This is a genomic window from Pseudomonas sp. 910_23 (genome assembly GCF_052850795.1).
In genome coordinates this window covers 1-115,343 of sequence record NZ_VXCZ01000014.1, presented here as the reverse complement: position 1 = coordinate 115,343, position 115,343 = coordinate 1, and the positions used below count along the sequence as shown (strand labels likewise).

At 59.8% G+C, this 115,343-nt stretch carries 84 protein-coding genes (1 of these 84 running past the window's edge); 45 read left to right on the top strand and 39 right to left on the bottom strand.

Features of this window, described 5'->3' with window-relative positions; genetic code table 11:
* The 4 genes in view from hmgA to FW800_RS17770 are tightly spaced (at most 22 nt apart) and all read left to right on the top strand, a layout consistent with a single transcriptional unit that may run on beyond the window.
* Window positions 1–34, top strand: the 3' portion of a protein-coding gene (hmgA, locus tag FW800_RS17785) for a homogentisate 1,2-dioxygenase (protein ID WP_446438139.1). The gene continues 1,250 nt to the left of window position 1, outside the view; the window shows 34 of its 1,284 coding nt (coding positions 1,251–1,284); its start codon lies off the left edge, out of view; it ends in the stop codon at window positions 32–34.
* A 3-nt stretch (window positions 35–37) separates the two neighbouring features.
* Complete coding sequence (gene fahA, locus FW800_RS17780; RefSeq protein WP_446438138.1) at window positions 38–1,324, top strand: fumarylacetoacetase; 1,287 nt, start codon at window positions 38–40, stop codon at window positions 1,322–1,324.
* 12 nt (window positions 1,325–1,336) lie between these two features.
* On the top strand, window positions 1,337–1,999 hold the full coding sequence (gene maiA, locus FW800_RS17775) for a maleylacetoacetate isomerase (RefSeq protein WP_446438137.1): 663 nt from the start codon (window positions 1,337–1,339) through the stop codon (window positions 1,997–1,999).
* A gap of 22 nt (window positions 2,000–2,021) precedes the next feature.
* Window positions 2,022–3,383, top strand: a complete 1,362-nt coding sequence (locus FW800_RS17770) for an MFS transporter (RefSeq protein ID WP_446438136.1) — start codon at window positions 2,022–2,024, stop codon at window positions 3,381–3,383.
* A 269-nt stretch (window positions 3,384–3,652) separates the two neighbouring features.
* Here FW800_RS17770 and FW800_RS17765 read toward each other — a convergent pair whose 3' ends face one another.
* Window positions 3,653–4,456 (bottom strand): SirB1 family protein, encoded by an 804-nt coding sequence (locus FW800_RS17765; RefSeq protein WP_248161134.1) that lies wholly within the window; start codon window positions 4,454–4,456, stop codon window positions 3,653–3,655.
* Between the two features lie 186 nt (window positions 4,457–4,642).
* Here FW800_RS17765 and FW800_RS17760 point away from each other — a divergent pair, with 186 nt between their 5' ends.
* Window positions 4,643–5,662 (top strand): Glu/Leu/Phe/Val dehydrogenase family protein, encoded by a 1,020-nt coding sequence (locus tag FW800_RS17760; protein ID WP_248091167.1) that lies wholly within the window; start codon window positions 4,643–4,645, stop codon window positions 5,660–5,662.
* A gap of 55 nt (window positions 5,663–5,717) precedes the next feature.
* Here FW800_RS17760 and FW800_RS17755 read toward each other — a convergent pair whose 3' ends face one another.
* Entirely contained in the window at window positions 5,718–5,978 is a 261-nt protein-coding gene (locus FW800_RS17755) for a YebG family protein (RefSeq protein ID WP_003188807.1), read from the bottom strand.
* Window positions 5,979–6,272: 294 nt separating this feature from the next.
* Here FW800_RS17755 and FW800_RS17750 point away from each other — a divergent pair, with 294 nt between their 5' ends.
* Window positions 6,273–6,761 carry a phosphate-starvation-inducible protein PsiE gene (locus tag FW800_RS17750; RefSeq protein ID WP_003188808.1) on the top strand — a complete coding sequence of 163 codons (489 nt, stop codon included), beginning with the start codon at window positions 6,273–6,275 and terminating at the stop codon, window positions 6,759–6,761.
* Here FW800_RS17750 and FW800_RS17745 read toward each other — a convergent pair.
* The 3 genes from FW800_RS17745 to FW800_RS17735 all read right to left on the bottom strand — a co-directional run bounded on the left by FW800_RS17745 (window position 6,758) and on the right by FW800_RS17735 (window position 10,068).
* Entirely contained in the window at window positions 6,758–7,075 is a 318-nt protein-coding gene (locus tag FW800_RS17745) for a DUF3509 domain-containing protein (RefSeq protein ID WP_032877639.1), read from the bottom strand. The two genes, FW800_RS17750 and FW800_RS17745, sit on opposite strands and share 4 nt — an antisense overlap.
* A 268-nt stretch (window positions 7,076–7,343) precedes the next feature.
* Window positions 7,344–8,630, bottom strand: coding sequence for a serine/threonine transporter (locus FW800_RS17740; RefSeq protein ID WP_446438135.1), 1,287 nt, complete (start codon window positions 8,628–8,630; stop codon window positions 7,344–7,346).
* Between the two features lie 61 nt (window positions 8,631–8,691).
* Window positions 8,692–10,068 carry an L-serine ammonia-lyase gene (locus tag FW800_RS17735; protein ID WP_446438134.1) on the bottom strand — a complete coding sequence of 459 codons (1,377 nt, stop codon included), beginning with the start codon at window positions 10,066–10,068 and terminating at the stop codon, window positions 8,692–8,694.
* A gap of 137 nt (window positions 10,069–10,205) precedes the next feature.
* Here FW800_RS17735 and FW800_RS17730 point away from each other — a divergent pair, with 137 nt between their 5' ends.
* Together FW800_RS17730 and FW800_RS17725 are read left to right on the top strand one after the other, a co-directional pair.
* The gene (locus FW800_RS17730; protein WP_005785109.1) at window positions 10,206–11,153 is read left to right on the top strand and encodes a LysR substrate-binding domain-containing protein; all 948 of its coding nucleotides are present in this window, start codon (window positions 10,206–10,208) and stop codon (window positions 11,151–11,153) included.
* 213 nt (window positions 11,154–11,366) lie between these two features.
* Window positions 11,367–11,777: an HPF/RaiA family ribosome-associated protein gene (locus tag FW800_RS17725; protein WP_446438133.1), complete on the top strand. Its 411-nt coding sequence runs from the start codon at window positions 11,367–11,369 to the stop codon at window positions 11,775–11,777.
* A gap of 54 nt (window positions 11,778–11,831) precedes the next feature.
* On the opposite strand, the gene FW800_RS17720 is transcribed toward FW800_RS17725, so the two are convergent.
* Complete coding sequence (locus FW800_RS17720; RefSeq protein WP_446438132.1) at window positions 11,832–13,343, bottom strand: MFS transporter; 1,512 nt, start codon at window positions 13,341–13,343, stop codon at window positions 11,832–11,834.
* 106 nt (window positions 13,344–13,449) lie between these two features.
* Here FW800_RS17720 and FW800_RS17715 point away from each other — a divergent pair, with 106 nt between their 5' ends.
* Window positions 13,450–14,322, top strand: a complete 873-nt coding sequence (locus FW800_RS17715; protein WP_446438131.1) for a LysR family transcriptional regulator — start codon at window positions 13,450–13,452, stop codon at window positions 14,320–14,322.
* A gap of 54 nt (window positions 14,323–14,376) precedes the next feature.
* Here FW800_RS17715 and fecA read toward each other — a convergent pair whose 3' ends face one another.
* From fecA to FW800_RS17700, 3 genes are all read right to left on the bottom strand, one after another.
* Window positions 14,377–16,713, bottom strand: a complete 2,337-nt coding sequence (gene fecA, locus FW800_RS17710) for a TonB-dependent Fe(3+) dicitrate receptor FecA (RefSeq protein WP_446438130.1) — start codon at window positions 16,711–16,713, stop codon at window positions 14,377–14,379.
* Between the two features lie 90 nt (window positions 16,714–16,803).
* Window positions 16,804–17,745, bottom strand: a complete 942-nt coding sequence (locus tag FW800_RS17705) for a FecR domain-containing protein (protein WP_248161138.1) — start codon at window positions 17,743–17,745, stop codon at window positions 16,804–16,806.
* Complete coding sequence (locus FW800_RS17700) at window positions 17,742–18,230, bottom strand: sigma-70 family RNA polymerase sigma factor (RefSeq protein ID WP_446438156.1); 489 nt, start codon at window positions 18,228–18,230, stop codon at window positions 17,742–17,744. The genes FW800_RS17705 and FW800_RS17700 overlap by 4 nt, the downstream gene beginning before the upstream one ends.
* 170 nt (window positions 18,231–18,400) lie before the next feature.
* On the opposite strand from FW800_RS17700, the gene FW800_RS17695 reads away from it, so the two are divergent.
* The 6 genes from FW800_RS17695 (at window position 18,401) to FW800_RS17670 (ending at window position 24,557) form a co-directional block, all read left to right on the top strand.
* The gene (locus FW800_RS17695) at window positions 18,401–18,703 is read left to right on the top strand and encodes a DUF3649 domain-containing protein (RefSeq protein ID WP_032877631.1); all 303 of its coding nucleotides are present in this window, start codon (window positions 18,401–18,403) and stop codon (window positions 18,701–18,703) included.
* Window positions 18,700–20,274 (top strand): PepSY-associated TM helix domain-containing protein, encoded by a 1,575-nt coding sequence (locus FW800_RS17690; RefSeq protein ID WP_446438129.1) that lies wholly within the window; start codon window positions 18,700–18,702, stop codon window positions 20,272–20,274. The genes FW800_RS17695 and FW800_RS17690 overlap by 4 nt, the downstream gene beginning before the upstream one ends.
* Window positions 20,274–20,600, top strand: coding sequence for a DUF3325 domain-containing protein (locus FW800_RS17685; protein ID WP_446438128.1), 327 nt, complete (start codon window positions 20,274–20,276; stop codon window positions 20,598–20,600). The genes FW800_RS17690 and FW800_RS17685 overlap by 1 nt, the downstream gene beginning before the upstream one ends.
* Before the next feature lie 7 nt (window positions 20,601–20,607).
* Window positions 20,608–21,186: an RNA polymerase sigma factor gene (locus FW800_RS17680; RefSeq protein ID WP_122736146.1), complete on the top strand. Its 579-nt coding sequence runs from the start codon at window positions 20,608–20,610 to the stop codon at window positions 21,184–21,186.
* Window positions 21,183–22,160, top strand: a complete 978-nt coding sequence (locus FW800_RS17675) for a FecR family protein (RefSeq protein ID WP_446438127.1) — start codon at window positions 21,183–21,185, stop codon at window positions 22,158–22,160. The genes FW800_RS17680 and FW800_RS17675 overlap by 4 nt, the downstream gene beginning before the upstream one ends.
* A gap of 156 nt (window positions 22,161–22,316) precedes the next feature.
* Window positions 22,317–24,557 carry a TonB-dependent receptor domain-containing protein gene (locus FW800_RS17670; protein ID WP_446438126.1) on the top strand — a complete coding sequence of 747 codons (2,241 nt, stop codon included), beginning with the start codon at window positions 22,317–22,319 and terminating at the stop codon, window positions 24,555–24,557.
* 136 nt (window positions 24,558–24,693) lie between these two features.
* Here the strand turns inward: FW800_RS17670 and FW800_RS17665 are convergent, their stop codons facing one another.
* Together FW800_RS17665 and yejK are read right to left on the bottom strand one after the other, a co-directional pair.
* Entirely contained in the window at window positions 24,694–25,044 is a 351-nt protein-coding gene (locus FW800_RS17665) for a glutaredoxin family protein (RefSeq protein WP_446438125.1), read from the bottom strand.
* Window positions 25,044–26,048, bottom strand: a complete 1,005-nt coding sequence (gene yejK, locus FW800_RS17660) for a nucleoid-associated protein YejK (protein ID WP_003171997.1) — start codon at window positions 26,046–26,048, stop codon at window positions 25,044–25,046. The genes FW800_RS17665 and yejK overlap by 1 nt, the downstream gene beginning before the upstream one ends.
* Before the next feature lie 397 nt (window positions 26,049–26,445).
* Between yejK and FW800_RS17655 the strand changes: the two genes are divergently transcribed.
* On the top strand, window positions 26,446–26,727 hold the full coding sequence (locus tag FW800_RS17655; RefSeq protein WP_005785131.1) for an HU family DNA-binding protein: 282 nt from the start codon (window positions 26,446–26,448) through the stop codon (window positions 26,725–26,727).
* Window positions 26,728–26,805: 78 nt separating this feature from the next.
* Here the strand turns inward: FW800_RS17655 and rlmF are convergent, their stop codons facing one another.
* The 5 genes from rlmF to FW800_RS17630 all read right to left on the bottom strand — a co-directional run bounded on the left by rlmF (window position 26,806) and on the right by FW800_RS17630 (window position 33,442).
* Entirely contained in the window at window positions 26,806–27,825 is a 1,020-nt protein-coding gene (gene rlmF / locus FW800_RS17650) for a 23S rRNA (adenine(1618)-N(6))-methyltransferase RlmF (RefSeq protein ID WP_446438124.1), read from the bottom strand.
* A 204-nt stretch (window positions 27,826–28,029) separates the two neighbouring features.
* Window positions 28,030–30,876 (bottom strand): valine--tRNA ligase, encoded by a 2,847-nt coding sequence (locus tag FW800_RS17645; protein ID WP_032877623.1) that lies wholly within the window; start codon window positions 30,874–30,876, stop codon window positions 28,030–28,032.
* Between the two features lie 212 nt (window positions 30,877–31,088).
* Entirely contained in the window at window positions 31,089–31,463 is a 375-nt protein-coding gene (locus tag FW800_RS17640) for a hypothetical protein (RefSeq protein ID WP_005785135.1), read from the bottom strand.
* A gap of 8 nt (window positions 31,464–31,471) precedes the next feature.
* Window positions 31,472–31,900, bottom strand: a complete 429-nt coding sequence (locus FW800_RS17635; RefSeq protein WP_005785137.1) for a DNA polymerase III subunit chi — start codon at window positions 31,898–31,900, stop codon at window positions 31,472–31,474.
* Between the two features lie 51 nt (window positions 31,901–31,951).
* Window positions 31,952–33,442 (bottom strand): leucyl aminopeptidase, encoded by a 1,491-nt coding sequence (locus tag FW800_RS17630; RefSeq protein WP_446438123.1) that lies wholly within the window; start codon window positions 33,440–33,442, stop codon window positions 31,952–31,954.
* Between the two features lie 284 nt (window positions 33,443–33,726).
* Between FW800_RS17630 and lptF the strand changes: the two genes are divergently transcribed.
* The 10 genes from lptF (at window position 33,727) to tadA (ending at window position 44,236) form a co-directional block, all read left to right on the top strand.
* Window positions 33,727–34,845 (top strand): LPS export ABC transporter permease LptF, encoded by a 1,119-nt coding sequence (gene lptF, locus FW800_RS17625; protein WP_446438122.1) that lies wholly within the window; start codon window positions 33,727–33,729, stop codon window positions 34,843–34,845.
* Complete coding sequence (gene lptG, locus FW800_RS17620; RefSeq protein ID WP_032877620.1) at window positions 34,838–35,917, top strand: LPS export ABC transporter permease LptG; 1,080 nt, start codon at window positions 34,838–34,840, stop codon at window positions 35,915–35,917. Before lptF ends, lptG begins: the two co-directional genes overlap by 8 nt.
* 151 nt (window positions 35,918–36,068) lie before the next feature.
* Complete coding sequence (gene lepA, locus FW800_RS17615) at window positions 36,069–37,868, top strand: translation elongation factor 4 (RefSeq protein ID WP_032877619.1); 1,800 nt, start codon at window positions 36,069–36,071, stop codon at window positions 37,866–37,868.
* 5 nt (window positions 37,869–37,873) lie between these two features.
* Complete coding sequence (gene lepB, locus FW800_RS17610; protein ID WP_032877618.1) at window positions 37,874–38,728, top strand: signal peptidase I; 855 nt, start codon at window positions 37,874–37,876, stop codon at window positions 38,726–38,728.
* Window positions 38,729–38,880: 152 nt separating this feature from the next.
* Entirely contained in the window at window positions 38,881–39,570 is a 690-nt protein-coding gene (gene rnc, locus FW800_RS17605; RefSeq protein WP_005785145.1) for a ribonuclease III, read from the top strand.
* On the top strand, window positions 39,563–40,465 hold the full coding sequence (era, locus tag FW800_RS17600; protein WP_005785147.1) for a GTPase Era: 903 nt from the start codon (window positions 39,563–39,565) through the stop codon (window positions 40,463–40,465). Before rnc ends, era begins: the two co-directional genes overlap by 8 nt.
* Before the next feature lie 157 nt (window positions 40,466–40,622).
* Window positions 40,623–41,312, top strand: a complete 690-nt coding sequence (gene recO / locus FW800_RS17595; RefSeq protein WP_005785148.1) for a DNA repair protein RecO — start codon at window positions 40,623–40,625, stop codon at window positions 41,310–41,312.
* Between the two features lie 51 nt (window positions 41,313–41,363).
* Window positions 41,364–42,107, top strand: a complete 744-nt coding sequence (gene pdxJ / locus FW800_RS17590; RefSeq protein ID WP_032877617.1) for a pyridoxine 5'-phosphate synthase — start codon at window positions 41,364–41,366, stop codon at window positions 42,105–42,107.
* Between the two features lie 249 nt (window positions 42,108–42,356).
* The gene (locus FW800_RS17585; RefSeq protein WP_032877616.1) at window positions 42,357–43,739 is read left to right on the top strand and encodes a multicopper oxidase family protein; all 1,383 of its coding nucleotides are present in this window, start codon (window positions 42,357–42,359) and stop codon (window positions 43,737–43,739) included.
* Complete coding sequence (gene tadA / locus FW800_RS17580; protein WP_078820361.1) at window positions 43,739–44,236, top strand: tRNA adenosine(34) deaminase TadA; 498 nt, start codon at window positions 43,739–43,741, stop codon at window positions 44,234–44,236. Before FW800_RS17585 ends, tadA begins: the two co-directional genes overlap by 1 nt.
* 128 nt (window positions 44,237–44,364) lie before the next feature.
* On the opposite strand, the gene cmoB is transcribed toward tadA, so the two are convergent.
* The 5 genes from cmoB to lon all read right to left on the bottom strand — a co-directional run bounded on the left by cmoB (window position 44,365) and on the right by lon (window position 49,763).
* Window positions 44,365–45,321: a tRNA 5-methoxyuridine(34)/uridine 5-oxyacetic acid(34) synthase CmoB gene (gene cmoB / locus FW800_RS17575; RefSeq protein WP_103733384.1), complete on the bottom strand. Its 957-nt coding sequence runs from the start codon at window positions 45,319–45,321 to the stop codon at window positions 44,365–44,367.
* Complete coding sequence (cmoA, locus tag FW800_RS17570) at window positions 45,318–46,061, bottom strand: carboxy-S-adenosyl-L-methionine synthase CmoA (protein ID WP_248091128.1); 744 nt, start codon at window positions 46,059–46,061, stop codon at window positions 45,318–45,320. Before cmoA ends, cmoB begins: the two co-directional genes overlap by 4 nt.
* A gap of 35 nt (window positions 46,062–46,096) precedes the next feature.
* A complete protein-coding gene (locus FW800_RS17565) occupies window positions 46,097–46,753 on the bottom strand; it encodes a lysoplasmalogenase (RefSeq protein WP_103733385.1) in 657 nt (218 codons plus the stop codon).
* Between the two features lies 1 nt (window position 46,754).
* Window positions 46,755–47,144 (bottom strand): protease inhibitor I42 family protein, encoded by a 390-nt coding sequence (locus tag FW800_RS17560; protein WP_078820365.1) that lies wholly within the window; start codon window positions 47,142–47,144, stop codon window positions 46,755–46,757.
* A gap of 198 nt (window positions 47,145–47,342) precedes the next feature.
* The gene (gene lon, locus FW800_RS17555; RefSeq protein ID WP_032877610.1) at window positions 47,343–49,763 is read right to left on the bottom strand and encodes an endopeptidase La; all 2,421 of its coding nucleotides are present in this window, start codon (window positions 49,761–49,763) and stop codon (window positions 47,343–47,345) included.
* 312 nt (window positions 49,764–50,075) lie between these two features.
* Here lon and FW800_RS17550 point away from each other — a divergent pair, with 312 nt between their 5' ends.
* Window positions 50,076–52,412, top strand: coding sequence for a putative bifunctional diguanylate cyclase/phosphodiesterase (locus FW800_RS17550; protein ID WP_446438155.1), 2,337 nt, complete (start codon window positions 50,076–50,078; stop codon window positions 52,410–52,412).
* A 35-nt stretch (window positions 52,413–52,447) separates the two neighbouring features.
* On the opposite strand, the gene FW800_RS17545 is transcribed toward FW800_RS17550, so the two are convergent.
* The 4 genes from FW800_RS17545 to FW800_RS17530 all read right to left on the bottom strand — a co-directional run bounded on the left by FW800_RS17545 (window position 52,448) and on the right by FW800_RS17530 (window position 59,804).
* A complete protein-coding gene (locus tag FW800_RS17545; protein WP_248134427.1) occupies window positions 52,448–53,872 on the bottom strand; it encodes a pyridoxal phosphate-dependent decarboxylase family protein in 1,425 nt (474 codons plus the stop codon).
* A gap of 34 nt (window positions 53,873–53,906) precedes the next feature.
* Entirely contained in the window at window positions 53,907–54,752 is an 846-nt protein-coding gene (locus FW800_RS17540) for a 2OG-Fe(II) oxygenase (protein ID WP_032877604.1), read from the bottom strand.
* 243 nt (window positions 54,753–54,995) lie between these two features.
* Window positions 54,996–57,413 (bottom strand): glucose/quinate/shikimate family membrane-bound PQQ-dependent dehydrogenase, encoded by a 2,418-nt coding sequence (locus FW800_RS17535; protein WP_005785177.1) that lies wholly within the window; start codon window positions 57,411–57,413, stop codon window positions 54,996–54,998.
* Window positions 57,414–57,785: 372 nt separating this feature from the next.
* Entirely contained in the window at window positions 57,786–59,804 is a 2,019-nt protein-coding gene (locus tag FW800_RS17530) for a TonB-dependent receptor (RefSeq protein WP_032877600.1), read from the bottom strand.
* Window positions 59,805–59,975: 171 nt separating this feature from the next.
* On the opposite strand from FW800_RS17530, the gene FW800_RS17525 reads away from it, so the two are divergent.
* Together FW800_RS17525 and FW800_RS17520 are read left to right on the top strand one after the other, a co-directional pair.
* The gene (locus tag FW800_RS17525; RefSeq protein ID WP_003188882.1) at window positions 59,976–60,209 is read left to right on the top strand and encodes a VF530 family protein; all 234 of its coding nucleotides are present in this window, start codon (window positions 59,976–59,978) and stop codon (window positions 60,207–60,209) included.
* A 4-nt stretch (window positions 60,210–60,213) separates the two neighbouring features.
* Complete coding sequence (locus tag FW800_RS17520) at window positions 60,214–60,837, top strand: Pr6Pr family membrane protein (protein ID WP_032877598.1); 624 nt, start codon at window positions 60,214–60,216, stop codon at window positions 60,835–60,837.
* Between the two features lies 1 nt (window position 60,838).
* Here the strand turns inward: FW800_RS17520 and FW800_RS17515 are convergent, their stop codons facing one another.
* Window positions 60,839–61,606 (bottom strand): siderophore-interacting protein, encoded by a 768-nt coding sequence (locus tag FW800_RS17515; RefSeq protein WP_446438121.1) that lies wholly within the window; start codon window positions 61,604–61,606, stop codon window positions 60,839–60,841.
* Window positions 61,603–62,112 carry a PadR family transcriptional regulator gene (locus FW800_RS17510; protein WP_005785185.1) on the bottom strand — a complete coding sequence of 170 codons (510 nt, stop codon included), beginning with the start codon at window positions 62,110–62,112 and terminating at the stop codon, window positions 61,603–61,605. The genes FW800_RS17515 and FW800_RS17510 overlap by 4 nt, the downstream gene beginning before the upstream one ends.
* A 493-nt stretch (window positions 62,113–62,605) precedes the next feature.
* Between FW800_RS17510 and FW800_RS17505 the strand changes: the two genes are divergently transcribed.
* From FW800_RS17505 to FW800_RS17485, 5 genes are all read left to right on the top strand, one after another.
* Entirely contained in the window at window positions 62,606–63,103 is a 498-nt protein-coding gene (locus FW800_RS17505) for a CS1 type fimbrial major subunit (protein ID WP_032877593.1), read from the top strand.
* A 108-nt stretch (window positions 63,104–63,211) separates the two neighbouring features.
* Window positions 63,212–65,734 carry a CS1-pili formation C-terminal domain-containing protein gene (locus FW800_RS17500; protein WP_446438120.1) on the top strand — a complete coding sequence of 841 codons (2,523 nt, stop codon included), beginning with the start codon at window positions 63,212–63,214 and terminating at the stop codon, window positions 65,732–65,734.
* Between the two features lie 19 nt (window positions 65,735–65,753).
* A complete protein-coding gene (locus tag FW800_RS17495; protein WP_446438119.1) occupies window positions 65,754–66,998 on the top strand; it encodes a hypothetical protein in 1,245 nt (414 codons plus the stop codon).
* Between the two features lie 59 nt (window positions 66,999–67,057).
* The gene (locus FW800_RS17490) at window positions 67,058–67,816 is read left to right on the top strand and encodes a molecular chaperone (RefSeq protein WP_446438118.1); all 759 of its coding nucleotides are present in this window, start codon (window positions 67,058–67,060) and stop codon (window positions 67,814–67,816) included.
* Between the two features lie 5 nt (window positions 67,817–67,821).
* Window positions 67,822–68,304 carry a CS1 type fimbrial major subunit gene (locus FW800_RS17485; protein ID WP_078820401.1) on the top strand — a complete coding sequence of 161 codons (483 nt, stop codon included), beginning with the start codon at window positions 67,822–67,824 and terminating at the stop codon, window positions 68,302–68,304.
* Here the strand turns inward: FW800_RS17485 and FW800_RS17480 are convergent, their stop codons facing one another.
* From FW800_RS17480 to FW800_RS17465, 4 genes are all read right to left on the bottom strand, one after another.
* Window positions 68,305–73,485: a dermonecrotic toxin domain-containing protein gene (locus FW800_RS17480; protein ID WP_446438117.1), complete on the bottom strand. Its 5,181-nt coding sequence runs from the start codon at window positions 73,483–73,485 to the stop codon at window positions 68,305–68,307.
* Window positions 73,486–73,692: 207 nt separating this feature from the next.
* Complete coding sequence (locus FW800_RS17475) at window positions 73,693–78,771, bottom strand: dermonecrotic toxin domain-containing protein (protein ID WP_446438116.1); 5,079 nt, start codon at window positions 78,769–78,771, stop codon at window positions 73,693–73,695.
* Window positions 78,772–78,854: 83 nt separating this feature from the next.
* Complete coding sequence (locus tag FW800_RS17470) at window positions 78,855–81,947, bottom strand: transglycosylase domain-containing protein (RefSeq protein ID WP_446438115.1); 3,093 nt, start codon at window positions 81,945–81,947, stop codon at window positions 78,855–78,857.
* Window positions 81,948–82,027: 80 nt separating this feature from the next.
* Window positions 82,028–87,064: a hypothetical protein gene (locus FW800_RS17465; protein ID WP_446438114.1), complete on the bottom strand. Its 5,037-nt coding sequence runs from the start codon at window positions 87,062–87,064 to the stop codon at window positions 82,028–82,030.
* A 451-nt stretch (window positions 87,065–87,515) separates the two neighbouring features.
* Between FW800_RS17465 and FW800_RS17460 the strand changes: the two genes are divergently transcribed.
* From FW800_RS17460 to FW800_RS17450, 3 genes are all read left to right on the top strand, one after another.
* Window positions 87,516–88,937 (top strand): amino acid permease, encoded by a 1,422-nt coding sequence (locus tag FW800_RS17460; protein WP_032877579.1) that lies wholly within the window; start codon window positions 87,516–87,518, stop codon window positions 88,935–88,937.
* A 258-nt stretch (window positions 88,938–89,195) separates the two neighbouring features.
* Window positions 89,196–91,220, top strand: a complete 2,025-nt coding sequence (locus FW800_RS17455) for a M3 family metallopeptidase (protein WP_446438113.1) — start codon at window positions 89,196–89,198, stop codon at window positions 91,218–91,220.
* Window positions 91,221–91,305: 85 nt separating this feature from the next.
* The gene (locus FW800_RS17450) at window positions 91,306–96,495 is read left to right on the top strand and encodes a dermonecrotic toxin domain-containing protein (protein ID WP_446438112.1); all 5,190 of its coding nucleotides are present in this window, start codon (window positions 91,306–91,308) and stop codon (window positions 96,493–96,495) included.
* A gap of 53 nt (window positions 96,496–96,548) precedes the next feature.
* Here the strand turns inward: FW800_RS17450 and FW800_RS17445 are convergent, their stop codons facing one another.
* Window positions 96,549–97,673 (bottom strand): OpgC family protein, encoded by a 1,125-nt coding sequence (locus tag FW800_RS17445; protein WP_446438111.1) that lies wholly within the window; start codon window positions 97,671–97,673, stop codon window positions 96,549–96,551.
* A gap of 222 nt (window positions 97,674–97,895) precedes the next feature.
* Between FW800_RS17445 and FW800_RS17440 the strand changes: the two genes are divergently transcribed.
* Genes FW800_RS17440 through FW800_RS17430 form a run of 3 tightly spaced genes read left to right on the top strand, consistent with a single transcriptional unit; the run spans window position 97,896 to window position 100,799 of the window.
* On the top strand, window positions 97,896–98,270 hold the full coding sequence (locus tag FW800_RS17440) for a GtrA family protein (RefSeq protein ID WP_103733397.1): 375 nt from the start codon (window positions 97,896–97,898) through the stop codon (window positions 98,268–98,270).
* Entirely contained in the window at window positions 98,267–99,241 is a 975-nt protein-coding gene (locus FW800_RS17435) for a glycosyltransferase family 2 protein (protein WP_032877569.1), read from the top strand. The genes FW800_RS17440 and FW800_RS17435 overlap by 4 nt, the downstream gene beginning before the upstream one ends.
* Window positions 99,228–100,799: a glycosyltransferase family 39 protein gene (locus tag FW800_RS17430; protein WP_446438110.1), complete on the top strand. Its 1,572-nt coding sequence runs from the start codon at window positions 99,228–99,230 to the stop codon at window positions 100,797–100,799. The genes FW800_RS17435 and FW800_RS17430 overlap by 14 nt, the downstream gene beginning before the upstream one ends.
* A 36-nt stretch (window positions 100,800–100,835) precedes the next feature.
* On the opposite strand, the gene FW800_RS17425 is transcribed toward FW800_RS17430, so the two are convergent.
* From FW800_RS17425 to FW800_RS17415, 3 genes are all read right to left on the bottom strand, one after another.
* A complete protein-coding gene (locus FW800_RS17425; RefSeq protein WP_446438109.1) occupies window positions 100,836–103,085 on the bottom strand; it encodes a glycoside hydrolase family 3 N-terminal domain-containing protein in 2,250 nt (749 codons plus the stop codon).
* 93 nt (window positions 103,086–103,178) lie between these two features.
* Window positions 103,179–103,463, bottom strand: coding sequence for a putative quinol monooxygenase (locus tag FW800_RS17420; protein WP_446438108.1), 285 nt, complete (start codon window positions 103,461–103,463; stop codon window positions 103,179–103,181).
* A 12-nt stretch (window positions 103,464–103,475) separates the two neighbouring features.
* Window positions 103,476–105,095 (bottom strand): FMN-binding glutamate synthase family protein, encoded by a 1,620-nt coding sequence (locus FW800_RS17415; protein ID WP_005785200.1) that lies wholly within the window; start codon window positions 105,093–105,095, stop codon window positions 103,476–103,478.
* Between the two features lie 238 nt (window positions 105,096–105,333).
* On the opposite strand from FW800_RS17415, the gene FW800_RS17410 reads away from it, so the two are divergent.
* Together FW800_RS17410 and FW800_RS17405 are read left to right on the top strand one after the other, a co-directional pair.
* Complete coding sequence (locus FW800_RS17410; protein ID WP_446438107.1) at window positions 105,334–106,212, top strand: hypothetical protein; 879 nt, start codon at window positions 105,334–105,336, stop codon at window positions 106,210–106,212.
* Window positions 106,213–106,390: 178 nt separating this feature from the next.
* Entirely contained in the window at window positions 106,391–106,663 is a 273-nt protein-coding gene (locus FW800_RS17405; RefSeq protein ID WP_032877562.1) for a type B 50S ribosomal protein L31, read from the top strand.
* Window positions 106,664–106,683: 20 nt separating this feature from the next.
* Here the strand turns inward: FW800_RS17405 and FW800_RS17400 are convergent, their stop codons facing one another.
* The 4 genes from FW800_RS17400 to FW800_RS17385 are packed head-to-tail and all read right to left on the bottom strand — an operon-like array spanning window position 106,684 to window position 112,742.
* Window positions 106,684–108,063: an ATP-binding protein gene (locus FW800_RS17400; RefSeq protein WP_248161185.1), complete on the bottom strand. Its 1,380-nt coding sequence runs from the start codon at window positions 108,061–108,063 to the stop codon at window positions 106,684–106,686.
* Window positions 108,060–109,877, bottom strand: coding sequence for a DAHL domain-containing protein (locus FW800_RS17395; RefSeq protein ID WP_446438106.1), 1,818 nt, complete (start codon window positions 109,875–109,877; stop codon window positions 108,060–108,062). The genes FW800_RS17400 and FW800_RS17395 overlap by 4 nt, the downstream gene beginning before the upstream one ends.
* Window positions 109,874–110,842 (bottom strand): cytochrome-c peroxidase, encoded by a 969-nt coding sequence (locus tag FW800_RS17390; RefSeq protein ID WP_446438105.1) that lies wholly within the window; start codon window positions 110,840–110,842, stop codon window positions 109,874–109,876. The genes FW800_RS17395 and FW800_RS17390 overlap by 4 nt, the downstream gene beginning before the upstream one ends.
* Window positions 110,843–110,867: 25 nt before the next feature.
* Window positions 110,868–112,742 (bottom strand): putative bifunctional diguanylate cyclase/phosphodiesterase, encoded by a 1,875-nt coding sequence (locus tag FW800_RS17385; protein WP_103733402.1) that lies wholly within the window; start codon window positions 112,740–112,742, stop codon window positions 110,868–110,870.
* A 217-nt stretch (window positions 112,743–112,959) separates the two neighbouring features.
* Between FW800_RS17385 and FW800_RS17380 the strand changes: the two genes are divergently transcribed.
* From FW800_RS17380 to FW800_RS17370, 3 genes are read left to right on the top strand one after another with little or no spacing between them, the layout of a single operon-like run.
* Entirely contained in the window at window positions 112,960–114,273 is a 1,314-nt protein-coding gene (locus FW800_RS17380) for an HD domain-containing phosphohydrolase (protein ID WP_103733403.1), read from the top strand.
* Window positions 114,270–114,683, top strand: a complete 414-nt coding sequence (locus tag FW800_RS17375) for an NUDIX hydrolase (RefSeq protein ID WP_005785212.1) — start codon at window positions 114,270–114,272, stop codon at window positions 114,681–114,683. Before FW800_RS17380 ends, FW800_RS17375 begins: the two co-directional genes overlap by 4 nt.
* Entirely contained in the window at window positions 114,680–115,186 is a 507-nt protein-coding gene (locus tag FW800_RS17370; protein ID WP_032877554.1) for a GNAT family N-acetyltransferase, read from the top strand. Before FW800_RS17375 ends, FW800_RS17370 begins: the two co-directional genes overlap by 4 nt.
* Window positions 115,187–115,343: the final 157 nt, after the last annotated feature.

The window sequence follows — 115,343 nt, the reverse complement described above, 5'->3', positions numbered from 1 at the left end:
ACTGCCCGCCACCTTCAACCCGAATCGGAGATAACCCATGACGCAACCAACGCAGACCCGCAGCTGGGTGGCCTCGGCCAACGGTCACGTGGATTTCCCCCTGCAGAACCTGCCCCTGGGCGTGTTCAGTATCAACGGCTCGGCCCCGCGCTGTGGCGTGGCGATCGGCGATATGGTCCTCGACCTGCACGCCGCGCTGGATGAATTTGACGGTGATGCCCGGCGTGCCGTTGAGGCAACAGCGGGTGGCCAATTGAACGCCTTTTTTGAACTTGGCCGTGGGCCACGCGTGGCGTTACGCGAGCGCCTGCTGGAGCTGCTGGCCGAAGGCAGCCAGCTGCAACAGCGCGAAGCGCAGGTGCTGCACCACGCCGCCGATTGCCAGATGCACTTGCCGGCGAAGATCAATGACTACACCGACTTCTACGTCGGCATCGAGCACGCGCAGAACGTCGGCAAACTGTTTCGCCCGGATAACCCCCTGTTGCCCAACTACAAGTACGTGCCGATTGGTTACCACGGCCGGGCGTCGACCATTCGCCCGTCGGGCACGCAGGTCCGGCGCCCCAAAGGCCAGACACTGCCGGCCGGCCAGTCCGAACCGACGTTCGGCCCCTGCGCGCGCCTGGACTACGAACTGGAGCTTGGCATCTGGATCGGCCATGGTAATGCCATGGGCGAAGCGATTGCCATCGGCGATGCGGCCGAGCATATCGCCGGTTTCTGCCTGCTCAATGACTGGTCGGCGCGAGATATCCAGGCCTGGGAATACCAGCCGCTGGGCCCGTTCCTGTCGAAAAGCTTTATCACCAGTATTTCGCCATGGGTGGTGACCGCCGAAGCGCTGGAGCCCTTTCGCAAAGCGCAACCGGCGCGGCCCGAGGGCGACCCGCAACCGCTGCCGTATCTGCTGGATAAACGTGATCAGAACGCGGGCGCCTTTGATATCGAGCTGGAAGTGCTGCTCACCACCACCTCAATGCGCGAGCAGAACCTGCCCGCCCATCGCCTGACCTTGAGCAATACCGAGCATATGTACTGGACAGTGGCGCAAATGGTTGCGCACCACAGCGTCAACGGTTGCCAGTTGCAGGCCGGCGACCTGTTTGGTTCAGGCACCTTGTCCGGGCCGCAGCCGGGGCAGTTCGGCAGCCTGTTGGAAATTACCGAAGGCGGCAAGAAACCGATTGAATTGGCCTCGGGCGAGGTACGTAAATTCCTTGAAGACGGCGACGAAATCATCCTGCGTGGCCGTTGCCGCCGCGAAGGTTTTGCCAGCATCGGCTTCGGTGAATGCCGCGGTACTGTGGTTGCGGCACGTTAAGAGGGCAGGGTCATGGAACTCTATACTTACTACCGTTCCACCGCGTCGTATCGGGTACGTATTGCCCTGGCGCTCAAGGGCCTGGATTTCACCGCGCTGCCAGTCAACCTGCTGGTCCCGGCAGGCGGCGCCAATCACCAGCCCGAGTACCTGGCGATCAACCCTCAAGGACGTGTACCGGCGTTGCGTACTGATCAAGGGGAGACGTTGATCCAGTCACAGGCGATCATCGAGTACCTGGAGGAGCGTTATCCACAGGTGCCACTGCTCTCCAGCGATCCGGCAGCCCGTGCCCATGAACGGGCGGTAGCGTCGATCATCGCCTGCGATATCCACCCGCTGCACAACTCCAGCACGCAGAACCTGTTGCGTCAGTGGGGGCACGATGAAGCGCAGTTGCTTGAATGGATCGCCCATTGGGTCAGCCAGGGGCTGGGTGCGGTGGAGCAGTTGATTGGAGATAAGGGCTTCTGCTTTGGCGAGCAGCCAGGCATGGCGGATGCATTTCTGATTCCACAGCTGTATGCGGCCGAACGTTTCAAGGTGCCGCTGGTGGCTTACCCGCGCATTGGGCGAGTGGCAGCGTTGGCGGCGCAGCATCCGGCTTTCGTACAGGCCCACCCCGCCAATCAACCTGACGCACCGCCCCTCCCACCTTTGATCGTGCCAACCTAATAAAAAATAAAGGTATCTTGCGATGCACAATCAGATTGCCAGCTTTCGCGCGGCACTCGACGCCCGTCCGGTGTCGCGCTACCAGTGGTTGATTCTCGTGTTGCTGGCGTTGCTGCTGGTCACCGATGGCTACGACGCCCAGGTGCTGGGCTATGTAGTGCCGGCGCTGGCTCAGGATTGGGGCCTGGAAAAAGCTGCGTTCGGGCCGGTGTTCAGCGCCAACCTGCTTGGGTTGACCCTCGGCTCGCTGCTGGTGACACCGCTGGCGGATCGTTTCGGCGTGCGGCGCATCCTGTTGGCCTGTGTGCTGATCTACGCCAGCCTCACCGTACTGATGGTGTTTGCCAATTCCCTCACCACACTGATGGCGGCGCGGTTTATCTGCGGCATCGGCATGGGGGGCGCAATGCCCAGTGCCATGGCATTGATGTCTGAATATTCGCCGCCGCGCATGCGCACCTTGATGGTGACCCTGGCGGCCTGCGGCTTTTCGTTCGGCGGCGCGGCGGGCGGCTTTGTGGCGGCCGGGTTTATCGACAGCTTTGGTTGGCAGGCGGTGTTCCTGGCCGGTGGGGTAACGCCGTTGCTGCTGTTCCCGTTCCTGGTGTGGCTGTTGCCCGAATCCTTGCCACGCCTGTTGCGCGATGCGCCGCCGTATCAGCGTCTGCGCAAAGTCACGGCGCGGATGCTGCCCGACTGGCAACCGCCGCCCGCGACCGAGGCTGAAAACCTGCAGGAACAAGGCAGCAAACTGACGGTGGTGGAGCTGTTTCGCAACGGCTACGCGCGCCCGACGCTGCTGATCTGGGCGACTTTTTTTGTCAGCCTGATTTTGCTGTATTTCATGATCAGCTGGTTGCCATCGCTGTTGCTCGAAAGCGGCCTGGCGCTGAACGAAGCCAACCTGGTCACGTCCATGTTCCTGTTTGCCGGCACCTTGGGCGCCATCCTCATGGCCTGGTTTGCCGACCGCCTGAAAAGCAAAGTGCGGTTGCTGTCCGGGGTGCTGGCGGCGGCTGCGCTGTGCACCATCCTGCTGGGCTTGAATCACGACAATCCACGTTACCTGGTGGCCTGCGTGTTCGCCGCCGGGTTCTGCATCATCGGCGGGCAACTGACCCTCAATGCCTTTGCGAGCAATTTCTACCCGGCGCAGGTGCGCGCCACCGGCACGGGCTGGGCGTTGGGGGTAGGGCGTTTTGGATCAATCCTGGGGCCGCTGTTCGGCAGTATGTTGCTGGCGATGCATATACCGGTGGGGCAGATTTTCTTCTTCTGTGCGATTCCGGCGGTGATTGCGGCGCTGTTGATTATTCAGGTGCGGGCGCCGGGCTCCACTACGCTAAAAACGCCAGTGCCTGGCGATATTCTCAATCGCACCTAGGGGGCGTTCTCAATTAGTTTCCCCGTCGCGCCGGGTCTGCTGTTGTGCAGGGCAAGGCGCGAGAAGCGTGGTTTGGTCATTCCAAATAAGCTTCGAGCAACGCAGCCCTGCACAACAGCAGGCCCGGCCCTTCGGGTTGTGCCTTAAAGCGGGCCAGCCTGCGTTGCAGGCCTTGGAAAGGGAACAACCATTCCCTGCGGCCTGCGCCTTGCCTGGCCCGCTTTAAGGCGACAACGCGGCGGGGAAACTAATTGAGAACGCCCCCTAGGTCAATGCACCACTGAATTGGGCGGCAGATGCCCCAGCCGCTCGGTCAGGCGCAGGCGCTGGATCGGGTCATCACTGAGCATCAATGCGTGTTCCAGGTCAAAGCGCTCGGCGCTCGGGCAATCCAGGCGCTGGTACAGGCTGGCGCGGGCAAGGTAGTCGGCGGCGCTGGCATTGCCCAGTTCCAGTACGCGCTCGGCGTCCACCAGGGCAGCCAGGGGATCGTCGTTGGCGAGGTGCAGTTGGCGCAGGTTACGTGACAGCCGCTGCAGGATCGCCCTAGGCTCGGCGGTGTGCAGGTGGTCGGCGTGCAAGTTGAGTTTTGGCCCGTATTGCCGGTGCAGCAGTTCGCGACAGTCGTTGGGGTACAGGCGTCGACCGCCGCACGGGTCCAGCAGGTGGTCGGCACCGGGTACGCGTAGCAGGAAGTGGCCGGGGAAATTTACCCCGACCATGGGGATACCCAGGCGCCGTGCCATTTCCAGTGCGATCAGGCCCATGGCCAAGGGTTGCCCGCGTTTTCGCAGCAGCACTTTGTCCAGCAGCGCGGCGGCGGGGCGCAACGGGGTGTGATCATCCTGGGCAAACCCCAGGTCATTCAGACGCCGCAACAGCGGCTGGCCGAGTTCATCGGCCGGCAACAGGGGCATGCCCAGGCTGACCTGCTGTTGCAGCACACGCAGCTCTTGCAGGATCAGCAACGGCTGTACGCTGGCATCGTGTTCGGCAGCCATCCACAGCGCGGCTTCAAACAGCGCAGGGGGTGAACGGTCCAGGCAGGCGAAAAAGGCTGTGCGGGGATTCATCGCGTTCTCCGGCGGATGCCCCGTTTTAGCCTTGCCAGGAAATTTCGTCCAGTATCTTGAAAAATATCCTGCGTGCTTATGTCCTGGATCTTACGAAACAGCGCGGCTTATTCCAGTGCAATCCAGCAGTTTTCTGCCGCGAGCCTATACTTTGTCCACAACCAAAAGTGATTCGGGAGCTCATTGATGTTTGCGCTCATGCACAGCACCCGCCTTGAATCGCTGCACCTGAGCGTCGACCCGGTGACCGGGCTGAAAGCGATCATCGCCATCCACAACAGTCGCCTGGGGCCTGCCTTGGGCGGCTGTCGCTACCTGGCTTACCCCAACGATGACAGTGCCGTGGCCGATGCCGCGCGCCTGGCCCAAGGCATGAGCTACAAGGCTGCCTTGGCCGGGCTGGCGGTGGGCGGCGGTACGGCGGTGATCATCCGCCCTGTGCACGTGGAGAGCCGCGCCGCGCTATTTGAGGCGTTTGGCCGCTGTATCGAAAAACTCGACGGCCGTTTTATTACCTCGATCGACAGCGGCACCTCGGTCGCCGACATGGATTGCATCGCCCAACACACCCGCTTCGTCACCAGCACCACCGCCGCCGGCGACCCTGCGCCCCATGCCGCCATGGGTGTATTTACCGGCATCCGCACCACCGCCATGGCGCGCCTGGGCAGCGACAACCTTGAGGGCCTGCGCGTAGCGGTGCAGGGCCTGGGCAACGTCGGTTATGCCCTGGCCGAGCAACTGCACGCCGCGGGTGCAGAACTGCTGGTCAGCGACATCGACCACGGCAAGGTGCAACTGGCCATGGAGCAACTGGGCGCCCACCCGATTGCCAACGATGCTTTGCTCAGCACCCCCTGCGACATCCTCGCGCCCTGCGGCGTCGGCGCCGTATTCAACCGCAACAGCGTCGGCCAACTGCGCTGCGCCGCCGTGGCAGGTGCCGCCAGCGCACAACTGACCAACCTGGACATCGCTGACCAGTTGGAAGGCCGCGGCATCCTCTACGCCCCAGACTACGTGATCAACTCCGGCGGCCTGATCTACGTCGCCCTCAAACACGCCGGCACCGACCTGCCCGGCATCACCGCGCACCTGTCGAACATTGGCACGCGCCTGACCGAAATCTTCGCCCACGCCCAGGCCGAAAAGCGCTCCCCAGCACGGGTCGCCGATGAGCTGGCCGAACGCCTGCTGTACAAATAGGCCGGGCATTAAAAAGGCCCTGAATCCATGATTCAGGGCCTGTTCAATTCGGGCTTTACTCTGCCGCCGGGTTCAACAACTCGGACAGCGCGTCCGGTTGGCTCTTGAACGCCTTGGCAAATACATCGCGGTTCTTCGCCATGTAGATCCCGGCTTCCTCCACCTGCTGCTCGCTCAACGACGGCACGGCTTTTTGCAACACCTCTGCCAGCAACTCAGCGAGTTCAAGCATCTTGTCATGACGGTCAGCTTCGGCTTTATCCATGAACAAACGCTCCAGATCTCGGCTGCTGCGGTATACCACTTCGACGGCCATTCACCACCTCACATGCCTTCACGATAGTTGTCTTTTGCGACTACTGTATTTATATACAGCGAAAAGGATAAGCCAAACGCCGGGGTTTGGATAGTAGGTTTTTAATGTAGTTGGGAAATGGGGGCGCTGCGCACCCCAGCAGGAGCAAGCTCCCTCGCCACAAGGATTGATTAAGTGCCTAATGTCAGCCCGCCACCATCTCACTATCCTGCCTATGGCCTTGTTTCTGCATACAGAACAACCGTCACGTCCAACCCGCATTATCCGGTCGAACCGACCTAAGGAAGCATCATCGTGAAAATCAACTGGGCCGAAAGGCTGCGCCAGCAAGTCCACGGGCTGGCCGAGTCCCTGGGCAATCTGTTTGTCGAGTCGTTTCACTACCTGGCGTTGTTTGCCATTGGTGCGGTGACCGCCTGGGCAGCGGTGATGGAGTTTTTGGGGATGCTGGAAAATGGGCACATCAAGATCGATGACATCTTGCTGCTGTTCATCTACCTGGAACTGGGCGCAATGGTCGGGATTTACTTCAAGACCAACCACATGCCGGTACGCTTCCTGATCTATGTGGCAATCACCGCGCTCACGCGTTTGCTGATCTCCAACGTGTCGCACCACAACCCGCCGGATGTAGGCATCATCTACCTGTGCGGCGGAATTCTGTTGTTGGCGTTCGCGATCCTGGTGGTGCGCTATGCGTCGTCGGCGTTCCCTTCGGTGAAGGTCGAGAGCCCGCGCCGCAAGGGCGAAGCGAGCCTTGAGACCGAGAAGGGCGAACTTTAAAGCCCCACGCTGAAGGGCAGGGTACGGGCGGGCGGTCGCTGCAGGAGTTTGTGGCTGTCGCCGTCCGTCATCAGCTCCAGGATTTCCACGGCGCTATGACCCTGTTCGATGGCGATGCCGAACTGGATGCTTTGCACCAGGCGCTTGAGGCGCTGCGGGTCGTTGCGCTGTTCGGCGCTGATCATGCGCTTGGCCACCACGCCGGTCTCGTCCGAGAGGGTGAGCATGATGCTGCCGTCCAACCGTTGGATGCTCAGATTGACGCGGTATTGGGGGGTGAAGGTGTCGGTGATGATCTGAAAAGGATTGTCCATGGTGCGTTACCGCCTGATAAGAACATGCAGTCATTGACGGCCGGTGTCAGGATTAGTTCGCATTGCCTGACCATCGGCCAAATTCCGTTTTCCTCAATAGCTCTACAGCAAGGGCCGTGCCGTACAGGCGCTGGAAGCTCAATGTGGGAGGGGGCTTGCCCCCGATAGCAGTCTTTGAGCCGAGTATTTATTGGCTGATACACCGCTATCGGGGGCAAGCCCCCTCCCACATTTGATCTGTGTTGTTACTTGGTAGAGGTGACCTGTTTCAGGGCATCACGGAAAAAACGATCGCAGACAGCGCAATCAACCCGATCACCACTACAAACACGTTCGACAGCTGGCCCGAATACTGGCGCAGCGATGGCACGCGGCGAATCGCGTACATCGGCATCAGGAACAGCAGGCACGCGATAATCGGTCCGCCCATGGTTTCGATCATGCCCAGGATGCTTGGGTTGAAGGTGGCCACGGCCCAGCAGGTCAGCACCATGAACAGCGCGGTGGAGCGTTCCAGCCATTTCGCCGACATCGAACGGTTGCGCCCGCGCAGGGATTTGACGATCAAGCCCTGGAAGCCTTCGCTGGCGCCGATGTAGTGGCCCAGGAACGATTTGGTAATCGCCACCAGCGCGATCAGCGGCGCGGCGTAGGCGATTACTGGGGTCTGGAAGTGGTTGGCCAGGTACGACAGGATCGAGATGTTCTGCGCCTTGGCGGCGGCCAGGTCAGCAGGTGACAGCGCCAGTACGCAACTGAAGCAGAAGAACATCACCGTCAATACCATCATGGCGTGGGCGGTGGCGAGGATGCCGCTGCTTTTGCGCTCTGCCTGGGCGCCGTAGACGCGCTTCTGGTCCACGGCGAAAGCGGAGATGATCGGTGAGTGGTTGAACGAGAACACCATCACCGGGATCGCCAGCCACAGCGTCTTGAAGAACAGCGGCAGCGGCATGCCTTCGCTGGCGGAGGCGAAGAACGCGCCATTCCAGTTGGGGATCAGGCTGACAGCCAGCAGCAACAGCGCAGCAACGAAAGGGTACACCAGCACACTCATGGCCTTGACGATCACACCCTGGCCACAACGCACGATGGCCATCAGGCCGAGGATCAGCACCAGGGACAAGATCGCACGGGGCGGTGGGGTCATGTGCAGTTGGTGCTCCATGAAACTGCCCAATGTGTTGGTCAGTGCCACGCTGTACACCAGCAGGATCGGGAAGATCGCAAAGAAGTAGAGCAGGGTGATCAGCTTGCCGGCGCCGACACCAAAGTGTTCCTCGACCACTTCGGTGATGTCGCCGGATTTGCCCGACAACACAAACCGCGTCAGCCCACGGTGGGCGAAGAAAGTCATCGGAAAAGCCAGCAGGGCCAGAACGATCAGCGGCCAGAACCCGCCGACGCCGGCGTTGATCGGCAGGAACAGGGTACCGGCGCCGATGGCGGTGCCGTAGAGGCCGAGCATCCAGGTGGTGTCGTGTTTGGTCCAGCCGGTGGTAACGGTGTTGTCCAGAGCGGGATTTTCGGCAGCAGGTGTACGTACATCAGTCATCGGTATTGCCTCGTTATTATTTTTGCGCGGGCTCACGTTGGGGCGGGTAGCAGTGCTCCGATCAGCACTCCACCCAGCTGACCGCCAGGCCGCCCCGTGAAGTTTCTTTGTATTTGTCATGCATATCGGCGCCGGTATCGCGCATGGTGCGGATTACCCGGTCGAGGGAAATGAAGTGCTTGCCGTCACCGCGCAGGGCCATTTGCGTGGCGTTGATCGCCTTGACCGCGGCAATGGCATTACGCTCGATGCACGGCACCTGCACCAGGCCGCCGACCGGGTCGCAGGTCAGGCCGAGGTTATGTTCCAGACCGATTTCGGCGGCGTTTTCCAGTTGCTCGGGGGTGGCGCCGAGAATATCAGCCAGGCCGGCGGCGGCCATGGCGCAGGCCGAGCCCACTTCGCCTTGGCAGCCGACTTCGGCGCCGGAGATCGAGGCGTTTTTCTTGCAGAGGATGCCGACGGCGGCGGCGGCCAGGAAGAAATTGACCACATCATCGTCAGACGCGTCGGCGTTGAATTTCATGTAGTAATGCAGCACCGCCGGGATGATGCCGGCCGCGCCATTGGTCGGGGCAGTGACCATGCGCCCGCCGGCGGCGTTTTCTTCGTTGACGGCGAGGGCGAACAGGTTGACCCATTCCATCGCCGACAAGGTTGAAGTGATCACATTGGGTTTGCCGATTTCCAGCAGGCTGCGGTGCAGTTTCGCCGCCCTGCGCGGCACGTCCAGGCCGCCGGGCAGGATGCCTTCATCGCGCAGGCCCTGTTCCACGCATTCGCGCATCACCGACCAGATGTGCAGCAGGCCACTACGGATCTCTTCGTCGCTGCGCCACGCACGTTCGTTGGCCATCATCAGTTCGGAAACCCGCAATCCATGCTTGTTGCACAACGCCAGCAGTTCCACGGCACTGGAAAAGTCGTAGGGCAATTGCACGTCGCTGGTCGGCGCAATGCCCGAGGCGGCCTCCGCGGCTTCGATGATGAAACCACCGCCCACCGAGTAATAGGTCTGCTCGCTCAGCAGGCCGTTGTCGCCATAGGCGTGCAGGGACATGGCGTTGGGGTGGTAAGGCAGGCTTTCATCCAGCAACAACAGGTCGGTGTGCCAGTTGAAAGCGATTGCCTGGGAGCCGGCCAACAGCAATTGACCCGACTCGCGCAGTTGCTGGATACGTGCATTGATCGAGGTGGGGTCGACGCGGTCCGGCCATTCGCCCATCAAGCCCATCACACAGGCGCGATCAGTGGCATGGCCTACGCCGGTGGCGGACAGCGAGCCGTACAGGCGCACTTCAACGCGGCGGGTTTGGCTGAGCAAATGCTGATCGGTCAGGGCCTGGGCGAACGTCGCGGCAGCGCGCATCGGGCCGACGGTATGGGAGCTGGAGGGGCCAATGCCCACCTTGAATAGATCGAAAACACTGATAGCCATGCTAAAGCCTTACAAGCAATGGAGTAGAAATCGCTGCCATGTTTTGTAGAGCAGGCGGAATTGGCGCGATACTGAGCCTCTGGATCGGCACTGACCAACGAATTATCCTAAGACACCCTTTAGCAGGACTAAACGCTATGACCCGCCCCCTTCACGGCCAGACCTATGTGTGGCTGCATGTGTTTTCTTGCGCTGCACGGCATCTGTCGTTCACCCGCTGCGCCGAAGAACTGCACATCACACCGGGGGCGGTGAGCCAGCAGATTCGCCAGTTGGAGGAGCGCCTGGGCTTTCGGCTGTTTCATCGGCGCGCCCGTGGCGTTGAACTCAGCGCCGAGGGGCAGCGCCTGGCGGCGGTGGTCGGCGAGGCTTATGGCAGCATTGATGCGGAATTGCAGCGCTTGGATGCCGGGATGATCAGCGGCACCCTGCGCCTGCGCTCGATCCCCTCGTTTCTCGGCAAATGGCTGACCCCGCGCCTGCCACGTTTGCAGCAGCGCTTTCCCGACATCCAACTGCGCATGGTCGCCGAAGACAGCAGCATCGCCCTGCATGAAGGCGACTTCGACCTGGCCATCGACCTCAACGATGGCAGCTACCCCGGCTTGTTATCCACAGCCCTGCTGGACGAGCAGATATTCCCGGTGTGCGCCCCCAGCCTTCTACGTGGACGGCCGCCGTTGCATGGCCCGGCCGATCTGGCGCATTTTCCGCTGCTGCACGACATCACTGCCTGGCGTGGGAGTTATGAATATGCCGAGTGGGAGTTCTACCTGAATGCCATCGGCCACCACGGTGCCGACGTGCGGCGCGGGCATACCTTCAACCGCAACCACCTGACCATCGAAGCCGCCATTGCCGGCATGGGGGTAGCGATTGCGCGGCGCACGTTGCTCAATGATGAACTGGAGCGCGGCACCTTGATTGTGCCGTTTGGCCTGGCCGTGCCCAACCATAAGCGCTATGTGCTGCTGTATGCGCCAGGTGCATTGAGCCACCCCGGCGTGCGCGCGGTGCACGACTGGCTGGTGGAGGAAGCAGGGATTTTTCGCGGTTTGCACCCGTTGGGAGAGGGGCAATTGTGAGGAAAACAGAACGTAAGAAGTTGTAACTAACTCCCCACCCTACCAGCGTTTTTGCCCGTCGTCAGGGTTAATTTGTAATGTAGGATTTATCTTTGCAAAGGGGTTGAATTGTTTTAGCAGGTGCTCAATTGTGTAATCAGGAGGTCATGGTTTCACCACCCTGGTGTTGCAGTTTGTGACCTCTGGCGAGCTAGCTGAAATAAGGGAAGAACTATGCAAATCCAAGTCAATAGCGATAACCATATTGAAAGCAGCATCCGACTGGAGGAGTGGGTACGTACTACCATTGAGAGCACGCTCGAACGTTACGAAGAAGACCTGACCCGCGTTGAGGTCTACCTGCGGGATGAGAACGGCGACAAGCCCGGTCCCCACGATTTAAGTTGCCGCCTGGAAGCACGGCCAAAGGGCCACCAGCCAGTTTCCGTTTGCCATAAAGCCGATACGCTGGAGCAAGCGATCGATGGCGCCGCCACCAAGCTGGATCATGCGCTGGAACACTTGTTCGGCAAACTGCAAGGCAAGCCTCGCGCTGCCGGGAGAAACCAGCCGATCAACAAAGTGAATGAAGACGCGCTGGAAGAGGAATTCCTGGAAAACGAAAACGCTGTCATTAACAGCTAACTGTTTTTTCATTCCCCACTGAAAACGGGCCTGCACATGCAGGCCCGTTTTCGTTCAATGCCGTCGCTGGAAGAAATACCGGCTCAGAGCGGCCAGTCCGCAAGCGCCCAAGCCCGCAAACAGCATGGCCCAACCAGCGCCGCTACGCAGGGCCGTCTGTGCCTCCAGGCTTGTGAGTCCAGGCGCGTTCAGCTTGCCCGCCGCAATATGCTGGCTGAGGGTTGCCCAATCCGCCGCCGTGCTGGCCGGCAATACATTGGCCAGGTGATGGCTGATTCCGAGCAACAGCACCAGCCCCATCAATGCGATGTTGAGCGCCAGGGTGATCAGCCGTGCGCTGAAGTCGATGCCCGAGGCCATGCCTGCGCGGTCAGTCGAGACGGCGCCGGTAGTGGTATTGGTGGTCGGCGAATTGGTCAGCGCCAGCCCAATGCCGGCGATCGCGCAACTGAGCAGCACCAGTGCTGTGCTGGGCTGTTCGGCGTAATTAACCGCGGCCATGCCCAAAAAACCTGCGCCCATCGTCCCCAGGCCCAGGGGGATGATGCGTTCGGCGCCAAAGCGCAGGGCCAGGCGTTCGGCCAATGGCGGTACCAACAAAGTGGGCAAGGTATACGCGAGCAGTGCGGCGCCGGTGGTCAGCGTGTCGTAACCCAGGCCCGCCTGGAAATACAGTGGCAAGTAGATCATGAACGGCCAGAAGCTGAAGTTCATGCCGATTGAGCCCATCAAGGCGCCGTTGAAACGTTGGATGCGGAACACCGAGAAGTCGAACATCGGATGGGCGCTGCGCCGCTCGATCAAGATAAACAGCAGCAGTCCGAAGACCGACAGGCCGGCCCAGCCGAGCATCGCCGGGGTGCCGAAGCCGTTCTCGCTGCCCTGGGTGATGAAGTAGACCAGCGCAAACACCGCCAGCGTCATGGTCAACATGCCGGCAATGTCGAGGCGATGGCTGGCCGGGTCACGGGATTCCTGCACGCTGATGTGCAGCAGCGCCAAGGTAAACAGGGTCAGTGGTACATGCACCAGGAACACCCAGCGCCAGTCCGCGACGGCCAGTATCACTGCCCCGATCATCGGCCCGAAACCCAGGCCCACGCCAGCAATTACGCCCCATATCGCGAACGCTCGCGCCCGCGCCGCCGGTTCGCGGAACTGGTGGGACAAGATGGCAAACTGGCAAATCATCATCGCGCCGGCGCCAATGCCCTGGATGAACCGCGCCACGATCAGTGTCGGCGCATCGTTGGCCAGGCCACACGCCAGCGAGGCCAGGGCGAACACCCACAGACACAGCACCAGCACGCGCCGCCTACCGAAACGATCCGCCAGCGTGCCTGCCGCCATCAGCACGCTGGTGCAGGCCAGGGTGTAGGCATTCATGATCCATTGGGCGTCTTGAAAGCCGGTACCCAATTCCTGTTCCAGCGTCGGCAGGATCACCGGCACGCTGGAGATTTCCAGGCCGAACATGAGGGCCACCAGGCAAACGGCGGTGAGGGCCAGGGCATTTCTGGCGGTGCTCGGCGGGTTGAGGGCCGATGCAGCTGCGGCGGACGGCATGACGAGTTCCTTTCAAATAGGGGAGGGCTCTATTCTCTCGGGAACCGGATTCGTTATTCGTGATAAGTTTTCCATTGATATGGGAATCAAAGGCGACAATTGACGCATGGCTACCCCGCGTTTTGATGGCGTTGAGCTGTTTTTGCAAATCGTCGAGAGCGGCAACCTGACCGACGCCGCCGAGCGCCTGAACCTTACACGCTCGGCCGTCGGTAAAGGCTTGGCGCGTCTGGAGGCGCGGCTGGGCACGTGCCTGTTGCAGCGCTCCACGCGCCGCCAGCGGTTGACCGAGGACGGGCAGGCGTACTACGAACATTGCCTGCGCGCATTGGCCGAACTGGAAGCGGCCGAATCGGTGCTCGAAAGTGGTCGGCAACAACCACGGGGACGGCTGAGGGTCAGTGTGCCGCTGGCGTTCGGGCACCACTATGCGGCGCCGGCCTTGTGGGGCTTGATGGAGAGTTACCCTGAACTTGAAATCGAGATTTGCTTCTCCGACCGCATGATCGATTTGGCGCAAGAAGGCTTCGACATGGCCGTACGCATCGGTCCGTTGCCGGACACCGACCGCCTGAGTGCCCGTCGCCTGGGCCAGCAGGCCATGGGGCTGGCAGCGTCACCGGCGTATCTGCAGCGCAAGGGCGCTATAGAGAGTATCGAAGACCTGGCCGCTCATCGCGGCATTGCGTATCGCAGCAACACCACGCATCGCTCGCGCCTGGCTTCGCCCCTGATAGTGGACGACCTCCAGGCGCTGGCCGATGCCGCCATCGCGGGCGTGGGCCTGGCCTGGTTGCCGAGTTGGTTGATTGCCCACTATGCGCTGCGTGGGCAATTGGAAGCGGTGCTGCCCAGCTATCGCGAACAGCCGGCGCCGATCCATGTGGTCTGGCCGACGGCGGTGCATATGCCGGCCAAGACGCGGTGTGCCATTGATGCGTTGGTAGCGGCCACGCCCAGTTGCCTGGCGGGCAGCTGAAGCCACTGGGAGCCCCCTCCCACAGTAGGTTCTGTGTTGTTCTGCAGATTTGGGTCAGAACGCGATAGAGGTTTGCACATACACCGTACGCGGCTCACCCACATACTTGCCCTTGTTGTTGTCGTCAAACGAGCGGGTGTAGTACTGCTTGTTGAAGATGTTCTTCACCCCCACCGCCACATTCAAATCCGACAATTGCGGGCCGAAGTCATAGGCCGCGCGGCTGCTGAACAGCATGTAGCCGGGGATGCGCCCATTGGCACCGTCGGCGCTTTCAGCCTGGGTGTTGGCATTGTCGGCGAATTGGCTGCTCTGGTAGCTGCTGTCCATATTCAGCTTCCACGGGCCTTCGGTGTAACCCACGCCGAGGGTGCCTTTGTGCTTGGACGAGAAGGGCACGCGGTTGCCTTTGTTCGGGCCGTCTTCGCGAATGGTCGCGTCGACATAGGCATAAGTGGCATACACATCGAAACCCGCCAGCGCCGGGCTCAGGCCGTCGAGCGCATAGTTGATGCTCGACTCGATGCCCTGGTGACGGGTTTCACCGCGGGCGATCACCGTGTCGTTGGTCTGGTTGCTGTCGTACTGGTTGTCGAAGTTGATCAGGAACGCGCCGATTTCTGCGCGCAGGCTGCCATTGTCGTAGCGCGTGCCGAGTTCCCAGGTGCGGGCTTTTTCCGGTTTTACTTCGCCGCTGTTCACGCGGTTGGGCATCTGGCTGTACTGCACGCTGCCGAACGAGCCTTCGGTGTTGGCGTAGAGGTTCCAGTCGTCGGTGAGGTGATAGAGCACGTTCAGTGCCGGCAGTGCGGTGTTGTAGTCGCCTTTGTATTTGACGTTGCTGAGGTTGTTGGTCTGCTGGGACTCGATCATCTCATAGCGCACGCCCGGTGTGATGGTCCACTTGCCGATATCAATGCGGTCGTCGATAAAGAACGCGTTGGCTTCAGTGCCGCCACGGGTGTCGCGGTCGTTGCGACTGTTGGTGCTGGGGATTTGCTGGTTCGCGGCAATCGGCGTGCGGTAGCGCAACTCGTGACCCGCTTCATTGATATAGCGATAGCCGACACCCACTTCATGGCTAGTCAGGCCAAGGTCGAAGCCCTGGGCGAAGCGGGTTTCCAGGCCGCGTACCCAGTATTCGCGTGGCGACAGCGACAGGAAGCTGCCCTGGTCCAGGTAACCGCTGCGCAGGGTCTTGGTGAAGAAACTGTCGACCGTGAATTCGCGGCGATCCTGCTCGTAGCGATAGCCGACGTTGAACATCGTACGGCGGCCCCAGAATTTGTCGTAGGGGCGGGTGGACTGATACGGGTCGGCCTTGTAGTCGTTGACGTTCAAGCCTCCGGGCATATCGGCCTGGCCTTCGTAGTACTGCGCCATGGCGTTGAAGCTGTTGGCGTCGTCCAGTTGGTATTTGCCCTTGAGGATCAGGTCGTCGATGCGCGTGTTGCTGTTTTCGCGCCAGTCGCCACCCCGGGTGCCGGAGTACAGGATCGCGCCGCCCAAGCCGTTGTCAGCAGTGCCGCCGGCCAGCAGGTTGCCGGTGGTCTTGAAGCCGTCGTGGCTGGAAGACGGGCTGGTCTCGGTCTGCAAGCCGCCCTTGACCGTGGGCGCATTCGGGATGGCGCGGGTCACGAAGTTGACGATGCCGCCGACGTTTTGCGGGCCATAACGCACCGCACCGCCGCCACGTACCACGTCTACCGCGTCCATGTTGCCCATGCTGATCGGCGCAAAGGACAACTGCGGCTGGCCATAGGGCGCGAAGGGCACCGGGATGCCATCCATCAGCACCGTGGAGCGCGATGCCAGGCGCGGGTTGAGCCCGCGAATGCCGAAGTTCAGCGCCATGTCATGGCTGCCGGTGCCGTTGTTTTCCGGGGCGTTGACGCCGGGAATGCGGTTGAGCACGTCGCGGGCTTGGGTTGCACCTTGGCGTTCGAACTCTTCGCGGCGGATCACATCACGGGCGCCGGGGTGTTCGAACACGTTGGTTTGCGCCGCGTCACCGAGCCAGTCGCCGACCACGTTTGAGGTTTGCAGTTCGAGGGTGGCGGGGGCGCCAGCCGGTTGCAGGCTGAAGGCGTTGTCGCCCTCGGCCCGGGCTTGCAGGCCGGTGCCCTCCAGCAGTTTGCTCAGGCCCTCGGCCGCGCTGTAATTGCCCGACAGGCCGTGGCTTTGCATACCAGCCGTCACATCAGAACCGAACGACACCAGCACACCGGCTTGGCGACCAAATTGGTTCAGGGCCGCCTCCAGGGTGGTCGGCGCGATGTGGTACGCCTTGGCGTCGGCGGCCATCACCGCAGGCAGCACGGTCAGGCTGAGGCTGGCGCCCAGTAGGAGTTGGCGCAAGGTGCGGGCAAGAAGCGTCGGTTGCTGGGGCATGAAGGTGGTCCTGAGAAGGAAGGATCAAGGTGGCTTTCCTTCTCTGTCACGCCAGGTGCGGAAAACAGCTCACACAAATGCAAAATAAATTCAGGCCCGGGCCTGCACGGTCACCCAATAGCGGGTAAAGCGCCGAACTTTCACCGGCAGGCTGATTTCCAGCAGGTCCAGGATGCGTTCGCTGTTATCCAGCGGGTAGCTGCCGGACAGCAAAAGGTTTGCCACTTGCGGGTCACAATTGAGCTGGCCGCGACGATAACGCCCCAGTTCATTCAAGAAGTCTTCAAGGCGCATGTGTGCAGCCACCAACATACCGTCGGCCCAGGCGCCGCAGTTGGCGTCGGTGGCGCGTGGGGTATCCCAGCCCTTGCGGGTGAAATTGACCTGGCGTGCGGCATCGACGCTCAGTGGCAAGCCGCTGTAGTTGTTGGGCATCACCTCGACCTGGCCGGCCAGCACCGCCAATTGGGTGTGGTCGTTGAACTGGCGCACATTCAGGCGCGCCGCCTGGCTGCTGAGCAGGCCCTGGCCGGTCAGCACGCGCAACGGCGTATCACCGGCACGGGAGGTGAGCAGGATTTCCCCTTCGAGCAGGCGTACCAGGCGCTGCCGACCGTCGAAATGTACATCCACCGCGCTGCCGGTGTTGAGCTGCAACTGGCTGCCGTCGGCCAATTGCACCGTACGGCGCTGGCCAATCGGGCTGCGATAGTCGGCGCTCAGCGGCGGCAGAATATGTTGCTGACGCAGGCTCCAGGCCGCTGCCGAGCCAGCGCCCAGGATCAACAGCAACTTCAGCGCCTGGCGTCGGCTGCTGGAGCGCGGTGCATTCAACGCAGCGTGCGCCAGGGGCGAGGGCATCCCGCGCAAGCGTTGATTGACCTGTTGAATCTGCTCCCACGCACGCTGGTGCTCGCTGTGGGCGTTCAGCCATTGTTGCCAGGCCGCTTGCTGGCGAGGGGTGAGCGCGCCTTGCTGCATTTCCAGCAGCCAGTGCACGGCTTGTTCGGCGACTTGGCTGGACACGTTCATAGGGCGAAGTAGCAGCGCATGGCGGCTTTGGTCAAATGGCGTTTGACCGTGGCGATGGAAATACCCAGTTCTGCGCTGATTTGCGCGTAGGTCAGGCCGTCGAGCTGGGCCAGCAGGAACGCGCGTTTAACCAGCCTGGGCAGGCCGTCGAGCAGTTGGTCCAGCTCCAGCAGGGTTTGCAGAATGATTGCGCGGTCTTCTTCCGATGGCGCCACGTGCTCGGGCATTTGCGCCAAGGCATCGAGGTAGGCGCGCTCCAGGTCCTGGCGGCGATAGAAGTTGCACAGCACGCGCTTGGCCACGGTGGTGAGGAAGGCGCGGGGCTCGATCAGTGTCGGGGTATCCCGTGCGCTGAGCACGCGAATAAAGGTGTCCTGGGCCAGGTCGGCCGCGTTTTCCGGGCAGCCGAGCTTGCGTCGCAACCAGCTGGTGAGCCAGTGGTGATGGTCGTTATACAAAACTTCGACGGTGTTGGACGGCTGCAACGCGATCACTCCACAAGCATTGATATGCCTTAGAGAACAAGAATTGTTCGCATTGTAGGGCGCGTAACGAGCTTCGGCAATCGGCCAAGGCAGGTGATTCATCCGTTCTCTTTTGCTTATGAGAATATTTATCATTAATATTGCGCGTTGATGAACTTGGCGCCTGCCGCATGAAAAGCAAAACCGCATTGCCCATTTCCTATCGCCTCGCCGTCACCTCGCGCGTGCTGGCGGCTGTGATCGGTGGTTACTTGATGGCCTCCCTGGCCGCCATCTGCCTGGCGCTCTGGTTGCCCACTTCCCGCGCCGATGCGGTGGTCACCGGCATGATGAGTTCGTTTGTGTTCTACCTGTTGGCGGTGCTCTGGTGTTTTGCTTGCCGCACGGCCTGGCGCGCCTGGGCCGGGGTGATGGTGCCAAGTGCGCTGTTCGCCACGTTGGCCGGCGTTGGTTTCTGGGTGGCGCGCACATGAAAGAGGGCTTTCGCCAGGCCATGGCCTGGCTGCATACCTGGGCCGGATTGATCTTCGGCTGGCTGCTGTTTGCGATTTTCCTGACCGGCACCCTGGCCTATTTCAAAGACGAAATTACCCACTGGATGCAGCCCGAAGTGCAGGCCCATCCCCTGGACGACGGGCGTAGCCTTGCCGTAGCCCAGAATTACCTGCAACAACAGGCGCCCACGGCCGCACGCTGGTTCATTACCTTGCCTACCCATCGTGATCCCGGCCTGTCCGTGATGTGGCAAGACAAGGTCGAGCCCGGCAAGCGCGGCACCTTCATTCAGAAAACCCTCGACCCGGTCAGCGGCCAACCCGTCCAGGCCCGCGACAGCAAGGGCGGCGAGTTCTTCTATCGGTTCCACTTCCAGTTGCAGATGCCTTACCCGTGGGGCCGCTGGCTGTCGACCATCGCCGCCATGGTGATGTTGGTCGCGCTGATCACCGGCATCATCACCCACAAGAAAATCTTCAAGGACTTCTTCACTTTCCGCCCGCGCAAAGGTCAGCGCTCCTGGCTCGATGGGCACAACGCGGTGGGCGTGCTGGTGCTGCCGTTTCACCTGATGATCACCTACAGCAGCCTGGTGATTTTCATGAACATGGTCATGCCCGCGCCCATCATGGCGTCCTATGGCGACGACAGCCGGGCGTTCTTCGATGAGTTGTTCCCCGCTACCAACAATGCGCCCGCCCTCGGCCAGCCCGGTCAGTTGCTGCCGTTACTGCCGATGTACCAGCAGGCGCGCGAGCAGTGGGCTGGCGGCCATGTGGGGCGGCTGGCGGTCAATAACCCTGGCGATGTCAACGCCTCGGTGAATGTGTTTCGCGCCGGCTCCGACAGCGTGGTGCACGCCTTTGGCAATACCCTGTCGTTCAACGGCACCACTGGCGAGCTGTTGCGGGCCAGTGGCGAGCCGTCTTTGCCTGCGGTGATTGGTGGCAGTTTCTATGGTTTGCACATGGGGCATTTTGCCGGTCCCGTGCTGCGTTGGTTGTACTTTATCTGCGGCCTGGCGGGCACGGCGATGATTGGCACGGGGCTGGTGATCTGGCTCGGCAAGCGCCAGCTCAAGCATGCCAAAACTTCGGTGATGCCGTTTGAACTGCGGTTGGTGGAAGTGTTGAACATTGCCAGCATGTCCGGGCTGATGATCGCCATCGCTGCGTTTTTCTGGGCCAACCGACTGTTGCCGGTGAGTTTCGCCGAGCGTTCCGACTGGGAAGTACAAGCGTTCTTTATCGCCTGGGGCCTGAGCCTGTTGCACGCCATGTTGCGTCGCGGTCGCCAGGGTTGGGTCGAGCAACTGAGCTTCGGCGCGTTGCTGTTTGCGGCGGTCCCACTGCTTAACGCCAGCACCACCTCGCAGCATTTGGGCGTTTCTCTGGTCAATGGCGACTGGGCCATGGCCGGCTTCGACCTGACCTGCCTGGCCAGTGGCGCGTTTCTCGCCTGGGCGGCCTGGAAGATGCACCATCGCACCGCGCCGCAACTCAAGGCCGAACGTGCACGTGGCCTGACGCTCAAGCAGGAGGCCAGCTGATGCTGCTCGCGCTACTGATGTGCTACGCCGGGTTTACTGCGCTATGCCTGTCCACAGACCGTCACCACGGCGAGCTGCTGCACAGCAAACCCACGCCCACTCGGCGCCTGGGGCTGCGCGTGGGCGGTTGGTTGCTGCTGATTGTCGCGATCTGGCCCGCGGTGCTTGCCGCCGGTTGGAGCCAGGGCCTGGTGCAGTGGTGCGCGGTGTTGATGCTCAGCGCCTTGCTGCTGGTGTTGCTGCTGCCTTATCGCCCAAGGCTGACCTTGATCCTGGCGGGCCTGAGCCTGCTGGCCAGCCCTGTTGCGGCATTCGCCCTGTCCTGAGCCTGCCATGATGATCAGTCCACCGCCGGAACCCCAGGACAGCCCGCACACCGATGCGGCCGGTGGGCGTGCGCATTTCCTGCAGGTATTTTTGTCCCAGCGCTCGCAGATGGAGGCACTGGTCAGTCGCCGTGTCGGTTGCCGCGCCACCGCGGCCGACCTGGTGCAGGATTTGTTCCTGCGTTTCTGGCGCCGCCCCCTGGTGCAGGTCGAAGAGCTCAGTACCTACTTGCTGCGCTGCGCGGGCAATATCGCCATTGACCATTTGCGCACTGAAGGCGCCCGAGTGCGCAGCAATGAAGGCTGGTTGCCGGAGCAACAAGACAATCAGAGGTGCGAGCTCCAGGCGGCGCTGGAGGCCGGCAATGATCTGCGCCATGTCGAAGCCGCCTTGCGCAGCTTGCCCGAGCGCACCCGGCAGATTTTCCTGCTCAACCGCATCCACGGTCGCAAATATGCAGAGATCGCCAAGGCCATGGGGCTGTCCCAAAGTGCCGTGGAAAAACATATGATGCGCGCCCTCGAAGCCTGCAAGGCCAGCCTTCGCGAACCACCGCCTCCACGCACGCCAGGGAAAGCACCGTGAACGTTACGCCCACACCCGCTCAGGAACAGGCCGCGCTTGCCTGGCTGAGCCTGTTGCATGATCAGCCCAGCAGCGGCGACCAGGCTACTTTCAGCCGCTGGCTGCGCGCTGATCCCGCGCATGTCGAGGCCTACGCCCAGGCCCAGGTGCTGTGGGAGTTGAGCGAAGTGCCGGCACGCCAACTGGCCGATGAGGATGCGCTGGCCTTGCAGGGTTACCTCAACAAGATCAACACCTCCAAGCGTTCACGTGGGGTGCGTTGGTCCGGCGCCCTGGCGATGGCCGCAAGCCTGCTGCTGATGGTGGCGATGGGCGCCGGTTGGCAGCCGTCGCGCTGGGTCGATGAGTTAGGTGCCGATTACGTGACGGCGGCGGGGGAGGTGAAGACCTTTACCCTGGCAGATCAATCCCAGGTCACCCTCGACGCCGACAGCGCCATTGCCGTGGATTTCAGCCATGGCGAGCGGCATATCCAACTGCGTCGCGGTGCGGGATTTTTCAGTGTGACCCACACGGGCCAGCCTTTCGTGGTGGAGGCGGGTGGTGGTCAAGCGCGGGTGCTGGGCACCCAGTTTGAAGTGCGCCTGCAACCTGCCGGGGCAGAGGTCACCGTGTTATCCGGACGGGTTGGCGTGACGCCATCCAGACAGGGCCTGCAACGGGTACTGGCTGCAGGTCAGCAAGTGGCCTATGCCGACGGCGTAGCCGACACTCTGCACGCTGTCGACAGCCAGTCACGCCTGGCCTGGCGTGACGGCTGGCTCAATTACTACAAGGCGCCGCTGGCGGATGTGGTCAAGGACCTGAGCCGTTATTACCCGGGCCGCATCGTGTTGCTTAACGATGAGATGGGCGCCAGGCGCGTCAGCGGCAGCTTTCCAAGCAAGGATCCGCAGGCGGTGTTGAATGCGCTGCAAGCGGTGCTCGGCTTTGAACAACACTCGCTGCTGGGGCGCATGATCGTGTTGCGCTAGGCCCACGGCGCGCTTCACCAAACCTTCATCGCAATCGCCAAAACCTGTCACCAAACGGTTACACGTGCCGTGGATCATCCCTGGGTTCCTGAACAAGTGGTCAGGAAGAGCACCTCTGCCCCATACAACACAACAATGTCAGTAAGGGATCTACACGTGAACTACAACACTCTTTATGCCCTGCTTATGGCATCGGGCCTGGGCGGCTTTGCGCCGCTGGTTCTGGCCGATGACACACAGGATGTGGGGTCGGTGAACGTTACCGGCAAGCAGACCCTGGGCAACGGCCATATGATCCGCGAAGAAAGTGCCAAGGCGCGTTCCACGGTCACCAAAGAAGCCATGGATGAAATGTCGGGCACCGCCAACGCCATCGACAAGCTCAAGTACACCCCGGGCATCAACGTTTCCAGTGATGACGCCAGCGGCACCAGCGGCACCACCTTCACCATGCGCGGCATGAGTTCGGACCAGGTCGGGGTTTCGGTCGACGGCGTGCCAATCAACGACTCGGGCAACTACAGCGTGTATTCCAACCAGCTGGGTGACCCGGAAAACCTCGCCGAAGTGTTCGCCACCCAAGGCTCTTCCGAGGCAGACGGCCCGCACATTGGCTCCAGCGGCGGCAACATCGGCATGATCACTGTCCGGCCGACCAAGGATGCCGGGGTATTCGCCAAGCAGATCGTAGGTGCCAACGCCCTGCGCAAGACGTTTGTGCGGGCTAATACCGGCGATTTTGGCGGCCTGAAAACCTGGGTCTCGGCGTCGCATCTGGAAGGCGACAAGTGGCGCGGCAAGGGCACTCTGCGCAGCGACAAGATCGAGTGGAGCAGCTTGTTCGAAGATGACAACGGCAATTCCACACTGGCCACGGTCAAGTACAACAAACAGGAAAACTACAACTACAACAGCCTGAGCAAATCACAGTTTGACACGGAGGGGCGGCGCAAGGACTACGCCGAAAGCCCGGTGTACAAGGCAGGTCTGTTGTCTGCGTCCTACAAGCTCAACCGCAACCCCTTCGAAAGCGTAAACGCCACGCTGACCCAGCGCTGGCAATTGCAAGACAACCTGTCGCTGACAGTCACGCCGTACTACTACTGGTCCAACGGCGGCAGCTTCAGCGGCCAGACCGCCTCCAACCTGGGGCCAAAGTCTGACAAGGCCGGCAACTACGACCTGAGTAACCTGCAATCGGCCAACTATTACCGCCCTTCATGGACCGAGACCTGGCGCCCGGGCGTCACGGCCAAAATGAAGTGGGACATCAACGAAGCGCACAGTCTGGACTACGGCTACTGGTATGAACGCGCACGCCAGCGCCAGACCCAGCCATTTATCGGGATCAACGGCGAGGGCGCACCCGATGATGTGTGGGGCGATTACAACAGCGGCGGGCAGGTGGTCGACAAGAATGGCGCCACTGTACAAGGCCGCCACTATTACACCGTCACCCCGGCGCAGAAACTCTGGGTACAGGACAACTGGCAAGCCACGCCGGACCTGAGTTTTGTCGCGGGCCTGGCCTACCAATACGTCGAGCGCGACGGCAACAATCTCGGCAGCCTCTACGACAAAGCGGAAAAACGTAACACCCGTTACCATCAGTTCCTGCCCAACTTCAGCGCCAAGTACCAGGTCGATGAAAGCAACCAGGCGTTCTACAACGTCACTCGCAATATGCGCACGCCTCCCAACTACGTGCTGTACAACAAGGGCGACTCCGTCAGCCTCAAGTCCGAATTGAGCTGGAACCAGGAACTGGGCTGGCGCTACACCGAAGACGACATGGCGCTGAGTGCGACCTTGTTCTATATCAGTTTCAAGGATCGCCAGGTGTCGACCACCGACGCCAGCGGTGACTACATGGTGCTTAACGTCGGCAGCGTCGATAACAAGGGCCTGGAGCTGGAGTGGAGTGGCTTGTTGCCGCACAACTTCAACTACTACGCCTCGTACACCTACACCCAGTCCGAGCAGAAGGACGACCTGCTCAGTAAGAATGTGCTGCTGCCAACCTCGGGCAAGCAACTGGCCAACGTGCCGGAAAACATGTTCAACCTGGTGCTCGGGTACGACGACTCGCGGTTTTACGGCAACGTCGCGGGCAAGTATGTCGGCAGCTTCTATGGTGATTTGACCAACAAGGAGAAGATCGAAGGCCGTACGGTGTTTGACCTCAATGCCGGTATTTACTTGCCGGTGGACAAGAGGGTCATCAAGTCGGCGACCCTGCGCCTGTCGATGCTCAATGTCTTCGACAAGGAATACTTGAGTTCGGCGCGTACCGTGGCGTTCAACTCGGCGCCGGTCAACGGGTTGGGGGCGAGTACGGCGTATTACAACGTGGGCGAGGAGCGTACAGCGATGGTGTCGCTGGAAGCCAACTTCTAAGACCACCACAAAACCAAATGTGGGAGGGGGCTTGCTCCCGATAGCGGTGAATCAGTCATCATTTTCATTGATTGGCACACTGCTATCGGGAGCAAGCCCCCTCCCACATTTGATCCACGGTGTTTCAGGAATCAGGTTATTTCAGCGCCGCCATGATCGCATCCGGGTTGTAGTCGCGAATCAAAGTCCCGTTCACATCCACAAACGGAATCCCACCCCCACCCAGCGCCTCATACGCCTTGCGCGCCTGGGCATCCTTCTCGATATCGACGGCCTGGTACGGGATACCCCTCTGGTCCAGAAAACGCCGGATCTGCTTGCAGTACCCACACCACTCGGTGGCATAGAGCACCACACGCGCAGAGGTGCGTACCTGCTCCGAAACCACCTGGGACGGGTTGAACACCCGCTCGATCTTGCCCCAGTTCTGGATCGCGACTACCACCAGCAACACCAGCAGGACTTTCTTTAAAACCCCGCCCAGCATCAATTACGGCGCTTGAGCTGATCGGTCAGTTGGGTCGGCAGGCCCTTTATGATCAAGGTGCCGGCGGCTTCGTCGTATTCGATCTTGTCGCCCAGCAGGTGCGCTTCAAAGCTGATGGACAAGCCCTCGGCGCGCCCGGTGAAGCGGCGGAACTGGTTGAGAGTGCGTTTGTCGGCCGGAATCTCCGGCGACAGGCCGTAATCCTTGTTGCGGATATGGTCGTAGAACGCTTTTGGCCGATCTTCATCGATCAGGCCGGAGAGTTCTTCCAGGCCCATGGGTTCGCCGAGCTTGGCCTGGCTGCTGGCGTAGTCCACCAGAGTCTTGGTCTTTTCGCGGGCGGATTCGTCAGGCAGGTCTTCGCTTTCAACGAAGTCACTGAACGCCTTGAGCAGGGTGCGGGTTTCGCCCGGGCCGTCGACGCCTTCCTGGCAACCGATAAAGTCGCGGAAGTACTCCGAGACCTTCTTGCCGTTCTTGCCCTTGATAAAGGAGATGTATTGCTTGGACTGCTTGTTGTTCTGCCACTCGGAGACGTTGATGCGCGCCGCCAGGTGCAACTGGCCCAGGTCCAGGTGGCGCGAGGGCGTCACGTCCAGCTCGTCGGTGACTGCCACGCCTTCGCTGTGGTGCAGCAGGGCGATGGCCAGGTAGTCGGTCATGCCTTGTTGGTAATGGGCAAACAGCACATGGCCGCCGGTGGAGAGGTTGGACTCCTCCATCAGCTTCTGCAGGTGTTCCACCGCAGTGCGGCTGAAGGTGGTGAAGTCCTGGCCACCGTCAAAGTACTCCTTCAACCAGCCGCTGAACGGATGCGCGCCGGACTCGGCGTGGAAGAAACCCCAGGCCTTGCCTTGTTTGGCGTTGTAGCTCTCGTTGAGGTCGGCAAGCATGTTCTCGATGGCGGCCGACTCGGACAGTTCGGAGTCGCGGGCATGGAGCACTGCGGGGGTGCCGTCGGGTTTTTTGTCGATCAGGTGGACGATGCAATGACGGATCGGCATAGGCTTCTCGGCTGGTTGAAGGGGGAGGGGGCGGCCTCCCCGAAAAGTCGCCCAGTGTACCGCACCCATTGGCCGTGACGTGCCCCGAAGGGCATTTTGGATGCCCTCCGACTGCCCATATGCCTTTTTTTCACGGTTTAGAGCGATAAAGCTGACCAAATGGGTATGTTGAGGCGGATATTTCCCCGTCTCTGTGCTAGTTTTGCCCCGTCTTACGCCAAGTCTCGGCGTTAAGCGTGCATTCAGCATTTGTCAGGTCGAACCAATCCCCGTTTCAAGCATCTATAACCCCGATCTCCGTGGTTATAGCCGGGGATGCCAGGCCATGACGGTCAGGCTCGACGGCTGACACTGCACTCTGCAATCCATATGAATTTGATAGGGAAGGAACACCACAATGGCTTTGACTAAAGACCAACTGATCGCTGATATCGCTGAAGCTATCGACGCGCCAAAAACCACCGCGCGCGCTGCTCTGGACCAACTGGGCCAGATCGTTGCTGATCAGCTGGAAAATGGCGGCGAAATCACTCTGCCAGGCATTGGCAAGCTGAAAGTAACCGAGCGTCCTGCCCGTACTGGCCGTAACCCTTCGACTGGCGCTGCCATCGAAATCGCTGCCAAGAAAGTTATCAAGCTGGTTGTGGCTAAAGGCCTGACCGACGCTGTTAACAAGTAAGACGCAGTAAAAAAAACCGTGCTCCGGAGTGATCCGGGCACGGTTTTTTGTTGCCTGCGGTTTTATTGTGATGAAAGGTTAGTCGCGCACCCAGCGCTGGCGCCAGATCTGCTGCTCATTCTTGGTCTGGAACGTCCAGGCCACAAACCGGCTTTGCTTCTGCCCCTGAGACATCTCTACCACCTGGCTTTCCAGCACGCCGGCTTTTTTCAGCGCCGTTTCGATCGCAGGCAAGTTGGACGCTTTTGACACCAGGGTGCTGAACCACAACACCTTGTGGGCAAAATGCGAGCTCTCGGCGATCAACTGCGTTACAAAGCGTGCTTCGCCGCCTTCACACCACAGTTCAGCCGATTGGCCGCCAAAGTTGAGTACCGGCAACTTGCGTTTCGGATCCGCCTTGCCCAGGGCACGCCACTTGCGCTCGCTGCCCTTGGTGGCTTCATCCATGGATGCATGGAACGGCGGGTTGCACATGGTCAGGTCAAAGCGTTCGCCCGGCTCCAGCAAGCCCAGCAGGATCTGCTTGGGGTTGGGCTGCTGGCGCAGCTGGATAACCTTGCTCAGGTCGTTGGACTGCACGATGGCCCTGGCGGCGCTCACGGCGATAGGGTCGACCTCCGAGCCCAGGAAGTTCCAGCGATACTCCATGTAGCCAATCAGCGGGTAGACGCAGTTGGCGCCCATGCCGATATCCAGCACCTTGACGATCGAGCCACGCGGGATCTTGCCGTCGTTGACGCTGGCCAGCAGGTCGGCGAGGAAGTGCACATAGTCGGCACGCCCCGGTACCGGCGGGCACAGGTAATCGGCCGGGATGTCCCAATGCTGGATGCCATAGAACGACTTGAGCAACGCCCGGTTGAACACCCGCACCGCGTCCGGGCTGGCGAAGTCGATGCTTTCCTTGCCATAGGGGTTGATGATCACGAATTTCGCCAGTTCCGGCGTGGTCTTGATCAGCGCCGGGAAGTCGTAACGGCCCGTGTGGCGGTTGCGCGGGTGCAGGGTGGCCTCTTTGCGCGGTACCACGGGCTTGGCCGGGGTAGCGGATTTAGGCTTCTTGCGCGAAGGTTTAGGCGTAGTGGGGGCGGTCATGATGATTCTGGTGTTGGCTCAAAGTGGCGGCCATTGTCACACATCCTGAGCTCAACCCGGTCAAATGTGGGAGGGGGCTTGCTCCCGATAGCGGTGTGACAGTCAAAAATATTGAGACTGATACACCGCTATCGGGAGCAAGCCCCCTCCCACAGAGGCAAAAAAAAGAGACCCGAAGGTCTCTTTCTTTACGCGACTCAAGCCTTACAGGCTGGAAATCCGCGCATGTTGCTCGGCCAGTTTGCCCAAAGCCTGTTCAGCTTCGGCCAACTTGGCGCGTTCTTTCTCGATCACCTCCGCCGGCGCCTTGTCGACGAATGCCGCGTTGGACAGCTTACCGCCCACGCGTTGCACTTCGCCTTGCAGGCGTGCGATTTCCTTGTCGAGACGGGCCAGTTCGGCGCCCTTGTCGATCAGGCCGGCCATTGGCACCAGCACTTCCATGTCGCCCACCAATGCAGTGGCGGACAGCGGCGCTTCGGCATCGGCAGCCAATACGGTGATCGACTCCAGCTTGGCCAGCTTCTTGAGCAGCGCGTCGTTCTCGCCGAGACGGCGCTGATCTTCGGCACTGGCGTTCTTCACGAACACGGCCAGTGGCTTGCCCGGCCCGATGTTCATTTCGGCGCGGATGTTGCGCGTGCCGAGCATCAGGGTCTTGAGCCATTCGATATCGCTTTCGGCGGCCTCATCGATGCGCGCTTCATTGGCCACCGGCCAAGGTTGCAGCATGATGGTCTTGCCTTCGATACCGGCCAGCGGCGCCAGGCGCTGCCAGATTTCTTCGGTGATGAACGGCATGAACGGATGCGCCAGGCGCAATGCCACTTCCAGTACGCGCACCAGGGTGCGGCGAGTGCCGCGCTGGCGTTCGACCGGGGCGTTTTCGTCCCACAGCACCGGCTTGGACAGTTCCAGGTACCAGTCGCAATACTGGTTCCAGATGAACTCGTACAAGGCCTGTGCGGCCAGGTCGAAACGGAACTGGTCGAGCTGGCGGGTCACTTCGGCTTCGGTGCGTTGCAACTGCGAGATGATCCAGCGATCAGCCAGGCTCAACTCATAGGCTTCGCCGTTCTGGCCGCAGTCTTCGCCTTTATCCAGTACGTAGCGCGCAGCGTTCCAGATCTTGTTGCAGAAGTTGCGATAGCCTTCGACGCGGCCCATGTCGAACTTGATGTCGCGACCGGTAGAGGCCAGCGAGCAGAAGGTGAAGCGCAGGGCGTCGGTGCCGTAGCTGGCGATGCCGTCGGCGAATTCGTCGCGGGTCTGCTTCTCGATCTTTTTCGCCAGTTTTGGCTGCATCAGGCCCGAGGTGCGTTTCTGCACCAGGGTTTCCAGGTCGATGCCGTCGATGATGTCCAGCGGGTCCAGGACGTTGCCCTTGGACTTGGACATCTTCTGGCCCTGGCCGTCGCGTACCAGGCCGTGTACGTACACGGTCTTGAACGGTACCTGCGGGGTGCCGTCTTCGTTTTTCACCAAATGCATGGTGAGCATGATCATCCGGGCAACCCAGAAGAAAATGATATCGAAGCCGGTGACCAGCACGTCGGTGGAGTGGAATTTCTTCAGGAATTCGGTCTGCTGCGGCCAACCCAGGGTGGAGAACGTCCACAGGCCCGAGCTGAACCAGGTGTCGAGTACGTCGTTGTCCTGTTGCAGCGCGATGTCGGCGCCGAGGTTGTGCTTGGCACGCACTTCGGCTTCGTCGCGGCCTACATAGACTTTGCCCGACTCGTCATACCAGGCCGGAATACGATGGCCCCACCACAGCTGACGGCTGATGCACCAATCCTGGATGTCGCGCATCCACGAGAAGTACATGTTTTCGTACTGTTTAGGCACGAACTGGATGCGGCCATCTTCCACGGCGGCGATGGCAGGCTCTGCCAGCGGCTTGGTGGACACGTACCATTGGTCGGTCAGCCACGGTTCGATCACGGTGCCGGAGCGATCGCCCTTCGGCACTTTCAGGCCGTGGTCGTCGACGCTGACCAGCAAGCCGGCGGCGTCGAAGGCGGCAACGATCTGCTTGCGCGCTTCAAAACGGTCCAGGCCGGCATATTCGGCCGGAATCTTGCCGTCGATGCTGTCGTTCAACGAGCCGTCCAGGTTGAATACCTGGCAGGCCGGCAATACGGCGGCATTCTTGTCGAAGATGTTCAGCAGCGGCAGGTTGTGACGCTTGCCGACTTCATAGTCGTTGAAATCGTGGGCCGGGGTGATTTTCACACAGCCGGTGCCGAATTCAGGATCGCAATAGTCGTCCGCAATGATCGGGATGCGACGGCCAACCAACGGCAGTTCGACGAACTTGCCGATCAGCGCCTGGTAGCGCTCGTCGTTCGGGTTAACGGCCACGGCGGCATCGCCGAGCATGGTTTCCGGACGAGTGGTGGCGACGATCAGGTAGTCGTTGCCTTCAGCTGTCTTGGCGCCATCGGCCAGCGGGTACTTGAGGTTCCACAGGAAACCTTTCTCGTCGTGGTTTTCCACTTCAAGGTCGGAAATGGCCGTGTGCAACTTGGTGTCCCAGTTGACCAGGCGCTTGCCGCGGTAGATCAGGCCGTCTTCGTGCAGGCGCACGAAGGCTTCCTTCACGGCTTCCGACAGGCCGTCGTCCATGGTGAAGCGCTCGCGGCTCCAATCCACGGAGGAGCCCAGGCGACGGATCTGACGGCTGATATTGCCGCCGGACTGATCTTTCCATTCCCAGACTTTCTCCAGGAATTTCTCGCGGCCCAGGTCGTGACGGTTCTGGCCGGTGGCTTCCAGTTGGCGTTCCACCAGCATCTGCGTGGCGATACCAGCGTGGTCGGTGCCCGGCTGCCACAGGGTGTCGCGACCCTGCATACGGCGGAAACGGATCAACGCATCCATGATCGCATTGTTGAAGCCATGGCCCATGTGCAGGCTGCCAGTGACGTTCGGTGGCGGGATCATGATGGTGTACGAGTCGCCCGCACCTTGTGGGGCGAAATAGTTCTCGGACTCCCAGGTGTTGTACCAGGAAGTTTCGATAGCGTGGGGCTGGTAGGTCTTATCCATGCGCGGCGGGACCCTAGTTGGCATTTATTCAGGAAAGCCGGCAAGTATAACGGGGGAGGACGAGGAGGGCGAGTTGAAGACGGACTTAAGGCTGATGCAAAACTAATGTGGGAGGGGGCTTGCTCCCGATTGCTGAGTGTCAGCCACCGAATCATCGGCTGATACAACGCTATCGGGAGCAAGCCCCCTCCCACAGGAAATATCAGTGTCGTTTAGGACTGGTACTGGCTGAGCAACCGCTCCATCCGCGCATCCATCCGACGCTTGATCTCGGCTTCAATATGCGGCGCAAAGTCGTCAATCACATCCTGCATGATCAATTGCGCGGCGGCGCGCAGTTCATTGTCCAGGTGCAGGAGCAGGGCATCGGGGGCTTTTTCTGCGGCGGGAGCGGGTTCTGCAACCACAGGTTCCGGCGCGGCAGGCTTGCCGCTGACCATGTCGAACAGCAGCGGGATCTGTACCTCGCCGTCGGCCGTTTCGGTCAGCAGCGGCGGTTGCAGGTTGTCATCACCCAGCAACTGACGGATCGACTCCAGGTCGTCCAGCAGGTGGTCGTCTTTTTTCAGCGGGTTGGGAGTGTCCATCGTGTGCTCTAAAGTCGTTGTAGCCGGTGATCCTGCAGAGAATAGCCCTGTTCGCGATAGAAACGGAAACTCTCCCGCGCGGCCTGACGAATAGCCGGGTCTTCCACCACCACTTCCGCCACGCGGGCGAAAGCCTTGGCAAAGGCCGGTACTTTCAGGTCCAGGTTGACCAGCAGGTCATGGTGATCGCCGCAACTGTCGCCCACACCCAGGACTACCAGGCTTTCAGGTTCGGATTCGGCGGGGCCGTGGGGCACGAAGCTTTCGCCCTTGAAGCGCCACAGGCGGGCATCCAGCTCATCGCGTTGGGCGGCATCGCTGCAATGCAGGTAGATGCGGTGGCCCATGCGCCAGGCTTTTTCGGTGAGCTTGCAGGCAAAGTCCAGGCGCGCGAGGGGATCGGCGCTGGGCAATATATAGAAGTCGACTTGGGTCATTGCGGTTCCTGAGACCGGGGCGGCGGGATGGTCGCCCCGGCATCTTCAGTTTCAGGCCTTGGCGCGATCCAGCAGGTATTGGGTCAACAGTGGCACCGGACGGCCGGTTGCGCCCTTGTCCTTGCCGCCGCTGGTCCAGGCGGTGCCGGCGATGTCCAGGTGGGCCCAGTTGAAGTTCTTGGCAAAGCGCGACAGGAAGCAGGCCGCCGTAATGGTGCCGGCTTTCGGGCCACCGATGTTGGCGATGTCGGCGAACGGACTGTCCAGTTGTTCCTGGTACTCATCGAACAGCGGCAGTTGCCAGGCGCGGTCGTCGGCAGCCTTGCCGGCGCTGAGCAGTTGCTCGATCAGTTCGTCGTTGTTGCCCAGCAGTCCCGAAGTGTGGGAGCCCAAGGCAACGATGCACGCGCCGGTCAGGGTGGCGATGTCGATCACGGCCTGGGGCTTGAAGCGCTCGGCGTAGGTCAGGGCGTCGCACAGCACCAGGCGGCCTTCGGCGTCGGTGTTGAGGATTTCCACGGTCTGGCCGCTCATGGTCGTGACGATATCGCCCGGGCGGGCCGCGCCGCCGCTCGGCATGTTCTCGGCACAGGCCAGGATGCACACCAGGTTGATCGGCAGCTTGAGTTCCAGCACGGCACGCAGGGTACCGAACACGCTGGCCGCGCCGCCCATGTCGTATTTCATCTCATCCATGCCTGCGCCCGGCTTGAGGCTGATGCCGCCGGTGTCGAAGGTGATGCCTTTACCCACCAGGGCGTAGGGCTTCTCGGATTTCTTGCCGCCGTTGTATTGCATCACGATCAGGCGTGGCGGCTGGTCGCTGCCCTGGCCTACGGCATAGAACGAGCCCATGCCCAGGTCCTTGATCTTCTTTTCATCCAGCACTTCAACCTTCAAGCCCTTGAACTCTTTGCCCAATGCCTTGGCCTGTTCGCCCAGGAATGTCGGGTGGCAGATGTTCGGCGGCAGGTTGCCCAGGTCGCGGGTGAACGACATGCCGTTGGCGATGGCCTGGGCGTGGGTCACGGCGCGCTGAACTTCAGCCTGGGCAGCCTTGATGGTCAGCAGGGTGATTTTCTTCAGGGCGCGGGGTTCGGCCTTCTGGCTCTTGAACTGGTCGAAAATATAGCCGCCGTCCAGCAGCGACTCGGCCAGCAGGCGGGTCTTGCCGTAGCTGTCACGGCCCTTGATCACGATTTCGTCGAGGGCCAGTGCCGCATCGCTGCCGCCCAGGCCCTTGAGGGTGGTGAGGATGCCGCTGATGATCTTGCGCAGTGGACGGTCGCCCAGTTCGGCGTCCTTGCCCACGCCCACCAGCAATACGCGCTCGGCCTTGAGGTTGGGCAGGCTCTGCAGCAGCAGGCTCTGGCCGACTTTGCCGGCCAGGTCGCCGCGCTTGAGGATCGCGCTGATCGCGCCGCCGCTCAGTTCGTCCAGTTGCTTGGCGGCGACGCCGAGTGTGCGGTCTTCGCCGACAGCGACCACGAGGGTGGCGGTTTTCAACGTTTCGGGGCTAACGCTTTTTACAACCAATTCCATGTTCGGGTCCCTTATCAAGGTCTGTGAGCCTGGAGTTTGTACTCAGGCTTGAAGCTCGGCAGCTTGGTAAACCGCCAGCGGACAAAGGCCGCAGTTTGAACCTCGCCGGCGGAGCCTGACAACCCTTGGCGCACGCTTTGTGCGTGCGCATGAGTAAGCTCCGTGACAGGCGCGGTCAATCACAGGATAATGCGCCATCTTTTTAGCCGATCCGTGATAAACGGGTCGTCTCGGTATGCTTGCTTGTTTGGCCGCCTTAGCCTGACAACCCTGGAGTGTCTGGTTTGATCGTCTTCCGTTATCTGTCCCGCGAAGTCCTGTTGACCCTGAGTGCCGTGAGTGCGGTATTGCTGGTCATCATCATGAGTGGTCGTTTCGTCAAGTTCCTGGCTCAAGCCGCCGCAGGCGCCCTGGATCCGGGGTCGTTGTTCTTGATCATGGGCTACCGGATGCCCGGGATGCTGCAGCTGATCCTGCCCCTTGGCCTGTTTCTCGGCATATTGCTGGCCTATGGCCGCTTGTACCTTGAGAGTGAAATGACCGTGCTGTCGGCCACCGGCATGAGCCAGCAACGTTTGCTGGCCATGACCATGGTGCCGGCCGCCGGCGTTGCCCTGGTGGTGGCCTGGTTGAGCATGAGCCTGGCGCCCCAGGGCGCCATGCAGTTCCAGCTGCTGTTGAACAAGCAGGATGCGATGACCGAGTTCGATACCCTCGAGCCCGGGCGCTTCCAGGCCCTCAGTGACGGCACGCGGGTGACTTATACCGAAACCATGACCGATGACCGCTCCAACCTCGGTGGCGTGTTCATTTCCCAGAAAAACCTCGGCCAGAACCAGAAAGACCGTGGCATTACTATTCTGGTGGCCGATAGCGGGCGCCAGGAAATACGCCCCGACGGCAACCGCTACCTGATCCTGGAAAATGGCTACCGCTACGACGGCAGCCCTGGTCTGGCGGACTACCGGGCGATCAAGTACGACACTTATGGCGTCATGCTGCCCAAGCCTGAGATCAGCGGCGAGGTCACCGACCGCGACGCACTGCCGACTGCATCGCTGTTCGGCAGCCAGGAACTGCGCTCCATTGCCGAGCTGCAATGGCGTTTGTCCTTGCCGCTGCTGGTGTTTATCGTAACCTTGATGGCCGTGCCGCTGTCGCGCGTCAACCCGCGCCAGGGGCGTTTCCTCAAGCTGCTGCCGGCGATCCTGCTGTACATGGCCTACCTGACCATCCTGATTTCCGCCCGTGGCTCCCTCGAGAAAGGCAAGTTGCCGCCAGCCCTTGGCCTGTGGTGGGTGCACGGGGTTTTCCTGTTGATCGGCCTGGGGCTGCTCTATTGGGAACCTATCCGTTTGAAAATGAAGAGCCGTCGTGGCCTGAAGGAGTTGGCCCGTGGCTAAGCTTGATCGCTACATAGGCAGCAGCGTACTGATCGCCATCCTGGCGGTACTGGGCATCATTCTTGGCCTGGCCTTGCTGTTCGCCTTCATTGATGAAGTGGGCAACGTCACCGACACCTACACGGTCACGGATGTACTGAGCTACGTGGCACTGACTGCGCCGCGCCGCCTCTACGACATGATGCCGATGGCGGCGCTGATCGGTTGCCTGATCGGCCTGGGCACCCTGGCCAGCAACAGCGAGCTGACCATCATGCGCGCCGCCGGCGTTTCCATTGGTCGTATCGTCTGGGCGGTGATGAAGCCGATGCTGCTGCTGATGGCGTGCAGCGTGCTGATCGGTGAATACGTCGCGCCCCCGGCCGAAGCCACTGCCCAGGCCAATCGCGCCCTGGCCCAAGGCTCGGGCGATGCGCAAAGCGCCAAGCACGGCCTGTGGCACCGCCAGGGTGATGAGTTCATCCACATCAACGCCGTGCAGCCAGGCGGCCTGTTGATCGGTGTCACGCGCTATACCTTCGATAAAGAGCGGCACATGCTGTCCTCCAGCTTCGCCAAGCGCGCGCAATACAATGCCGAGCAATGGCAACTGAGCGACGTCACCACCACCTACTTCCGCAATGTGGGCCAGGGCACCAAGGCCAGCACTGAAGTGGTCAATGCACCGACCGAGCAGTGGGATATCGCCCTGAAGCCGGAACTGCTCAACACCGTGGTGATGGTCCCCGAAGCGCTGCCGATCTCGGGGTTGTGGAGCTACATCCATTACCTCAAGGACCAGGGCCTGAACAACGGCCGCTACTGGCTGGCGTTCTGGGTGAAAGTCCTGCAGCCGGTGGTAACCGCCGCGTTGGTGTTGATGGCGATCTCCTTCATCTTCGGGCCGTTGCGCTCCGTAACCCTGGGCCAGCGGGTATTTACCGGCGTGCTGGTGGGCTTTACCTTCCGCATCGCCCAGGATCTGCTCGGGCCGTCGAGCCTGGTGTTCGGTTTCTCGCCGCTGTTTGCGGTGCTGGTGCCGACGGCCATCTGCGCCGTGGCCGGGTTCTGGCTGCTGCGTCGGGCCGGTTGAAGCTGCGCTTATGCACAAAAAATGCCCCGCTCTCGTGAGTGGGGCATTTTTGTTCTGGTCAGCAAAGATGACGTCTGGCCTGAGCATCAGGTACAATTCCCGGCTATTTTTCAGCGGGCAATCTGCCTGCAGCCTTTTTGAGTGTTGATCCGTGAGTGATTTGAGTCATATCCGCAATTTCTCCATCATCGCCCACATTGACCATGGCAAGTCGACGCTGGCCGATCGATTCATCCAGATGTGCGGCGGCCTTGCCGAGCGTGAAATGGAAGCCCAGGTACTGGACTCCATGGACCTCGAACGCGAACGCGGGATCACCATCAAGGCCCACAGCGTTACTCTGTATTACAAGGCCAAAGACGGCATCACCTACCAGCTGAACTTCATTGACACCCCGGGCCACGTCGACTTCACCTATGAAGTCAGCCGTTCGCTTGCGGCCTGTGAAGGTGCCTTGCTGGTAGTCGACGCCGGCCAGGGCGTCGAGGCGCAGTCGGTTGCCAACTGCTACACCGCGATCGAGCAGGGCCTGGAAGTCATGCCCGTGCTCAACAAGATCGACCTGCCCCAGGCCGAGCCTGAGCGCGTCAAGGAAGAGATCGAGAAGATCATCGGCATCGACGCCACCGACGCCGTCACCTGCAGCGCCAAGACCGGCCTGGGTGTCGACGAAGTACTCGAGCGTCTGGTGCACACCATTCCCGCGCCGACCGGCAACTACGAAGATCCGCTGCAAGCGTTGATCATCGACTCCTGGTTCGACAACTACCTGGGCGTTGTCTCCCTGGTCCGCGTGCGCCATGGCCGTGTGAAGAAGGGCGACAAGATCCTGGTCAAGTCCACCGGCAAGATCCACCTGGTGGACAGCGTCGGTGTATTCAACCCCAAGCACACCGCCACCACTGATCTGAAAGCCGGTGAAGTAGGCTTCATCATCGCCGGTATCAAGGACATCCACGGTGCACCGGTGGGTGACACCCTGACCCTGAGCTCCACGCCCGACGTCGACGTACTGCCCGGCTTCAAGCGTATCCAGCCACAGGTCTACGCCGGCCTGTTCCCGGTCAGCTCCGACGACTTCGAGGATTTTCGCGAAGCGCTGCAAAAGCTGACCCTCAACGACTCGTCGTTGCAGTACACCCCGGAAAGCTCCGACGCCCTGGGCTTCGGCTTCCGCTGCGGGTTTCTGGGCATGCTGCACATGGAAATCATCCAGGAGCGTCTTGAGCGCGAGTACGACCTGGACCTGATCACCACGGCGCCGACCGTTATTTTCGAGCTGTTGCTCAAAACCGGTGAAACGATTTACGTCGACAACCCGTCCAAGCTTCCGGATCTGTCGGCCATCGAAGACATGCGTGAGCCAATCGTGCGGGCCAATATCCTGGTCCCGCAGGAGCACCTGGGCAACGTCATCACCCTGTGTATCGAAAAGCGTGGCGTACAGCGCGACATGCTGTTCCTCGGTACCCAGGTGCAAGTGACCTACGACATGCCGATGAACGAAGTGGTCCTGGACTTCTTCGACCGTCTCAAATCCACCAGTCGCGGCTATGCTTCGCTGGATTACCATTTCGATCGTTACCAATCGGCTAATCTGGTGAAACTGGATGTGCTGATCAACGGCGACAAGGTAGATGCCCTGGCACTGATCGTGCACAAGGACAACGCGCACTACAAAGGTCGCCAACTGACCGAGAAGATGAAAGAACTGATTCCGCGCCAGATGTTCGACGTTGCGATCCAGGCCGCCATTGGCGGGCAGATCATTGCACGGACTTCCGTCAAGGCTCTCAGAAAGAACGTACTGGCCAAATGCTACGGCGGTGACGTAAGCCGTAAGCGCAAGCTGCTTGAGAAGCAAAAGGCCGGTAAAAAACGCATGAAGCAAGTAGGTAACGTGGAAGTTCCACAAGAAGCCTTCCTTGCGGTGCTCAGGTTGGATAGTTAGGTCCTATGTCACTAAATTTCCCGCTGTTGCTGGTTATCGCCGTCGCCGTTTGCGGCCTCCTGGCGTTGCTCGATCTGGTGTTCTTCGCCCCGCGTCGGCGGTCGGCCATTGCTTCCTATCAGGGCAGCGTCAGCCAGCCCGATGCGGTGGTGATCGAGAAGCTGAACAAAGAGCCCTTGCTGGTTGAATACGGCAAGTCGTTCTTCCCGGTGTTGTTCATCGTGCTGGTGCTGCGTTCGTTCCTGGTGGAGCCGTTCCAGATCCCTTCTGGGTCGATGAAGCCGACCCTGGACGTGGGCGACTTTATCCTGGTGAACAAGTTTTCCTACGGGATCCGCTTGCCGGTGATCGACAAGAAAGTCATCGAGGTCGGTGACCCGCAGCGCGGCGATGTGATGGTATTCCGCTACCCGAGCGACCCCAACGTCAACTACATCAAGCGTGTAGTCGGCCTGCCGGGCGACGTGGTGCGCTACACCAGCGACAAGCGCCTGTTCATCAACGGTGAATCGGTGGCCGAGAAGCTGCTGGGCGCCGAGCCGAACACCCTGGGCAGCGCCGAGCTGTACCAGGAAAAACTCGGTGCGGTAGAGCACGAGATCCGCAAGGAAATGAGCCGCTACCGCGCAATGCCTGATGGCCAGTGGAAAGTACCCGCCGGGCACTACTTCATGATGGGCGACAACCGCGACAACTCCAATGACAGCCGTTACTGGGATGACCCCAATATTCCCAAGGACCTGCTGGGCATGGTGCCCGACGAGAACATCGTCGGCAAAGCCTTCGCGGTCTGGATGAGTTGGCCGGAACCCAAGCTCAGCCACCTGCCGAACTTCTCGCGGGTCGGGCTGATCAAGTAATACAGGCGGCGCTGTGAACACAGCGCCGAATGCTTTTCTGGGGTTTGGACAATTAATCGTCCGGCCCCATGCAGCACCAATCAGGATGTGAATTTGAACACTGCGTCAATCGTCGATGGCCGCCGGTGCCACCAACTAGATATGGATAAACCGTGACCGTTTCTCTAAGTCGTCTCGAGCGCCAGCTCGGCTACACCTTCAAGGACCCCGAATTGATGGTCCTTGCCCTCACACACCGCAGCTTTGCAGGGCGCAATAACGAGCGCCTGGAATTCCTCGGTGATGCCATCCTCAATTTTGCCGCCGGTGAGGCGCTGTTCGAGCGTTTTCCTCAAGCGCGCGAAGGCCAGCTTTCGCGCCTGCGGGCGCGCCTTGTGAAAGGCGAGACCCTGGCCGTGCTGGCCCGAGGTTTCGGCCTGGGCGAGTACCTGCGGTTGGGGTCCGGTGAGTTGAAAAGCGGCGGTTTCCGTCGCGAATCGATTCTGGCCGATGCCCTGGAAGCCTTGATCGGCGCGATCTACCTCGATGCAGGGATGGAGACGGCCAAGGAGCGCGTGGTCGCCTGGCTGGCTTCTGAAATCGAAAGCCTGACGCTGGTCGACACCAACAAAGATCCCAAGACCCGCCTGCAGGAATACCTGCAGTCCCGCGGTTGCGAACTGCCACGCTACGAAGTGGTGGATATCCAGGGTGAGCCCCATTGCCGCGTGTTCTTCGTGGAGTGTGAAATCACCTTATTGAACGAAAAAAGCCGAGGTCAGGGTGTGAGCCGTCGCATTGCCGAACAGGTAGCGGCCGCTGCAGCACTGATTGCCCTGGGCGTGGAGAATGGCCATGACTGATTCAACCGCAACACGCTGTGGCTATGTTGCCATCGTCGGCCGCCCGAACGTGGGCAAGTCCACGCTGCTCAACCACATCCTCGGCCAGAAGCTCGCGATCACTTCGCGCAAGCCCCAGACCACTCGCCACAACATGCTGGGCATCAAGACTGAAGGCAACGTGCAAGCGGTGTATGTCGATACCCCGGGCATGCACAAAGGCGGTGAGAAAGCCCTGAACCGCTACATGAACAAGACCGCTTCGGCGGCGTTGAAAGACGTCGACGTGGTGATCTTCGTGGTCGACCGCACCAAGTGGACCGACGAAGACCAGATGGTTCTCGAGCGTGTGCAGTACGTCACCGGCCCCTTGATCGTCGCGTTGAACAAGACCGACCGCATCGAAGACAAAGCCGAGCTGATGCCGCACCTGACCTGGTTGCAGGAACAACTGCCGAACGCCCAGATCATGCCGATCTCGGCCCAGCACGGCCACAACCTCGAAGCCCTGGAGCGCGTGATCGCCGGTTACCTGCCGGAAAACGAGCATTTCTTCCCGGAAGACCAGATCACCGACCGCAGCAGCCGCTTCCTCGCCGCCGAGCTGGTACGCGAGAAAATCATGCGCCAGATGGGTGCCGAGCTGCCGTACCAGATCACCGTCGAGATCGAAGAGTTCAAGCAGCAGGGTAAGACCTTGCATATCCATGCGCTGATCCTCGTCGAGCGTGACGGCCAGAAGAAAATCATCATTGGCGACAAGGGCGAGCGCATCAAGCGCATCGGCACCGAAGCGCGCAAGGACATGGAGCTGCTGTTCGACTCCAAGATCATGCTTAACCTGTGGGTGAAGGTTAAGGGTGGCTGGTCAGATGATGAGCGTGCGTTGCGCTCACTGGGCTATGGCGACCTTTAAGAACACCGCAGGTCTGAAAAAATGTGGGAGGGGGCTTGCTCCCGATAGCGGAGGGTCAGTCACTTATTTGTTTAACTGACCCACCGCCATCGGGAGCAAGCCCCCTCCCACATTAGGTTGTGTGGTTTTAAAAATTGCATTCCAGCAGTGAGTTCCCATGTCTCAATCCCCACCTCCCAGCCAACTCGCCTACGTGCTGCACAGCCGCGCCTATCGCGAGACCAGCGCGCTGGTGGACTTCCTCACGCCTCAAGGCCGCCTGCGTGCGGTGCTGCGCAGCGCACGGGGCAAGGCAGGTACCTTGGCGCGGCCCTTCGTGGCCCTGGATGTGGAGTTTCGCGGTAAGGGCGAGTTGAAAAACGTCGGCCGCCTGGAAAGCGTCGGCACCTCTGCCTGGCTTAACGGCGATGCACTGTTCAGCGGCCTTTACCTCAATGAACTGCTGATCCGGCTGTTACCCGCCGAAGACCCGCACCCGGCAGTCTTCGATCACTACGCCGCGACGCTGCTGGCCCTGGCTGAAGGGCGCCCCCTGGAACCGCTGCTGCGCGCCTTCGAATGGCGCTTGCTCGACGACCTGGGCTATGGCTTTGAATTGCACAACGACCTGCACGGCGATCCCGTCGCCGCCGACGGCATGTACCGCCTGCAAGTGGATGCGGGCCTTGAACGCGTGTACCTGTTGCAGCCGGGGCTGTTCCAGGGCAGCGAACTGCTGGCCATGAGCGACGCGGACTGGAGCGCGCCGGGCGCCTTGTCCGCCGCCAAGCGCCTGATGCGCCAGGCCCTGGCCGTGCACCTGGGCGGGCGACCGCTGGTCAGTCGCGAGTTGTTTCGAAAGCCCTGACATCCCCGTGTATGCTGTGCACCGATTCTTTCCCTTTTCAGGAGCGCTTCCGTGACCACCAGCAATCGCATTCTTCTTGGCGTCAACATCGACCACGTCGCCACCCTGCGCCAGGCCCGGGGCACCCGTTACCCTGACCCGGTCAAGGCCGCGCTGGACGCCGAAGAAGCGGGCGCCGACGGCATTACCGTGCACCTGCGCGAAGACCGCCGCCACATCCAGGAGCGCGATGTGTTGCTGCTCAAGGACGTGCTGCAAACGCGCATGAACTTCGAAATGGGCGTCACCGAAGAAATGATGGCGTTTGCCGAGCGCATTCGCCCGGCGCATATCTGCCTGGTGCCCGAAACCCGCCAGGAGCTGACCACCGAGGGCGGCCTCGACGTCGCCGGCCAGGAAGCGCGGATCAAGGCCGCGGTGGAGCGCCTGTCGAAGATCGGCAGTGAAGTCTCGTTGTTCATTGACGCCGACGAGCGCCAGATCGAAGCCTCGCGCCGGGTCGGTGCCCCGGCCATCGAATTGCACACTGGCCGTTACGCCGACGCCACCACCCCGACCGAAGTGGCCGACGAGCTGCAACGCATCATCGACGGCGTGAACTGCGGGCTCAACGAAGGCTTGATCGTCAATGCCGGCCATGGCTTGCACTACCACAACGTCGAAGCTGTGGCGGCGATCAAGGGCATCAACGAGCTGAACATCGGCCATGCACTGGTGGCCCATGCGCTGTTCGTCGGTTTCAAGGGTGCGGTTGCCGAGATGAAAGCCTTGATTCTGGCGGCTGCCAGGACCTGAGCAAACACAATATAAGCCACAATGAAGTTCACAATGTGGGAGGGGGCTTGCTCCCGATAGCAGTGTGTCAGTCAGCATGTTTTTAGCTGACCCACCGCCATCGGGAGCAAGCCCCCTCCCACATGTTGATCTTTATCGACATCCACAATTGCGCCATGCGGCAATGCGAAGCCTTACTGTTTAGGCGACGCAGGTGTATCGTATCTGCCCTTTGCGGGCCTTGGCCTGCGGCAGATACGTGAGGTTGCTGTGTCCCAATCGTTTTCCCGTCGACAGATCCTCGGTGGCCTTGCCGGCCTGGCAGTCGTCGGTGTGGGCGCCGGTGGCGCCTATCGTTACTGGCTGGGCAAGGTCGCCGATGCCAACGCAGGAAGCGACTACCAACTGATTGCCGCGCCCCTGGACGTGGAACTGGTACCGGGGCACAAGACCCAAGCCTGGGCATTCGGCCCTTCGGCGCCTGGCACCGAGTTGCGCGTGCGCCAGGGCGAATGGCTGCGGGTACGTTTCATCAATCACCTGCCGGTCGCCACTACCATCCACTGGCACGGCATCCGCCTGCCGCTGGAAATGGACGGCGTGCCCTACGTTTCGCAATTGCCGGTGCTGCCTGGGGAATATTTCGACTACCAATTTCGCGTGCCCGATGCCGGCAGCTACTGGTATCACCCCCACGTAAGCAGCAGCGAAGAACTTGGCCGTGGCCTGGTCGGCCCATTGATTGTGGAAGAGCGCGAACCCACCGGTTTCAAATACGAACGTACCTTGAGCCTGAAGAACTGGCACATCGACGAAGAAGGTGCGTTTGTCGAGTTCAGTATCCCCCGTGAAGCGGCGCGGGGCGGCACTGCAGGGCGCCTCTCCACCATCAACGGCGTGCCCCAGGCGGTCATCGACCTGCCCGCTGGGCAAATCACTCGCGTGCGCTTGCTCAACCTCGACAACACCCTGACCTATCGCCTCAACATCCCCGGCGTCGAAGCGCAGATCTACGCGTTGGACGGCAACCCCATCGAGCCGCGCCCGCTGGGCAAGGAATACTGGCTGGGCCCAGGGATGCGCATCTGTCTGGCAATCAAGGCCCCGCCGGCGGGTGAAGAATTGTCGATCCGCAACGGCCCGGTGCGCCTGGGCACCTTCCGTTCGGTGGCCAACACCGATGCGCCTACCCAGTGGCCACCGGCATTGCCGGCCAACCCGGTTGCCGAGCCGGACTTGGCCAATGCCGAGAAACTCAACTTCAATTTCGAATGGGTCGGTTCGGTGTCGGTCAATGTCGAAAACGGTAAGCCACCCAGCCTGTGGCAGATCAACGGCCAGGCCTGGGACATCACCGACAAGACCTGTGCCGACCGCCCGATTGCCAGGCTTGAAAAGGGCAAGAGCTACATCTTTGAATTGAAGAACATGACCCAGTACCAGCACCCCATCCACCTGCATGGCATGAGCTTCAAGGTGATTGCGTCGAACCGCCACAAGGTCATCCCGTATTTCACCGACACCTACCTGCTGGGCAAGAACGAACGCGCCCGTGTGGCGCTGGTGGCGGATAACCCGGGAGTGTGGATGTTCCATTGCCACGTGATCGACCATATGGAAACCGGCCTGATGGCCGCTATCGAGGTGGCGTGATGCGCCAGATTCGCCCCGGCGCGATTATCGACCGCAGTCGCGACCAGGACTTTATGCGCGAAGCCCTCGCCCTGGCCGCCCAAGGCGCCGCACTGGGCGAAGTGCCGGTGGGCGCGGTGCTGGTGCAGGATGGTGCAATCATCGGCCGCGGTTTCAATTGCCCGATCAGCGGCAACGACCCCAGCGCCCATGCCGAAATGGTCGCGATCCGCGCCGCTGCGCAAGCCATCAGCAACTATCGCCTGGTGGGCAGCACGCTGTATGTGACCCTGGAACCGTGCAGCATGTGCGCCGGGTTGATCGTGCATTCACGCATCGCAAGGGTGGTGTATGGCGCACTGGAGCCCAAGGCCGGGATTGTGCAAAGCCAGGGGCAGTTTTTTACCCAGGGCTTTCTCAACCATAAGGTACTGTTTGAAGGCGGCGTGCTGGCCGAGGAGTGCGGCACGGTGTTGAGCGAGTTCTTCAAGGCTCGCCGGGCCAAGCCATCACTCTAGCCAACACAGGAGTTCCAATGTGGGAGGGGGCTTGCTCCCGATAGCGGTGGGTCAGTTAACCAATAGGTGACTGACATACTGCTATCGGGAGCAAGCCCCCTCCCACATTTGGCTCTCTATTTGTTCAGTTACTTTTTGGCGATGATCACCGCCCGCATCGGCGCCGGCAGCCCTTCGATGGTCTTGCTGTGATCTTCGGGGTCGAGGAAGTCACTGAGCGACTGATATTTCATCCACTCTGTTCCACGCTGTTCCTCAACCGTGGTCACGCTCACATCCACGCACCTCACCTCACTGAAGCCTGCACGGCGCAGCCACAACATCAACGCCGGCACCGAGGGCAGGAACCACACGTTACGCATCTGTGCATAACGGTCTTCCGGCACCAGCACCTGCTGCTGATCGCCTTCCACCACCAGGGTTTCCAGGACCAGCTCGCCGCCCTTTACCAGGGTGTCTTTGAGCGCCAGCAAGTGCTCGATCGGCGAGCGGCGATGGTAGAACACGCCCATGGAGAACACCGTGTCGAAGCCTTCCAGGTTCGCCGGCAAGTCTTCGAACGGGAACGGCAGGTGCCAGGCTTTGGGCTCAGACAGGTAACGTTGCACTGCCTGGAACTGGCAGAAGAACAGCCAGTTGGGGTCCACGCCAATCACACTGTCGGCGCCCGCGCCGAGCATTCGCCACATGTAGTAACCGTTGCCGCAGCCCACATCGAGGATGCGTTTGCCCTTCAAGTTCAAGTGCGGCGCAACCCGCGACCACTTCCAGTCCGAACGCCATTCGGTGTCCACATGCACGCCGAACAGGTGGAACGGGCCTTTGCGCCATGGGCTCAGCCCCATCAGTGCCGAGTGCATCCGGGCGCGGGTTTCGTCGTCGCAATCGGTGTCCAGCACCAGGCCGTTCAACAGGTCGACTTCGTTGGGCTGGATCTTCGGCAGTGCGTCCAAAGCACTCTGCCAACGCTCGAGGTCGCCGTGACCTTTTTCCATCTTGCTGTCGAGCTGCGCTTGCAGGCCCTGGGCCCAAACGGCCAAAGGAGTGCCGACCAGATGGCGGGCGAGGGGGGATAAATCAATCATGGCAAGGCAATCAACGAGGCAAAGTTAAGACACTGGAACCACGGCACGACTTTCGAGAACCCGGCCGCCAGCAGGCGTTCGCGGTGTTCTTCGAGGCTGTCGGGTTTCATGACGTTTTCGATGGCGCTGCGCTTCTGGGCGATTTCCAGTTCGCTGTAGCCGTTGGCGCGTTTGAACGCGATATGCAGGTCGGTCAGCAGTACGTGTTCTTCAACATCGTTAAAGCGCAGCTTTTCCGAGAGGATCAACGCCCCGCCCGGCAGCAGCGATTGGCGGATACGCCCGAGCAACGCCAAACGTTCGTCAGGGGCGATAAATTGCAGGGTGAAGTTCAGCGCTACTACCGAGGCGGGCTGAAATTGCAACGCGAGGATATCGCCCTCGATCACCTCGACCGGCAGCAACTCCTGGAACATCGAGTCCTGGCCGTTGAGGTATTCGCGGCAACGTTCGACCATCGCCGCCGAGTTGTCCACCGCGATCACCCGGCAGCCATCGGTGCGCACATGGCGACGCAGGGCTTGGGTCACGGCACCCAGGGACGAGCCCAGGTCATACAGCACGCTACCCGGCTGGGCAAATTGCGCGGCCAGCACGCCGAGGTTCTCGACGATGGTCGGGTAGCCCGGTACCGAGCGTTTGATCATGTCCGGGAACACCCGCACCACATCCTCGTTAAAGGCGAAGTCCGGCACCTGGGGCAGGGGCTGGGCGAATAGGCGATCGGGTTCTTTGCTCACGGTTGTTCCGGCGACGAGGGGGAAAGGCCCGCATTTTAGCCAAGTTGGTCGTCGGATGCGCGGGTTGTCTGATGGAAAGCTGAGGCGGTGATGCCCCATTGCCCGAGCCAATAAGTGGCGATCAACAAATAGGGCGCCGCATCGAAGGCCAATACAAACCGGTTGATACCGATCAACGTATCGGAAAACACAAACGAGACCGCACCCGCTGCCGCCAGCAGTGCCGAGCGTTGCGGTACCGCGCTGCCCAACCTTGCCAATGCACGCCAGAGCATGGCGCTGATCACCAGCGCGTAAACCACCACCGGTATCAGCAACTCGCCTAAACCGTGGGAGATCAGGATGCCCAGCAGGATCGCCCCGACAGCCAGGGCCAGCACAAGCGGTACTATTGCCAGGCGCCGACAGTCGCTGAAATAGGCTTTGAGGTAAGCCAGATGCGCAAACAGAAATGCGCCCAGGCCAAAGATAAACAGGTCCCCCGGCCAGGCGAGCAATACGTCGCCCACCACGGAAAAAATCAACCCCAGGCTGATCCAGCGTCGATAGTCGGTAGGCGGTGCGTCATGCAGCCAACCCAGCAGCGCCAGAACCGGCAGTGGCTTGACCAGCAGGCACAGCAGCGTCGCGTGAGTCGCCAGGCCGTAGATAAAGGTACCGGCGCCCATCAAGGCAAGGATCAGCCAAGGCATATCAGTTCACCGTAATGGCGCAGTCAAAGGTTTCGACAGGTTCGGCTTCCGGCTCCCAGGGTTGCTGGGAGGTCAGGCGCAAACGGCCTTGCCCTGGGGCGAATGCCTGGAAGCGCCAGGTCGATTGACCACCGCCGCCGATCACACCGGATTCGGTGCTGCTATAGACCTCGGGGCTTAATGCGCGCAGAACACCGCCAGCCGAATCCTGGATGGCCCAGCGGTAGCCGGTGGTGGGGTTGCTGGGCAAGGTGAGGATCAGGTTTTGATTGGTTTTAAGCTGGAGCGGGCAGGCGCTCTGGTTGTCCACGGTGACGTTTTGCTTCGGTGCACTGGCGCACGCGGCCAATAGGGCAAGGCTCAAGGGGAGAAGCAGGCGGGCAGCGGTCATGGAGGCTCCGTTTATACACGACGAAGGGCGAGCATAACCGAAGATGAGCCAGGGTGTGACAAGAGCGCTTTGCGGTACGGCGGCTGACGCCATCGGGAGCAAGCCCCCTCCCACATTTGACCGCGTTGTCATTCACGACGCCGGTTCCCTGTGGGAGGGGCTTGCCCCGATGAGGCCGGTTCAGGCGCTAGAGCTCTATCAGAACAGCACCTTCGCCACATCCGCAAAGCGCTTGGCGAAGTGCACGGTCATGCCTTCCTTCAGGTACTCCGGCAACTCTTCAAAGCTGCCACGGTTGGGCTCCGGCAGGATCAGCTCGTGGATCTTCTGGCGCCGCGCTGCAATCACCTTTTCACGCACCCCGCCAATCGGCAGTACATGCCCGGTCAAGGTCAGTTCGCCGGTCATGGCCACGCCTTTCTTTGGCGGCTGGTTGCGTGCCAGCGACAGCAGCGCACTGGCCATGGTCACACCCGCACTCGGGCCGTCTTTCGGCGTGGCGCCTTCCGGCACGTGCAAGTGAACGAAGGCTTCGTCGAAGAACTTCGGATCACCGCCAAACGACTTCAGGTTCGAGCTGATGTAGCTGTAGGCGATTTCGGCGGATTCCTTCATCACTTCACCCAACTGCCCGGTGAGCTTGAAGCCGCGATTGAGCGTGTGGATACGCGTTGCTTCAATCGGCAATGTGGCGCCGCCCATGCTGGTCCAGGCCAGGCCGGTGATCACGCCGGTGCCGGACAGCACCTGCTCGTTACGGAATACCGGCATCCCCAGGGAGCTTTCCAGGTCCTTGTTGCCGATCTTGATCACGCTGTCGGGCTCATCCAGCAGCTTGACCACCGCCTTGCGCACCAGTTTGCCCAGTTGCTTCTCCAACTGACGCACCCCGGCTTCCCGCGCATAACCGTCGATCAACGCACGCAGCGCGCCGTCGCTGATGGTCAGGCTGTTTTTCGCGACGCCGGCTTTTTCCAACTGTTTGGGCCACAGGTGGCGCTTGGCGATGGCGACTTTTTCTTCGGTGATATAGCCCGACAGGCGAATCACTTCCATGCGGTCCAGCAACGGGCCCGGAATCGAGTCCAGGGTGTTGGCGGTGCACACGAACAGCACTTTGGACAGGTCCAGGCGCAGGTCCAGGTAGTGGTCGAGGAATTCGACGTTCTGCTCCGGGTCCAGGGTTTCCAGCAGCGCCGATGCCGGGTCGCCCTGGAAGCTCTGGCCCATCTTGTCGATCTCGTCGAGCATGATCACCGGGTTCATGACTTCCACGTCTTTCAGTGCCTGCACCAGCTTGCCGGGCAGGGCGCCGATGTAGGTGCGGCGATGGCCCTTGATCTCGGCCTCATCGCGCATACCGCCGACGCTGAAACGGTAGAACGGTCGGCCCAGGGACTCGGCAATGGATTTGCCCACGCTGGTCTTGCCCACGCCCGGCGGGCCTACCAGCAGCACGATGGAACCGGCGACTTCGCCTTTATAGGCGCCCACCGCGAGGAATTCGAGGATGCGACTCTTGATGTCATCCAGGCCCGCATGGTGTTTGTCCAGCACCTTGCGCGCGTGTTTGAGGTCGAGCTTATCTGCGCCGTACACGCCCCACGGCACCGAGGTAGCCCAGTCCAGGTAGTTGCGCGTGACGGCGTATTCCGGCGAGCCGGTCTCCAGGATCGACAGTTTGTTCAATTCTTCATCAATGCGTTTTTTCGCCTGGGCCGGCAGCACCTTGCCTTCCAGGCGCTGCTCGAACTGCTCGACGTCCGCACTGCGGTCGTCCTTGGTCAGGCCCAGCTCCTGCTGGATGACCTTGAGCTGTTCCTTGAGGAAGAATTCGCGCTGGTGCTCGCCGATCTTGCGGTTCACTTCGGCAGACAGTTCTTTTTGCAGCCGCGCCACTTCGACCTCTTTGCGCAGCATCGGCAGCACTTTTTCCATGCGCTTGAGCATGGGTACGCAGTCCAGCACTTCCTGCAGCTCATTACCTGTCGCCGAGGTGAGGGCGGCGGCGAAGTCGGTGAGCGGCGACGGGTCGTTGGGGCTGAAGCGGTTGAGGTAGTTCTTCAACTCTTCGCTGTATAGCGGGTTGAGCGGCAGCAGTTCCTTGATCGCATTGATCAACGCCATGCCGTAGGCCTTGACCTCGTCGGTGGGCTCGCTGGGCTGATGCGGGTATTCGACCTCCACCAGGTACGGTGGGCGATGGTGCTTGAGCCAGGTTTTGATGCGCACACGGGTCAGGCCCTGGGCGACGAATTGCAGCTTGCCGTTCTCGCGGCTGGCGTGGTGCACCTTGACCAGGGTGCCGTACAGCGGCAGGGCCGAGGTGTCGAAGTGCCGCGGATCTTCAGGCGGCGTGTCCATGAAAAACAGGGCAAGGGAGTGGTGGTCGGATTTGCTCACCAGCTCCAGGGTCTCGGCCCACGGCTCTTCATTGACGATCACCGGCAGCACTTGCGCCGGGAAAAACGGCCGGTTGTGGATCGGGATGATATAGACCTTGTCCGGCAGGTTCTGCCCAGGAAGCGCCAGGCCGGTGTTGGACGAGGAGGTTTCTGCGTTTTCGGGGTCGGCGTAATCGTTGAGGTCGTAATCAGGGACGTCTTGCTGGTCGCTCATGGGGCACCTGCATAAGGGAGTATGCAGGTTAGATGGGGCGGGGGAGCGGTGGTTTCAATGGTGGGGGTGAGATAGCAACATATTGCATGAAATTACCAAAATGACGCTGCCTCAGTGCTTTAGTCAATAATATGACGCTAACGGTGCCGTATTTATTGGGTTTACTTATGCCTTGTCCAAGCTAATCTAGCCTAAACAAAATTCTCTTTAAGGATGGACGTTTTTTTGACGCCAGCTCAGCAACCGGCAGGGATGCATATGAGAGACGCAACGCACCGCACAGAACGCCGAGCGCGGCCGGCGGGTGCGGCATTGCAGTGGCGTCACACCTTTCAAACCCGGATTGCCGGAGTACTGGCGCTGTTGTTGCTGGTGGTCGTGGCGGCCACGTATTTCGCCGTCAAGGCCGCTACTACCCGCGCCGTGGAGAACCAGGCCCAGGTGCAGTTGGACACTGGGCGGCAGGTGTTCGAGCGCTTGTTGGACCTGCGCGGCCGCCGCCTGCAATATGGGTTGGACTGGCTCACCATCGATGGCCCGTTCAAGCAGGCCGTGGCCGGTGGCGCAACTGTGCCGATCCTGGAGGCCCTGGGACGCCACGGTACGGGGGTCAATTCCAGCGAAGTGTTCGTGTTGGGCCTGGATGACAGGGTCATGGTCAGTACCTTGCCGGCGATGACGCAAGGGGAGGCGTTCCCTTATGCCAATGCATTGCGCAGCGCGCGCCGCAGCGGCCAGCAAATGCTGATCGTCGCCATGGCTGGGCGCCCCTACTTGCTGGTGCAGAAGGAAGTCCTTGAACCCGCGCCCATCGCCCGAGTGATCATGGGCTTTCCCATGGATACGCAATTTGCCCATGAGTTGCGCTCCATGAGCAACCTTGAGGTGTCGTTTCTCAGCGTACAAGGCGGCCATGTCGGCCAGCTCTTCACGACCCAGCCGGGCAGTTTGCGCCCGAGCGTTATCGACCTGCTGCTGGGTACGTCAATCGATCCGCAGGCGCGGGTCCAAGGGTTCCATGGCCAGCGCGTGCTCAGCCAGGTGTTGCCCTTGGCCAATAGCGGCGAAGGCGATGAAGTGCGCGTGTTGCTGCAAAGCCCGCTGGACCACGCCCTGGAATCCTTCGCACCGCTGGACCGGCAGTTTCTGGTGATTGCCGTGGCGGTGCTGTTGGTCTCGCTGGGGGCGGCGTTATTTCTTGCGCGGCGTGTATCACGCCCGCTCAATGCATTGGTGCGGGCCGCTGAGCGGATCGGCGCCGGTGACTACCACACGCCGGTGCGGGTGCGCAGCCATGATGAGTTCGGCCTCTTGGCCCGCGCTTTCAATGCCATGCAAAGCGGCATCGCCGTGCGCGAACGACAGTTGGCCCATAACGCTTTGCATGATGCGCTCACCGGCCTGCCCAATCGCGCCCTGGCCATGGAGCGTCTGGGCAGTGCGATCAGTGCGCGGCGGCCGGTGGTGTTGCTGTACCTGGGGATTGAAAACTATCGGGTCATCAACGAAGGCTTCGGCCCCCAGGGTGTGGAAGAAATGTTGTGCGAAGCCAGCCGCTGCCTGTCCATGAGTCTGCTGGCCAGCGACACCGCCGCGCGCATTGCCGGCAGTGAGTTTCTGCTGTTGCTGGAAAACACCGAAATCGACTCCGCCGTCGCCCGTGCCGACCGCGTGTACGGGCTGCTGACCGAACCCCAGCGCATCGGTAACGATGAAGTGCGTCATGAAGTGAGCATCGGTATTGCCGCGTATCCCGCAGACGGTCAGCAGGTCGAGGAACTGATCAACCGCGCCGCCATCGCTCGGCATGACGCGGCCACCATGCCGGGGCATTTGCAGATCTACCAGCCTGATCGCGACCTCGCTCACCAACGCCAGATTACCCTGATCCGCGATCTGCGCCGGGCGGTGGTCGAAGGCGAGTTGTTCCTGTGCTATCAGCCCAAGCTTGACCTCAAGCACGGCCATGTGGGCCAGGCCGAAGCGTTGTTGCGCTGGCAACACCCGACCCTTGGGCAAGTGTCGCCCACAGAATTCATTCCCCTGGCCGAACGCACCGGCAGCATGGGGCCCCTGACCTTATGGGTGATTGAAGAGGCCATCCGCCAGATTGCCGAATGGGCGCTGCGTGGCCTGGTGATTCAACTGTCGGTGAATATCTCGGTGAACGACCTGGTCGATGACGACTTGGCCATTCGCGTCACTGCGCTATTGATCCAATACGAGGTGAGCGCCGAGCATTTGCTTTTCGAAATCACCGAAAGCGCCATCATGCACAATCCACAGCAAGCCCTCAGCGTGCTGGAACAACTGCGCGGCTGCGGCATCAGCCTGTCGGTGGACGACTTCGGTACCGGTTACTCATCACTGGCGCAGTTGCAGCGCCTGCCGGTACAGGAGTTGAAGATCGACCAGTCGTTCATACGTAACCTCGACAGCACCAGCGGCGACGGCGTGATCGTGCGCTCCACCATCGAGATGAGCCACAACCTGGGCCTCAAGGTCGTGGCCGAGGGGGTGGAGTTCGAGCACAGCCTCACCCTGCTCAAGCACTGGCAGTGCGACACGGCCCAGGGCTACCTGATCAGCCGGCCACTGAATGCCATGGCGTTCGAGCGCTGGATGCGCCGTGCGCGGGTGTCTGTTTAGACACAGCAGACGAGCATTAAACCGTGGCGAGGGAGCTACTTTGGCAGCGTTTCAGCGACCAGGCTTTGCAGCCGCGTCCATAACCGTTCGACATGCTGGCGCTCGGTGCCCAATGCACCGATGGACACCCGCACCATCCAGCGCTCTTCGAGGAGGGCGGGGGTGACATAGGCATGACCGGACTGGTTGAGTTTTTCTGCCCAGGCCCGCGTGTGCTGATCCAGCGCCTCGCCGTTCAGCCCTGGCGGTTCATGACGAATACACAGGGTTTGCAGGGCTGGCGCGGCCACCAGTTTCCATTGCGCGCTGCTTTCGATCTGTTCAGCCAGCCAGCGTGCATTGGCCAGGTCGCGCCTCAGCCGTGCCTGCAAGCCGCTGACGCCTTGTTCGCGTATCAGAAACCACAGCTTCAGGGCGCGGAAGCGGCTGCCCAATGAAATCCGCCAGTCGCGGTAGTTTCTGACTTGGCCGTCGGCACTGGACTGCAAGTAGCTCGGGTTGGTGGTCATGATGCGAATCAAATGCTCGGGGTCGCGCACGAAGTACACCGAGCAATCGAAGGCCGCGCCCAGCCATTTGTGCGGGTTGAGCACCAGGGAGTCGGCTTTTTCGATGCCCTGCCACAGTGCCCGGCATTCCGGCAGGATCATCGCAGCGCCGGCCATGGCCGAGTCCACATGCAGCCACACACCGTGGCGTTGTGTCAGGTCGCCAATCGCATCCAGAGGGTCGATCGCCATGGCGGCTGTGGTCCCGGTGGTAGCAATTACTACGCAGGGGCGATTGCCGGCGGCCAGGTCCTGTTCGATGGCGTGCGCCAATGCCTGGGGCGACATTGCATTGTGTTGGTCGGTGGCGATGGTGCGGATATGGTTCTGGCCGAATCCGGCCAGGATCGCCGCCTTGTTGACCGAGCTATGGGCGTGGGCCGAGGTGTAGACGATCAGGGGGGCGCCGCTGTTTTGCAGGCCGTCATGCATCAGCGCGTAATCGGAGCTGCGCTCCCTGGCGCTGATGAGGGCCACCAGGGTGGAGGTTGACGCGGAGTCCTGGATCACGCCGCTCCAGGCGCTGCTCAGGCCGAGCATGTCGCGCAGCCAATCGGTGGTCACTTCTTCGATTTCGGTGAGGGCCGGGCTGGATTGCCAGGACAAGCCCACCACACCCAGGCCAGTGCTCAGGCAATCGCCCAGCACCGAAGACAGCTCCACGTTGGAAGGGAAGAAGCCGAAAAAACTCGGATGCTGCCAATGCAGCAGCCCGGGCATGATCAGCTTTTCGACATCGCCCATGATCTGTTCGAACGGTTCGGCGCTGTCAGGCGGGCTCGCTGGCAGGGCGGCCTTGATTTCGCCGGGCACCGTGGTGGGCTGCACGCCGCGTTGCTCGATGTTTTCTCGATAGTCTGCGATCAGGTCGATCATGGCGTAGCCATGGCGACGGAATTCTTCGGGGGTCATAAAAAGATGTCCATTTGCAAGAGGGTTAAAAGTATCAGCACCAGAAATAAAACGGTTTGCCAGCGGTATAGCCGATAAACGACTGCATGCTGATACGTTTGCCCGATTCGAATCCGCAAATGGCATGGGGACGGCGAGTATTGATGATCACCAATTCGTTCTTGCGCGGCTGGATACGCAACGGCTTTTGCAAGCGCTCCTCGGGTAGCTGCGCACCTTCGAAACGCTTGACCTCGGCATAGGCAAAGGCCTCGGTATCCCAGATGATCAACTCTCCGCCTGATGGCGGCGTTTCCAGATAAATATTGGCGCTGAATTGGTGTTCCAGTTCCGCGATCGACAGGGGCAGGCAATCAACATGGGGAACCGTTTCCGAGAGGTGCGCCGTCTCGGGAAACATGGCGCGGATGATCCCGCAGAACATCGGTTGGCCCTGGAATGCAGCGGCTTGTGCGCCTTGCGGCCAAATGCTCTGGAACTGCTCCATCAAGTCTTGAATGGGCGGTTGTTGCGGGGCGCAAATACGGTCGATCAGGCTGCGCATATGGGCAGCGTCAGCGTAATACTTGCGTTGGGCATCACTGCCCGCAACCTTGCCATAGGTGGAATTGAACGGCGTGCCCCAGCGATGCACGCCATAGAAGTGCTGTACGACGTGCCCGCCCTCGTAGGTTTCGTGGCTGTACTGTTCCAGCGTGGCGGTTTCGCTGATGCTCTGAATCAGCCGTGCGCTGGTTTTTTCGTTGGCGAAGTCGGGCACTCGAATGGCAAGCACTTGCCCGCTGATCAGCTTTCTTAAACTTGGACTGTCGAGTTGTTCCAGTTCCAGGATTTTTGTCGAGATACAAAGGTTTGGTTGTACAGCGCTATGGTCCGTCATAGTGAAAAGCTCCATTTAAAATTTCATCCGTGCGCCTAGGTATTGCGTAAGCGGTTCGCGAGCTAAAGCAATCTCGAGCGGGAGGCTAAATCATTTTTGCGCAGTTAAAACCTGTCAACCATGACAGGTTTGGATAGATATTTGCCATACCCGCTAGCATCCTGTGGCTGATGTATAGGACACGGATATAAAAAAAGGCGGCTACTGTGAGGTAGCCGCCTTTGCTTATATCGCCGGTGCTGCTTAATCCGGCAGTTTGAACGCCATCACATAGTCACCCTGCTTGGTGCCCAGGGAGCCGTGACCGCCGGCCATGACCAGCACGTATTGCTTGCCGTCCTTGCCGGTGTAGGTCATCGGGGTGGTTTGCGCGCCTGCTGGCAGGCGGCCTTCCCACAGTTGCTTGCCGTTTTTCACGTCATAGGCACGCAGGTACTGGTCCAGGGTGCCGCTGAGGAACGCGACGCCACCGGCGGTGGTGAACGTACCGCCCAGGCTAGGCACGCCCATGGTCAGCGGGATCGGGACCGGCGAGCTGTCACGCACGGTGCCGTTCTTGTGCATCCAGATGGTCTGGTGGTTGGTCAGGTCGACCGCTGCCACGTAGCCCCACGCTGGCGCCTGGCACGGCAGGCCCATCGGCGACAGCAGTGCTTCAAGGATCACACCGTACGGCGCGCCTTTGTTCGGCTGTACGCCTTCGGTTTCGCTGACGCGTGGGCCTTGCTTGGCGATGTCGGCTGCCGGGATCAGTTTCGATTTGAATGCCATGTAGCTTGGGTTCACGAACGCGATCTGACGCACCGGGTCAACCGAGATGCCGCCCCAGTCGAACACGCCGAAGTTGCCTGGGTATACGATCGAGCCTTGCAGCGACGGCGGGGTGAACGGGCCGTCGTAGCGCATCGACTTGAAGTCGATCCGGCAGATCAGTTGGTCGAACGGCGTCACGCCCCACATGTCACGCTCCTTGAGGGGCGGCGGCATGAAGTTCAGGTCGGACTTGGGTTGGGTCGGGGAGGTGCGATCACCTGCCACTGCGCCTTGCGGTACAGGGATTTCGTTGATCGGAACCACTGGCTGACCGTTGCTGCGATCCAGCACGTAGATGCTGCCTTGCTTGGTCGATGCCATCACCGCTTGCTTGACGCCGTCAGCAGTCTTGATGTCGATCAGCGAAGGCTGGCCGCCCACGTCCATGTCCCACAGGTCATGGTGGGTGAACTGGAAGGTCCACTTCACGTGGCCGGTGTCGATGTCCAGAGCGGTCAGGCCCGCTGCGTATTTCTCGGAATCATCGGTACGGTCGCCGCCGTACTGGTCGGGCATCTGGTTGCCCATCGGCAGGTACAACATGCCGAGTTTTTCATCCACGGCGAACATGGACCACATGTTCGGCGAGTTGCGGGTGTAGGTCTTGCCCTCGGCCAACGGGGTGGTGTCGTCCGGGTTGCCGCTGTCCCAGTTCCACACCAGCTTGCCGGTGTGCACGTCGAACGCGCGGATCACACCGCTAGGCTCGTCGATGGAAACGTTATCGGTCACATGACCGCCGATCACCACCAGGTTCTTGGTCACGGCCGGTGGCGAAGTGGAGTAGTAGCCGCCTGGGGCGAAGCTACCGATGTTGGCGCGCAGGTCGACTTGGCCTTTGTCACCGAAGTCTTCACACATCTTGCCGGTGTCGGCGTTCAGGGCGATCAGACGGGTGTCGGCAGTCGGCACGAAGATGCGTTTCGGGCAGGCAGTCGGTGCCGCAGCCGGGCTAGCGCTGCCAGTCGGGCTCTGTTCGGAAGCGTAGGCGGCGTCATCGTGATACGACACGCCACGGCAGGTCATGTGCGCCCAACCCTTGAAATTCTCGGCGCCCTGGCTGCTGATCTTCGGATCGAAGCGCCAGATTTCCTTGCCGGTGTCCGGGTCCAGCGCGATCACCTGGCTGTGCGGCGTGCACACGTAGAGCATGCCGTTGACTTTCAGCGGGGTGTTTTCCGCGGTGGTTTCACCCGGATCGTTCGGGCCCGGGATATCGCCGGTGCGATAGGTCCACGCCGGCACCAGTTTGTGGGCGTTTTCCGGAGTGATCTGTGCCAGTGGCGAGTAACGGTCACCGAAGGCCGAACGGCCATAGGAGTTCCAGTCGCCATCGGCTTGGGAGGGTGCGGCGCTGGCCATGCCGGGTACCGCGTCGCGGTCCAGTTGGCCGGTCTTGACCATTTCACCTGGGTTGGTGAACTGGCTGGCCAGGGCGGTTGCGCCCGCCAGCACCACGGCCACGCTCAGCGCGCCAGTGCCCAACGGCGCGGCTTGGCCACGCAGCAATGGCCGGCGAAACCACGGCAGCAGCATGACGATGCCCAGGGCGAACAGCAGGGCCAGGCGCGGCACCAGCTGCCACCAGTCCAGGCCCACTTCCCACAGGGCCCACACGGTGCTGGCGAACAACACCAGTGCATACAGGCCCAGTGCAGCGCGGCGGGTAGCCAGCAGCAACACGCCAGTCAGGGCAATGCCGATACCGGCCAGCAGGTAGTACAGCGACCCGCCAAGCATACTCAGCTTGACGCCGCCGGCCAGCAAGGCCAGCCCCATGATCAGCAGCAAGACCCCCAGCAGCCTGGGCAACAGGCGGCTTGGGCTTGAGGCACCATCAGTGCTCATAGTGTGTTTCTCCGTTACGTTGGAATTATGTAACCCCGTGCTTCACTCACTGTAGATGACGATTCGGCTCGGGCTTGGTTCATCGTTATTTTTGGTTTTTTCTGTGGATAACTCGGTTATCCACAGGCGGGCAATAAACCCCCCGGCGCTGGTCGATTCAAGACAGCGCTGTCTTTATGCAGGAAGAGATTCGGCAAATTGGGCGACCGGGAGGTGAAGCGTTTCAGATTGTTGCGAAGGATAATGCGGCGGGGCGTTTTGAGAAAGGGTGAATCGCAAGATGCATCATTTCAGTTTTGGTAACAGTGACAGATAGTCGCTGGCTAATAATGTGGGAGGGGGCTTGCTCCCACAAAGGGTTTTCGGTGTTGGTCAGAAGGTGGTGCGGATGCCGAACTGCACACTGCGCCCCGGTGCCGGTGCGATGTCGCGCAGGATCGAGCTGGCGTAGCGCACGGTCTGGTTGGTCAGGTTTTCACCGTTGACGAACGCCAGCCACTGGCTGCCACCGACGTTGAAGCGATACCCCGCGCTTGCTCCCAAAGTGGTGTAGCCATCGGTGCCGCTCTCGTTATCCGGCACGCGCCCTTGGCCCGCAGCATGTTCCACATCGATACGTGCCTGCCAGCGATCCAGTTCCCACAGCAAGCCGCTGTTCAAACGCAGGGGCGCAATGCGCGGCAAGGCTTCGCCGCTGTCCAGGTTGGTGGCGCGGGTGTAGTCGCCCGACAGTTCCAGAGCGAACTTGCCGTAGGCGCCTTCGCCGAGCTTCCAGTGATCCTGGGCTTCGAAACCGGCGAAACGCGCACGTACGCCGGAGTAGCCGTACTCGGGAATACCGCCAGCATCCTCTTCACCCTCGTCGTTCAACGTGCGGCCAGTGCCGAGCAAACCGATGTAGTTGGAGAAGCGGCTGTAGAACACGCCAAAGCTGCCCTTATGGGTGCCATTGTCAAAACGCAGGGCCAGGTCGCTGGACACGGCCTTTTCTTTCGACAGGTTGGCGTCGCCCAATTCATAGGTGCCGGTGGCGACGTGGGCACCGTTGGCATACAGCTCGTAGAAGGTCGGGGCGCGCTCGGTGTAGCCCAGCGTCGCGGCCACCGACCAGATTGGCGTAAGCGTGTAGACCGCACCCGACGACAGGCTGCCTGCGGTGAAGTCGTTGGATTTATCCGCAGTGGCAAAGCGCGCATTGCCCTTGCCATCCGGGTCGACGTTGGTGTGCTCAAGGCGCGCACCCAGGCTGAGTTTCAAGCGCTCGGTGGCTTGCATCTCTTCCAGGATAAACAGGGCGCCAGCGTTGGTATCGGTCTGCGGTACGAACGCTTCCTCACCCAGGGCCGAAAATTCATTGCGGGTCACTTGGGCGCCGACCACGCCGTCGAACGGGCCGATGGGCTGGTGACGTGCCTCCACTCGGGCTTCATAGCCTTTGTTCTTGAAGGTGGTGCCGGTTTCGCCGCCTTCAATTTCGCGGTGCTGATACTCGGTGTAGCCCGCGTCGATCTTCACCGAGGTAAACGGGCCCTGCAGGTTGCGGATTTCGGAGGCAAAGGCGTAATGATCCTGCTTCATGCGGATGCGTACATCCTGCTCGGCGGGGGAGCCATAATTACTGTCGTAGTTGCTGTAGGACAGGCCCGCGTAACCATCATCCCAGGTGTAGGAACCACCCACCGCACCGCCGTCCTGACGCCCGTTGCTGTTACCCAGGCGGCCGTTTTTGCCAGGGCCGTTTTCGCTCTCCGGCGCGTGGCGGCTGCGCGCATAACCGGGGATTTTCAGGTCGTTGAATTCCCGCGCATTGGCGTCCAGGTGCAAGGCGAATGTGCCGTTGCCGGCCTCCAGCTTGCCCGCGCTGCTGCGGGTGGTGTCGGCGCCGCCGTAGCGCAGTTCCCCCGCACCGTGGATGCCTTCGATGGCCTCGGTGGGGATGCGGTTGTCGAAGGTGTTGACCACGCCACCGATGGCACTGCCGCCGTACAGCAGTGCTGCGGGGCCGCGCACGATTTCGATACGGTCGACATTGATCGGGTCCAGCGGCACCGCGTGGTCATAGGACAGCGACGACGCATCCAGCGCCCCCACGCCGTTGCGCAGGATGCGAATACGGTCGCCATCCTGGCCGCGAATGATCGGGCGGCTGGCGCCTGGGCCGAAATACGACGATGACACCCCGGGCTGCTTGTTCAGGGTTTCGCCGAGGCTGCCTTTTTGTTGCAGGGTCAGCTCATCACCTTCCAGCACAGTGGTGGGCGAGGCCAGTTGTTCGCTACCCAGCGGGTTGCCAGTGACGACTTGGGGGGGCAGTTCCAGGGCATAGGCTTGTGAGCTGATCAACAAGGCGGCGGCGAGAGGGGACAAGCGCCAGAGAGAAGGCAGGGACATCGGATATTCCTAGGCAAAACGTCTGATAGATATAGTTACAATATAACATCTCTTTTTTCGTCTGGAAGGGGAACTTTTCCTGGCGGGCTATATTCAATGCGATGCTTCCACCTGCACGCCTCGTCGGCTAAGGTGCGCGGCTGTGTTTCCTCTTTTTGCAAAAGGCCCGGCATGACCGCGACAAGCAACGACCCGCTCCACGGCGTGACCCTGCAACACGTGCTCACCACCCTGGTGGAGCATTACGAATGGAGCGGCTTGGCCGAACGTATTGATATCCGCTGCTTCAAGAGCGACCCGAGCATCAAGTCGAGCCTGACCTTCCTGCGCAAGACGCCTTGGGCGCGGGAAAAAGTCGAAGGGTTGTACGTCAAGCTGATGCGCACCAAACGCCCGCTGGACTGAACCCATGAAGCGTTTTGTCGCGACGGCGGCGCTTGCCGGCTGGGTGGGGTTGGCGATCCAGCAGTACCTGATCCTTTATTCACGCTGGTCCATTGAAGCCAGCCTGCTGGGTGGGCTGGTGAGTTTTTTCAGTTTCTTCACCGTGTTGACCAACACCCTGGTGGTGGTGGTGTTGAGCTACGCCTGGGTCAACCGGGAGTCAGCCGGCAAACGGTTTTTCCTGGCACCTCACATCAGCAGTGGAGTCGCCGTGAGCATTGTGGTGGTAAGCCTGGCCTACAACCTGCTGCTGCGGCATTTGTGGAGCCCTGAAGGCTTTCAATTTATCGCCGATGAATTGCTGCACGACGTGATGCCGTTGCTGTTTCTGATTTATTGGTGGCGCTGTGTGCCCAAGGGTTTTTTGCGCCTCAAGCACATCGGCGCCTGGGTGATTTACCCATTGATGTACTTCGCGTATGTGCTGATGCGTGGGCATTTGCTTGGGCAATATCAGTACCCGTTCATCGATGTGGACCGCCTCGGTTATCCACAAGTGTTTGTGAATGCCGGGGGGATTCTGGCGGGGTTTGTGGCGATAGCGTTGGTGATGGTGGGGCTGGATAAATTCATCAAGCCCCGGCCCTGACTCACTCTTGCGGGCTGCCGTCGGCGCGCCAGTAACCCACGGCCTTGAGGTATTCCTCATTGACTTTGTGGGTGTCCAGCAACACCCGCCTTACTTGGCGCGACAACTTGGTTTCGGTCGCCACGAAGCTGTACAGCGTGCCGTCGGGCAGCGTCAGGTTTTGCACCACCTCAAGCAGGTCATCGCGGCCACGCAGCACCCAGATCACCTCCACATCGGCCGCACTTTGTAGCGTCTGTTGCTCCGCCGCATCGGCGATTTCAATCACCGCAAGCACCTTGCGCCCAGCGGGCAACTCCTCCAGACGCCGCGCAATGGCGGGCAGGGCAGTTTCGTCGCCGATCAGCAGGTAGCTGTCGAAAATGTCCGGCACGATCATCGAGCCCCGTGGCCCACCGATATACAGGTGCTGCCCGACCTGCGCCTGCTCGGCCCAGGTGGACGCAGGGCCATCGCCATGCAGCACGAAGTCGATATCCAGCTCGCCGGTTTCCAGGTCGTAGCGCCGTGGCGTGTAGTCGCGCATGGCCGGTTGCGGGCCGTCGCCCTTGATGGCGAACGTCGGGCTTTCAAGCGCTGCTTGCTCGGCGGCGTTCTGCGGGAACAGCAGTTTGATGTGATCGTCGCTGCCCAGGCTGATAAAGCCCTCCAGCTCAGGCCCGCCCAGTGTGATGCGGCGCATGCGCGGGGTGATGTCCACCACCCGCAGAACTTCCAGGCGGCGGCGTTTGATTTCGTGGGTCACGCGATGAATGGCTTGTGTGTTCATTGGTCTGTCCCGTCGGCAATGGCTTGAGCGGTGCGATTGAGCAGCGCCGCGACACGAATGATTTCTTCCGGGCTCCAGTGCCCGTTGTGCGAATGCAAGGCGTGGCGCAGGTTGTGCACCGCCTCATGGATCTGGGGTGGGCGGTCGTGGCCACGCAGCGAGCGCTTGCTGACATCCAGGCGCATGCGCACGCCATCCAGGGCAACGGCTTGTTCGCTTAAGAAGAGACGACCGGCGTCGGTGATTGTGTAGCGTTTTTTTCCACCATCGGCGTCGCCGCTGATCAGCTCGCTCTCTTCAAGAAAGGTCAGGGTGGGGTAGATCACGCCGGGACTGGGGCTGTAGGCGCCGTCGAACAGGCTCTCGATGCGGCGGATCAGGTCGTAGCCATGGCAAGGTTGCTCGGCGATCAATGACAACAGCAGCAGCTTCAGGTCGCCGGGGGCGAATACCCGTGGGCCGCGGCCGCCGCGTTTTTCAAATTCGCCGCGATGCTCGTGTTTCATGCGCAAGTCCTCTGAACATGTTTAGATATAACTTAAGATATATCTTTGCTGAAATGGTAGTCCTTGGCGACCAACGGTCAACGGGGTAGGCACGGGTTTCGGTCATAAGTGAAACAAGTCCGATTGGATCTTTTTTATTTATAGAGCTATAACTTTAATTAGAGTCATGACTCGAATTCTTATCTGGCCCGTGGTTGTGGAGGTGCTTTTGAGTTGGTGTGGTCTGTGTCTTACAGTAACTTCTTTATCGTGTTTTTAAGTGTGTAGCCTGTTTCCTACGGATAATTTTAAAGTTTTGGCGAAATGCCATCTTTTTCGCTCAACCGCTGTTTACAAGGGCTACGCTCATTTTGGAATGCGCCTGCATACCTGCCTATAGTTTCGATTGATCATTGTTTGGCATTGCTTGTTCCAACTAATCGGCAATGTAATTCGTTGTTGGGGATCTCCTTGGCAATGAACCAATCAATGTTGTCAACTACAGGTATTGACCATGTTCAAGAAGTTTGCTGTTGCTGTTCCCCTGGCTGTTCTGGCGCTGTCTTCCTCGGTAACCGCTATCGCTGCCGGTGAAGCCAGCCACACCGTCAACCTCAAGGCAAACATCCCGACCACCGTGTTCCACGCCCAGCCGCGTGATCCGAACTGGGGCCGTGACGAGACCATGACCTACAACCTGGTCAGCGGTGAATTGGCTCCCCTGAGCGCCATCTACGACATCAAGAACACCAACGGTTCGGTTGCCGCCTACATCGAAGGTGGCCCGGCGGTGCTGTTCAACGGTGATGCCGCGCAGAACATCCCGGTTACCACCACCCTCAACGGGGTGACCCTCACCGGCACGCCACAGGAAGTGGTCAACGAAGCCGACTCCACCCCAGGCGTGGGTGCGGAAATGCGCATCGCTGCCGCCAAGCCTACGGCGACTCAGCGCGGTGCCTACACCACCACCATTCCGGTGGTATTCGACGCCGTACTGCCAGCCCTGTGATGCCAATGAGTGCCTGTTAATCACGGGCATTCACTTGCAGGTCGGCTGATTCCCTTCTCTGTCCGCCGACCTGATTTTTTTATCTCTTGGCATTCAGGGTATCCGTTCATGTTTCCGATGACGCCTATCGCGGCTGCGCTTGCGCTGTTGATGTGTACGAGTGCGCTGGCTGCACCCGCTGCCTCCGGCGCTGCAACCCCTGGCAGCTTGATTACCCAGGCCCAAGGCCTGCCCGCAGGTTTCAGTGATCACTTTTTCGACGTGCCGTTGGCGGTGCGTGTGGACCTTGACCAGCAACCGCTGGGCGAGGCTCTGATTGTGCTGTCACGGGATGATCGCGTGACCTTGCTCGAATTTACCGACACCGGCGACAGCAAAGTCCCGGCCGCTACCCGTGATACCTGGCAAGCCGTGTTGGAAAAAGGCGTGGCCCTGGGCGCCTGCACCCAGGCCTGCCCGGAAAAAATGATCTCGGCGTTCTACAACCTGGAAAACTCCCAGTTGTCGATCCTGACCCAGGACGTCGAACGCAGTGACGACATTCCGCGTTTCTATGACCAGCCCGAAGGCGGCAGCCTGGGGCTGATCATTAACAACCAGCTCAACCTCAACGGCAGCCAGGAAGACAGCCTGGGCGGTCGCTATGGCTTGCAAGCCAGTTCCAGCGTGGGTAACTGGAGCCAGGTATTCAACCTGCAACTGGCGCGTCAGAGTGGCGACAACGAACCCATGCGCCACGCGATTCACGAGCTGTACACCCAGCGCGAACTCGAAGGGCAGTTTTTCCGCCTGGGTCACTTCACCCCCAATTCCGACGGCCTGACCCGTCAACTGCGCAGCTTCGGCGCCAGCCCCGACACGGCGCTGGGCCTGATGTATGGCAGCTCCGACAGCCTGGCCATCAACAACACCAAGCCCAGCGTGTATCCGATCTACGTTACCGCCAACCGCCAAGCGGCGGTGGAGATCTACCGCAACGGCTTGCTGATCAATACCCAGGCGGTAGCGGCAGGCCTGCAAACCCTCGATACACGGCCACTGCCCGGCGGCATCTATGAAGTGGAAGTGCGCCTGGTGGAAGACGGCCTCACCACCAGCACCACCCAGGAGCTGGTGTACAAGCCCAGTAACTGGCGCAACGCCGAAGACCGCTGGCGCTACAACCTGTTCGCCGGGCGCGAAACCAAGTTGTTCAGCAACTGGGACGAACAGGCTTCGGGCGCAATGACGGCCGGTGCGTCGCTCAACTATCTGGTACACCCGCGCGTGATCCTTGGCCTGTCGGCCCGTCAGGTGCGCGAGCAACTCCAGTACGGCGGGTCGATGGACTGGACGGTGGCCAACAACACCAGCGTCTATGCCAACCTGTACCAGACCCAGGAACATGGCACCGGCATGGACCTGCAAGGGCTCTACACCTTGGGCTCAACCAACCTGGTGTTCAGCCATAACCGCAGCTGGCTAGACACGCGTGACACCTACGAAACACTGCCGGACGGTACGCGTCTGCGCCGCAATACCTTCGTGGGCGAGGCCAGCAACACCGCGTTGTCGGTCAACCACCGGCTCGACGCGAAAAACACCCTGAACATGCGCCTGTCCCACAGTGAGGGCAATATCGAGGGCGCGGGGTTGGACCTGGGCTGGAGCCGCCACGACAACCTGTTCGGCAGCGATGCCAACTGGCGCTTCTCGGTGTTCGATCGGCCCGGTAGCGCTGGCACCAACGATGCGCGCAATCGCGGTGTGGACGTGAGCGTCAGCATGAACCTGGGCCGCGATGGCCGGCAGATTTCCGGCAGCATCGGCACCCGTACCGCCCGTGATGGCGGGCGCGACAATAACGCTTCGGTGACCCTGCGCCAGGACCTCACCGACCACGCGCTGCAAAGCGTCTCGGCGACAGCGATCACCGATACCTATGGTGTCGGCCTGTCGGGCATGGCCAGCTTCAATACAGACGCGTTCAGTGGCGACGGTTTTGTGCAGCGCAGCTCCTTCAATGGCGACCTGAGTGGCGGTTTGAACCTCAACAGCACCTTTGTCGCCGGTGCCGGCAAGATGCTGCTGAGCAGCCAATACCAGGGTAACGGTGCCGGGATGATCATCGACGTGGAAACCGACCTCGATGAAATCGCTCTGCGCGCCGACGACCTGGGCGGTGGCGGCGCCATCTTGCGGCCCGGGCGCAACTACGTGCCGGTCTCGGCCTACAAGAGCAGCAGCGTGAGCTTCGATTTTGAAGGCAATCACCCGCCCGCCGCCAATATCCAGCCGACCCGCGCCAGCTATCACCTGAACAAAGGCGGCGTGGACTACCGGAAAATCACCGTGATGAAAACCGTCACCGTGCTCGGCCGCTTGTTGGATGAACGTGGTGCACCGCTCAAGGGCCATCACGTGATCAACCATGCCAGCCGTGGGGTCAGCGAAGTGGACGGGTTCTTCTCGATGGAAATGAGCGCCAGTTCACCGACCCTGCAAGTGCGCTACCAGAACCAGTTGCTCTGCCAGTTCCGCCTGGATCCGGCCAACGCGCCGAATGAAAGTGACGTGTTGATGATCGGCGATTTGCGCTGCACCAAGGACACGCTCGCAGAAGCGACCCACAACGCCGAAACCGCTGGTTGATGGCATGGAACGGATTTTTATGAACGTGAAAAACGCAACAAGAACAGGCTTGAAGCAGTGTGCGTTCGCGCTGGCGCTGGTCAGCATGAGCCTGCCTGCGCATGCGCTGGTGCAAAACATCACGGCGGTGTTTCGTCCTGACCCGTCGAACCCGATGGTCAACAAGTTTCAGAACACCACGCCCCACAGTGGCGTGTGTGCGTGGCACGTACCAGCCAGGTGTGAGGCGCTGAATACCTTCAGTATCCGTGACCCGGCATTCAGGGCTGATTCGGTAGAGCCGATCGAGGCCAACCATGAAGATCCGCGAAAAGGCGCCTATTTCAAAGTGCCTTCATCTTGGCGTGATGTGCAGGTGGTCCACGTCGGGACGGGTGAGGTTGAAACCGTACAAATGCGCATTGCGGGTATTGGTACGCGTTGGGATGTGCCGCGTCCTCCTGGCGTTAGCGGGTGGGCCAACGGAGGGACCGGTTGGAGCTACCTATGGACGTACGGTGCGCCTCCCTGCCAGGGGGTTAACTACTTGGCGGCATCCGCCAATTTCGCACTGTTTTTCTGGATCGTCCCGGAGGGCGTGGGGGCATGTACGGTAAACCCGGGCACCACTTTTCCGCGCTTGACCTACAGCCACTTGGAGTACGGCTACGAACTCAAAACCCCTAACCCGCTAGGCATGGCCAGCGGCGAATACCGTGGCTCCCTGACTTACAGCATCGGGCCGGGCGGGGATTTTGATTTCGGTGACGTGATGGCGTCGACTGAAAGCGCCCTGACTTTCAATTTTCAATTGTCGGTTGAGCACGAGCTCAAGGTTGATCTCCCGCCGGGCGGCAACCGCATCGAGTTGCTACCCGAAGGCGGCTGGCAAGCCTGGCTCAACCGTGGGCGCCAGCCAGCGCGGTTGTTCCGTGACCAGACTTTCGTCATTTCCGCCAGTGGGCGTTTCAAGATGCAGCTCGAATGCAGCCTTGCGGTGGGCAACACCTGTGGCTTGCGCAACGGCGCGGGGGACCAGGTGCCGTTGCAGGTGGCTGTCAGCCTGCCATTTGGCATGCAGGACCAGGCCGGGCAAGCCGTCAACAAGCTGCCCCTACGCCTGGATGGCGTGGGCACCGAGCTGTTCCAGCCGGTGTTTTATGTGAACAACCGCGCAGGAAAACTGCACTTTGAAGTCGAAAGCGGCGACGTCAAAGACATGCTCGAGCATCCGGGCAGCACCTATTCGGGCGTGGTCACGGTGATCTGGGATTCAGAAGTCTGAGTGGGCACTGGCCGCATATCAGCCGTTGGCTGGGTTCAATCTATAAGGCGTAATCAAACATGAAACATGCAGTGTTAGCGGTGGGGCTGTTCCTGATGTCGTTGGGCGCTTATGCGGGGCCGGCGATCAACGTTGGGGTGGTCTATGACTATCTGGACGGCGACCGCAGCTCTTACCTCAAGCGGGTCTACAACGGCGGCACCAGTACCGCGTTTATCAAGGTCAATGTGCTGGAGATCGTCTACAACGCCGACGGCGCGTCCCGGGAAGTGCCCGTCGCGTCGATGACCGACGCCAAAGGCAGCACCACCAATCGCGACGGCCTGATGGCCAGCCCGGCGCGCCTGATCGTACCGGCCGGTGGGCGTCAGGGCACACGGTTGCTGTACATGGGCGAACGCGACACCGAACGTTACTTTCGTGTGCGCTTCATCCCGGTGGTACCGGAAAAGGAAGATGACTTTGCCGTGACCGATCAAGAGCGTGCCGAGTACAAAGACGCGCTGGCGGCCGGGGTCAATGTCATGGCGGGCTACGGCACGGTGTTTTTCGTCAGGCCCAAGGACACCCGTTTCGATACGCAAATCAGCGAGACCAGCAGCCAGTACACCCTGCGTAATGCGGGCAACAGCGTGGTGGTGCTCGATGAGTTCCGCGATTGTTCGGTGGCGAAAAAGACCGACTGTGAGGCTACCACCAAGCACCACATCCTGCCCGGTCGCCAGTTGGTGCTCGAGAAAAAGCCGGAGCGCCAGTTCAACTTCCAGATGATCGAAGGCCGCAACAAAAAACCGATGTCGGTCAGCAGTAACGGGTGATGACTATGTTCAAGCAACTAACGGTACTGGCGGTACTGATGGCGCCTGTGCTGATGGGCGAACGGGCGCTGGCGTTCCAGGAGCGCCACACGTTTGATGTGTCGGTGACCATCCCGATCCATGAAGCCTATGTGCTGCCCTCCGAGCCCGACTGGATTGGGCAGGACCAGGTGCTGGCCTGGGATCTGGCGACTGCCCGGCTGGGACGCCTGCGCAAGAACTTCGACGTGAAGAACATCAATGGCGGGGTGGCCGCGCGCCTGGGTGATACGCCTTACCTGTTGAGTGGCCGCAACCGTATCGAACTGCAGGTGTTGTTCAATCGGGTGCCGCTGACGCTGGATTCGACCCTGGTCCTCAGCGCCGACGAGGCACGTGCCGGCCGCCGCGCCGAGCTGGAAATTGCCGCCATCGAACCGGCGGACGGTTACAAGGGCGGCGAGTATTACGGCACGGTGCACCTGTTGTTTGATTTTCCGGCGCCTTGATCAAGTCCGGTTCCTGCGGAGCCCCGCACGGTTCAACGCCTCGCGGGTCAGGTCCCGCAGCCACTGTGTGTGACGGTAGCCCAACTCGTTGAGTGTCGTATCGAACAGGGTTGAGCTCATGGGATTACCGGATAACACGCTGCTTTCGTCCAACTCCAGCGCCTGTGCCAAGCTGCGCAGGTTTTCCCGCTGGGGTTCCTGATCGGCCTCGGGCAGGTCCTGCGAGCCTGCGTATTGCTGTTGCAGCGCTTGCAGTTCGTCGAGTTGAGCATATTTCAGGTCGAAGGCGGTGTCATTGTTCCATTTGGCGGTGGGGTTGTGCTGCTCAAGGTAACGCTCCCAGCCGTTATCCAGCAGCATCTGATTCACCAACCCGTCACCTTCTTCAAGCCTGGCGACTGCGTTGGCAACTTTCTCGATCTGTTCGTGTGTCACGTCAGCCAGGGTACGATAGGTCATATGGGTAGATAACCACGGTAGGTCCAGTCGGTCTGCCAGTGTGCTGCGATAGGCCAGATGAATGCCGGCCTCATCGACCTCTCCATGCTCGCCGTCGACGACCTGCGACCATAGCCGCTGCCCCTTCCCCCCCTGTTCTTTGGGTTTGAGGCGCTGGGCGATATCTTCACCAATGGCTTTGCCCATGTAAGCATCGCGCGCGGCTCCACGGGCCAGTACCACCAGCCTGGCCTCCAGTTCCTGTGGCGATGTGCTGGTCCGATAGGCTTCGCTGGCGAGTACTTCGATGCCCAGTTTCTGAAAGATCAGCGCGCCCGCATCGGGGCACAATCCAGGGTAGCGGGTATCCTTGAACACGCGGTCGCGCAATTCGCTGTCGGCTTCCACTGCTCTGAGCAGGCGCCAGACTCTCTGGCTCAGTTCAGGGTGATTGCTCTGGTAGGCCAAGCGGTCCTCCTCGGCTTGAAACGCATCCGGCTCCTCAAGGGACTTGATCACTTCAAACAAGCCCTGGGAGCCCGGCTCTTTTTCAATCTCATCCCAGAGTTGCCGGTGGCGTTCAACCTCTTCAGGCTTGATGTAGGTGAGCCAGGGCGTGCTCTCGCCTTTGGGGGCGTAGAAGCGCAGCGGGTCCAACCCCACGGACTCGCGGTATTCGGCGAGCAAGTCTTGAAAGTCCGAGGTGAGCTTGCCCTGGTCCAGGCGTGTACGAGCAATGATGTCGGCATCATCCGAGCCTGGCGCCACATGGGGTAACTGTGTAATCGGGTTCTCGCTCAGGTCCAATTGGAACCCCCGTGGCCGGGATTGGCCCACCAGCCCGGCAGGCCAATCCTTGATGTGTGTGTCGCGCAGGTTCAGCAAGGTCAAGTTTGGCATCTGGCTGATATCCGGCGGTTGCCCCAATGGGTTGCCGGCCATCTCAAGTTGTTTGAGGCGCTTGAGGCGTTTGAGCGTGGCAATGGCCGAGTCATCCAGCACCAGAGCATTTTTTTCCAAGTGTAATCGCCGCAGGCGTTTGAGGTTGCCGAGAGTCTCGGGTAACTGGGTGATACGGTTATGGCTCAGGTCGAGGTCGCGCAGATGCGGGAAGTTGTTCAGGAAGGCGGCGTGACTGTCTGTAAAATCGCAACCGCGCAGGTCCACGTCGCTGATGTGGTTCAGCGGCACGCTTAGGGTAGGTAGCTCATCGGGCATGTTGGTGTTGAATAAATCGAGGGCGATGCCACCTCGGTGTTCGAAACTCTCGTCCAGGTGAACAGTCAGGCCATTGCTCCAGCCGTCGTAAAGACGGATTGCTACTACGGCCCGACGCTTGCGTGCTTCTGACTCCAATGGCGTGCCTTTCCAGCGGGTCGGGCCTTTGATGTAGGTATCGAGCTGATGGAATAACTGTTGTTTTTGTGCCTCCATTTGCGTCAGCGTTTGCTCGCCTTCAATTGTTCCCAGCGTGTTTGATAAGCGTCGAATACCCTCTCTGCTCATGGCGGGAAGTAGCTGTTTGATGCGCTCCTCAATGGTTTTTGGTTGCATGTCGTAGCTGTCGGTGCGGCTCATTTTGCACGATGCGCCTCCACCCAGAAGTACCTCGACCTCTGGGGCGGGCTGCCTGTTCACAGGCGGTTCGGCCAACGCCTGGCGTCGCTCGGACGGTGTCTGATTGTGCTCGATCACCCATTGCCTGAACCGTTCACCTTCGCCGACGGCATAGGGCGGGGTGCGCTCCGGAACCTGCGCCAGGGTCCAGAGCACAGACTCGTACAGATCGGCTGTGTGATTCAGCGACTTGGGTTCGGCATCGAATACTTCATAAGCCCCTTGAGCGTTACGCACCAGGGTACGTACCTGGGGTGCATCGTGTTCACCGACACTACAGCGCAGGGACCCACTGGGGCCGTTGTCACGTATATCGATTTTCAGGCCGCTGAATGAGTCGCTATGCAAGCGCAGGGTATTGAGTACCAACCGTTCGCTTTGCGCTGACGGTTGCAGGGGAGGGTAAAGCCCTTCGACTGCACGGCAGGCCTTGTTGTCGAAGGACAGTTCTCGAGCCAGGCCCTTGAGGCGCAAGGGCAGGCGCTGTTCGTCCGTCATTGCCTTTAATTCTTCAGGCCATGCCTGTTTGAGCAAGGCGTTGGCGCTGCTCAGCGGCAGCTCGGGAAAGGTCTGGCGCAGCAGGGCTATGTGCGGATCGCTGCTGGCTTGGCCCAATTGATAGTGACTGCTGGCAATGTGGCCGCCAAAGCCATCGACGTAACTGGCTAATTTGTCGCGCAGTGCCTGGGCCCGTTGTGCCTTGGGCAAGGTTTCGCCCAGCAGCGTATTGACCTGCTGTTCTTCGAGAAAACCCAGCACACGCTCCGGCAGTTTGGCCGCCATCACGTCGGCCAGGCTGATGGTCAGGGTATTGGCCGGCAGGGCGGTGGCATCGCCATACTTGCGCGAGTCGCCGCTCAGGTCGCTGTTGTGAAACACCTCCAGGGCTTTGCTTGGCGGCCAGCCGGGGAGTTCTGTGACGGCCTGTTCGAACCAGTAGGAATACGGCTCAAGTATCTGACCTGTGCGTATCCTGCCGGCCGATTCTTCGGCAAATCGGCCGGCGCGAAAGCGTTCGAGGGTATCGACCAGCAACGGCGGAGACGGTTGGTTGCGCACATACATATAGCGTAGATGGTCGGGCTCGCTGCCACTGATGATGCGGATCTGTTCGAGCTGTTCGGTGGTGAGCGTATGGGTGGCGGAGCTGATACGGCGCATCAGCGTGTGCTCGTCCCAGCTGCGCGGTTGTTCGCCTTCATGCACCCAGGCACCGTTGCCATTGAAGCGTACTTTCGGTCGGTAGGCTTGCGGCCGGTTGGGGTGCACGATCCGGTGGTGGGTCAGGTGCGGATCCGGCTTGACCTGATAGTGTTTGTCAGCATGTACCAGCCAGTGTTTTTTAGCATGCTGATACAGGCCTTGTGCGTCTGGCTCAATGCCTTTGGGCAGGCTGATGCTCTGCTGGTAAGGCGAAATATCCGGGTTCCACAAGCGTTGTTCGCCGCTGGCAAGTTCCACTGGGCGCAGGCTCTCGACGAATGGCGATAGCTTGAGGGTGAGGGTCTGGCCGACAGTTCCTGCCGCCGCCCAAGCCCCCAACTGCACCACCGCCTCCACTACCTCCATGACGTGACCGATGGCTTCCAGCCCTTTGCCCTGTGCCCAGTCAACGATGCCTTCGAACACATCGTTGGCCACCTGGTAGGCGGTGTAGGCGAGCATCAGCTCCCCCAGGAATGGCACGAATGGGGTGACCACCAGTAGCGCGGCATTAAAGATGTCCGACAGGATCTTGCTCAGGTTGTCCCACCAGGCCCAGCGTGCCATCAGGTCTGCATAGGCGGTGGTGATGGCAATTTCCCGGGTATCGTTGACGATCTTGTTGAGTTTGACCCGGTACAGGTAATGCCACAGCGTATCGGGCTCGGAGCGGCCCGAGGGCGGGCGGTTCTGGTAATCGTCAGAGATGTTTTGCACGCTGAAGTGCAACTGCGGCGTGTCCACCGCAAGGGTTTGCCAGTTGGGGCCGTTGTCGGTGCGTGCCTTTTGGTGCCACTGCACTTTGTACAGGCGGCTTTGCAATTCAGCGAAAAAATGTCCGCGTTGTTTGTGGTCGATAAATTGACTGAAGAACTGGCGGTAGGTCGCCTTGTTCGGCGTTTGGCCTGTTGCATCGAGGGGCGAGGGGTTGTCGCGCAATTGGCGCGTCAACTCGTTCATGAACGCGACCGGCGAGGCGTATTCCTTCAACGGATGCTCGGGGTCCTCGGGGATATAGGCAATCAAGCGTTCGATGTGTTTGTCGCGGCCTTGGGGCGCAGCAATCAATAGGACACCGCTCAACCGGGCATCCAGCAGGCTCAGGTTGTAGTAATCCACCGGTATGCCACCCAGGGATGGGGTGGGCTTGCCTTCGACGATATCAAAGAGCAAACGCCTCGCATCGGCTTTGATGTGCTGCTGTGCAAAGGCGATGCAGGCTGCATTTTTAAGCGAGGCTTTGTCGCAGGCAATCACTTTGAGCCGTAAGGAATCGGCCTGGACTGAATTGCTGAAGCCCAGGGTACTCAATAACCGTGTCTGGTATTGCCGGCCGATATCGAGCGAGCGGCACAGGTTTTTGAAACCCAGTGCCGTCAAGGGTTGACCACTGGTGCCGGAGGTCAGCGTCAGGATGTTTTGCTGGCCACGAGCGTCGACGCGGGACAAGAACGCATAGTCGGCAAACTGCTCACTGGCGCAAAAGTTATGCAGTGCGGCATCCAGCAACGACACGGTTCGGCTGGTCACACCTTTGTGCACCCCAATGACCCACCAGCTTTTCTTGGCGGGGGCATAAAGACGGATAAAGGTGTTTCTCACATCAATGTTGCCGTATTCCCGTAAGGCTTTTTTGAGCAGGCGCTCGGCGAATGAATACACGTCCTTCATGTATTTGAGTTGTTCATCCAAGGCGTTCCTGGCTGCCCAATGTTCGGCCATCGCTTCTCTGGGGGCAGGGTCTGCAGGCGCGTCCACAGCCTTGAGGCGGGTATAGACATAAGGGCTGGCGCCCCGCACTGCGCGAACGCGGGTCAGCGTGGCAGTGCGGAGCCAATCCGGAATTACACGCTGGATAAAGTCAAAATGAATACCCTGTCTGGCGTGGCTCGCAGCGTGTAGGTAGGGGCGTTCGAGTAACATGGTTTTGATGCCTTTAAGTGAACAGTCGGATGATCAACCCGATCTACACTAATCACCCTCACGAGGAGGGCAGGCCTACATAACCACTACATCGCCCTTGCTGCTGACGCACCGTCTGAGGTCGGTGGTGCCGGGTTGCGATGGAGGACCGATATGCCCCTCAACGCTCATGCTGATGGATGAGCCATTGTGCAATGGGCGTGAGGGTTAAAAACCGGCGGCAACCATGGCCTCGCGGGTCAGGCGGCGGTCCAGTTCCTGTTCGTCGTAGAAACTCTTGAAAAACAGGCTCAAGTACCGTTCTTCCGTCATAGGCTCGCCGGTCAGGACTTGCTCATGGGGGACATTCAGCGCGTCTGCCAGGTCGAGCAGACGCTGCCGGAGTTGGGTACTGGTGGTCGAGCTCTTGCGCTCCGGTGGCAGTTGTTCATGGGCGGCCCAAGCGTTTTGAGCCAGTCGCAAGTCGTCGATGCTTTCGCTGGCCTGTTCATGCTGGCATTTGATCTGTCGGAACGCCTCGGGACGGGTATTGAGCAAGTAGTCGCTCCAGAAAGACTGCTCAAGCATCTGGTTCACCAGCCCGTCGCCTTGCTCCTCCTCGATGACCTTGTCGTAAGCATTGGCCAGCTGCCAGTCTGCGACATTGCCGGCATCGCGGTATAGCATGTGGTCCGCCAACCAAGGCAGATCCAGGCGTTCCTTCAGTCCGGTCTGGTAGGCGCTGTACACTTCGACTTCATCCAGAGTGCCCGGAACACCGTCGACGACATCGGTGGTCAGCCGCAAAGAGGGGCCTTCGCTGCCATCCTCATTGAGTGTGGGGGTGTTGAGGCGAGTCTGGATGTCTTTCCTGGCGATCTGGTTGACCTTGTCCAGCCGGGCCTTTTGCTTGGCCAGCCGTACCAGCGCACCGGTCCGGGCTTGAGGGGTAGGCTCGCGCCAGGCCTCCAGCTTCATGGCTTCGATACCCATGGCGTTGAACAGCTGGGCGCCCGCATCGGCGCAGTGGGTCGGCATGGCGCTCAGGTTGAACAGCGCCGTGCGGGTTTGTTCGTCGCTGTCGGCGGCCCTTAGCAGACGCAAGACATTGGTGCGCAATTGTCTGAGGTTCTGGTTGTAGCGCAGAAGGTCGGCCGGGTCGTGGACGATGTCGGGGGTGGGTTGTCGCTGGCTTCTGATGACTTCAAAAAAACCCTGTGAGCCATGTTCCCGTTCGAGATCGTCCCAGATTTCCTGCCATCCCTGGCGTATTTCGGGTGTCAGGTGTTCGAGCCAGAATTGACTGTCCAGCTCGCCTCGGGGGGGATAGGTGCGATAAGGATCCAGACCCGCGGCGCGCCGGTAACTGACCAGTCGATCCTCGGCGTCGCGCTCCAGCTTGTTGTTGTCCAGGCGTGCGCGTGTCACCAGTTCGGCTTGCACCGAGCCGGGTTCGACGATCGGTACTTGGGTGATCGGCGTATTCAACAAATTCAGGTTGAAGTCGGGCGAGCGCGGCAGCTCGAACAGCCCTATGGGCCAATCGCGGATTTGCGTGTTGTTGAGCGCCAGTATGCGCAGCTCCGGCATGCGGCTAATGTCCGCCGGTGTGACCAGGTGTTCATTGTGCGAGAGGATCAATACCCTCAGGTGGTGCAATTGCCTGAGGTGTTCCAGGTTCTGCGCACGCCAGCGAATCGGGTTTTCGGACAGGCCCAGATGGGTGAGTCGACGCATACCGCTGAGGGCCGATGGAAAAGTCTTCAGGTGCTTGCCGGTGATATCCAGCATACGCAGGTTAGGGAAATTGTGCAGGAACGGGCTGTCGGCGTCAGTGAAGTCGGTGCCTGCCAGGTTGAGGTTGGTGATGTGGTTCAACGCGGTGTTCAATCGAGGGAAGTTTTGTAGAAACCCGTAGATGGTTTCTCCACGCAGGTCCAGTTCGCTACCCACTCGACGCTCGCCGAAATCCGTTTCGTAGCCCTTGGACGATTGCTCCCAACTGCTTTGTATGAGCGCAGTCACTCGCTTCCTGAACAACTGCTCCGGGAGTGTTGCGCGACGTCTGTGGGTACCGGCAGCCGGTAGGTCCTGCCAATTTTTGAGGGCGCGCAGCAGGTCTTTTTTCTGGGTTTCAAGCTCCGTGAGTAGACGCTGTCCCTCGGCCGAGTCCAGCGACAGGGCGTAGGCCGCTACATCTTCTTCGCAAAGCGTCGGATAAAGCGACTTGAGGCGCTCGTCTACGCTGGCGCGCCCCAGCCTACGGCGCAGGGCGCTGAACATTGGCTTTTGCAGCAGATGCTGGGTCTCCAGGGGGGCGACTGTGAAGACCGGCGGTTCGGCCAACACGGTGCGGCGTTCGGCGGGTGGTTGCAAGGTGCGTGTGAGCCACTGGCGCAACGCCTCGCCATCACCCGGCGCAAAACCCAGGGTGCCAGGGGGGACGGCTTGCAGCACGGCTTCATACAGGTCCCAGGTATTCTCGACGCCGGCTTTGTGAACTGCATATCGCCCTGGTGCTGTGCGTACCAGCAGCGTCTCGGTCGCTGCCTCGTCCGGACCGACATGGCAACGCAGTTGCCCGTTCGGCACTTGCTCGCGGATGCTCAGGCGCAGGTTGGCGAACGCGTCACTGTGGATTCTCAGCGCGTTGAGCAGCAGCCGTTCGGTATCGGGTGTGGGCGCGTTGCCCGGGTAGAAACCTTCGTAGGCGTGGGTGGTTCGCGCTTCGAACTGTAATTCCCGGGCCTGATGCTTGAGCCGTAGCGGCAAACGCTTCTCGTCATTCATCAACTGCACTTCCGCCGGGCGGGCCTGGTTCAGTATCACTTGGGCCAGGGTGTCGGGCAGCTCGGGGAACTGGCGTTGCAGCAGTAACCCGTGGGCGCTTTTTGACTGGCGTTTGAAACCGTACAGGTGATCGAAGATGTCCTCCTTGCGTGTGGTTATGTAACGGCTCAGCTGTTCACGCAGGATTTGCACCCGCGCGTCATTGTCGGCGGGCAAGGGCTTGTCGAGTAGAGCGGTAAGCTCGGTTGTGTCCAGAAAGTCTACGACTCGTGGGATTAGCCGGCCTGCCAATAACGCTTCACGGCTGATGGCCAGCGTCGATTCCTGAGTTGCCTGCATTGCGCCATGGTGCATCGGCTCGCCGCTCAGGTCGGCGGCTTCGAACACCGCGACGGCTTTATCGGCCGGCCAGCCAGGCATTCGCGTTACCATGTCGGCGGACCAATAGGCGGCTTCACCGTTGTCGGCGGAGGGTTCGCTGAGAGCGTCGATCTGCTGCCGCAGTTCCAAGCGATTCAGGGTATCGGTCAATAGCGGCGGCGGGGCCTGGTTTTCGGCGTACATATGCCTCAACGCGCCGGGTTCGGTGCCACTGATATCGTATAACTGTTGCAGGCGTGCAGGTGGCCAGGTGGCGGTGATGGGGCTCAGGCGCTGGAGCAGTTGTGAGTCGTCCCAGGCCCTGGGTTCTTCGCCCTCCAGCACCACGGCCCCCTGACCGTTAAGCACCACCTCGGGACGATAGGCGTGCGGGCGTTGTGGGTGGATGATCCGGTGCCGGCCGGTGTCGGGTTCCTGGCTGACCTCGTAGTGCTTGTTCTCCAGGCGCAGGATTTTTTTGCCAGCGTGCGAGTGAAACCCATGGGCATCGGGTTTCGAACCGGGGGCCAGGGTTACGGCTTCTTGTTCATAGGGGCTCATGTCCGCATGCCATAAACGGGTTTTGCCGTCAGCCAGCATCACAGGCTTCAAACCCTCGACAAAGGGGGACAGCTTAAGATGGGCCAGTTGCCCGGCGGCGCCGAACGCGATCAGTTGCACCACGTTCTCCGTCACCCCTGCCACATGTTCAATGGCCTCTATGCCCTGGCCTTCGGCCCAATCCAACAATCCTTCGAACACCTCGTCGGCGAGTTGGTAAGCGGTATAGGCCAGCATCAATTCGCCCAAAAACGGAACGAAGGGGGTCACCACTAATAGCGTCGCGTTGAGAATGTCCGAGAGGACTTTTTCTAGATTGTCCCACCAGGCCCAACGTGCCATGCGGTCGGCGTAGGCGGTTGCGATCGCCAGTTCACGGGCATCGTTGAGGATTTTATTGAGACTTTGCTGATACAGGTGCTCCCACAGTGGCGTGCGTACACGCGTCACGCTGAACTGCAGGTTGGGGTTGTCGCGGGGTGTTTCACGCCAGGTCGGCTGTGGATCGCCGGGCGCGTGTTGATGCCATTTCACCTGGCTCAAACGCGTGCCCAACTGGTTGAAAAAATGCCCCTGGTACTGATGCTCGACAAACCGGCTGAAGAATTGCTGGTAGTCGGTTTGCCGCAGTTGCCCGGTCAGTGCCTGCATGAACTCCACCGTCGAGGCATAGCGTTTGAGTGGGTGCTGCGGGTCATTCGGGATATAGGCGATCACGGGCGATGCCTGGCGACTGACTTCCAGGTCGGCGGCAATCAGTACCACGCCGGTCAAGGTGGCATCCATCAGGCTCAGGTCATGACAGTGCGCGGCCTTGCCGTCGAGCGTGAGGTTTTGCTGGCCCCTGACCAAGCCTGTGATCAACGCATGATCCAACGCCTGGATATCGCCCCTGATTAATGCCATGCGCGCAGCCACCTTGAGGGCGGCCTGCTGATTGAGCATCACCCGGGCTCGCAGCACGCCTTCGACCACCGGGGCGGTGCGGCCGAGATAGTTCTCAAGGTGCTGTTGGTACTGGGCGCCGATGTCCAGGCCGCGAACCAGCGTTTTGAACTGCTGGATCGACAGCCGGGCTTTCAGAGGGATGACATCGAAATGGCCCCGGGCGTCGGGCTGGGTGATGAATTGCGAATCGGCGGTAAACGCCTCGCTGTCGGCAAAGTTGTGCAGTGCCGCGTCCAGCAGCGACACCGTGCGGCTTTGCACTCCACCGCTAAAATCTCCGACCCACCATGCCTGGTTGGCTGGGGCATAGAGCCGCAGGCAAGTGCTGCGGACATCGACGTCGAGGTTGTATTGCTGTTTCAGCGCGGCTTTCAACAACGGCTCGGCAAAGCCTTTGAGGTCGGTGACCGCGGCGAGTTTCTGGTCGACAAGGGTTTGGGTTTGCCAATGTTCGGCAATCGCGGTTTTCAATAATTGATGCTGGTGGGGCGAGGCACTTTTATACCAGGGCGCAATAGTTTTGCGGCTGGACTTCAAGGCGCTGGCGCGTGACGTCGACAGCGTTTCGACCCAGTTGGGGAGCGCGTCTCGGATGAGTGAGTAGTGTTGGCCTTTATCTTCGGGGGCAGAGGAAGCAGTCGCGGTCATGGTGGTTTTTGGGTGTAGTCAATCGGGCCCTCAGACTGGCCTGCGCCGGGGCTGTCCTGGCAGTAATTGTCTATCGTTGCCTATCAGTGCGTACTGACCACGGGCTGGCACAGCGTGTGGCTGCCTGGGTTTAGGTACGGCAGCAGAATTGGCGCCATGCCTTTGAGCACCTGCACGGGCAACGCCGAGGTGAACTTGAAGGTTTGTGCCGAACTGCCTGGGACGAAGGCAGTGAGCGTGCCGAAGTGCCGGTCACCGATATAGAACACAAAGGTGGCAGTGCGGTTGATCGCCTTGGAACTGAGTACCCGGCCGCCGGCGCCGATGGCTTCGATACGGTTGTCACCGGTGCCGGTCTTGCCGCCCATGGCCAGCGGTGTGCCGTCGTCCAGCTTGAAACTGCCGGCCACGCGTTTGGCCGTACCGGCATCCACCACTTGGGACAAGGCCCCGCGCAGTGCTCGCGCCACTTCGAGCGGCATCACCCGTTTGCCTTCGGCGGGGTCGTTGATCACTTGGGTTTCATACGGTGTATCAGCGGCAAAGTGCAGACTGTCGATACGCACCACCCGCGCACGCACGCCATCGTTGAGGATGATCCCCATCAATTCCGCGAGCGCCGCCGGGCGATCGCCGGAGCTGCCGATGGCCGTGGCCAGGGAGGGCACCAGATGGTCGAACGGATAGCCCACCGCCTGCCAGCGCTGATGAATATCGAGGAAGGCTTCGACCTCGAGCATGGTCCGGATACGACTGTCGCGGGCGCTCTGATGACGGCTCTTGAACAGCCAGCTGTAGACCTCCTGGCGCTCGAACTGGCTGGCTTTGACCACCTCACTGAAGGTTGCCTCGGGATGATTGAGCAGGTAGCCCATCAGCCACAGGTCCAGAGGGTGCACCTTGGCGATATAGCCCTGGTCGGGCAGGTCATAGTTGCCGGGGCCGTAAGCTTTGTAGAGATTTTGCAGGCGCTCATCGGTGAGTTTCTCATTGGTTTTGATGCCGTTCAGGTGCGCACGCACGAACAGGTCGAAGCTGCCTTGGCTGGCGTTGGGCAACAAGTAACGGTGCACGGCGGCCAGGCGGATCGGCGTGGGGCGCAGGCCGTCGAGAAAGGTGTCGAGGCGGTCCTGGGTGTCTTTCTTCTGGTACTTCTTCCAGAACTTGCGCAGGAACGTCGTGCCCTCGCGGTCGGCGAAGTCGGCAAGATATTCCTGGCGGCGCGGGTCACTGTCGTCCTTGAGCAACTCGGCGCTGTTGTTGGCGCCCGCATAGGTGCTGAAACGCACCAGGTCACGCATCAGGCGAATGAACGGCAGGTTGATCGACTCGCGCAGGGCGTCGCGCAGGGTCGGGCTGCGGCCGTTGTCTTCGTTGCGAAAATTGTGGAAGCGATGCATACCGCCGCCGGTGAAAAAACCTTCGTTGGGGCTGGCCGAGTAAGTGCGGTCGAGGGCGGCGTCGAGCATGTTGGCCAAGGATTTATCCGGTGTCTGGATCAGATAGTCGACGGCCCAGCGGCTGATGCGGTCCTGTTCGGCGATGTCGACTTTCTTCAGTGCGGCGCTCGTTTGGGTGGCGTACTTGTCGTGCAGCTCGGTGATGATTTGCAGGTAGGTGGTCAGCACTCGCAGCTTGGCCGTGGAGCCTAGCTCGAGTTTGCTGCCTTCGTTGATATCGAAGGGCTGGTCGGTATTGTCGGTTTGTACACGTACCCGTGAGCCGTCCGGTGTCAGCTCGAACAGGGTGAAGCTGTAACGTACTTGCGCGGTACTGGTTGGGGTCAGCAGGCGATCGCCGAGCAGGCCGACCTGGCGTGCGTAGTCCGGCTCGGCGAGGCGTTTGAGGTAATCGCTGACCTGGGCCTGCAACGGCGCTTGCAGAGTGCTGGTGGCCGAGAGATCGAGGCGGTCCAGATCGTACAGGGGGCGGTCGAGCAGGGCGGCGAGGCGGGCGCGGGCCATGCTGATGCCTTTGGTCGTCTCGATGGGTTGCATTGTGGGTTGTTGCACCCAGTCGCGATAACTGACCTTGGACGTCAGTGCTGCCTGCAACAGCGCAGGGGCAATCACACCGTTGTGGGCCAGCAGCCGCAGATGGCTGTCGGTGAGTTGGGCCAGCTCTTCCCGACCTTTGGCCAGGTAGTAAGAAGGGCGGCGCTGGGCAATGATCAACGACAACACCTGACGCAGGGCCAGACCTTGCTCGCTATTCACCGGGCCGACCAGCGCCTGATTGACCTGGTTGAAGTCGGCGCCGTACCACACTCGCAGCCCCTCGGCCAAACCGTGCACTTCGCCATGGCCGGGCACTGCCGACAGCGGCACGCTGTTGAGGTAGTCACGCAGGATATTCTGCCGCGCCGGTAAGGTTTGTGGCCCATTGCGATAGGCCCGCACGGCGGCAGAAAACATCTGTCGCAATTTCTCTGTGCCCGACACGGTCAGGCCATCCGGAGAGTGGCGGTATTTTTCCAGCTGCGTGGCCAAGGTGCTGCCGCCGGCACTCTGTCCCGGCAGATGCAGCGCCTTTGCCACTTGCGACCACGCGGCGTTGGCAAAGCGCGGCCAGTCAACGGCAGGGTTGGCCTGAGGTTGAGTGGGGTCGAGAAGGTCGCGGTTTTCAATGAACAGCAGGCTGCTGATCACCAGAGGCGGAATGGCGTCGAAGCTCTCATACAACTGTTGCGGGTACTTGTACTGGTAGAGCGGCACGGCTCGGCAATCGGTGATGGACAGCCCGGCCTGGATCTTTTCCGTGTAGGGCACGAACAGGCCCTTGGCGCTGTAGTCCATCAATTGGGGCGAAAAGCGTGCCTGGGCCTCGATTACATAGCCGCGTTTGAGCAAGCGCGGCAGGAAGGTGCCGAGGTCGCTGTAACCCAGGCGCCGGTCGAACGGGCCGGCACCGGGATAGGCGATGGCATCGCTGGGGCCGGGTTGTACCTGGTAGGTGAGGGTACGGGCCAGGCGGCTGAGTTCCTGGGCCTGCAGGCGTGAAGTGCGCATCTCTTTGGTGGCGGCAAACCCCAAGGCCACCAGCGCCATCAGCACGATCAACCAGAACAGCCGCCGTACATAACGGGGCTGGGGTTTATTTTTGGGTAAAGGCGCTGGGTCCGGACTGCCTTGTAGTTTCGCAGCCTTGCTTGATTCGGTTTGCCACAGTGCGCCCATAGTCGATTGACCCCTGCACGCAGATTGATCGGACTTGCCTGAAGCTTAGTCGCGGGTAGCCGGTTGGGGGGAAAATGTGTTCATGGCATCGGATATTTAATGCTGGTCTCCAGTATGTTCAGCCAGGTCGGGTCATTGGCCGGTGCCCAGCGACGGCTCACGCCATCATGGAAAAACACCATCTTGTCCTCCAGGTACCAGACGGTCATTTTTATCTTCAGTTGCCGTATATAGTCCTGCGCCGGACACGTAATGGATGCCCAGGGGTCGCAGATAGACAGGTTCGCCCAGTCGGCGCCCTGGAAATCCAGAGTCTGGGTCAAGCCCGAAGGGACCGTACCCACCACCACAAAGGTATGACCCCGGCAGTACCACACGTGAGCGACGCCACCATTGGTTCGGATCATTTCACACGCCACATGGGCCATCTGGTCACAATTGCCCGCACCGGTCTTGAGAATGACCTCGGTGTAGTTCGGGTGGCCGATCTTGCTGTATTCCCACATCACAACGGGTTCAGCTTCTTGCAGTCGCAGGATTTCAGCCGGGGTCGCCCCGACGACGTTGTTGGATCTCAGGCCGGTTCTATCCACCACCGCCTGGGTGCTGACGTTGGCTTGCTCTGCGAGGTATTTATTGAGCGGGCTACCCGTGGCGGAGCTGGGTGGCCAGATGTCCAGTTGCACCGGCCGCGAGACCACATTGATATCCAGGCGCCTTCCCTCGTCCGAGGCGTTAAGCAGCAGTTCCCGCTGCTTGATGACCCTCAGGGTGCTGGCCTTTTTGCGGATATTTTCGATTTTTTTCGGCAAAAACCCGCGCTTGTTCAACTGTCGGTACAGGACTTCGAGGGTCGGCAGTGTGACCAGCGGTTGGTCGGGAATCATCCCGCCGGCTTGCAAGAACTGCATTTTGGTGTCGCAGTAGGCCCTGATCAGCGCTGTATCGTCGCCGCCTTGGCTGAAATCCAATTGCTGGAATTGCAAGGTGTCGGCGCCGCTGGGCGTTGCGTTTGTCCGGTAAAAAACACCCACATCGGGCTCGGCCACCCAGTAAGGTGTTGTCGTGTTGGGTAGGGTGATCTCCAGCGCCCGAAGGGTTCTGCGGTCATTGATGAGGTTCACCAGCCCATCGATTTCAACGACTTGGGTTTTACGGGTGAGCAGGTTGTCCAGGTCGTCTTCGGGCAAGCCGAACTGCGGCTCGCTGTCAATGCGCCTGCCGCTGACCTGCTGTTGGTAGATCAACGCTGAAGGTTGGGGGTGAGGGGTCAGCTCGAAGCCGTCGAAGTCCGGGGTGACATCATGCACGTTTCGGTAATAAACCAACTGGCGTTTGTTGCCGCCGATCATCGGCGCCGGCTGGATGCGAATATGGTCGAGCGCCTGGACTCGACGTTTATGAATCGAATCCTTAAAGGCGTACAGCCTTTTGGTGAAACAGATGAGGGGCACCCCCGGGCTGCGCTTTGCTCTGCCGACGGGGCAGACCGAGTCGAAGTGGTCGGTGAGCTTGGCATGGGCCTCTGAGGTGAGTTCGTCCAGCTGGCTGGGGTGTTTATGGGACAAACGCCAGACGCGGCCTTGGTCCAACAAGTCGGTCGCGTCGGCGCGTTGAATGAGCAAGGGCGCCGTGTCAAAAAAGGGCTCTACAACGAGCACCTTGTAGCCGTCGGCGAAGCTGACCGGTGTGACGGCCATCGTGGTGTCCAGTTGCAAACCTTCCAGCGCGGGACCGTACGGCCTTGCACTGAAGGGGTCAAAGGCATGCCAGGCGTTGGCGCGCCTGATCGCCAACAGAGGCGTCAGCCCCTCAGGGTGCATCAGAACGCCAGGCCTGACGTCGGCGCGGTTGATCAGCCGGGCGTAATCCATCGGCGTCCCATGGGCCAGACGTTGCTGGGCATGACGCAGTGCGCCCGCCAGTGCCCGCTGGCCTGAGTGGTTTAACCTGGCCAGGCCATAGGCCGTCAGGCGCACCAACGATGGCACCGCCTCCAGTGGGTTGAGCAACTCATTGATAAAGGTGGCGCTGAGTCTGGTCAGTTGCAGCAGTTTCAAGTAGGCCGGTGCGGGCTTGATCAGGCGGCCCCAGCCGCTGGTAATGAAGCCTTTGGTCGGCATGATCAGGCCAAGCATGTCGAAGAAACAGCCCAGTGTGCCATCGAGCACGCGTTTGATTTCCCCGGAGGCGAGGTCATGGCCGCAGGTCCAGAAGGGTATGAAGCCCAGCAGCGCCTCTAACAACTGCTCGCTGTTTTTTTTTCGCTCTTCAAGGGTGGTCAAGCCTTTGGCCTGGACCACCCAGGTATCGATATCGATGAAAAAGTGGTGATTGACGATGGTGCTCGCCAACGTGAGGTTTCTTGGCGAGTCGAACACCAGCGGACTAGCAATGGCCGGGAGCCCCTCGAAATGCCAGAGTTGATCCACGATAACGGTGCAATACCTTCCAGGTGTGGGTGGGGTGCCTTTGAAGTAGGCATCCTCATCAATGGCCAGGCGACTGCCCTCATGCAAATACGCGATCGGTCGTGTGCTGTGGGGGGAGCCGGTGGTGACTTTGAGCGGGCGGCCTCCCAGTTCCAGGATGGCGGGAAGGCGGGTGTTTTGTTGCACTTGATTGAGCAGGGGAAACAGTTCGTAGTCATGGACGGTGTTGACTGCCGTACAACGCAGGATGAAGCCGAACCGGCCGGTACGGGCCATTTTCTCTCCGGGCCCTTCCTCGATCTGCGGCTTGCTGGCTGCTTGCCTCACCACGAGCAGTTGTACCGCCCCCTCGTGCAAGCGCTTGCGGTCGGCCAGTGGTAACTGCGACAGCAGGTAACTGATTGCTCGGATATACGCCTCCTTGAGTCTTTGCGTGTAAGCACCAGCGGCCTCGCTGAACAGCGCGTTGACATCGCGCAACTGGCCAAAGTTTTTTTTCAGCAGGGTGAGGTCGAGTTCGGGGTCGGTTGAGCGCCATTTATCGTCAATGGGTTGCAGGTGGCCGCCCATATGCAGATCCGCCAACGACTGAAGCTTTACGCCCGTGGTCGGTCTGTAGGAGGGGAGCCGAAAGGGGCCTTGTCCTTCTTGCAGGCATTTTTTCTTCAGCCTGCGGTGGTTGGGGAAGACGCGTTTAAGGTCCCTCAAGGCCAGGCTGCGGCGCGTGATGAGCCTGCTGCGCAAGGTTTCGGCTGCGTCGTGCAAAGTCTTTATACGGGCCTTCAGGCGCTCTTTGATGGCGTCGAGTTCATCGGTTCGATAGGTCTGTGCAGGTCGCAGTTCGCCGTGGACGATTGCCCAGTCGATCAGAGTGGCGGTGGCGTAATGCTCGCGCCACAAGCGTTCCTGGTCCGTCGCCGGCTCCTGGATGGCAAGCGCGATGATGTCGCTGAACGCCAGCTGTCGTGTTGACCCGCAGGCGAGCTCTTCTGCCAGCATCACGCCTTGTTTGAACAGCATCCAGGCGTGGGAAGTCATGAAGTACAGCGAATCAGGGATGCCTTGCACCAAAAACTCCGGTGCGACACCCGCCAGCAACAGGTGTGCGGCCAACCCCGTGGTTTGAGGAGTAGCAACACCAGCCGCAATCAGGTGCAGCTCAAGTGAGCGGCGCAGGTCTGCATAACGATGCCCATGGTAATCGCTGTGGTTCAGGTTCAGGCCGGCGAGGGTGTATCGCGCTTGTGCGGCCTGCGGGTCGAGACTGAGGATCAGCGCGGCAAGGACCAATGTGTCTCGACTGGCGTTGCTGGTCGTTTCACCGGGGGCGTGTCCAAACCAGCCCACGGCGCCAAGCAACGAATCGGCCAGCTTCTGCGCACGGGGAGCGGCAAGCAGTTGTTGCAGTTGTTCATCCGGTGGCCCGGGCGGCAGATCGGCAGCCAGCAGGTTGAACAAACCGGAGCTGGGTTGTGGGACAAACGTGGCGCTGATATGGATCACCTTGGCGCGTTGTTCGGTTGAAAGGGTCAGCGCACCCGGTAGTGGCATACCCAGGGCTTCCCAGTAATTGCCCTGCTGGGGGCTAGCGAGCCGGGTGGTTTCGAGGCGTTGTCGATACTGCCGCAAGGCGACGTCGGAATGCGCCAGATCACTCACGGGCGGCACCGTCACCGGTTCGCTGCGCTGCAGTTGTTCCATCAGCTCCCAGGCCGCCTCGCGATTATCCGGCAACGGCAGGTCGTGCAAGCTGAGCAACTGTGCGAGGCTGAATTGGCCGTCCTGATGGACGAACAGGTTCATGGCCGCAGCGCAGGCTTGCAAGCGTTCAAGGCGATCGCCCAGCGGCAGCTGCGACAGTTGTTCATGGCTGATGTCTACCCGTTGACCCCAGGGGCCGGCGCCTCTGATCGAGTGTTGCTGGTGGTCAAATTCGTACAGGCCTTGGGTCAGTGCATCGGGGCGAGTCAAGGCGAGAAACTGCGGATGCTCAGTGATCTCCCCGAGTAACGTTGCGGCGGTCTGCATGGTCACGGCCCAGAACGAGCCGCCAGCCAGGGGGAAACGGCAGCGGTACACACTCAACAGGTTGAATGTGTGTTCGTTCAGGTCGTCTTCGATGATCTGTGCATGCAGTGCATTGGCTGCCGCGTGCAGATCCTGATTCAGTCGCTCGAACGCGTCCGCGAGCGCAGGTTCGGTCCTACCCAGTGCGTCAATCAGCACGCCGCGTTGGGCAAGCGTAGTCGGTTGGGGGTAGCCGTGGAACCGCAGCACCTGACGGGCGCTCAGTGACAGGTTTGCGGCAGGGTAGGCCAGGCCGATGGCATCCGGGTCGATGATCAGGGCGATGGCCCGAATGGGCGGCGCGAGCTGCTGCCAGCCGCTGGCGTCCTCATAGGTGAAGGTGGCACCGTTGGCATACAGAGTGCCGTTGCGCACGTTCACTTCCATCGGGTTGAAACGCCGCTGCCCGGCCCAGGCCACGAAAGAGGGGTGGCCGAGGGCTTGGCGATAGAGCACAAGCCAGCAGCCGAGTGCACAGTGGGTCGGCACCGGGAGTGAGTCTGCGGCAGCGTAGGGTTCGGTCTTGAGGTGTGCAATTAGGGTGTCCAGCATTTGCCGATCGCCGTCCTGACGCTGGGATGGAGTCGGCTGCTCATGCCGGGTGGTCAATTCAGTCATCCATGAAGTCTCGTTGAAGGTAATGACAGAGCGTGCCGGTTGCGGGCGCAGTCTTCACCGGGACCTTTCGCCTTTTTCCATAGTTTGTATCGCTATGGCGTGAAAGCCTTGAGATAGAGCCCCTCGCAGTGACCATTGGGCGATGGTAGGGGCATGACGATGCACCCTGGCTGTGCAATACTCGCCGCCGTTTCGCCCCGTGGCCTTTCACGCGGGATCAGCTAATGCCCCTCCATAAACCGGCTTTTTCCCGCGAGGTACCGCTGAAATTGGCGTGTTTTATAGTGAAAGGCCCTGTGTCGAGGTTTTTATACTGCACGGCCCGCTGATCTTGCCTGGCAAGAAGGGTCCGTCCATGAGGCGGCCCCGGTTTCGACAAGGGCACAGGCTTACCGGCCTGCACCCCGCAAACTCGACGGACAATCCAATAACAAAATGAGGTTGTACCTTTATGCCAGTCGGCAACCCACTGCCCCATGGCGAGACCGCTCAAGGCGGCCCGCTCAAACGCGAACTCGGTGAACGGCATATTCGCCTGATGGCCCTTGGCGCCTGTATCGGTGTCGGCCTGTTCCTTGGTTCGGCCAAGGCCATTGAAATGGCCGGCCCGGCGATCATGCTCTCGTACATCATTGGCGGCCTGGCGATCCTGGTGATCATGCGCGCCCTCGGCGAAATGGCGGTGCACAACCCTGTCGCCGGCTCGTTCAGTCGTTACGCCCAAGACTATCTCGGCCCCTTGGCGGGCTTTCTCACCGGCTGGAACTATTGGTTCCTGTGGCTGGTGACCTGCGTGGCGGAAATCACCGCCGTGGCCGTGTACATGGGCGTCTGGTTTCCCGACACCCCACGCTGGATCTGGGCCCTGGCGGCGTTGATCAGCATGGGCACGATCAACCTGATCGCGGTCAAGGCGTTCGGTGAGTTCGAGTTCTGGTTCGCGCTGATCAAGATCGTCACCATCATTGCCATGGTCATCGGCGGCGTCGGCATCATCGCGTTTGGTTTTGGCAATGACGGCGTGGCGCTGGGCATTTCCAACCTGTGGGCCCACGGCGGCTTTATGCCCAATGGCATCACGGGAGTGTTGATGTCCTTGCAGATGGTGATGTTCGCCTACCTGGGCGTGGAGATGATCGGCCTGACCGCTGGTGAAGCGAAGAACCCGCAGAAGACCATTCCCAGTGCCATCGGCTCGGTGTTCTGGCGCATCCTGCTGTTCTACGTGGGGGCGTTGTTTGTGATCCTGTCGATCTACCCATGGAATGAAATCGGCACCCAGGGCAGCCCATTCGTGATGACCTTCGAGCGTCTGGGCATCAAGACCGCTGCGGGCATCATCAACTTCGTGGTGATCACCGCCGCGCTGTCGTCCTGCAACGGCGGCATCTTCAGCACCGGGCGTATGCTCTACAGCCTGGCGCAGAACGGCCAGGCACCTGCCACCTTCGGCACCACGTCGAGCAACGGCGTACCGCGCAAGGCGTTGCTGTTGTCGATCTTCGTACTGTTGCTGGGTGTGCTGCTCAATTACATGGTCCCGGAAAAAGTCTTTGTGTGGGTCACTTCCATTGCCACGTTCGGCGCGATCTGGACCTGGCTGATGATCCTGCTGGCCCAGCTCAAGTTCCGCAAAAGCCTGAGCCCGGCCGAGGCGGCTAGCCTCAAGTACCGCATGTGGTTGTACCCGGTCAGTTCCTACCTGGCGCTGGCGTTCCTGGTGATGGTGGTGGGGCTGATGGCGTACTTCCCCGATACCCGTGTGGCACTGTATGTGGGCCCGGTGTTCCTGGTGGTGTTGACCGTGCTGTTCTACGTGTTCAGGTTGCAGCCAAAGACCGTCGCTCAAGGGACGGTGCGTTCCGCGTCCTGATGTGTGTCTTGTGACAAAAAGCCCCACCCCGCTCTACCGCGGGGTGGGGCTTTTGACCGCCGTATTCTCTGCACGATCCTCTATTTGCGGTGAGGTGCCTGCCGCCCCTGGGGCCTGATATCGCGAGCACTGTGGCTGTGTATAACGCGGGGCATCCGGTTACGCGCGTTATCGCTTTGCTCTTATCTATCTACCCCTCCAACGATAATTCATTCCCTAGGCTGGCTGCTTCGACAGCAACCTTTGAAGAGTGACTTCATGCCTGAAAGAAACCCTCTGCTACTGCCCTACGACTTGCCACCGTTCTCTGCCATCAGAGCAGAACACTTGGTTCCCGCCATTGAGCAAATCATCGCTGATAGCCGCAACACCACCGCCACGATCATAGCCAGCCAGTCGTTATTCCCCACGTGGGACGACCTGGTGCAAGCAGTGGAAGAGCTGGAGGCACGCCTGGACGGCTTTCTCAAAATCATTGAGTTGCTTGACTCCGTTCCCCAGGGGCCGACATGGAAGCTGGCATCACATCGCAGTTATGAGCTTGCAAGGCAGTACTGCGCCGAGCTGGCCGCGAACAATGATCTGTACCAGCTTCACCGACAACTTGCCGATAGCCCGCCCGCAGCCCTTTTCAATCAACAGCGCCACAGTGCATTGCATAAAATACTGCGCAAGTACCAGTTGGCGGGTCTTGATCTTTCGCCTGAGAATCAACGACGGCTCAAAACGTTGAACCTGCAAATCGAGGAGTTCAGCCAAGAGTTCCTGCGGCGTGTGAAAGACTCCGGCGACGCATGGCGTAAGCACATTCAAGATAAGGCGATGCTCAGTGGGTTGCCTGGCGCGACCCTGGCACGCATGGAGGCCGCGGCTCGGGACGCAGGCCTGGATGGCTGGTTATTAACCCTTTCCGAGCAGTCCTTTCAGGAGGTGATGAGCTACGCCGACCATCGAGCCTTGCGCCAGGAAATGATGGTGGCTTACTACAGCCGTGCCGTGGGCACCGGTCCCGACGACATTGCCACCGACAATGAACCGGTTCTGACAGTGTTGCTCGACAGCCGTCACCAGAAAGCACAATTGCTCGGCTATGCCAACTTCGCCGAACTGGCGTTGGTGGAGCAAATGGCGCAGACGACCGATGAGGTCACTGCATTTCTTTATCAGCAGATTGATCGGGCACGCACGACATTTGCCCATGAGGCACAACAACTGCAACGCTATGCCGCGCAACGTGGGGTCGATGCGCTCGAACCCTGGGATTACAACTATTATGCGGAAAAGATTCGCCAGGACGTGGCGGGTGTCTCCCAAGACGCCGTGCGCAAATACTTCCCACTGGAAACGGTGCTGCAACGCTTGTGCGCGTTCACCAAAACGCTGTTCGGCGTTGAGCTGATTGAACAAACCACCGTCGATACCTGGCACCCGGATGTGCGGGTATTTGAACTCAGGGAGTACGCCGAGCCCATTGGGTATTTGTTCATTGACCCTTATCGTCGCCTGGCGGGCGGCGAGATTGGCGCTGCCTCAGGTTTGCGCGATCACCGGATGACCGCCGAGGGGCGTCCACAACGGCCTATAGCCGTGCTGCGCAGCCAGTTGCCACGACCGACAGCGACCCAGCCTTGCTTGCTGGATCACTTGCAATTGAGGGTCTTATTGCATGAATTCGGCCACTGCCTGCAGCACCTGTTGACCGCCGCCCCCTACCGGGCGATTTCCGGTATGGGCCAATTAGGCCATGATACGACGGAGTTTTTCGGCCAGGTGCTGGAGCAATTCTGCTTTACTGCGTCGTTCCTGGTCTGGCTATCCGGCCATTTCCAGACAGGAGATCCCTTGCCTGACGATATGGCCACTCAAATGAGCCGATTTGCTCACACCCAGACCAGTCAGGAAACCGCCAGTATTTTGCTCACGGGTCTCGTCGACTTTGAGCTGCACCGTACCTACGGCGACGGGCGTACACCTCATGAGGTTTTCACCCATGCCAACAGTGAAATCGGGCATTTGCAGTGGCCTGATGGCACCCGCCCGATCAACAGTTTCGAACAACCGATGGGTAGCTATGGGGCTAAGATGTATTCCTACAAGTGGTCTGGTGTCTTGGCCCGCCAGGCTTTTGAACCGTTTGAGCGTGATGGCCTGTTCAACCCGGAGACCGGGAAAGCCTTCCGGGACGCGTTCATTACTGAGGGCGATACCGGTACGCTGTCGAGCGCACTTGCGCTTTTTCGGGGGGACGGCGTGGGATGTGTCGGGCATTCCACCGGGGCATGAAGCGCTGGTGCATATGTAGCCCCTCGGCTGAAACTTGAAACGCCAGAGTGATCTTCAGCAGCCAATCCGGCACGGAGAGCACTCGATGAGCACTGACACCCCACCGTATTTTTTCAGCGAAACCCAAACAGATCGCACGCAGCTAAGCGAGCGCCAACGCTCACGCAACTTTACCCTCAAGGACCTTGACTGGTTCGACTCGGTCTATCTGGCCACCGATGCTTTGCGGCGGGCGCACAAAGCGCCGATGCACGTCCAAACCCTGCAACTGAATGTGCTTGGTCAACCGGCTATTGAATTGGCGGGTGCATTCGTCATGAGCCCCGCCCCAGAAGGCGGGGTTGTTCTCTATACACCCGCTCGTGGTCTGGAAAAGCTGGAAAGCCATGAAATCCTCAAGACGCAACTGAAGTCGTGGCTCAAAGACTCGTCGCAGCGCCAAGCGTTGCTTGATTACCTTTCCATCTCCCAGCAAGTCACCCTGACGCCTACTGCAACCCTGACGATTACCGAACATACCGTGGCTGGCGCTGTCTTCGAAGCACAACATGCGACCCTCTCCAATAACCTGCTCGAAAATGCTCGTTTGATGCGCGAGGAGCTGCTCAAGCTGCCCAGTTTCACTTCTCTGCTGGATGAATACATTTCCTCTAAGTTGGCGCAGTCTTTTACGGGGGGCGATCAGCGCCAAATCCAAGTGCAGAGTTATGTCATCGACGCATCCAGCGAATCAGGCAATTCTGATTCGCCAACGTCCCGACACACGACCACCCGCTCCTTGAGCGAAACTGTCCTCAGGTATTTTGTCGCCAATGGCTGGCCTGTGGGTGAAACCCGGCGCTACCACAACCCCCAGCAGCCTACTCAGGAAGCTGATGATCAGTTGCGTTGGGACGTATCAGTCCAGGGATTGGCCCAGGGCTTGAAAGCATATATGAAGCAACAGCCCAAGACATTTTGGACGCTGCCGGCCGCCGCTGGGTTCTCACGGCTACAACTTTTTACCAACGCCATGGCCAATGCCTTTTTCACGGTGGCGCTGGAGCAACAACAGCAAACTACGATTACGGTTGAGCAGCGTCTGCAACTACAGGCCTTGCCGCTCAAGGCTGCGCTGCCTGCGACAACGCTTGCTCCTGCGATCGATGTTGAAAAGGCACTGCTGATTGAGCCCGAACAGACCCCCGCCGAGCTGGCAGGCACACTTATCATCAGTAGTAACAAAAGCGACAATGGCTCGCCCTGGCTGCTCTATACCCCCCTCCAGGGCCTGCGATCGTTTACCGATCTGAGCGCCCTGAAAACCCACCTTCTCGATAGTCTCAACCCCCGGCAGCATGCCGATGCCTGGAGAAAGCATCTGTCCAGGCCGGAACGCTATAACGAAGTCGACCTGCTGGCCTGCGAAGTCACCAAAGGCCCCATCACCGGGGTTATTTTCCAACGCATCATGGAGGGCATCATTGAAAAACAAGGTCGCAACCTTGAATACGCCCTCGATCAGTATCGCCTGAGCCAGGGCACGATGGACCTCGATGCCCTGGTTGATCATGTGCTGGATGTACGTGGAATGATTGATCCAACATTACTGACCTTCGAACCCATGGGGCGTTGGAGTACCCAGTTGACAGAGACCTGGACGGCGACGGTGACTGAACCCAGGATTCCACCAACGCTTGCTGCAATGCGCACAACGGTGCATTTACTCGAAAACGTCACTGCCGAAATCGAACAACACCTATCGTTTCGCCCCTCGCTGGAGCGTTCCGTTATCACCTATCTCAATACCAAACTGTACGCTATCAAGCAGCAAGAGTTGCAGGCCGCGTGCCTCTCGGTACGCCAATACAGCAACCCTTCAAATGGCACTGACAAACCTCAACTGCTCTCATCGAGCAGTATGGTCAACTATTTTCTGGCGCGCTTATGTGGCGAAGTGGGTCCACTCATCGATCCGCTTAACACTCACGTCTATTCAACCCCTCCTGGCAAACCCGCCACCAAGGTCTCAGGTATGGACGCCGCTACCTTCAATACGCTGATCAACAGTGCAGTCGGTGGGTTTAAACAGTACCTGCGTAGAACCCACAGCGTGTCCCCCAACATGCAGCCCTTGCTGAGAAAGGCAATGGAGATGGGCTTGACAGGGGAAGTGCAAGTCAGGCTTTGGAACAACGCTTTATTGCCCCTCGACTACGAAGTGCTTTTGACCGTGTTAGGTATTTACGCCAGAGACTTACGCCCTGGCGTCAATGGGTTCCGCCCTGATGCGTTTTCTTTGCAGGTCGTACCGACTGGGCAGAATACCCCGCTGGTACTCAATAACTGTTTCGTGCTGACCGAGCGCGGCGGGCTTGATCTTCGATATTCGGGCCGCACGCTGCTGTGGACGCCCGCGTTGGGCCTGGAAAGCTTCTCCTCATTGAATGACTTCAAAGCAGAGATGGATCGACGCCTGGCAATCCCGAACGAGCGACAGGCTTTCCTGGCGAACCTGGCGCCACCGGACTGGGAGGCACAACCGAGCTATGCATTCAGTTCCCTTGAACTGATCGAAGACAACCTCGTTGAGCACTTGCAACGAACCTACGCTCAACAAAAAGACCGTGAACTGGCGCAAATCCTGTCCATGCAGCTATCGGTCGATCAGTTGCGTAAGCTCTGGCAGGTTCAAGCCACACAAAGCCTGGCGCCCACCAACGTGCAGCGTGCCAAGGACATGGTCCAGGCCATGATCCAGCAACAGGGTTTGCAATGGTTGGGCAAAGCCCATGCTGTGGATCAACAGCTGTACGTCGAATTGCTGGAGCAGTATCGAAACAACGTCACCGACCATCAGGATTACCTGCACGGGATCGACTCACTGGCTCAGTTCACGCTCAAGAAACTCAGCACGTTACTCAAGGACCTTGACGATCAGGACAGCGTCACACCTGATGAAATCGAAGTCGGGCTACCGGCGCAGGGCACTACGCCTGCCCGCAATCAGTCCCTGCTGGACTACGCCTTGAGTCATCAGTCGTATTGGAAGGATGAGGTGCCCTTCTTCGCCAGCACCGGTACAACTCCGTTGCCATCCACCCTGGATGCGCAGACGCTGAAAACGCGGATACAGGCGTTGAACATCAACGCGGCTTACCAAACGTACATCAAGTCCTTCCTGGGCCCAGCCAGCCCGGACTTTGAGCAACGCTATACGCGATTCGCCAAGCAACTGCCGTGGCAATTGATGCAATACGCTCACGGCATGAGGTTGCAAGACCAGCTTTCACCGACGGCCTTCGGGCTCATTCAACAGATCATGGATATGCCCGATGCGATCGCCCGTGCGACAGTAGTGAATGCCAACGCCATGATCCGCCCTCTGGAACTGCTGGTGGATGACGGGAAGAAAACCATCAAGATTCCCGGGGCTTATTTGATCGGCTCCGCCTCCGGTGACGAGGGGCCTCAAATCCTTTATGCCCCCTATAGTCCAGGCTACACCCTCAAGGAATATACCGTTGAGGCCGCACTCCGTGCTGAGTTGACAGCCGCCGGCGCCTTACAGCGTTGGGTTCGGCTGGGGGTCCCGGCCGTTGACCAAGCGGCACTGACAAGCGCACTGGAGCAACCCCTGGCCAGCACCACCCTGCAGCTGGCAAGCAACCCCATCAACACGCCGCTGTTCAAACAGCTGTTCACCGACAATGTCGAGCTGCTGACAACGCTGCTGGGCTGCCAAAAAGCCGCTGATGCAGGCACTGCCTGGGATACGGCCAAGGCCGTGTTCTCTGAGGGCGTGCAGGCGGCCACTGTATTTTTTGCCGGCAAACTGGCCTACCCCCTGGTGGTCTGGCAGAGCTATAAACTGTTCAAGGCTTCTGCCGAGGAGCTGCAAAGCCACCAGTGGCATGAGGCACTGGGGCATTTCATCAGTGGTGTCGCCTTGCTGGCCGGTTTGAGCGATTCCATGCCTCCCGTATCAGAGGGCGGCATGCCCCCGGCACCCGAGCCTATCCCGCCGCCTTCCACACCTGCGACCTCTGTGGTGTCCTGGCCCGCGCTGGACATTACCGCTGCTTCCCGCACCCGGCTCCAGCGTTTCGAAGTCCTTGAGCCGAGCTTGGCCAGCCTGATCAAAGACACCTCACTCAACCTTTACCGGTCGGCCTCCAACCATTACTACGCGGCGGTGGCAGGGAAGGTGTTCGAAGTCATCAAGCATGGCCAGGGTTGGCGCATCATCGGTGATGGCGAAGTCGGTCCTGAGGTACAGCGCAACCCTCGACAACAGTGGATGCTCAGTAGCACTGACCCATTGCTGACGGGGCGACGAGCCATTGCGCGACTGACCAATCGCTTCTACTCCGAGCCATTTGCGCGCCCCAGCATGAATATATTGGCCAGCGGGATGCGCGAGATTCGAGCGCTATACGCTCAGGAATCGTTGATGATTACCGAAGCACTGGCATTGGCCACGTTTTATACAAAGAACGCCCAGGAAAACTTGCGCCTGCTCGCACAAACGCCCCTTGCTGCACCTGAGCTCGTCAAACAGATCAAAACGTTTTTTGGTTTGCAGACACTTGAGGCCGAACACCTTGAAAAAATTCAGGAGGTCGTCGACAAGGTGTGCAGCGCGCTGATGGAGCCTTCCCTGGCCTCGCCGAACTCAACGCGATTTGTCATTGGCCGCTCGCGGATGCCGGCACTTCAGGGGGTATACAAGGTGATGGCCTTTACGATTGTCCCCGACCCCCTTCAACTGGTGTACTTGACCGAGGCATTTTTCGTCCCAGGACTGAAATACAGTCATCTGTTGATAAAGCCGTTCTACGTCAATGTCCATGCCCGTGCGACCACCCTCATTCACGAAATCACTCATCATGTGTGTGCTACGTTGGACTTGGCTTACGTGCACTCCACCCATCCCTTCCATGACTTGATTGACCCTCAAACCACTGACGGCAATAGCACTAAGACAGTGTTGGAAAACCGCCAGCTTTCAAGACTGTCGCTCACTACGCCGGTTCAGGAGCTGTTTCAGGTTGTGGACATCGCCACCGGTCTCAAGTCTGATCCGAGCCTGGGCACGTCAACGGAGCCTGTTTTTAACAGGCTGCTCGCCGCTACGGGTACGCAAACCCTCAGCGATGCCCGGCGAATGTTCCGAACCGATCCGCTTAAACGCATCATTACGGTGCTTAACAACGCCGACTCTGTCGCCTACCTGATTGCACAATTGGGACGTCGAAAAGAGCTACCTGTGAGTCCAACCAGCGATTTGCCCTGATCCGAGAGGCACATTGCCGAACGCCATGCCCCGTTCGGGCATGGCGAGGGCCTTCAGGCGGGGCTGGCCTGCTTGGGGTGGGCCAGACGCTTGTTGAACTCCAGCCAAGCGGCCAGCAGGGCCATCACGCCAGCGCCCACCAACGCAGTGAAAATCTGCATGGAGAAGGCATCACCGGCCAGGGCATTGACCATATCCGCCAATGGCGCCAGCAGTACGCCCAGGCAGAACACTTCCAGCGAATAACGCCCCATCCGGCAGGTTTGCTGTGCTGGCCAGTTTTGTGTCCACGTGCTGCCCGGCAACAGTTTGGCGGTGACATAGGCCAGGGCCAGGAAGTGCAGCAAACGTACCGGCGACAGGTCAGTCTTGCTGATCGGGTACAGCCAGTTGCTGACGGTTGCGGGCATCACCGCGTCATGAACCTCAGGCCAGAACCACGACAGTGTGATCACACCGGCGACCAGCACATATACCAGCGCCGCGACAAACCGCGGTTGGCGCAGCAAGGGCCGCGCCTCCGGGGCTCTGGGCCTCTGGCTGTAAATCGCCGCGGCGCCCCCCAGCACAAACAGCAATTGCCAGGTAACAGGGTTGAAATACCACACGCCATCGGCAATGGCGCGCAGGTTCCAGCCCATCCACGGCGCCATCAGGTATACCACCAGCGAGACACTCACCACGGCCCAGGGCGCGCGCACCATCAGCGGCAGCACCACGGACAAACCAGCCAGCAAGACGATGTACAACGGCAACGGATCCATCAGGTTGGGCTTGAAGCGCAACAGCAGTTCGTCGGTCAGTGCCTGTTGCGGGTGGGTGACGAAGTGCGTCAGGCCCATCTCCGTCACCAGGTCGCGAGTTTCTACATGGTTGTTGGCGAAGAACACGATACCCATCAGCATGGCCAGCAGGAAAATATGCACCACATACAACACCCAGGTGCGGCGCAGGATTTTCAGGCAGGCCATCCAATAACCTTCTCGCTGCATGACCTTGCCGTAGGCCAGCACCGAGGCGAACCCGGCGAGAAACACGAAGACCTCCGCCGCGTCGCTGAAGCCGAAGTTGCGCAGAGTGATCAGGCCAAGAGGGTTGTGGGGGACGTGATCCCAGAAAATGAAGATCAACGCCAGGCCCCGAAAAAAATCGATGCGCGGGTCGCGTCCGTTCAGCATGGCAGCGGGCTCTTGAACAAGTAGTTGAATGACGATAGGTGAGCGCGCGCGTTGTCGTACGCCGCACGTCGAGCGGGCGCAGGTTGGCGGTATTTGTAAGCAATTGCAAAGGTTGGATATTACTGAATGTCTCAGTTGTAGGGAAGGGCACCTGTCAACCTTGACAGTAGACGCAAAAGGCGCGCCGTGGCTTGCTAACACGCAACCGCAAAGGACGACGGTATGGCCCGGCTATGGAAAGGTTTCACTCGTTACACAGTGATCGGTGTCGCCAATACGGTGATCCATTGGCAGCTGTTTTTTATGCTGCGGGCAGGGTTTGAGTTCAGCCAGGCGCTGAGCAATCTTCTGGCATTCTGTGTGGCGGCATCCTTCTCGTTTTATGTGAATGCCTTGTTCACCTTTGACATGCCGGTTTCCCTGGGCCGCTACCTGCTGTTCATGACGTGCATGGGAGTGCTAAGCCTGGGGGTAGGTTGGCTGGGTGATCATTTGCACATGCCAGGGCTTATCACTGTGCTGGTGTTTTCACTGGTCAGCCTGCTGTGCGGTTTTCTGCTGTCACGGTGGGTGGTGTTTCGCGAGCGTGGCCAATGAAGATCTCGTTGGTGGTACCGGTGTTCAACGAGGAACAGACGGTGGCCGATTTCTACCGTGCGGTTCGGCAAGAACCGTCGTTGCAGGCCCACACCGTTGAAATCGTATTTATCAACGATGGCAGCACCGACGGTACTGCCGAAGCCGCCGAGACGCTGGCGTTGGTTGATCACGACGTAATGCTGATCAACTTCTCACGCAATTTCGGTAAGGAAGCTGCCTTGTTCGCCGGGCTGGAATACGCCACGGGCGACGCGGTGGTACCGATGGATGTGGACCTGCAGGACCCGGTGGACGTCGTCCCACGGCTGATCGCCGAGTGGCAGCGGGGCGCCGATATGGTGCTGGCCAAACGGCGCGACCGCTCCAGCGACGGTTACCTCAAGCGTAACACCGCGTCGCTGTTCTACCGTTTGCTCAACCTTATCGCCTATACCCATATCGAAGAAAACGTCGGTGACTTCCGGTTGATGGACCGCAAGGTCGTGGACGTGATCAAGGCGCTGCCGGAACAGCAACTGTTCATGAAAGGCGTGCTGTCGTGGGCGGGGTTCACGGTGGCCATCGTTGAATACGATCGTGCTCCCAGAGCTGCGGGGCAGAGCAAGTTCAACGGCTGGAAACTGTGGAACCTGGCGCTGGACGGGATTACCTCGTTCAGTACCTTGCCGTTGCGGTTGTGGAGTTATATCGGCGGCGCAATTTCGTTATTGGCGTTGGTGTATGCCGGGTTTTTGATTGTGGACAAGGTGTTGTTTGGCAATGACGTGCCGGGGTATCCGTCGTTGATGACTGCGATTTTGTTTTTGGGCGGGGTGCAACTGATTGGGATTGGGATATTGGGGGAATATATAGGGCGGATTTATATAGAGGCGAAGCATCGGCCGCGGTATGTGGTCAAAAATACCGTGCGCAGTTTGAACTTTCAGGATGCGTCAGTGCAACGGGAACGGAACCATGAAATCCGCTAGTGCGAGTGTGCAATATGTAGGCAATATAACGTACAGGGCATTGCTTCTGTTTACGGTTCTGTGTGTCGCTGGGTTGGTTCGGTTTTATCATCTTACGGACGCCTCTATTTGGTCAGATGAAGGGTTTAGCTTGATTTTGGCTACATGCTCGTTGTCGGATATTTGGTTGTTGAGCGGATTTGACGTTCATCCGCCACTTTATCATTTGATCTTGCATGGATGGATCATGTTGGTGGGGGGGGATGAGTTGGTCTGGATGCGTGGTCTAAGTGCTTCATTAGGGGTCTTGAATGTAGCATTGGGGATCTGGTTGGTGCGCTTGGTTTCTAATGGGCGAGCCGCAATTGTTGCCGGTTTGTTATTAGCACTTTTGCCAATAGCTGTACGTTATAGTCAGGACGTCCGGATGTATAGTCTGTTGGGCGTGGAGCTGACGAGTGCCACGCTGGCCTTGGTTTACTGGGTGCGTAATCCAGAGCGAGCACGTTATTTGATTGTTTATGTATTGGCCGTAGTGGCCGCATTTTATACTCATTATTTTTCCATATTTTGTGTCGGGTCCCACTGGTTATATCTCCTTCTAGTACGCTGCCGTATTTTTGGAGGACAGCGCTACGTTTTTCGCCTCGATTGGTGGATGGCGAATATAGCGATCGTATTGCTTTACATGCCGTGGGTACCCTCATTAACGAAACATATCGCCAAGGGAACGCTGGGCTGGATTCAACCGGTGACGGTTTATAGTCTGCCGTCTGCGTTCTGGCGATTTATCACCCTGAATGATGGGTTGACGTATAGTTCATTAGTTTATTGGTTGTTGCCGATAATCATAGTTTTTTTGGGGGGAGTGGTGGTGCGAGGGGATAGCAGTCATCATAAATTTGGTCTATTGATGGTGCTATGTCTGTTTTCGACCTTGTTGGGGGCAATTGGAATATCTTTGTGGACCCCACTATTTGTTGAACGCTACCTGTTTTTTGCTGCGCTGATGTTGCCGATGGTTATCGCTATTGCTCTAGTGGGAATAAAAAATAAATTAGTCTTTTCTGTGGTTTTAGGGATGTGTGTTTGTTTGGAAATTGCAGGGTTGAGGAATAATTATAATGGTTTTCATACGATGAATAACCCGTCGCGTGTGGCGGATAATAGGGTGGCTGAACTAATGGCAGATTTTAATAGTGGTGTCGCCGCTGGTGACATCTTAGCCGCAAGCGATGTCTACCTGTTTTATGCCGCTGAATATTATAGCGGGAAGTCAGTAACGGTACTGTTTTACACGCCACCGCTCAAGGAAGGTCGCTCAGGCCGTCCTGGCTTTAATGATTTTCACGCGCCCTTAATGAAGTTTAGTGATGAAATTTATCTCGATAACCTGCAAACATTGAAGAGCGCGCAACGAGTATGGTGGTTGGCTTTTGACCATGCATTTGAATCAGATGCAGCTCGTATTCCTGCAGATTGGCGCCTCCTCTGGAGTAAGGCTGCCGGAGATAATGTGCTTGCGCTCTATGTGATTTGTAGTGGCGAGCAAGCACAGTCCCAAGAGCGCTGTCGGTGAGTGATGAGAGGGTAAGGAAACAACCTGTGGGCATATTCAGTTTGGCACCGCCGGTGGGACTGATTGGCCTCGGATAGGCAACTGACGCGTATCGCTCACCTCAAAATTCGCCTGGTTGGCAGTAGTCGAATCCGGCCCGACGAAGACGGTAAAACCGCCAGCTTCGACCTTCGGTGAAAAATGCTCGTCGAGCAAGGCAAAGTCCTGTTGGCCCAGGGAGAAACTGACGCTGCGACTTTCGCCCGGTGCCAAATGAATTTTGCGAAAACCCCGTAGTCGGCGCACTGGGCGGGTGACGCTGGCAACGTCATCGCGCAGGTATAACTGGACGATTTCATCGCCTGCCCGTTTGCCGGTGTTGGTGACGGTGACCTCAACCCCCAGCGTTTGTGTGGACGCCAGTCGAGTGTGACTAAGGCGAGGGGAGGAGTAGCTGAACGAGGTGTAGCTCAGGCCGAAGCCAAATGGATAGAGCGGTGTCCAGGGCACATCGATATAGGCGGATGCGTAACTGCCATCACCGCTGGGTGGGCGGCCTGTATTTTTATGCGCGTAGTAAATGGGTATCTGCCCCACATGGCGAGGGAAGGTCATTGGCAGCTTGCCGCTGGGGTTGACGTCACCAAACAGCACATCGGCCACGGCATTTCCGGTTTCGCTGCCCAAAAACCAGGTTTCGAGCAATGCATGGGCTTGTTGCACTGAAGCATCGAGCACTAGGGGGCGGCCGTTCATGAGGACGATGACCAAGGGTTTCCCTGTCTCCAGTAATGAGTTTAGTAGCGCATTTTGCCCGCCCGGTAGACCGAGTTCGGCGCGGCTATGGGCTTCGCCGCTCTGTTCTGCGGTTTCTCCGAGTACGGCGATTATCAGGTCGCTGTCACGCGCGATTGTTTCGACCCGCGTGATGTCCTGGAGGTGCGGGCTGACGGGCGAAGCGCCGGGCAGGTAAGTAATCTCGGTGCCAGGGGCTACCGCATTGCGCAGGCCTTGCAAGACCGTGACGGAGTCTTCGGGGTTGGCGGCCCCGGCCCAAGGGCCGATGGTGGCGCTGGCGTCCGAAGCGAGGCTGCCGACCACCAGGACCTTGCCCGGTTGTTTGGAGAGCGGCAGCAGCGCGTCGTTGTTTTTTAGTAAGACGATAGATTTCTGTGCCGATTCTCGAGCCAGGGCACGGTGCTGTGGCGTTAGCTGGCTGGCCTGCTCGCGGGCTTCGTCGCTGTACCGGTAGGGATCATCGAACAGTCCCAGGCGCTGCTTGGCTTTGAGGACGCGACGCACAGCGTCATCCAGGTTTTTACGCGACACCTGGCCGTTGCGCACCAGTGTCGGCAGGTGCAGGCGATAGGATTGACTGGCCATCTCGATATCCACCCCGGCATTGAACGCCAGCCGTGCGGTGTCGGTTGGTGTGCCGGCGATACCTTGTGGCCCCAGTTCCCAGACAGCATTGAAATCACTGACCAGCAAGCCGGCGAACCCCCACTGCTTGCGCAACAGACCGGTCAGCAGGGCGGTATGGCTGTGCATGGGAACGCCGGCCAGCTCGTTGAACGACGGCATGATTGCATCGACGCCGGCCGCGACGGCTGCCTGGAAGGGAGGCAAGTAAACCTCTCTCAGTGTCCGCTCCGACAGATCGGCGACGTTGTAGTCTCGACCGCCTTCGGCAGCCCCGTAGGCGACGAAGTGTTTTGCCGTAGCGAGCATGGATGAGATGTCAGGTGCACCTGCACCCTGGAACCCGTGCACAAGTGCGGCGGCCAATGCAGAGCCAAGGAACGGATCTTCGCCAGCACCTTCCACCACGCGGCCCCAACGCGGGTCACGGCTAATATCGACCATGGGCGCAAAGGTCCAATGCACGCCACTGGCGGTGGCCTCAACGGCCGCCACGCGAGCGGTTCGTTGGGCCAAGTCCGGGTCCCAGGCTGAGGCTAGCGCCAGGGGGACCGGGAACACTGTACGAAAACCGTGCACGACGTCATAAGCGAATAACAAGGGGATATGCAGCCGGGAACCGTTAACCACCTGCTCCTGCAACTGACGGGTAGCTTGCGCGCTGCTGGCCCCCAGTACCGAGCCCACGAGGGCCACTGGCATCTGCGTCTGTTCGCCTTGATCAATGACGGGGCCGGTAGGCGTGCTCTGGATACTGAGTTGGCTGAGCTGGCCGATTTTTTCTTCAAGGCTCATTTTCGCTAGTAGGTCTTCGACCGGATCATTCTGGGCTACGGCCACTAGCGGGAGGGAGACGAGTAGTAATGAGGCTAAACTTAAAGGCATGGTTGCGCCGTCCATGGGCAGGGTGTATGCCTTCAAGTATTTTGCATCCGAGCAGAATCATCTACTGTCAGAGTTGACAGTGCGGGTCTGTTTTCAGACAGGGTCCATCAGCAAGACCCGGCACGGCTTGGCCTGATACGCGTTGATCTGCGGCACCAACCGTTTGAAGTGCTCGGTCTGGCAGTGCGCATCCAGCGCCGCCTGATCAGGCCATTGTTCGATAAAGATAAAATGCCCTGGGTCTTTTTGATCGACAAACAGATCGTAGGCAACGCACAGCGGTTCCTGGCGGGTTTTTTCCACCAGTTCGGCGTACCACGGGCGCACGGTTTCCAGGTGCTCTGGCTTGATAAAGTCTTCAGCGATGACTTTCAACATGGTAAGCGTCCGTCAGGCAGCAGCGGTTTCATGCGGCTCAAAACTGTCTGCTCGCGCCATCTGCCACATGCGCGAATAGAACTCGCCGTTCACGTCTCCCGTGAGCAATTCGCCGGGCTTCAAGAACACATGCAGCTGCGAGAACAGTTTGATCTCTGTTGCCGACATGCGTCGCACCAAGTGCTTGGCCGACAACTGCGACGGATGATCCAGGCCCGCGGCGGCAAGCATTTCGGCCAGGGCGTGCAGCGTGTTGCGGTGGAAGTTGAACACACGCTGGGCCTTGTCCGGCACGACCAAGGCACGTTGGCGCAGTGGGTCTTGCGTGGCCACGCCGGTCGGGCATTTGTTGGTGTGGCATGACTGGGACTGGATGCAGCCAATGGCGAACATGAAGCCACGTGCCGAGTTGGCCCAGTCGGCGCCGATGGCCAGGACGCTGGCGATATCGAACGCACTGACAATCTTGCCGCTTGCGCCGAGTTTGATTTTGTCGCGCAGGTTCAGGCCCACCAGGGTGTTGTGCACAAACAGCAAACCCTCACGCAGCGGCACGCCGATATGGTCGGTGAACTCCACGGGGGCTGCGCCGGTGCCACCTTCCTTGCCATCGACCACTATAAAGTCGGGGAGGATGCCGGTTTCGAGCATGGCCTTGGCGATGCCCATGAATTCCCACGGGTGGCCCAGACAGAACTTGAAACCCACGGGTTTGCCGCCGGACAGTTCACGCAATTGGGCGATGAATTGCATCAGTTCGATGGGCGTGGAAAACGCGCTGTGGCGTGACGGCGAGATGCAGTCTTCGCCCATCATGATGCCGCGGGTGTCGGCGATTTCCTGGGTGACCTTGTGCTTGGGCAGGATCCCGCCATGGCCGGGCTTGGCACCCTGGCTCATCTTGATTTCAATCATGCGCACCTGCGGGTTTTGCGCCTGCGCGGCAAAGCGTTCCGGGTCGAAACGGCCGTCGCTGGTGCGGCAGCCGAAGTAGCCGCTGCCCAGTTCCCAGGTCAGGTCGCCACCGTTTTCACGGTGGTAGGGGCTGATGCTGCCTTCACCGGTGTCGTGGGCAAAGTTGCCGAGCTTGGCGCCTTGGTTGAGGGCGCGAATCGCGTTGGCGCTCAACGAGCCGAAGCTCATGGCCGAGATGTTGAACACCGACGCCGAGTACGGTTGTGTGCACTGCGGGCCGCCGACCATTACGCGAAATGCGCTGGGGTCGCTCAACGGTGCCGGGCGCATGGAGTGGCCGATAAATTCGAAGCCCGACTGGTATACATCGATCAAGGTGCCGAAGGGCTTGTCTGCGGTTTCGTTCTTGGCGCGCGAATACACCAGCGAACGCTGGGCCCGAGAGAAGGGCAGGGCGTCGCTGTCGGATTCGAGCAGGTATTGGCGGATTTCCGGGCGGATGCCTTCTACCAGATAACGGATATTGCCCAGGATCGGGTAGTTGCGGCGCACCGCGTGGGGGCTTTGCAGCAGGTCGAAAATGCCGATCAGGCTGAGGATGCCGGTGACCAGAGTAATGGGCCACAACCATTCGTGTTCGATAAAGGGCAGGCTGGCGAGGGTGAAAATGACGCACACAGCAAAGAAGGCGTAGCGGCTTAACAAGGACAGGCTCATACGGTTTCCTTGGGTTCGGACTCTTCAGGTCGATCACCCATTCTGCACCTCTGGATTAAGCACGGACAAGGATTGATCGCTCAGTCGCGTATTTGTGCGTCTATGCATCAGTCCAGACAAAAAAAGCTATCAGCCTCATAGAGGAACTTATGACCGCCCAATCACCATTCATCGAATGTAAGACTAAGGACGCTGTTACTCAGAAGGAATGTATAACAACAGAGCAAGAGACTTACCTATGTCTATATCGATATCGGCATCGAACAATACTCATCATGCCTCGATTTATATCCCGATCATTCCCAACTGGGATAAGAGCCAATTAACCGGCTCCCAACGAGAGCAAGTCGCCCAAGAACATCAACGAATGGAAGGTATCGAGAAACCTGAGCGGAATGTGAGTCGCAAGCCGGAAATCTCCACTGGCCGTCCACCGGGTGATACCCGCACTGCGGACGAAATCGTCAACGACAATCCGATCCTCAAAAACCTCGGCCATCAAAAAGATATTAATCGTCCATTGGCTTACAAACTTCTGGGTGATTGGACGAGTAACAATAAAGACCCTGAGTCACGAGCGGATGCCGCATTCAACGCTGCGCGGGTGCTTAACTATATCGATACGTCTTTATCGGCTACAGGCGAACACCGAGGCAAAGCCCATGACAATGGCGACCTTGAAGGCATCACCCGTAGCGGCGATGCACGTCACGGCACACCGGCAGGCATGTGGAAGGACTTTACAGAGCAAGGTTATTCAGCCCTGCGGCACCATCATCGCTTGGACAATACCAACGACCGCCATGTCACCCAGGGTGGCACCAACAAAGATAACCTGCAGCATGTTTCCGGTGAGATCGGCAAGAGAACCTGGTTTATCCCGGGGCTGAGCAATATTCTCCTGGGCATCAGCGATTCAAATGCGGGGTTGGCGGAGGCTGTGAAGGGGGCCAAGAAGGGGTTCGATAAAACTCGGGCTGATGGTTTTGACCAGGCACTTTTCAGTGCTGCGAGGGGGAATTTGGTGGGGGTCGTTAAAGGCTATGTCAACGCAGTGAAGCACAACGAAGCCACGCCTGATTTGGTTAAGTCAAAACTCGGGGCGACCGGCAGTTGAGTCGGATTGGTTTGAAACGATGAGCTCAATCATGGATTAGCTCGATTTCCTGGAAAGGGACTTCCAGGAAACGGCTAGAAATTTTCCTGCTGGTATTATTGCAACCGGTTCTCGTTTGCAGGTGTTTTTAGTGTTACTGTATAACACGTCTAATGCACCCAAACGCCCCGGAGGCCTTATGAAAGCTGGTATCCACCCTGACTACCGCACCGTACTGTTCCACGACACCGCCGCCGACGTGTACTTCCTCATCGGCTCCACTGCCGACAGCGACCGCACCCACACACACAGCGACGGCAACACCTATCCCTATATCCCGTTGGATGTTTCAAGTGCTTCGCACCCGGTCTACACCGGCCAACAGCGCAAGACCCAAGCCGAAGGCCGCATTGCCGGCTTCAACAAGCGCTTTGCCTCGTTTGGGTCGACCCCGAAAAAAGCCGACGCGTGAGGATGATTCGGCGGCGTGCCCTACGCCGCCGTCTGGCGAATCGGCAACACCACGCGAAATGTCGTGCCCCTGCCCAGTTCGCTGCTGACGGAGATATCCCCGCCGTGTTTCTTGATGATGCCGTAGGACAGTGACAATCCCAGTCCAGTCCCTTCGCCCACAGGCTTGGTGGTAAAGAACGGGTCGAAAATCTTCTGTAAGCTTTCAGGGGCAATTCCGCAGCCGTTATCGGCCACTTCCAGCCAGATATTCTCGCCTTCCACGCCGTTGCTGATGGTAATGGTGCCACGCTGGGGCCCCATGGCCTGGGCCGCATTGATCACCAGGTTCATCACTACCTGATTGAGCTGCGAGGCCAGGCATTCGATGTCCGGCAGGGGCGTGTAGTGCTTGACCACGTCGGCCTTGTACTTGAGTTCGCTGGCGACGATGTTCAGGGTCGAATCGATGCCTTGCTGCAGGTCAGCCAGTTGCCAGGTCTGGTCGTTATCCACGCGTGAGAAGTTCTTCAGGTCTTTGACGATCTGCACGACACGGCCAATCCCTTCCTTGGATTCGCGGATCAGGATCGGTATGTCTTCCTTGAGGAAATCCAGTTCCAGGTCGGTGCGCAAAACCTTTAGCTGATCCCGCTGTTCTGGCGCCGCGAGGTGTTCCTCACTGCGTTGATAGGCGTCGAGCATCTGTTGCAGCTGCGTGAAGTAGCTGTCGAGCGTGCTGAGGTTGGAGGAAATAAACCCCACCGGGTTGTTGATTTCATGGGCGACGCCGGCGGCGAGCTGCCCAAGGGAGGCGAGCTTTTCCGACTGCACCAGTTGGCTTTCCAGATGCTTGCGCTCGTTGATTTCCAATTGCAGCGCCTGGGTGCGTTCTTCAACCAGTTGTTCCAGCAGAGATGTTTGCAGCGACGCACGCCGGGCCATGTCCCATTTATTGGCCAAGGTATTGGCCATTTGTTGCACTTCAATATTGTCGAACGGTTTTTTCAGGATCAGCAAACGGTCATGGGCCTGCAGGCGCAACAGCAGGTCTTCCCAGGAGTAATCCGAGTACGCGGTGCACACCACCACTTGCAACTCGGGTGCGACCTGCCATAACGCCTCGATCGTCTTCGCGCCGTCCCAGCCTTGGGGCATGCGCATGTCAACGAACGCCAGTGCATAAGGACGCTGCTGCGCCATGGCGCTGGTGAGCAAGCCCAGGCCCTCTTCGCCGCCATAGGCCGAATGCAGTTCGAACGCCTGGGCCTGGGGCTTGGCCGCGTCACCAAACAGTGCCGACTCCATGTCATCCAGCGCCTGGTTGGGCGCAGTATCCGGCATCAGGATCTTGCGAAAATCCTCATGAATGGACGGTGTGTCATCGATCAGCAGGACGCGCCGGTTGGGAGGTTGGTTCATGAGCTGCTTCCGGCAAGGGTCAGGGGAATGGTCAAGGTGAATACCGCGCCGAGGCCCGGCCCGTCGCTGTGAGCACTGAGCTGGCCGTGCATTTGCACCGCGGCCAGGGCGCAGCTGTGCAGGCCGAAGCCATGGCCTTCTTTGCGCGTGGTAAAACCATGGGTGAAGATCCGTGTCATGTTCTCGGGGGGTATGCCTTCGCCATCGTCCTTCACACTGATCTTCAAGGTATCTTCACCCTGGGCCTCGACCTTCAGCGTGATTTGCCGTGGCCTCTCGGAAAGGTTGGACATGGCGTACTTGGCGTTGCTGATCAGGTTGACCATGATCAGCAGCAGGCGATGCTTGTCGCCGAGGATCTGCGGTACCTGTGCGTACTCCTTGACCACAGTGACGTGGTGACGGCTCAGCGCGCCGGCGTTCATGCGCAGGGCATCGTCCATCAAGGCGCCGATATTGATCGGCTCCAGCAATGTGGCGGCGCCGGCATAGGATTGCTGGGTCGAGACGATGTCCTTGATGTGATCGATGCTTTTGCTCAGTTGCGCCAGCTCATCGCTCATGCCCTGTTGCTCCACGGCGATCGCTTCCACCAGTTGGTTGAGGTAGCCGGGCAGCAATTTGCCCTTTGCATCTTCGGTGAAAAAGGTGCCCAGGTCGCCCTGGTGTGCGTTGATCAATTGCATCGCTTTGCCCAGGCCCAGCGCTTTGCTGCCGCGCAGTTTACGGCTGACCAGCTCGGCAGAAATATTCACGCTGTTGAGCACGTTGCCGACGTTGTGCAGCACGTTGGTGGCGATCTCTGCCATGCCTGCCTGGCGGGCGCTGTCCAGCAGTTCGCTCTGGGCATCCTTGAGTTGTTGGGTGCGCCGTTCCACCCGTTGCTCCAGGGTTTCATTGGCCGATTGCAAGGCGCGGTTGACGCGGTTGATCTCGGCGAAACTGCGCAGCAGACGCACCGCCAGGTAGAGCAACAGCACCACCAGCAGCGTCGAGAAGATCAGCAGGTAGCGATGATATTGATGGTCAACGAGGTCCGCGGTCTGCTGGTCCTGATTGAGGTGGGTGGTCAGGTCATCGAGGCGCTCGGCCACCGGCAAGGCGGCAATGCGTTCGAGGAGGCTGTTGACCAGCGGCTGCTCGCGCAGGATCAGCGAAATATGGTTGCTGAGGATCTCCACCGGCGCCTGGAACTCACTGGGCAGGCTCTGTTTGTTGATCGCCAGTTTGCCCAGGCCCACCAGGATATCGGCGGCGCGTTCATCGCTGGTGACCTGGGCAAACTCCAGGCTGCTGAGCAGCAGGTCGTAAGTGTCGGTGGCCACGCCTTGCAGTTGCAGCCGGCCTTGATCGTCAATCTGGTTGAATTGGGCTTGAATGTCGTCTTCGGCGGTCGGCAAAAACGCCAGCGAGTTGCGCAACACGGCGTTGTGGGACTTGAACTGATCCACCAGTCGGGCTTTTTCCTGGATGGCGGCCACATACGCTGCCTGGCTGGCTTGCCAACTCGGCAGGTCGGCAGGGTTGTGGTAGGTGTCGCGGCCTTGTAGTTCAGACCAGATACGGGTCATGTCCGAGAGGGGCGTGACCAGCGGATCGTAGTTGTGGGTAATCGCGATCCGGGCCTTGAGCACTTCACTGTCCCATTGGGCATTGAGTTGCTGAAGCTGGCGGATCAGGTCCCGGGACTGGGTATAAGTGGCTGTTTGGTCGCGGGAAGATTTGAGGTACAAAAACACCAGTGTAGAGGCCAATAACAAGGCTATCAGGCCCAGCAGCATCTGGCTGGCACGACGGCGCGAGAAACGTCTCATAGCGGCTTGCCCGCCCATTCGCCGGTCAAGGTTCTGAGAAACTGGATAATCAGCTCCTTGTCTTCCTGAGAAGGATTGCGCCCCAACTGATACTTGAACATCACGTCAACCGCCTCTTCAAGCGTCTTGGCCGAGGCGTCGTGGAAGTAAGGTGCGGTGACGGCCACATTGCGCAGGCTGGGCACCTTGAACACGTGGCGGTCCTCTTCGTCGCCGGTCAGCAGGTAGCGGCCCAGGTCCGATTCGACCGGGTTGCCTCGTGCCTTGAAGTAATCGTCCATCACGCCGAATTTCTGCAACATATTGCCGCCGATATTCACGCCCTGATGGCAGGCAATACAGCCGTACTCCTTGAAACGCTGGTAGCCGTATTTTTCCTTGATCGTCAGTATCTCGGTGTTGCCCAGCAGGTACTGGTCGAAGCGCGAGTTGGGCGTCAGCAGCGTGCGCTCGTAACTCACCAGCGCATCCTGCACGTTGGCGGCACTGACGCCATCGGCATACACCTGCGCGAAGGCGCGCTGGTAATCAGGGTGGGCGGACAGGTTGTATTCCACGGCTTTCCAGTCGCTGCCCATTTCCACCGGGCTGATGACCGCGTGCTCGATCTGCGCTTGAAGAGTGTCGACCCGACCATCCCAGAATTGCTTGAAGTTCAGGCTGGCATTGAACACGGTGGGCGTATTGAGTGGCACCGGCTTGCCATCCAGGCCAAGGGAGAAAGGTTTGTTGTCGGCGCCGCCGGTTTCCAGGTGATGGCAGCTGGCGCAGGACAAGCTGTTATTGGCCGATAAGCGTGGATCATTGAACAGCCGACGGCCCAGCTCAACCTTGGCCGGATCCTGTAGGGGAACACTCGGCAACGGCTTTAGGGCTTCGTCCAGCGGTGCGGCTGCGAGTGCTGCGCCGGTGCACAGGCAAAACGCGAGCACAAGGCTGAATCGGGTAGTTGAAACGTTGCTCAAGCGAGCACTCCTTGCAGGCCTAGGGCTATGGATGGGGCATCAGTGTCGCGCAACCCGCTTGCAGCAACTGCACGAAATCCTTGGGGGGCAACGCCTTGCTGAAGAGGAAACCCTGGCCCTCTTCACACTTGTGGGCCTTGAGGAAATTGAGTTGCTCGACGGTTTCCACGCCTTCGGCAATGATGTTCAGCTCCAGGCTCTTGCCCATGCCGATGATAGCGCTGATCAGTTGTTCGTCCTGGTTATTTACGCTGAGGCCGCGCACGAAGGACTGGTCGATTTTCAGCACATCGATGGGAAAGCGCCGCAGGTAGCTCAGACTCGAATAGCCGGTGCCGAAATCGTCCAGCGCCAGACGCACGCCCATGGCCTTGATTCTGCGCAGGGTATCTACGGTCTCGTCGACATTCTGCATCAGCACGCTTTCGGTGATTTCCAGCTCCAGCTGGGCGGGCGGCAGGCCGGTTTGCTTGAGGATGGCGGCCAGGTTGTCGACGAAGTCCCGTTGGCGAAAGTCGATCGCCGAGATGTTCACCGACATGCGCAGCGGCGCCAGGCCCAGATCCCGCCAGGCTTGGGCTTGCTCGCAGGCCTGGCGCAACACCCACTGGGTCAGGCGCACGATCAGCCCGCTGTCTTCGGCCACCGGAATGAACTGCGCCGGGCTGATCCAGCCTGACTGCGGTTCAAACCAGCGGGTCAACGCCTCGGCGCCGACGATCCGCCCGGACGCCAGATCCAGCTTGGGCTGGTAATGCAGGACGAACTCATGGCGTTCCAGGGCCTGGCGCATCGCGCTCTCCAGGTTTTGCTGGTGCTGGGCGCGGCGGTTCATGTCTTCGGTGTAAAAGCTGAAGTCGTTGGGGCCACGTTCCTTGCTGGTGCGCATGGCGGTTTCGGCGTGCTTGATCAGTTGCACCGCATTGGTACTGTCATTGGGGTAAATGCTGATACCCAGGCTTGCGGTGACGTTCAGGTCGTGCCCCGCAATATGACGCGTTGCGCTGACGGCGCTGAGCAGTTTTTGCGCAATGTGTTGGGTTTGCTGAGGGTGCTGGATATCGTTGAGCAGGATCACGAACTCATCGGCGCCGTAGCGAAACGTTGAATCCGAAGCGCGTACCGTCGCCACCAGGCTGCGACTGACGTGCTGCAGCACTTCATCGCCCACCGGATAGCCGAGGGCGTTGTTGATGCGTTTGAAGCGGTCCAGCCCGATAAACATCACCGCCAGTTGCGAGTCATGCCGCCGGCCCAGGGCGATGGCCTGGGTCAGCCGGTCGCCGAGTAACGTGCTGTTGGGCAACTCGGTGAGGGCATCGTATTGCAACAGGTGCGAGACCTTGAGCAGTTCCTGCACGCGTTCTTCAATGATGCGTTCCAGGCCGAGCACCTTGTGGGCCACGTCCTGGGCCAGTTGCCATTTCCAGGTCAGTGCGCTGGCCATCTGGCGGATTTCCAAGGGGTCGAAAGGTTTTTTCAGGATCAGCAACTGATCGCTGTATTTCAGTCGCGCTTCGATGGCCTCAAAGGAATAGTCGGAGTAGGCGGTGCACAGGGCGATTTGCAGGTTGGGGTCGACGTTCCATAGCTGTTCGATGGTTTGCAGCCCGTCCCAGCCGGGCGGCATGCGCATGTCGATAAACACCATGGCGTAGGGGGCGTTGTCCGCCAGCGCCTTGTTCACCAGCGCCAGCGCTTCCTGACCCTGGTAGGCGGAATCCAGCTCGAACGCTTGGCGCAACGGTGCAGTGGTACCGAACAGGGTCGACTCCAGGGTGTCGAGGGAGGGCTTGCCGTCTTCATCGGCGCAGAGGATCTTGCGAAAGTCCTGATGGATCGAGGCGGTGTCATCGACGATGAGGATGCGACGGTTGGCCCGTTCACCTTGGGTGTTCATGGCGCGTCTGGCCTAGGCAAAAGATTTGATTGCATAGCGATTCCTTCCCTGGCTGGACTGCGTAGCTCGGTGCCAACTGGCAGTGACAGCATAGTCGAACTCCTTGATATCGACGGCCACTTGGCGTCAAATCAACAGCGCTGTGCGCCGGGAGCCGGTACGGCACGCCCCCGCGTCAATCTAGCTTAACTTCGTTCAATTTGAAGGCAGAGTCACCATGGATGAACAACTCGCTACGAAGTCTGCCGTTTTGCTGGTTGACGATGAAGAATCGATCCTCAATAGCCTGCGCCGCTTGCTGCGCGGCCAGCCTTACGAGGTGTTATTGGCCACCAGCGGCACCCAGGCGCTGGAGATCATGGCCAGTCGGCCCGTGGATTTGGTGATGAGCGATGCGCGTATGCCCGGTATGGACGGGGCCACGCTTCTGGCGCAGGTTCACCGCCTGTATCCCGCCACCGGCCGCATCCTGCTCACCGGTTACGCAGACCATGACACCATCATCAAGGCAATCAATGATGGGCAGATCCACCGCTACATCAGCAAGCCCTGGAATGACGCAGAGCTGATACTGGTGCTGCAGCAGTGCCTCGAACACCAGCGGCTCCAACACCTGACCCGCGAGCAGAACGAGCAGCTCAAAGCGCTCAACGCCACCCTGGAAAAACGCGTGACCGCGCGCACCGCCGAGTTGCAGCAGACCGCCGATATGCTCGACCTGGCCTATGACGAGCTCAAGCGCAGCTACGTGACCGGCACTGAAGTGTTTTCGCTGTTGGCCAACCTGCGCTTGCCCAAGAACAAGCAGACCAACCGCGCGTTGATCGAGCTGATCCGCGTGTGCTGTGCCGCCCAGTCCCTGGACGAAGCCAGCACCCGCGACCTGACCATGGCCGCCGCGCTGTACAACATCGGCAAGCTGAGCTGGAGCGACAGCATGATGGTGTCGCCGGCGGACAAGCTGCACAGCACCGACCGCGCGCAGTATCGCGAGTACCCGACGCAAAGCGAATCACTGTTGATGACCCTGGAGCCGATGAAGGATGCAGCGCGGATCATTCGTCATCATCAGGAACGGTGGGACGGCTCGGGGTTTCCCGACCACCTCAAGGGCGAGGCCATTCCGGCGGGGGCGCGGTTGTTGAAGCTGGCGGTGGATTTCATCGAGCTGCAAAAGGGCTTGATCCTGGAGCGGCACCTGAACAGCGACGAAGCGCTGCTGTATATCCGCAAATACGCCGGGCGTTTGTATGACCCGACGCTGGTGGAAGACTTTGTGCTGGCCTGCGCGACTTTCCTCAGTGACGTGACCCTGGGCGACCCCACGGTCAAAGTCCTCACTACCCGCGAACTTGAAGCCGGGATGGTGCTGGCCCGCAACCTCAATGCCGACAACGGCATGTTGCTGCTCAACGCCGGCAAGGTGTTGAACCTGCCGCTGGTAGACAAGCTGATTGCCTTCGAAGCCATGGAGGGTGCCAAATACAGCATATTCATCAAACAACCGGACGAGACCTCGATTCCTTCATGAGCCATTCAACTATCCGCATCGCCGCCGCCGTCCTGATCGATAAAGACGGCCAAACCCTGCTGGTACGCAAGCGCGGCACCCGGGCCTTCATGCAGCCTGGCGGCAAGATCGACGCTGACGAAACCCCGCTCCAGGCGTTGGCTCGTGAGCTGCACGAAGAGCTGAACCTGCACATCAATCCGCAAGAGGCCGTGTACCTCGGCCAATTCTCGAGCCGGGCCGCAAACGAGCCGGGTTTTATGGTGCAGGCCGATATGTACCAGCTGCATATCGACGTGGCGGTCGAACCGGCGGCTGAAATAGAAGAAATATGCTGGATCGACCCCATGGGCGACGGCGGCCTGGAGTTGGCGCCGCTGACGCGTGAGTTCATCCTGCCGCATTATCGTGCTTCCTTGCTCAGCGCATGATGATTCGCCCGCTGCAGGCTAGCGATGCCCTGGCGTATCGGGCGTTGATGCTTGAGGCTTATGGCGCTTATCCCCAGGCGTTTACCTCCAGTGTTGCCGAGCGCGCCGCGATGCCCCTCAGTTGGTGGGAAAAACGCGTGAGCAGCGCGCTGGATCACCTGCTTGGCGCATTCGAGGGCGACCAATTGGCGGGTATCGTCGGTCTGGCGTTCGAACCGCGGGAGAAGGCGTGGCACAAGGCGACATTATTCGGCATGTATGTGAGCGCGGCTTATCAACAGCGAGGCTTGGGCCGGCAACTGGTAGAGGCCGCGCTGGAGGAGGCCCGTAGGCACCCGCGGCTGGAACTGATCCAACTGACTGTCACTGCCGGGAATGAGGCAGCGTTTGCGCTGTACCAGCGTTGCGGCTTCATTCAGTACGGCTTGGAGCCGTTGGCGGTGCGGGTAGGTGAGGAGTATTTCGACAAGATCCACATGTGGCGTGAGTTAAAAGATCAGTGATATCCAATGTGGGAGGGGCGGTGCGACGGTTCGACTTGCTCCCGATGGCGGCCTCAGGGTTGGTTGGGATGCTGGATCAGACCGAGTACATATCCGTTATTTGGGTAACGGCTGCTATTGGTTCCGCTCTTACAGCGGGTCACTTTGGAAAAGAGCC

What these genes read in the sequence shown, in the direction of transcription:
- FW800_RS17460 (WP_032877579.1), top strand. Translation starts at nt 87,516, where the DNA reads ATGCCAGTCGGCAACCCACTGCCCCATGGCGAGACCGCTCAAGGCGGC.
- FW800_RS17690 (WP_446438129.1), top strand. Translation starts at nt 18,700, where the DNA reads ATGAAAGAGGGCTTTCGCCAGGCCATGGCCTGGCTGCATACCTGGGCC.
- FW800_RS17630 (WP_446438123.1), bottom strand. Translation starts at nt 33,442, where the DNA reads ATGGAATTGGTTGTAAAAAGCGTTAGCCCCGAAACGTTGAAAACCGCC.
- FW800_RS17640 (WP_005785135.1), bottom strand. Translation starts at nt 31,463, where the DNA reads ATGGACACTCCCAACCCGCTGAAAAAAGACGACCACCTGCTGGACGAC.
- FW800_RS17495 (WP_446438119.1), top strand. Translation starts at nt 65,754, where the DNA reads ATGAACGTGAAAAACGCAACAAGAACAGGCTTGAAGCAGTGTGCGTTC.
- FW800_RS17655 (WP_005785131.1), top strand. Translation starts at nt 26,446, where the DNA reads ATGGCTTTGACTAAAGACCAACTGATCGCTGATATCGCTGAAGCTATC.
- fahA (WP_446438138.1), top strand. Translation starts at nt 38, where the DNA reads ATGACGCAACCAACGCAGACCCGCAGCTGGGTGGCCTCGGCCAACGGT.
- FW800_RS17740 (WP_446438135.1), bottom strand. Translation starts at nt 8,630, where the DNA reads ATGACTGATGTACGTACACCTGCTGCCGAAAATCCCGCTCTGGACAAC.
- FW800_RS17430 (WP_446438110.1), top strand. Translation starts at nt 99,228, where the DNA reads ATGAAATCCGCTAGTGCGAGTGTGCAATATGTAGGCAATATAACGTAC.
- FW800_RS17370 (WP_032877554.1), top strand. Translation starts at nt 114,680, where the DNA reads ATGATGATTCGCCCGCTGCAGGCTAGCGATGCCCTGGCGTATCGGGCG.
- FW800_RS17520 (WP_032877598.1), top strand. Translation starts at nt 60,214, where the DNA reads ATGAAGCGTTTTGTCGCGACGGCGGCGCTTGCCGGCTGGGTGGGGTTG.
- FW800_RS17465 (WP_446438114.1), bottom strand. Translation starts at nt 87,064, where the DNA reads ATGACTGAATTGACCACCCGGCATGAGCAGCCGACTCCATCCCAGCGT.
- FW800_RS17720 (WP_446438132.1), bottom strand. Translation starts at nt 13,343, where the DNA reads ATGCCGTCCGCCGCAGCTGCATCGGCCCTCAACCCGCCGAGCACCGCC.
- FW800_RS17505 (WP_032877593.1), top strand. Translation starts at nt 62,606, where the DNA reads ATGTTCAAGAAGTTTGCTGTTGCTGTTCCCCTGGCTGTTCTGGCGCTG.
- FW800_RS17415 (WP_005785200.1), bottom strand. Translation starts at nt 105,095, where the DNA reads ATGAGCCTGTCCTTGTTAAGCCGCTACGCCTTCTTTGCTGTGTGCGTC.
- maiA (WP_446438137.1), top strand. Translation starts at nt 1,337, where the DNA reads ATGGAACTCTATACTTACTACCGTTCCACCGCGTCGTATCGGGTACGT.
- FW800_RS17540 (WP_032877604.1), bottom strand. Translation starts at nt 54,752, where the DNA reads ATGACGGACCATAGCGCTGTACAACCAAACCTTTGTATCTCGACAAAA.
- FW800_RS17735 (WP_446438134.1), bottom strand. Translation starts at nt 10,068, where the DNA reads ATGGCTATCAGTGTTTTCGATCTATTCAAGGTGGGCATTGGCCCCTCC.
- era (WP_005785147.1), top strand. Translation starts at nt 39,563, where the DNA reads ATGACTGATTCAACCGCAACACGCTGTGGCTATGTTGCCATCGTCGGC.
- FW800_RS17715 (WP_446438131.1), top strand. Translation starts at nt 13,450, where the DNA reads ATGGCTACCCCGCGTTTTGATGGCGTTGAGCTGTTTTTGCAAATCGTC.
- FW800_RS17455 (WP_446438113.1), top strand. Translation starts at nt 89,196, where the DNA reads ATGCCTGAAAGAAACCCTCTGCTACTGCCCTACGACTTGCCACCGTTC.
- FW800_RS17440 (WP_103733397.1), top strand. Translation starts at nt 97,896, where the DNA reads ATGGCCCGGCTATGGAAAGGTTTCACTCGTTACACAGTGATCGGTGTC.
- FW800_RS17560 (WP_078820365.1), bottom strand. Translation starts at nt 47,144, where the DNA reads ATGACCGCTGCCCGCCTGCTTCTCCCCTTGAGCCTTGCCCTATTGGCC.
- FW800_RS17565 (WP_103733385.1), bottom strand. Translation starts at nt 46,753, where the DNA reads ATGCCTTGGCTGATCCTTGCCTTGATGGGCGCCGGTACCTTTATCTAC.
- FW800_RS17685 (WP_446438128.1), top strand. Translation starts at nt 20,274, where the DNA reads ATGCTGCTCGCGCTACTGATGTGCTACGCCGGGTTTACTGCGCTATGC.
- FW800_RS17435 (WP_032877569.1), top strand. Translation starts at nt 98,267, where the DNA reads ATGAAGATCTCGTTGGTGGTACCGGTGTTCAACGAGGAACAGACGGTG.
- FW800_RS17450 (WP_446438112.1), top strand. Translation starts at nt 91,306, where the DNA reads ATGAGCACTGACACCCCACCGTATTTTTTCAGCGAAACCCAAACAGAT.
- FW800_RS17400 (WP_248161185.1), bottom strand. Translation starts at nt 108,063, where the DNA reads ATGAACCAACCTCCCAACCGGCGCGTCCTGCTGATCGATGACACACCG.
- FW800_RS17470 (WP_446438115.1), bottom strand. Translation starts at nt 81,947, where the DNA reads ATGGGCGCACTGTGGCAAACCGAATCAAGCAAGGCTGCGAAACTACAA.
- fecA (WP_446438130.1), bottom strand. Translation starts at nt 16,713, where the DNA reads ATGCCCCAGCAACCGACGCTTCTTGCCCGCACCTTGCGCCAACTCCTA.
- FW800_RS17730 (WP_005785109.1), top strand. Translation starts at nt 10,206, where the DNA reads ATGACCCGCCCCCTTCACGGCCAGACCTATGTGTGGCTGCATGTGTTT.
- FW800_RS17725 (WP_446438133.1), top strand. Translation starts at nt 11,367, where the DNA reads ATGCAAATCCAAGTCAATAGCGATAACCATATTGAAAGCAGCATCCGA.
- FW800_RS17760 (WP_248091167.1), top strand. Translation starts at nt 4,643, where the DNA reads ATGTTTGCGCTCATGCACAGCACCCGCCTTGAATCGCTGCACCTGAGC.
- FW800_RS17635 (WP_005785137.1), bottom strand. Translation starts at nt 31,900, where the DNA reads ATGACCCAAGTCGACTTCTATATATTGCCCAGCGCCGATCCCCTCGCG.
- FW800_RS17510 (WP_005785185.1), bottom strand. Translation starts at nt 62,112, where the DNA reads ATGAAACACGAGCATCGCGGCGAATTTGAAAAACGCGGCGGCCGCGGC.
- FW800_RS17490 (WP_446438118.1), top strand. Translation starts at nt 67,058, where the DNA reads ATGAAACATGCAGTGTTAGCGGTGGGGCTGTTCCTGATGTCGTTGGGC.
- FW800_RS17765 (WP_248161134.1), bottom strand. Translation starts at nt 4,456, where the DNA reads ATGAATCCCCGCACAGCCTTTTTCGCCTGCCTGGACCGTTCACCCCCT.
- FW800_RS17405 (WP_032877562.1), top strand. Translation starts at nt 106,391, where the DNA reads ATGAAAGCTGGTATCCACCCTGACTACCGCACCGTACTGTTCCACGAC.
- FW800_RS17485 (WP_078820401.1), top strand. Translation starts at nt 67,822, where the DNA reads ATGTTCAAGCAACTAACGGTACTGGCGGTACTGATGGCGCCTGTGCTG.
- cmoB (WP_103733384.1), bottom strand. Translation starts at nt 45,321, where the DNA reads ATGATTGATTTATCCCCCCTCGCCCGCCATCTGGTCGGCACTCCTTTG.
- tadA (WP_078820361.1), top strand. Translation starts at nt 43,739, where the DNA reads ATGCGCCAGATTCGCCCCGGCGCGATTATCGACCGCAGTCGCGACCAG.
- FW800_RS17545 (WP_248134427.1), bottom strand. Translation starts at nt 53,872, where the DNA reads ATGACCCCCGAAGAATTCCGTCGCCATGGCTACGCCATGATCGACCTG.
- lon (WP_032877610.1), bottom strand. Translation starts at nt 49,763, where the DNA reads ATGAGCGACCAGCAAGACGTCCCTGATTACGACCTCAACGATTACGCC.
- FW800_RS17645 (WP_032877623.1), bottom strand. Translation starts at nt 30,876, where the DNA reads ATGGATAAGACCTACCAGCCCCACGCTATCGAAACTTCCTGGTACAAC.
- FW800_RS17770 (WP_446438136.1), top strand. Translation starts at nt 2,022, where the DNA reads ATGCACAATCAGATTGCCAGCTTTCGCGCGGCACTCGACGCCCGTCCG.
- FW800_RS17375 (WP_005785212.1), top strand. Translation starts at nt 114,270, where the DNA reads ATGAGCCATTCAACTATCCGCATCGCCGCCGCCGTCCTGATCGATAAA.
- FW800_RS17425 (WP_446438109.1), bottom strand. Translation starts at nt 103,085, where the DNA reads ATGCCTTTAAGTTTAGCCTCATTACTACTCGTCTCCCTCCCGCTAGTG.
- FW800_RS17445 (WP_446438111.1), bottom strand. Translation starts at nt 97,673, where the DNA reads ATGCTGAACGGACGCGACCCGCGCATCGATTTTTTTCGGGGCCTGGCG.
- FW800_RS17515 (WP_446438121.1), bottom strand. Translation starts at nt 61,606, where the DNA reads ATGAACACACAAGCCATTCATCGCGTGACCCACGAAATCAAACGCCGC.
- yejK (WP_003171997.1), bottom strand. Translation starts at nt 26,048, where the DNA reads ATGCCGATCCGTCATTGCATCGTCCACCTGATCGACAAAAAACCCGAC.
- FW800_RS17420 (WP_446438108.1), bottom strand. Translation starts at nt 103,463, where the DNA reads ATGTTGAAAGTCATCGCTGAAGACTTTATCAAGCCAGAGCACCTGGAA.
- FW800_RS17525 (WP_003188882.1), top strand. Translation starts at nt 59,976, where the DNA reads ATGACCGCGACAAGCAACGACCCGCTCCACGGCGTGACCCTGCAACAC.
- FW800_RS17500 (WP_446438120.1), top strand. Translation starts at nt 63,212, where the DNA reads ATGTTTCCGATGACGCCTATCGCGGCTGCGCTTGCGCTGTTGATGTGT.
- FW800_RS17530 (WP_032877600.1), bottom strand. Translation starts at nt 59,804, where the DNA reads ATGTCCCTGCCTTCTCTCTGGCGCTTGTCCCCTCTCGCCGCCGCCTTG.
- FW800_RS17755 (WP_003188807.1), bottom strand. Translation starts at nt 5,978, where the DNA reads ATGGCCGTCGAAGTGGTATACCGCAGCAGCCGAGATCTGGAGCGTTTG.
- lepB (WP_032877618.1), top strand. Translation starts at nt 37,874, where the DNA reads ATGTCACTAAATTTCCCGCTGTTGCTGGTTATCGCCGTCGCCGTTTGC.
- FW800_RS17745 (WP_032877639.1), bottom strand. Translation starts at nt 7,075, where the DNA reads ATGGACAATCCTTTTCAGATCATCACCGACACCTTCACCCCCCAATAC.
- FW800_RS17385 (WP_103733402.1), bottom strand. Translation starts at nt 112,742, where the DNA reads ATGAACACCCAAGGTGAACGGGCCAACCGTCGCATCCTCATCGTCGAT.
- FW800_RS17410 (WP_446438107.1), top strand. Translation starts at nt 105,334, where the DNA reads ATGTCTATATCGATATCGGCATCGAACAATACTCATCATGCCTCGATT.
- FW800_RS17380 (WP_103733403.1), top strand. Translation starts at nt 112,960, where the DNA reads ATGGATGAACAACTCGCTACGAAGTCTGCCGTTTTGCTGGTTGACGAT.
- FW800_RS17535 (WP_005785177.1), bottom strand. Translation starts at nt 57,413, where the DNA reads ATGAGCACTGATGGTGCCTCAAGCCCAAGCCGCCTGTTGCCCAGGCTG.
- FW800_RS17665 (WP_446438125.1), bottom strand. Translation starts at nt 25,044, where the DNA reads ATGCTGGGCGGGGTTTTAAAGAAAGTCCTGCTGGTGTTGCTGGTGGTA.
- rlmF (WP_446438124.1), bottom strand. Translation starts at nt 27,825, where the DNA reads ATGACCGCCCCCACTACGCCTAAACCTTCGCGCAAGAAGCCTAAATCC.
- FW800_RS17695 (WP_032877631.1), top strand. Translation starts at nt 18,401, where the DNA reads ATGAAAAGCAAAACCGCATTGCCCATTTCCTATCGCCTCGCCGTCACC.
- FW800_RS17705 (WP_248161138.1), bottom strand. Translation starts at nt 17,745, where the DNA reads ATGAACGTGTCCAGCCAAGTCGCCGAACAAGCCGTGCACTGGCTGCTG.
- FW800_RS17480 (WP_446438117.1), bottom strand. Translation starts at nt 73,485, where the DNA reads ATGTTACTCGAACGCCCCTACCTACACGCTGCGAGCCACGCCAGACAG.
- FW800_RS17680 (WP_122736146.1), top strand. Translation starts at nt 20,608, where the DNA reads ATGATGATCAGTCCACCGCCGGAACCCCAGGACAGCCCGCACACCGAT.
- recO (WP_005785148.1), top strand. Translation starts at nt 40,623, where the DNA reads ATGTCTCAATCCCCACCTCCCAGCCAACTCGCCTACGTGCTGCACAGC.
- FW800_RS17475 (WP_446438116.1), bottom strand. Translation starts at nt 78,771, where the DNA reads ATGACCGCGACTGCTTCCTCTGCCCCCGAAGATAAAGGCCAACACTAC.
- FW800_RS17395 (WP_446438106.1), bottom strand. Translation starts at nt 109,877, where the DNA reads ATGAGACGTTTCTCGCGCCGTCGTGCCAGCCAGATGCTGCTGGGCCTG.